This is a genomic window from Peteryoungia algae, from assembly GCF_030369675.1.
Lineage (GTDB): Bacteria > Pseudomonadota > Alphaproteobacteria > Rhizobiales > Rhizobiaceae > Allorhizobium > Allorhizobium algae.
On record NZ_CP128477.1, the window covers coordinates 3,300,172 to 3,413,904 of the forward strand.

The 113,733-nt window shown below is 61.1% G+C and carries 105 protein-coding genes, 1 tRNA gene, 1 other RNA gene, 1 pseudogene and 1 riboswitch (2 of these 109 cut by a window edge); of the genes and pseudogenes, 35 read left to right on the forward strand and 73 right to left on the reverse strand.

Annotation, left to right across the window (positions count from 1 at the left end; all coding sequences use genetic code 11):
• The 5 genes from QTL56_RS15620 to QTL56_RS15640 all read right to left on the reverse strand — a co-directional run.
• A protein-coding gene (locus QTL56_RS15620; protein ID WP_245133966.1) for a heparinase II/III domain-containing protein crosses the window boundary here: on the reverse strand, nt 1-69 show its start. 2,271 nt of this gene lie to the left of the window's left edge; 69 of the gene's 2,340 nt are visible here — the first part of the coding sequence; its start codon is at nt 67-69; the stop codon falls past the left edge of the window.
• A gap of 78 nt (nt 70-147) precedes the next feature.
• Nucleotides 148-1,713 (reverse strand): type 2 periplasmic-binding domain-containing protein, encoded by a 1,566-nt coding sequence (locus QTL56_RS15625; protein WP_245133968.1) that lies wholly within the window; start codon nt 1,711-1,713, stop codon nt 148-150.
• A 38-nt stretch (nt 1,714-1,751) separates the two neighbouring features.
• A complete protein-coding gene (locus QTL56_RS15630; RefSeq protein ID WP_229573823.1) occupies nt 1,752-2,633 on the reverse strand; it encodes a carbohydrate ABC transporter permease in 882 nt (293 codons plus the stop codon).
• 10 nt (nt 2,634-2,643) lie between these two features.
• Entirely contained in the window at nt 2,644-3,639 is a 996-nt protein-coding gene (locus tag QTL56_RS15635; RefSeq protein ID WP_229573821.1) for an ABC transporter permease, read from the reverse strand.
• Nucleotides 3,636-4,739 (reverse strand): ABC transporter ATP-binding protein, encoded by a 1,104-nt coding sequence (locus QTL56_RS15640; protein WP_245133971.1) that lies wholly within the window; start codon nt 4,737-4,739, stop codon nt 3,636-3,638. The genes QTL56_RS15635 and QTL56_RS15640 overlap by 4 nt, the downstream gene beginning before the upstream one ends.
• A 372-nt stretch (nt 4,740-5,111) precedes the next feature.
• On the opposite strand from QTL56_RS15640, the gene QTL56_RS15645 reads away from it, so the two are divergent.
• Nucleotides 5,112-5,792: a GntR family transcriptional regulator gene (locus QTL56_RS15645; protein WP_245133974.1), complete on the forward strand. Its 681-nt coding sequence runs from the start codon at nt 5,112-5,114 to the stop codon at nt 5,790-5,792.
• Nucleotides 5,793-5,882: 90 nt separating this feature from the next.
• Nucleotides 5,883-7,253 carry an MATE family efflux transporter gene (locus tag QTL56_RS15650; protein ID WP_245133976.1) on the forward strand — a complete coding sequence of 457 codons (1,371 nt, stop codon included), beginning with the start codon at nt 5,883-5,885 and terminating at the stop codon, nt 7,251-7,253.
• Between the two features lie 186 nt (nt 7,254-7,439).
• Here QTL56_RS15650 and QTL56_RS15655 read toward each other — a convergent pair whose 3' ends face one another.
• From QTL56_RS15655 to QTL56_RS15820, 34 genes are all read right to left on the reverse strand, one after another.
• Entirely contained in the window at nt 7,440-8,189 is a 750-nt protein-coding gene (locus tag QTL56_RS15655; RefSeq protein WP_229573816.1) for a FadR/GntR family transcriptional regulator, read from the reverse strand.
• Nucleotides 8,165-8,881, reverse strand: coding sequence for a ribonuclease activity regulator RraA (locus tag QTL56_RS15660; RefSeq protein ID WP_245133978.1), 717 nt, complete (start codon nt 8,879-8,881; stop codon nt 8,165-8,167). Before QTL56_RS15660 ends, QTL56_RS15655 begins: the two co-directional genes overlap by 25 nt.
• A 104-nt stretch (nt 8,882-8,985) precedes the next feature.
• Nucleotides 8,986-10,266, reverse strand: coding sequence for a TRAP transporter large permease (locus QTL56_RS15665; RefSeq protein WP_229573813.1), 1,281 nt, complete (start codon nt 10,264-10,266; stop codon nt 8,986-8,988).
• Nucleotide 10,267: 1 nt separating this feature from the next.
• Nucleotides 10,268-10,792, reverse strand: a complete 525-nt coding sequence (locus QTL56_RS15670; RefSeq protein WP_245133980.1) for a TRAP transporter small permease — start codon at nt 10,790-10,792, stop codon at nt 10,268-10,270.
• Nucleotides 10,793-10,850: 58 nt separating this feature from the next.
• Nucleotides 10,851-11,855 carry a TRAP transporter substrate-binding protein gene (locus tag QTL56_RS15675; RefSeq protein ID WP_245133983.1) on the reverse strand — a complete coding sequence of 335 codons (1,005 nt, stop codon included), beginning with the start codon at nt 11,853-11,855 and terminating at the stop codon, nt 10,851-10,853.
• 237 nt (nt 11,856-12,092) lie between these two features.
• Nucleotides 12,093-13,232, reverse strand: a complete 1,140-nt coding sequence (locus QTL56_RS15680) for a siroheme synthase family protein (protein WP_245133986.1) — start codon at nt 13,230-13,232, stop codon at nt 12,093-12,095.
• Nucleotides 13,204-15,861 carry a nitrate reductase gene (locus QTL56_RS15685; RefSeq protein WP_245133988.1) on the reverse strand — a complete coding sequence of 886 codons (2,658 nt, stop codon included), beginning with the start codon at nt 15,859-15,861 and terminating at the stop codon, nt 13,204-13,206. Before QTL56_RS15685 ends, QTL56_RS15680 begins: the two co-directional genes overlap by 29 nt.
• A 3-nt stretch (nt 15,862-15,864) precedes the next feature.
• Nucleotides 15,865-16,200: a nitrite reductase small subunit NirD gene (nirD, locus tag QTL56_RS15690; protein ID WP_229573806.1), complete on the reverse strand. Its 336-nt coding sequence runs from the start codon at nt 16,198-16,200 to the stop codon at nt 15,865-15,867.
• A 45-nt stretch (nt 16,201-16,245) separates the two neighbouring features.
• Entirely contained in the window at nt 16,246-18,693 is a 2,448-nt protein-coding gene (nirB, locus tag QTL56_RS15695) for a nitrite reductase large subunit NirB (protein WP_245133990.1), read from the reverse strand.
• 5 nt (nt 18,694-18,698) lie between these two features.
• Nucleotides 18,699-19,496 (reverse strand): ABC transporter ATP-binding protein, encoded by a 798-nt coding sequence (locus QTL56_RS15700; protein ID WP_229573802.1) that lies wholly within the window; start codon nt 19,494-19,496, stop codon nt 18,699-18,701.
• Between the two features lie 13 nt (nt 19,497-19,509).
• The gene (ntrB, locus tag QTL56_RS15705; protein WP_245133991.1) at nt 19,510-20,406 is read right to left on the reverse strand and encodes a nitrate ABC transporter permease; all 897 of its coding nucleotides are present in this window, start codon (nt 20,404-20,406) and stop codon (nt 19,510-19,512) included.
• Between the two features lie 88 nt (nt 20,407-20,494).
• On the reverse strand, nt 20,495-21,793 hold the full coding sequence (locus QTL56_RS15710) for a CmpA/NrtA family ABC transporter substrate-binding protein (RefSeq protein WP_245133993.1): 1,299 nt from the start codon (nt 21,791-21,793) through the stop codon (nt 20,495-20,497).
• Between the two features lie 343 nt (nt 21,794-22,136).
• Nucleotides 22,137-23,411 carry a CmpA/NrtA family ABC transporter substrate-binding protein gene (locus tag QTL56_RS15715; RefSeq protein ID WP_245133995.1) on the reverse strand — a complete coding sequence of 425 codons (1,275 nt, stop codon included), beginning with the start codon at nt 23,409-23,411 and terminating at the stop codon, nt 22,137-22,139.
• A gap of 33 nt (nt 23,412-23,444) precedes the next feature.
• Complete coding sequence (locus tag QTL56_RS15720; RefSeq protein ID WP_229573797.1) at nt 23,445-24,032, reverse strand: ANTAR domain-containing response regulator; 588 nt, start codon at nt 24,030-24,032, stop codon at nt 23,445-23,447.
• Between the two features lie 185 nt (nt 24,033-24,217).
• Nucleotides 24,218-24,955: a histidine utilization transcriptional repressor HutC gene (gene hutC / locus QTL56_RS15725; protein WP_245133997.1), complete on the reverse strand. Its 738-nt coding sequence runs from the start codon at nt 24,953-24,955 to the stop codon at nt 24,218-24,220.
• 87 nt (nt 24,956-25,042) lie between these two features.
• The gene (locus QTL56_RS15730; RefSeq protein ID WP_245133999.1) at nt 25,043-25,660 is read right to left on the reverse strand and encodes a HutD/Ves family protein; all 618 of its coding nucleotides are present in this window, start codon (nt 25,658-25,660) and stop codon (nt 25,043-25,045) included.
• A gap of 17 nt (nt 25,661-25,677) precedes the next feature.
• Entirely contained in the window at nt 25,678-27,351 is a 1,674-nt protein-coding gene (gene hutU, locus QTL56_RS15735) for a urocanate hydratase (protein WP_245134001.1), read from the reverse strand.
• A 12-nt stretch (nt 27,352-27,363) separates the two neighbouring features.
• Nucleotides 27,364-28,164, reverse strand: coding sequence for an N-formylglutamate deformylase (hutG, locus tag QTL56_RS15740; RefSeq protein ID WP_245134002.1), 801 nt, complete (start codon nt 28,162-28,164; stop codon nt 27,364-27,366).
• Nucleotide 28,165: 1 nt separating this feature from the next.
• Nucleotides 28,166-29,701: a histidine ammonia-lyase gene (gene hutH / locus QTL56_RS15745; protein WP_245134006.1), complete on the reverse strand. Its 1,536-nt coding sequence runs from the start codon at nt 29,699-29,701 to the stop codon at nt 28,166-28,168.
• Nucleotides 29,698-30,918 carry an imidazolonepropionase gene (gene hutI / locus QTL56_RS15750; protein ID WP_245134008.1) on the reverse strand — a complete coding sequence of 407 codons (1,221 nt, stop codon included), beginning with the start codon at nt 30,916-30,918 and terminating at the stop codon, nt 29,698-29,700. Before hutI ends, hutH begins: the two co-directional genes overlap by 4 nt.
• A complete protein-coding gene (locus QTL56_RS15755) occupies nt 30,915-32,423 on the reverse strand; it encodes an HAL/PAL/TAL family ammonia-lyase (protein ID WP_245134010.1) in 1,509 nt (502 codons plus the stop codon). Before QTL56_RS15755 ends, hutI begins: the two co-directional genes overlap by 4 nt.
• Nucleotides 32,416-33,246: a quaternary amine ABC transporter ATP-binding protein gene (locus tag QTL56_RS15760; RefSeq protein ID WP_245134012.1), complete on the reverse strand. Its 831-nt coding sequence runs from the start codon at nt 33,244-33,246 to the stop codon at nt 32,416-32,418. The genes QTL56_RS15755 and QTL56_RS15760 overlap by 8 nt, the downstream gene beginning before the upstream one ends.
• Nucleotides 33,239-34,096, reverse strand: a complete 858-nt coding sequence (locus tag QTL56_RS15765) for an ABC transporter permease (protein ID WP_245134014.1) — start codon at nt 34,094-34,096, stop codon at nt 33,239-33,241. The genes QTL56_RS15760 and QTL56_RS15765 overlap by 8 nt, the downstream gene beginning before the upstream one ends.
• 97 nt (nt 34,097-34,193) lie before the next feature.
• Nucleotides 34,194-35,231, reverse strand: a complete 1,038-nt coding sequence (locus QTL56_RS15770) for an ABC transporter substrate-binding protein (RefSeq protein WP_229573776.1) — start codon at nt 35,229-35,231, stop codon at nt 34,194-34,196.
• A 45-nt stretch (nt 35,232-35,276) separates the two neighbouring features.
• Complete coding sequence (hutF, locus tag QTL56_RS15775; RefSeq protein ID WP_245134016.1) at nt 35,277-36,647, reverse strand: formimidoylglutamate deiminase; 1,371 nt, start codon at nt 36,645-36,647, stop codon at nt 35,277-35,279.
• Nucleotides 36,648-36,759: 112 nt separating this feature from the next.
• A complete protein-coding gene (locus QTL56_RS15780) occupies nt 36,760-38,385 on the reverse strand; it encodes an FGGY family pentulose kinase (RefSeq protein WP_245134018.1) in 1,626 nt (541 codons plus the stop codon).
• On the reverse strand, nt 38,378-39,085 hold the full coding sequence (locus tag QTL56_RS15785; protein WP_245134020.1) for an HAD family hydrolase: 708 nt from the start codon (nt 39,083-39,085) through the stop codon (nt 38,378-38,380). The genes QTL56_RS15780 and QTL56_RS15785 overlap by 8 nt, the downstream gene beginning before the upstream one ends.
• A gap of 6 nt (nt 39,086-39,091) precedes the next feature.
• The gene (locus tag QTL56_RS15790) at nt 39,092-40,576 is read right to left on the reverse strand and encodes a mannitol dehydrogenase family protein (RefSeq protein ID WP_245134021.1); all 1,485 of its coding nucleotides are present in this window, start codon (nt 40,574-40,576) and stop codon (nt 39,092-39,094) included.
• Between the two features lie 34 nt (nt 40,577-40,610).
• Complete coding sequence (locus QTL56_RS15795) at nt 40,611-41,387, reverse strand: L-iditol 2-dehydrogenase (protein WP_280640708.1); 777 nt, start codon at nt 41,385-41,387, stop codon at nt 40,611-40,613.
• Nucleotides 41,384-42,382 (reverse strand): ABC transporter ATP-binding protein, encoded by a 999-nt coding sequence (locus tag QTL56_RS15800; RefSeq protein WP_229573767.1) that lies wholly within the window; start codon nt 42,380-42,382, stop codon nt 41,384-41,386. Before QTL56_RS15800 ends, QTL56_RS15795 begins: the two co-directional genes overlap by 4 nt.
• 11 nt (nt 42,383-42,393) lie before the next feature.
• Entirely contained in the window at nt 42,394-43,218 is an 825-nt protein-coding gene (locus tag QTL56_RS15805) for a carbohydrate ABC transporter permease (protein WP_229573765.1), read from the reverse strand.
• 11 nt (nt 43,219-43,229) lie between these two features.
• Nucleotides 43,230-44,102: a carbohydrate ABC transporter permease gene (locus QTL56_RS15810; protein ID WP_229573763.1), complete on the reverse strand. Its 873-nt coding sequence runs from the start codon at nt 44,100-44,102 to the stop codon at nt 43,230-43,232.
• A gap of 176 nt (nt 44,103-44,278) precedes the next feature.
• Nucleotides 44,279-45,592, reverse strand: a complete 1,314-nt coding sequence (locus QTL56_RS15815) for an ABC transporter substrate-binding protein (protein ID WP_245134024.1) — start codon at nt 45,590-45,592, stop codon at nt 44,279-44,281.
• A 146-nt stretch (nt 45,593-45,738) separates the two neighbouring features.
• Nucleotides 45,739-46,692, reverse strand: coding sequence for a sugar-binding transcriptional regulator (locus tag QTL56_RS15820; protein WP_245134027.1), 954 nt, complete (start codon nt 46,690-46,692; stop codon nt 45,739-45,741).
• A gap of 139 nt (nt 46,693-46,831) precedes the next feature.
• On the opposite strand from QTL56_RS15820, the gene QTL56_RS15825 reads away from it, so the two are divergent.
• Nucleotides 46,832-47,377 carry a DUF4142 domain-containing protein gene (locus tag QTL56_RS15825; RefSeq protein ID WP_245134028.1) on the forward strand — a complete coding sequence of 182 codons (546 nt, stop codon included), beginning with the start codon at nt 46,832-46,834 and terminating at the stop codon, nt 47,375-47,377.
• Nucleotides 47,378-47,619: 242 nt separating this feature from the next.
• On the opposite strand, the pseudogene QTL56_RS15830 reads toward QTL56_RS15825, so the two are convergent.
• Nucleotides 47,620-47,972 (reverse strand): annotated as a pseudogene (locus tag QTL56_RS15830) (manganese catalase family protein); the annotation flags it as partial.
• A gap of 34 nt (nt 47,973-48,006) precedes the next feature.
• Complete coding sequence (locus QTL56_RS15835) at nt 48,007-48,210, reverse strand: hypothetical protein (protein ID WP_245135450.1); 204 nt, start codon at nt 48,208-48,210, stop codon at nt 48,007-48,009.
• 126 nt (nt 48,211-48,336) lie between these two features.
• On the opposite strand from QTL56_RS15835, the gene QTL56_RS15840 reads away from it, so the two are divergent.
• The 13 genes from QTL56_RS15840 (at nt 48,337) to glpK (ending at nt 63,083) form a co-directional block, all read left to right on the forward strand.
• The gene (locus QTL56_RS15840; protein ID WP_245134031.1) at nt 48,337-49,656 is read left to right on the forward strand and encodes an NAD(P)/FAD-dependent oxidoreductase; all 1,320 of its coding nucleotides are present in this window, start codon (nt 48,337-48,339) and stop codon (nt 49,654-49,656) included.
• A 102-nt stretch (nt 49,657-49,758) separates the two neighbouring features.
• A riboswitch (cobalamin riboswitch) is annotated at nt 49,759-49,990 on the forward strand.
• A gap of 202 nt (nt 49,991-50,192) precedes the next feature.
• Complete coding sequence (locus QTL56_RS15845; protein ID WP_229573751.1) at nt 50,193-50,987, forward strand: ABC transporter ATP-binding protein; 795 nt, start codon at nt 50,193-50,195, stop codon at nt 50,985-50,987.
• Nucleotides 50,988-51,012: 25 nt separating this feature from the next.
• Nucleotides 51,013-51,969, forward strand: a complete 957-nt coding sequence (locus tag QTL56_RS15850; protein ID WP_245134033.1) for an ABC transporter substrate-binding protein — start codon at nt 51,013-51,015, stop codon at nt 51,967-51,969.
• 54 nt (nt 51,970-52,023) lie between these two features.
• On the forward strand, nt 52,024-53,034 hold the full coding sequence (locus QTL56_RS15855; RefSeq protein WP_245134035.1) for a FecCD family ABC transporter permease: 1,011 nt from the start codon (nt 52,024-52,026) through the stop codon (nt 53,032-53,034).
• A gap of 73 nt (nt 53,035-53,107) precedes the next feature.
• On the forward strand, nt 53,108-53,887 hold the full coding sequence (locus QTL56_RS15860; protein WP_245134037.1) for a DeoR/GlpR family DNA-binding transcription regulator: 780 nt from the start codon (nt 53,108-53,110) through the stop codon (nt 53,885-53,887).
• A 101-nt stretch (nt 53,888-53,988) separates the two neighbouring features.
• Nucleotides 53,989-55,500 (forward strand): glycerol-3-phosphate dehydrogenase, encoded by a 1,512-nt coding sequence (gene glpD, locus QTL56_RS15865; protein WP_245134039.1) that lies wholly within the window; start codon nt 53,989-53,991, stop codon nt 55,498-55,500.
• 52 nt (nt 55,501-55,552) lie between these two features.
• The gene (locus QTL56_RS15870; RefSeq protein ID WP_229573741.1) at nt 55,553-56,632 is read left to right on the forward strand and encodes an ABC transporter ATP-binding protein; all 1,080 of its coding nucleotides are present in this window, start codon (nt 55,553-55,555) and stop codon (nt 56,630-56,632) included.
• Nucleotides 56,633-56,643: 11 nt separating this feature from the next.
• Nucleotides 56,644-57,714, forward strand: coding sequence for an ABC transporter ATP-binding protein (locus tag QTL56_RS15875; RefSeq protein ID WP_245134042.1), 1,071 nt, complete (start codon nt 56,644-56,646; stop codon nt 57,712-57,714).
• A 3-nt stretch (nt 57,715-57,717) separates the two neighbouring features.
• Nucleotides 57,718-58,584 carry a carbohydrate ABC transporter permease gene (locus QTL56_RS15880; RefSeq protein WP_229573737.1) on the forward strand — a complete coding sequence of 289 codons (867 nt, stop codon included), beginning with the start codon at nt 57,718-57,720 and terminating at the stop codon, nt 58,582-58,584.
• Nucleotides 58,585-58,595: 11 nt separating this feature from the next.
• A complete protein-coding gene (locus QTL56_RS15885) occupies nt 58,596-59,414 on the forward strand; it encodes a carbohydrate ABC transporter permease (RefSeq protein ID WP_229573735.1) in 819 nt (272 codons plus the stop codon).
• A 10-nt stretch (nt 59,415-59,424) separates the two neighbouring features.
• Entirely contained in the window at nt 59,425-59,706 is a 282-nt protein-coding gene (locus QTL56_RS15890) for a DUF2160 domain-containing protein (RefSeq protein ID WP_245134043.1), read from the forward strand.
• 83 nt (nt 59,707-59,789) lie between these two features.
• Nucleotides 59,790-61,508 (forward strand): ABC transporter substrate-binding protein, encoded by a 1,719-nt coding sequence (locus QTL56_RS15895; protein WP_229573732.1) that lies wholly within the window; start codon nt 59,790-59,792, stop codon nt 61,506-61,508.
• Between the two features lie 81 nt (nt 61,509-61,589).
• The gene (gene glpK, locus QTL56_RS15900) at nt 61,590-63,083 is read left to right on the forward strand and encodes a glycerol kinase GlpK (protein ID WP_245134045.1); all 1,494 of its coding nucleotides are present in this window, start codon (nt 61,590-61,592) and stop codon (nt 63,081-63,083) included.
• 1 nt (nt 63,084) lies between these two features.
• On the opposite strand, the gene QTL56_RS15905 is transcribed toward glpK, so the two are convergent.
• The 5 genes from QTL56_RS15905 to QTL56_RS15925 are packed head-to-tail and all read right to left on the reverse strand — an operon-like array spanning nt 63,085 to nt 67,444.
• Nucleotides 63,085-64,704, reverse strand: a complete 1,620-nt coding sequence (locus QTL56_RS15905; protein WP_245134047.1) for a cisplatin damage response ATP-dependent DNA ligase — start codon at nt 64,702-64,704, stop codon at nt 63,085-63,087.
• Nucleotide 64,705: 1 nt separating this feature from the next.
• On the reverse strand, nt 64,706-65,716 hold the full coding sequence (locus QTL56_RS15910) for a ligase-associated DNA damage response exonuclease (protein ID WP_245135451.1): 1,011 nt from the start codon (nt 65,714-65,716) through the stop codon (nt 64,706-64,708).
• A gap of 42 nt (nt 65,717-65,758) precedes the next feature.
• A complete protein-coding gene (locus QTL56_RS15915; RefSeq protein WP_245134049.1) occupies nt 65,759-66,160 on the reverse strand; it encodes a DUF2177 family protein in 402 nt (133 codons plus the stop codon).
• Nucleotides 66,161-66,200: 40 nt separating this feature from the next.
• On the reverse strand, nt 66,201-66,878 hold the full coding sequence (locus QTL56_RS15920; RefSeq protein WP_245134053.1) for a ChrR family anti-sigma-E factor: 678 nt from the start codon (nt 66,876-66,878) through the stop codon (nt 66,201-66,203).
• Complete coding sequence (locus QTL56_RS15925; protein ID WP_229573922.1) at nt 66,875-67,444, reverse strand: sigma-70 family RNA polymerase sigma factor; 570 nt, start codon at nt 67,442-67,444, stop codon at nt 66,875-66,877. The genes QTL56_RS15920 and QTL56_RS15925 overlap by 4 nt, the downstream gene beginning before the upstream one ends.
• A 250-nt stretch (nt 67,445-67,694) precedes the next feature.
• Between QTL56_RS15925 and QTL56_RS15930 the strand changes: the two genes are divergently transcribed.
• Genes QTL56_RS15930 through QTL56_RS15940 form a run of 3 tightly spaced genes read left to right on the forward strand, consistent with a single transcriptional unit; the run spans nt 67,695 to nt 71,052 of the window.
• Nucleotides 67,695-69,047 (forward strand): NAD(P)/FAD-dependent oxidoreductase, encoded by a 1,353-nt coding sequence (locus QTL56_RS15930; RefSeq protein ID WP_245134054.1) that lies wholly within the window; start codon nt 67,695-67,697, stop codon nt 69,045-69,047.
• Entirely contained in the window at nt 69,044-69,838 is a 795-nt protein-coding gene (locus QTL56_RS15935) for a DUF1365 domain-containing protein (RefSeq protein ID WP_245134056.1), read from the forward strand. The genes QTL56_RS15930 and QTL56_RS15935 overlap by 4 nt, the downstream gene beginning before the upstream one ends.
• Nucleotides 69,835-71,052, forward strand: coding sequence for an SAM-dependent methyltransferase (locus QTL56_RS15940; protein ID WP_245134058.1), 1,218 nt, complete (start codon nt 69,835-69,837; stop codon nt 71,050-71,052). Before QTL56_RS15935 ends, QTL56_RS15940 begins: the two co-directional genes overlap by 4 nt.
• A gap of 33 nt (nt 71,053-71,085) precedes the next feature.
• Here the strand turns inward: QTL56_RS15940 and QTL56_RS15945 are convergent, their stop codons facing one another.
• Both QTL56_RS15945 and QTL56_RS15950 read right to left on the reverse strand, forming a co-directional pair.
• A complete protein-coding gene (locus QTL56_RS15945) occupies nt 71,086-71,838 on the reverse strand; it encodes an SDR family NAD(P)-dependent oxidoreductase (RefSeq protein ID WP_245134060.1) in 753 nt (250 codons plus the stop codon).
• 52 nt (nt 71,839-71,890) lie between these two features.
• Nucleotides 71,891-73,315, reverse strand: a complete 1,425-nt coding sequence (locus QTL56_RS15950) for a phosphomannomutase (protein WP_245134061.1) — start codon at nt 73,313-73,315, stop codon at nt 71,891-71,893.
• A 579-nt stretch (nt 73,316-73,894) separates the two neighbouring features.
• On the opposite strand from QTL56_RS15950, the gene QTL56_RS15955 reads away from it, so the two are divergent.
• Nucleotides 73,895-74,518: a ribonuclease D gene (locus QTL56_RS15955; RefSeq protein ID WP_229573718.1), complete on the forward strand. Its 624-nt coding sequence runs from the start codon at nt 73,895-73,897 to the stop codon at nt 74,516-74,518.
• Nucleotides 74,519-74,762: 244 nt separating this feature from the next.
• Nucleotides 74,763-75,092: a hypothetical protein gene (locus QTL56_RS15960; protein WP_229573716.1), complete on the forward strand. Its 330-nt coding sequence runs from the start codon at nt 74,763-74,765 to the stop codon at nt 75,090-75,092.
• Between the two features lies 1 nt (nt 75,093).
• Here QTL56_RS15960 and QTL56_RS15965 read toward each other — a convergent pair whose 3' ends face one another.
• Nucleotides 75,094-76,491, reverse strand: coding sequence for a nicotinate phosphoribosyltransferase (locus QTL56_RS15965; protein WP_245134063.1), 1,398 nt, complete (start codon nt 76,489-76,491; stop codon nt 75,094-75,096).
• Between the two features lie 342 nt (nt 76,492-76,833).
• Between QTL56_RS15965 and QTL56_RS15970 the strand changes: the two genes are divergently transcribed.
• The gene (locus QTL56_RS15970; protein WP_245134065.1) at nt 76,834-78,432 is read left to right on the forward strand and encodes a hypothetical protein; all 1,599 of its coding nucleotides are present in this window, start codon (nt 76,834-76,836) and stop codon (nt 78,430-78,432) included.
• A 73-nt stretch (nt 78,433-78,505) separates the two neighbouring features.
• On the opposite strand, the gene rpsA is transcribed toward QTL56_RS15970, so the two are convergent.
• Together rpsA and cmk are read right to left on the reverse strand one after the other, a co-directional pair.
• Complete coding sequence (rpsA, locus tag QTL56_RS15975) at nt 78,506-80,209, reverse strand: 30S ribosomal protein S1 (RefSeq protein ID WP_229573712.1); 1,704 nt, start codon at nt 80,207-80,209, stop codon at nt 78,506-78,508.
• A 152-nt stretch (nt 80,210-80,361) separates the two neighbouring features.
• Nucleotides 80,362-80,988: a (d)CMP kinase gene (cmk, locus tag QTL56_RS15980; protein ID WP_245134066.1), complete on the reverse strand. Its 627-nt coding sequence runs from the start codon at nt 80,986-80,988 to the stop codon at nt 80,362-80,364.
• A gap of 220 nt (nt 80,989-81,208) precedes the next feature.
• On the opposite strand from cmk, the gene QTL56_RS15985 reads away from it, so the two are divergent.
• Nucleotides 81,209-81,595, forward strand: coding sequence for a TIGR02300 family protein (locus tag QTL56_RS15985; protein WP_229573710.1), 387 nt, complete (start codon nt 81,209-81,211; stop codon nt 81,593-81,595).
• Between the two features lie 155 nt (nt 81,596-81,750).
• Nucleotides 81,751-81,826, forward strand: a tRNA-Ala gene (locus QTL56_RS15990).
• Between the two features lie 83 nt (nt 81,827-81,909).
• On the opposite strand, the gene QTL56_RS15995 is transcribed toward QTL56_RS15990, so the two are convergent.
• Entirely contained in the window at nt 81,910-82,107 is a 198-nt protein-coding gene (locus QTL56_RS15995; protein WP_245134068.1) for a hypothetical protein, read from the reverse strand.
• A 143-nt stretch (nt 82,108-82,250) separates the two neighbouring features.
• Here QTL56_RS15995 and QTL56_RS16000 point away from each other — a divergent pair, with 143 nt between their 5' ends.
• On the forward strand, nt 82,251-83,042 hold the full coding sequence (locus QTL56_RS16000; RefSeq protein WP_245134069.1) for a YdcF family protein: 792 nt from the start codon (nt 82,251-82,253) through the stop codon (nt 83,040-83,042).
• Between the two features lie 6 nt (nt 83,043-83,048).
• On the opposite strand, the gene QTL56_RS16005 is transcribed toward QTL56_RS16000, so the two are convergent.
• On the reverse strand, nt 83,049-83,525 hold the full coding sequence (locus tag QTL56_RS16005; RefSeq protein WP_370660300.1) for a hypothetical protein: 477 nt from the start codon (nt 83,523-83,525) through the stop codon (nt 83,049-83,051).
• Between the two features lie 125 nt (nt 83,526-83,650).
• Here QTL56_RS16005 and QTL56_RS16010 point away from each other — a divergent pair, with 125 nt between their 5' ends.
• Nucleotides 83,651-84,286: a trimeric intracellular cation channel family protein gene (locus tag QTL56_RS16010; protein WP_229573684.1), complete on the forward strand. Its 636-nt coding sequence runs from the start codon at nt 83,651-83,653 to the stop codon at nt 84,284-84,286.
• A gap of 24 nt (nt 84,287-84,310) precedes the next feature.
• Here QTL56_RS16010 and irrA read toward each other — a convergent pair whose 3' ends face one another.
• Nucleotides 84,311-84,727 (reverse strand): iron response transcriptional regulator IrrA, encoded by a 417-nt coding sequence (irrA, locus tag QTL56_RS16015; protein WP_229573682.1) that lies wholly within the window; start codon nt 84,725-84,727, stop codon nt 84,311-84,313.
• Nucleotides 84,728-85,031: 304 nt separating this feature from the next.
• On the opposite strand from irrA, the gene fabA reads away from it, so the two are divergent.
• Complete coding sequence (gene fabA, locus QTL56_RS16020) at nt 85,032-85,547, forward strand: 3-hydroxyacyl-[acyl-carrier-protein] dehydratase FabA (protein ID WP_229573681.1); 516 nt, start codon at nt 85,032-85,034, stop codon at nt 85,545-85,547.
• Between the two features lie 44 nt (nt 85,548-85,591).
• Entirely contained in the window at nt 85,592-86,815 is a 1,224-nt protein-coding gene (gene fabB / locus QTL56_RS16025) for a beta-ketoacyl-ACP synthase I (protein WP_245134071.1), read from the forward strand.
• Between the two features lie 87 nt (nt 86,816-86,902).
• Here the strand turns inward: fabB and QTL56_RS16030 are convergent, their stop codons facing one another.
• The 11 genes from QTL56_RS16030 to rimP form a co-directional block, all read right to left on the reverse strand.
• Entirely contained in the window at nt 86,903-87,166 is a 264-nt protein-coding gene (locus QTL56_RS16030) for a LuxR C-terminal-related transcriptional regulator (protein WP_229573678.1), read from the reverse strand.
• 209 nt (nt 87,167-87,375) lie between these two features.
• The gene (locus QTL56_RS16035; RefSeq protein ID WP_229573677.1) at nt 87,376-88,398 is read right to left on the reverse strand and encodes an AraC family transcriptional regulator; all 1,023 of its coding nucleotides are present in this window, start codon (nt 88,396-88,398) and stop codon (nt 87,376-87,378) included.
• A gap of 117 nt (nt 88,399-88,515) precedes the next feature.
• Nucleotides 88,516-89,532 carry a class I SAM-dependent methyltransferase gene (locus QTL56_RS16040; protein WP_245134073.1) on the reverse strand — a complete coding sequence of 339 codons (1,017 nt, stop codon included), beginning with the start codon at nt 89,530-89,532 and terminating at the stop codon, nt 88,516-88,518.
• Between the two features lie 75 nt (nt 89,533-89,607).
• On the reverse strand, nt 89,608-91,746 hold the full coding sequence (pnp, locus tag QTL56_RS16045) for a polyribonucleotide nucleotidyltransferase (protein ID WP_229573674.1): 2,139 nt from the start codon (nt 91,744-91,746) through the stop codon (nt 89,608-89,610).
• A gap of 317 nt (nt 91,747-92,063) precedes the next feature.
• Complete coding sequence (rpsO, locus tag QTL56_RS16050) at nt 92,064-92,333, reverse strand: 30S ribosomal protein S15 (protein ID WP_112247036.1); 270 nt, start codon at nt 92,331-92,333, stop codon at nt 92,064-92,066.
• Between the two features lie 150 nt (nt 92,334-92,483).
• Nucleotides 92,484-93,413: a tRNA pseudouridine(55) synthase TruB gene (truB, locus tag QTL56_RS16055; protein WP_229573673.1), complete on the reverse strand. Its 930-nt coding sequence runs from the start codon at nt 93,411-93,413 to the stop codon at nt 92,484-92,486.
• A 12-nt stretch (nt 93,414-93,425) separates the two neighbouring features.
• Nucleotides 93,426-93,830, reverse strand: coding sequence for a 30S ribosome-binding factor RbfA (gene rbfA, locus QTL56_RS16060; protein ID WP_229573672.1), 405 nt, complete (start codon nt 93,828-93,830; stop codon nt 93,426-93,428).
• A 161-nt stretch (nt 93,831-93,991) separates the two neighbouring features.
• Nucleotides 93,992-96,691 carry a translation initiation factor IF-2 gene (infB, locus tag QTL56_RS16065; protein ID WP_245134079.1) on the reverse strand — a complete coding sequence of 900 codons (2,700 nt, stop codon included), beginning with the start codon at nt 96,689-96,691 and terminating at the stop codon, nt 93,992-93,994.
• A gap of 101 nt (nt 96,692-96,792) precedes the next feature.
• The gene (locus QTL56_RS16070; RefSeq protein ID WP_229573670.1) at nt 96,793-97,476 is read right to left on the reverse strand and encodes an RNA-binding protein; all 684 of its coding nucleotides are present in this window, start codon (nt 97,474-97,476) and stop codon (nt 96,793-96,795) included.
• Nucleotides 97,476-99,095, reverse strand: a complete 1,620-nt coding sequence (nusA, locus tag QTL56_RS16075) for a transcription termination factor NusA (RefSeq protein ID WP_229573669.1) — start codon at nt 99,093-99,095, stop codon at nt 97,476-97,478. The genes QTL56_RS16070 and nusA overlap by 1 nt, the downstream gene beginning before the upstream one ends.
• A gap of 56 nt (nt 99,096-99,151) precedes the next feature.
• On the reverse strand, nt 99,152-99,748 hold the full coding sequence (gene rimP / locus QTL56_RS16080; protein ID WP_229573918.1) for a ribosome maturation factor RimP: 597 nt from the start codon (nt 99,746-99,748) through the stop codon (nt 99,152-99,154).
• Between the two features lie 241 nt (nt 99,749-99,989).
• Here rimP and QTL56_RS16085 point away from each other — a divergent pair, with 241 nt between their 5' ends.
• The gene (locus QTL56_RS16085) at nt 99,990-101,624 is read left to right on the forward strand and encodes an MFS transporter (protein ID WP_229573668.1); all 1,635 of its coding nucleotides are present in this window, start codon (nt 99,990-99,992) and stop codon (nt 101,622-101,624) included.
• A gap of 9 nt (nt 101,625-101,633) precedes the next feature.
• Here QTL56_RS16085 and QTL56_RS16090 read toward each other — a convergent pair whose 3' ends face one another.
• Both QTL56_RS16090 and recR read right to left on the reverse strand, forming a co-directional pair.
• Entirely contained in the window at nt 101,634-102,863 is a 1,230-nt protein-coding gene (locus QTL56_RS16090) for a lytic murein transglycosylase (protein WP_245135453.1), read from the reverse strand.
• Between the two features lie 57 nt (nt 102,864-102,920).
• On the reverse strand, nt 102,921-103,526 hold the full coding sequence (gene recR / locus QTL56_RS16095; RefSeq protein WP_229573666.1) for a recombination mediator RecR: 606 nt from the start codon (nt 103,524-103,526) through the stop codon (nt 102,921-102,923).
• A 56-nt stretch (nt 103,527-103,582) separates the two neighbouring features.
• Here recR and QTL56_RS16100 point away from each other — a divergent pair, with 56 nt between their 5' ends.
• A complete protein-coding gene (locus tag QTL56_RS16100) occupies nt 103,583-104,203 on the forward strand; it encodes an MOSC domain-containing protein (protein ID WP_245134081.1) in 621 nt (206 codons plus the stop codon).
• A gap of 81 nt (nt 104,204-104,284) precedes the next feature.
• On the forward strand, nt 104,285-105,175 hold the full coding sequence (locus QTL56_RS16105) for an alpha/beta hydrolase family protein (RefSeq protein WP_245134084.1): 891 nt from the start codon (nt 104,285-104,287) through the stop codon (nt 105,173-105,175).
• A gap of 22 nt (nt 105,176-105,197) precedes the next feature.
• Here QTL56_RS16105 and QTL56_RS16110 read toward each other — a convergent pair whose 3' ends face one another.
• From QTL56_RS16110 to ffs, 3 genes are all read right to left on the reverse strand, one after another.
• Nucleotides 105,198-105,521, reverse strand: coding sequence for a YbaB/EbfC family nucleoid-associated protein (locus tag QTL56_RS16110; RefSeq protein ID WP_229573663.1), 324 nt, complete (start codon nt 105,519-105,521; stop codon nt 105,198-105,200).
• Nucleotides 105,522-105,569: 48 nt separating this feature from the next.
• On the reverse strand, nt 105,570-107,450 hold the full coding sequence (locus QTL56_RS16115; RefSeq protein WP_245134087.1) for a DNA polymerase III subunit gamma/tau: 1,881 nt from the start codon (nt 107,448-107,450) through the stop codon (nt 105,570-105,572).
• An 81-nt stretch (nt 107,451-107,531) separates the two neighbouring features.
• Nucleotides 107,532-107,628, reverse strand: an RNA gene (gene ffs, locus QTL56_RS16120) — signal recognition particle sRNA small type.
• A gap of 65 nt (nt 107,629-107,693) precedes the next feature.
• On the opposite strand from ffs, the gene QTL56_RS16125 reads away from it, so the two are divergent.
• Nucleotides 107,694-108,128 (forward strand): HIT domain-containing protein, encoded by a 435-nt coding sequence (locus QTL56_RS16125; RefSeq protein WP_370660366.1) that lies wholly within the window; start codon nt 107,694-107,696, stop codon nt 108,126-108,128.
• Complete coding sequence (gene nudC / locus QTL56_RS16130; RefSeq protein ID WP_245134092.1) at nt 108,125-109,084, forward strand: NAD(+) diphosphatase; 960 nt, start codon at nt 108,125-108,127, stop codon at nt 109,082-109,084. The genes QTL56_RS16125 and nudC overlap by 4 nt, the downstream gene beginning before the upstream one ends.
• A 16-nt stretch (nt 109,085-109,100) precedes the next feature.
• Here nudC and QTL56_RS16135 read toward each other — a convergent pair whose 3' ends face one another.
• Nucleotides 109,101-109,970, reverse strand: coding sequence for a prephenate dehydratase (locus QTL56_RS16135; protein ID WP_229573655.1), 870 nt, complete (start codon nt 109,968-109,970; stop codon nt 109,101-109,103).
• A complete protein-coding gene (locus tag QTL56_RS16140; RefSeq protein WP_245134094.1) occupies nt 109,957-110,721 on the reverse strand; it encodes a 3-deoxy-manno-octulosonate cytidylyltransferase in 765 nt (254 codons plus the stop codon). Before QTL56_RS16140 ends, QTL56_RS16135 begins: the two co-directional genes overlap by 14 nt.
• A gap of 155 nt (nt 110,722-110,876) precedes the next feature.
• Between QTL56_RS16140 and QTL56_RS16145 the strand changes: the two genes are divergently transcribed.
• Nucleotides 110,877-111,599 carry a c-type cytochrome gene (locus tag QTL56_RS16145; protein ID WP_245134097.1) on the forward strand — a complete coding sequence of 241 codons (723 nt, stop codon included), beginning with the start codon at nt 110,877-110,879 and terminating at the stop codon, nt 111,597-111,599.
• 78 nt (nt 111,600-111,677) lie between these two features.
• On the opposite strand, the gene QTL56_RS16150 is transcribed toward QTL56_RS16145, so the two are convergent.
• Nucleotides 111,678-112,622: an AEC family transporter gene (locus QTL56_RS16150; protein WP_229573652.1), complete on the reverse strand. Its 945-nt coding sequence runs from the start codon at nt 112,620-112,622 to the stop codon at nt 111,678-111,680.
• Between the two features lie 325 nt (nt 112,623-112,947).
• Between QTL56_RS16150 and QTL56_RS16155 the strand changes: the two genes are divergently transcribed.
• A protein-coding gene (locus QTL56_RS16155; RefSeq protein WP_245134099.1) for an adenosine kinase crosses the window boundary here: on the forward strand, nt 112,948-113,733 show its 5' portion. The gene runs 207 nt beyond the window's last position; the window shows 786 of its 993 coding nt (coding positions 1-786); it begins with the start codon at nt 112,948-112,950; its stop codon lies off the right edge, out of view.

The window sequence follows — 113,733 nt, forward strand, 5'->3', positions numbered from 1 at the left end:
AATATTCAACCGCCCGGCGGTCGGTTCGTCGAGATAGGCTTTGCGGTCGCGTGATGTTGCTACGGGCATCGAGAAGTTCCTGGACTCGTCAATCGTGTATCGGTCGTCACCGCCCGCCGAGTACCGACGGGCGGCGTCTTGGCTTCGTCAGCCGCCGTACTGGCGCTTGTAGGCCTTGTTCATCACGGCGATGACGTCCTGATAGCCCATCTTGTCGAGCGTGGAGACGTAAGCCTCCCAGTCGGCCTTGACGTCGCCGGTGCCGAGGATCCAGGCCTGCTGACGCTCCAGCATGTAGGTCTTCAGCGAAGGCCAATACCTGTCGTAGATCGCCTGTTCTTCCTTGTTGAAGGCGACCCCGAGGAACTGGTCGATCAGCAGGTCATTGGCGTCGTAGAGTTCGATCCCCTTGCGAGCGGCTTCCGAGGTCCACTGCCACTCGTAGCGGTAGTCCTGCCAATAACCGCGATAGATCTGGGCCCCCACGAGATACATCTGGCTGTTGACCGGCTGGTCGCTGTTGAGCACCTCGGGCTTGTAGACCGGCTGGCCGTCGACCCTGTCCCAGGTCTGGCCTTCGACCCCGAAATTGGAGAGGAGCCGGCCGTATTCGCTGAACCAGAAATCGAAATACTTGATGGTCTCGATCGGGTGCCTGTTCAGGTGCGAGATCGCCCAACCGTCAGGCTTGATCGGAGTGCGGCGATGTTCCTCCATCCGGACACCCTTGGCGGAAGCCGGTGGCAGGAAAGGCACGAAGTTGAAGCCCGGGATCTTGTCTTTCAGGGCGTCATTGTAGCCGGAGGTCGATGCAAACCAGTCATGGGTCACGCCGCCGAGATTCTCGCCGAGCAGATAGTCCCGAGAGGACGATCCACGCGTGAAGATTTCCGGATCGATGAGACCTTCCTTGTACCACGCAGCGATATTGGCCATGCCGTCGCGGTAGGCTTCCTGCGCGTAGGGATGAACGACCTTCCCGTCCTTGACGAAGAAATCGTGATAGGTGTCGGAGCCGGATGAGCGGGCATCCCATAGCGTGAGCAGTCGGTTCACTTCCTCCCAGTCGCGCGCGAAGTAGGGGATCTCGTCCTTCAGGCCGTTGCCATTGGGATCCTGGTCGCGGAAAGCCACGAGGACGTCGTGGAGTTCATCCACCGTCTGCGGCTGCTGCAGCCCGAGCTTGTCCAGCCAGTCCTGACGGATATACCAGGCGCGCCCGAACTTGCCGTCGGGGAGATACGGGATGTAGTAGTAATTTCCGTCATAGGCCGAGATCGCCTGCTGCAGGCCCGGGTGACTGTCCCAGAAGGCCTGAATGTTCGGTGCGTGCTCTTTGACCAGCTCGTTGAGCGGAAGAAAGGCCCCTTCCGGACCATACTGGTTGACCGGCTGCTGGATCAGATTGCCGCCGACGATATCCGGCAGATTCCCTTGCGCCAGCAGCAGGTTCATCGCCTCGTTGTTGTCCTTGGTGTTTTTACCGGCGGTCGCGTCCTTCAGATGGATATTGGTCAGCTTGCGCGCTTCTTCCTCGACCGGATAGATCTTGCTCGCGTCCCCCCCGACCCCATAGCCCTGGGCCCGCGGCCAGTGCAGGTGGATCGTCAGTTCGAGCGGCTCATCGACGATCTTCATCTCCTCCTGAGCGAAGACGGGTCCCGTCAGGGCCGTCGAACCGAGTATCGCCAGTGTCAATGTTAGTTTCCGCATAGTTCTCCTCCTCTTGCGAAATTTGAATTGTCCAGCAGTCATTCCTTCACCCCGCCCAGCAGGATGCCCTTGCTGAAGTATTTCTGCAGGAAGGGGTAAATGAGCAGGATCGGGATGATCGAGCAGACGATGATCGCCGCACTGATCGTCTCGACCGAATAGGGAGCGGTCAGGAGCGAGTTGGCGAAGGACTCGTCATCCTGCAGGTCGACGATGACGTGGCGCAGGTAGACCTGAAGCGGGATCTTGCTGTCATCCTGCAGCAGCACCATGGCCCAGAAGAAGCCGTTCCAGCGGGATACGACACAAAACAGCGCGACAGTCGCGATCGCCGGCTTCGACAGCGGAACAAAGACCTTCCAGAGCACCTGGAACTCGTTCGCTCCATCCATCCGCGCCGCTTCCTCGAAGCTTTTCGGAATGCTTTCGAAGAAGTTGCGCAGCAGGATGATGTTGAAGCCGTTGACAGCAAACCCGATGATGATCCCGAAATAGCTGTCGAGCAGTCCGAGGTCCCTCATGTTCAGAAAGAACGGGATCATCCCGGCATGGAACCACATGGTGAAGGCCACCATCAGGTTCCAGAATCGCCGTCCCCAAAGCTGCGGTCGGGACAGCGCATAGGCCCCCGGGATGATGAAGGCGAGGCTCATCAGCGTGCCGCCGATCGTATAGATGAACGTGTTCTTGTAGCTCGTCCAAAACATCGGTTCGCTGAGGACCTGCTTGTAGGCTTCGAGCGTGAAGCCGACCGGGCCAAGCACCACGTTGCCCGCACGCGCCTCGAATCCGGTGCTCATGGACAATGATGCAATGTAAATGAAGGGATACAGCGTCGAGAGGGCGAACACCCCGATCAGGACCACGTTCAGGAGAACGAAAAGCCTGTCTCCACGCGAATAGAGGTTCATGTTGGCCATCTGTATTCCCCTACCAAAGCGACGTGCGCGAGTAGCGCTTTGAGATCGTGTTCGCGGTCATCACGAGGACGAAGGCGACCACCGCATTGAACAGGCCGGCAGCAGCGGCCAGATCGTACTGGCCGCCCTGGATCCCCTGCCGGTAGATGAAGGTGTTCACCACATCAGCGGTCGAGTATGTCGCTGGTTGGTAGAGCAAGATGATCATCTCGAAGCCGACTTCGAGGATGTTCCCGATGCGGATAATCAGCATGATGATGATCGTGGGAAGGATCGACGGAATGGTGATCTTCCACATCATCTGCCAGCGCGACGCGCCGTCGACCACCGCAGACTCGTAAAGCGTCGGAGACACCCCAGCGATGGCGGCGAGATAGACGATCGACTGGAATCCGGCCTCCTGCCAGATGCCGGTCCCGATGAATATCGGCCTGAACCACTCGGCCTTGGTCAGGAAGTAGATCGGGTCGAATCCGAACCAGCCCAGGATGGTGTTCACGATGCCGGCTGAAGGTGAGAAGGCCGTCATGACGATACCGGCAATGATGACGGACGAGATGAAATGGGGCAGGTACACGATGGTCTGCGCCGTCTTCTTGAACGTCTGGTTCAGGATCTCGTTGAACATCAATGCGATCAGGATGGGCACAGGGAACCCGAACAGCAGGCCGTAGAAACTGATGATGACCGTATTCTTCAGAGCCCGCAGGAACTGATCGTTCTCGAACAGGGTCAGGAAATGCTCAAAACCGACCCATGGGCTACCGGCGACACCGCGAAAGACGCTGTAGTCCTTGAACGCGATCTGAAGGCCGTACATCGGCTTGTACAGAAAGACGAGAAGCCACAGGATCGTCGGCAGCAGCAGCACATAGAGTTGCCACTCCCGCTTCAGGTGATCTCCCACACGCTCGATCGTGCCGGGTCTGCGCTGGCGAACAGCTTCCTTCGCCTGAAGAACGATTTCCTCGGTCTTGCCGATCACCTGTCCGCTATTCGCACTCATCGGCCGCCTCCCTGGCCGTCGAAGGCCATGCCGGTCTTTGCGTCAAAGACCCGGATCAGGTGCGGTTCGACCGTAAAGCCTGAGACCCCGTTCAGGATGTCCATCTGTCCGATGGTTCCTGCGCGGATGATGAAGGGTTCGTCGAGCAGCGTCGTGTGGATCAGCGCCTCGGATCCCAGGGTTTCCACGAGGTCGAGTGTCACTTCGATACGGCCGGGTACGTCTGGGCCCGCGACTGTCACGAATTCGGGGCGGATGCCCAGAATGACCTCGCGACCAGCGCTGTTTGCCAAGGAGGGTACCGGTGCCAGTTCGATCGACTGGCCGCCGAATTCGGCGCGCAGGGCATCCGTGCCGTCGACAATCTTCGCCTTGACCATGTTCATCGGCGGTGAGCCGAGAAATCCCGCAACAAAGGTGTTTACCGGGTTGATGAACAGATCCATCGGCGATCCGACCTGCTCGATCCGTCCGTCATGCATCACGACGATCCGGTCCGCCAGCGTCATTGCCTCGACCTGGTCATGCGTCACGTAGATGGAGGTGACCCCCAGCCTGTTGTGCAACCGCTTGATCTCGGCCCGCATCTGGGTCCGCAATTTTGCATCGAGATTTGAAAGCGGCTCATCGAACAGGAACACCTTAGGGCGCCTGACGATTGCCCGTCCCATGGCGACGCGCTGGCGCTGGCCGCCTGACAGGTCTGCCGGGCGCCTTTCCAGATATGGCGTGAGGCCGAGAATATTGCCGACCTCCTCGACGGACGAGGCAATGTTTTGCTTGCTCTCGCCGCGGATTCGCAGGCCGAATGCAATGTTGTCGGCGACGTTGAGATGCGGGTAAAGGGCGTAATTCTGAAACACCATCGCGACATCGCGATCTTTTGGCGCCACGCGATTGACCCGTCTTCCATAGATGGTCAGATCACCGTCTGTGATTTCTTCGAGCCCTGCGATCATGCGCAGCGTCGTCGATTTGCCGCACCCCGACGGACCGACAAGCACGATGAATTCTTTTTCCTGAACTTCGAGGTCGATCCCGTGGACGACCTGAAGCGCGCCATAGGCCTTCACGATTCCATTGAGTTGTACGCCTGACATCAAGCCTCCCGCTCTTCCAGGGTCTGGCGAGCTACAGCGCCCTCTCTCCAGGCGCCATGCTGCTCTCACTCAAACTGGTATACTAGAATTAAATCTGGTATACCAGTACAAAATGGGCTACAGTTTCGGAAATGATGTGAAGTGATTGGAAAGAAAAGCGAATGCCGTACGCCACAGGTGCTGTGTGATTGACGGCTGAGCCAATTGTGATCGAGCTCTTCTCTGGTGGCGATTAATGCGTTTCGGCAAGCCGTCTGAATGGATATGGAGGAGACGGTGAAACGGATGCGAGATGATATGCGCCGGGAGCCGCGTCGGTGCTAGGCGCAGAAGATGGCGGACATGGAAGTGCAGAGAAGAGGGGATGCGCAAATGAGGCTCGGTGAACATCGGACGAATGTCGATGACATATTCGACTACCTTCACGACGAAATCCTCTCGCTTCGCCTCAAACCCGGCGAAAAGATTTCGGAAGCGGAAATCGCCGCTCGTTTCGGGGTGTCGCGCCAGCCTGTGCGCGATGCTTTCAGCCGGCTCGCAAATCTCGATCTCTTGCTAATTCGCCCGCAACGCGCCACCGAGGTGAAGCGCTTTTCCGCACGCGAAATCGAGAAATCGCGTTTCGTGCGGGCTGCGGTGGAGACCGAGGTCCTGAGGCGGGCGGCAAAGCTCTGCGACGCGGAAGGCGCGAAACTGCTCGATTCGGCCCTCGCCGACCAGCAGCGCGCCATCGAAGAGGTCGATGTCGATGGTTTCGGTGCATTGGATTACGACTTCCACAAGCGACTTTGTCTGATCGCCGGTGTGGACTATGCATTCGAGGTGATCACCTCGGAAAAGATCAAGGTCGATCGTCTCTGCATTCTCGGCTTGTCCAAGGAAGATCGTATGCCGCAATTGGTAGCCGATCATCGTGCTATTGCCGCAGCCGTAAAGGCAAACGACGCAGAGAAAGCGGTGGAACTCGGCATGCTGCACCTCTCGCGCCTCGACGACACCATCACCCGCATCGCCCATATCAACGCCCATTATTTCGAACCGGCATTGGATTGAAGGCAGCAATCAGCGACCGCTGCCGGATATGGATCGATGTATCTCCCCTGAAGGGCCTTCCTGGCTCACCGTGAAAGACGAACGAAAGACATGTTCCGGTCCTCTCCCATGCCGGTGACCGAAGGTCCGACAGCCCGCCACGTATTCGCCCTTGCCTGGCCGATGACGCTGAAGGCGATCATGTTGCATGGGACCGTTGTCATCGACACCTATCTTGTCTCCTCGCTAGGCGAGAGCGCCATTGCTGCGATGGGTCTTTCGACCGCCGTGGCCGGCCTGGTGCTTGGGGCAATCCTGGCCTTCGCAAACGCCATGCAGATCCGGACTGCACAGGCCTTCGGCACGAACGATCGCATCTTCCTCAAGTCGGTCTTTGCTTCGGGTATGGCAGTCAGCCTGGCGATCGGGTTGATAGGCCTGACCACAATTTTCCTGTTCGGCGACGCGTTGCTGGATGTCATGGCGCCGACAGTCGAGATTGGATCCCTTGCGAAGGACTATCTGGCGATATTTTCCCTCGTGATTCTGGGCGAAGCCATTGGCCAGGTAATTTCCAGCCATTTCAACGGATGCGGGCGGACGCGACTGCCGCTTTACAGCTTTCTTTTGGCTGTCCCGATCAACATCGCCTCAAGTATCGTATTGATCCACGGATTCTTGGGGCTTCCTGCCTTCGGTGTAGCGGGAGCCGCCATGGGAAGCGCCATCGCGGTTACCGCGCAGGTATCCTATCTCATCCTCCGGTTTGCGCGGGTCGATGGTGGTCTCCTGAGACTATCCGGCTGGAGGCAATCGGATTTCGCCGCAACGTTGCGCCGACATCTCGGATTTTCGCTGCCAATTGCAGCAACATTTTTCAGCGCGACCTTCGCCATGCAGGTCAGCGCGCTGATCTATGCCCGCCTGAGCCTCAATGAATTTGCCGCAATGACGATCATCGGCCCTTGGATAATGGTGACGGGAACGGTCGGCATGCAATGGGCGCAAGCGACAGGGATCATCGTCGCGCAACTTCTCGGTCAGAAGACGGAGAAGGATGTCCTCGAGCGGTTTCTCGCCAGTGCCTGGCGCGGCGCATTCGTTGCATCCGGCGCTGTCGCGGTGCTGCTATGCGCTGTGTGCCTGTCGGCCGACTGGCTGTATTCCGATCTGGGTGCGGAAACCCGCGTCATTCTCTTGGGCTTCTTGCCGGTCCTCTTGATCCTGCCCTTTCCGAAAGGTTCGAATGCCATATGCGGCAATACTCTGAGGGCGAGCGGCGATACTGTCTACGTCATGCACATCTTTATCTGGGCACAGTGGCTGTTCCGTATTCCCGCAACTGCCATCGCGGTCCTCTACCTTCAACTTCCGGCAGCCTGGGTCCTGTCTATCCAGCTCTGGGAAGAATTCCTGAAGTTTCCAGCCTTTCACAGACGCCTTCATCGGGGCGACTGGAAGGATTCTGAAGTGTCGGAGTAAAGTGGCCGGAGCGGGCAGGCGAGGGCTTTTCAAGGGTCAGGAACATGATGTTGCAGGGGACGAGCAGCTTGGACATCTGCCATCCTCTCTGATCCATGAAAGGCATGGCATGCGCGTCATTGGCCACCGTTCCACGACGAGAAGCCGCAGGTTGCCGCAAGTTGAGCTCTTGTGCTTGTCGGGCGCTCAGCCGCCCACGAAAACGCGCTTTCGCGCATTGTCGATATGGGCTCGCATCGCGTTTCGCGCCGCTTCTGCATCCTGGCGCTCAATCGCTGCGTAGATCGCTTCGTGTTCCGCCTGAACCAGTCGCAGGCGCTCCGTCGATTTGCTCAGCGAGAGGTTGCGTGTCAGGTTCAGGCCGGTGATGATGTTTGCGTGCATGGAAGTACGCACGGAGACGAAATAGTGATTGTCGGAAGATGAGCAGACGATCGCGTGGAATTTTTCATCCGCATCGACGCCCAACTCTCCTTGCTGCACACAGCGCTCCAGCTCATCCAGTGATTGCCTGAGAAGTGCCAATTGCTCAATGGACCGCCGCTCGGCAGCCAGCATCGCTGCTTCCCCTTCGATCGCCATGCGAAACTCGAAAGTCCGTTGTATATCGGCAATTGATCCGATGGGGGCGAAGGTCAGAACAGCGCGATCGGGTTGCTTTTGGACATACGAACCCGATCCCTGCGTTGAGACGATCACGCCATCGATCTTCAACTGTTTCAGCGCCTGGCGGAGAATTGGCCGCGAAACGCCAAAGCCTTCGCTCAGCTCAATTTCTGTCGGCAGCTTCCCGCCAACGGGGATTTCGCCACTAACGATCTTCGCCAGGATCTGCTCATAAACGGTGTCGGATAGCGTTCTGTCTCGCTCTTCCCGTCGAGACTGCCGAGCGCTCGACAGCAGGCTCGCCGCTAGCGTCCGTTGATTTGCCTCCATTCGAGATACTTTCCTTCGATTTCGGGGTCCGTCGGTGGATAAAGTCCAAAGATGGACGCACCTTCTTTCACCTTCTCCATAACGAAATCCTCGAATATTGTCATCTCGGTCGCTTCATTCGCGATTTCCTCGGCCAGATGACGAGGAATGCATACAACGCCCTCATTGTCTCCGACCATGACGTCCCCCGGAAACACAGCCACGCCGCCACAGCCGATCGGATCGTTGATGGCTACCGCGTGGTGCTTCGTCAGATTGGTCGGAGCACTCGGGCGTACATGATAGGCGGGCATTTTGAGTTCCGCGATTTCAGGGCTGTCGCGAAAGCCGCCGTCTGTCACAAGACCGGCACATCCACGCGATTGCAGCCGGGCGGCCAGAATGCAGCCAGCGGAGGCCGCACTGGCATCACCGCGAGAGTCGATAACGAACACGGCTCCTTCGGGGCATTCTTCGACCCCTTTGCGCTGCGGGTTGTTCCTGTCCGCGAAGGACTCCAGAACATCGAGATCTTCACGCGCCGGAATGTAGCGGAGCGTATACGCAGTTCCGACCATGTTTTCACCGGAACGAAGCCTCTGCGGTCCCTGCAGGAAGATGTTCCGCAGACCCTTCTTGAACATCGCAGTGGTGAGCGTCGCCGTGCTGACCGCCATGAACTTGGCGTGCAATTTCGGATCCAGCTTCATCATGTCTCACTTCCTGTGTCGCCAATCTGTCGGAGACAGATTTGATTGAATATGGCGGGTTCGGGCTTGTATTCCGTTGGTCGATCCGCGGCCCGAACCCGGGATTTTTAGCCGATAATGCTGGGCAGCCAGAGCGAAATCGCGGGCACGTAAGTCACCAGCAAAAGCGCGACCAGCAGGGCCAGATAGAATGGCCAGATGGTTCTCAATGCGGTCTCGATCTTGACCTTGCCGACCGCACAGCCGACGAAAAGGCAGGTTCCGACAGGGGGGGTGCACAGCCCGAGGCCGAGATTGATCAGCAGCATTATGCCGAACTGGATTGGATCCATGCCCAGCCCCTGGGCGATCGGCAGGAAGATCGGCGTGCAGATCAGAATGAGCGCCGCCATGTCCATGATCATCCCCAGCATCAGAAGGATAACGTTGATCATCAGCAATATGACGATTGGATTGTCTGATACGGACAGCAGGGCATCGCTCAGCGCCGTCGGCACGTCATAGAGCGCCAGCAGCCAGGCAAAAGAGCCTGCAAAGGCGATGAGGATCATCACCATGGCCGTGGTGCGCACCGACGATGTGACGCAGGTGACAAACGCCTCGAACGATAGTGTCCGGTAAACGACGGCCGTCAAAACGAGTGCATAGATGGCTCCGAATGCACCGCTCTCGGTAACCGTGAAGACACCGGACAGGACGCCGCCGACGATGATGACAGCCGTGAAGAGGCCGGGCAGGGCCTGCATCGCCGCACGTGCCGTTTCCCGCCAGCCGGGAAATGCCTCCGAAGGATAATTGTGTCGAACCGCGATCACGTATGCCGCGATTGCCAGGCAGACGCACATCAGTATGCCCGGAATGACGCCCGCAATGAACAGCTTCGATACGGAGATTCCGCCACCGGCAGCTACGGCGAAGATGATCATGTTGTGGCTGGGTGGAATGACGATGCCCGCGATAGAGGATGTCACCGTGACGTTGACGGCAAAGTCCGGTCTGTAGCCCTTTTCCTTCATCACCGGGATCAGGATGGAGCCGAGTGCTGAAATGTCTGCAATGGCAGAGCCCGAGATCCCTCCGAAAAGCATGCTGGAGAAGATGTTGACAGTCGCCAGGCCGCCGCGGACATGGCCGACAAGGGTCGTTGCAAAACGCACCAGATGCTGGGCGATGCCGCCATGCATCATCAGTTCGCCAGCAAAGATGAAGAATGGGATGGCCAGCAACGAAAACGAGGATACACCGGCGACCGAACGCTGGAATGTCATCAGCAGCGGCATGCCTTCATAGGCGAAGGTGACGGCCGCGGCTATTCCCATCGCAAAGGCAACCGGCAATCCAAGCACGACGGTTAAGCCGAATATTCCAAGCAGAATTGTCAGGCCCATTTCAGTGCTCCCTACCGGAGGCGGACTGTTCGATGAGCTGAACGGCACGCGATAAAACTCGAATTGCGCAAAAGAGAGCGATCAGTCCTCCGCACAGTGCGGCCGACAGGCTTCTGACGCCTTCCGGCAAATTCAGCATTGGCAGGAGCGTTGGCCAACCGAATCGCACGAGCTCGATGCTGCTCAGGCACATGACGGCCCCGAAGATCGCGAGCGCAATATCGCAAAGCAGGAGCACGATCTGATTGAGCCCAACCGGCAGCATGTCGCGGAACAGCGTGACGCCCAGATGGGTATCTTCCTTCACACCGACAGCTGCACCAAGAAACGTGATGTAGCAGATCAGCAGCAGCGCCAGCTGCTCAACCCAGGTCGGGGTGGTATTGAGGACATACCGGCCGAATACCAGCCAGCCGAAGGACCCAATCAGCAGGACCAGAGCCAGAGATGCCACTGTAAGGCAAAGCTGGGAGAGTCGCGCCGAGGCCATCTCGAGAAAATCCCGAGCTGTCACCAATGTCTTCATGTCGATTTTCCAGATTGATGAAGCGGAACGCGGCGAGAGCCGCGTCCCGAACATGCCGCTAGTCGGCGTTGCGGATCAGGTTGACGAGGTCAGTGAGTTCCGGATTATCGGCCAGGAACTTGTCATAGACGCTTGCCATGGCTGCCTGGAATGCAGCCTTGTCCTCGACGGTGTTGACCACCGTCCCGCTGGACTTCACCTTCTCCATGCTCGCCTTTTCACGCTCGGCCCATTCCGCACGTTGCATGGCGGTGCTCTCCTTCCCGACCTCACGGATGATCGCCTGATCTTCCGGCGAAAGCCCGTCCCAGGTCTTCTTGGACATGCACAGGCATTCCGGGATGATGAGGTGTTCGGAGAGCGAGAAATACTTGGCGACTTCGTAGTGATTGGTGGATTCATAGGACGGGGAATTGTTCTCCGCGCCGTCGACCACGCCCGTCTTGAGGGACTGGTAGACTTCACCAAAGGCCATCGGTGTCGCATTGCCGCCCATCGCTTCGATCATTCCAACGAACAGGTCGTTGCTCATGACGCGAACCTTCATGCCGGAGACATCCGAAGGTGCGTTGATGGGACGCTTCGAATTGTAGAACGATCTTGCCCCAGCGTCATAGAAGCCGAGCGCGACAAGACCCTTCGCCTCAAGTCCCTTTCCGATGGCCTCGCCAGCTTCACCGTCCATCAGGCGGTGCATCTGGTCGATACCCTTGAAGATGAAGGGCAGCGAAACGACGTTGGTTTCGGGCACGGCCTGCCCCATTGGTCCAAGGCTGAAAACCCCGAAATTGATCACGCCCAGGCGGGTCTGCTCGATCGCGTCGGGCTGATCGCCCAGGACGCCGGAATGGAAGACCTTGCCGGTGATCCGGCCTTCCGTCTTTTCGGCGACGCGCGACATGAAGAAATCCATTGCGTGCGAAACCGGATATTCCGCGACATGGATGTTCCATCCGCGCCAGGTTTCCGCGCTCGCTGGCGTGCTTATCACTCCCGTTCCGCCAACGCACAGCGCTACTGCTAGGGCCAGCTGCGACAGCCGGCGCTTGATGATCGTTGCCATATGATCCTCCCTCTATGACACTTCAACGACATGTGATGTGCCACGATATCAGAACCGCCGCAAGAAATTTTTACAAATACTTACAAATTTGCCCGGACCTGTATTTTCGTGGGGGGAGTGCTCCGACGACAGATGGAATGGTCTTCTGAACGGGATTATTCGCAGTAACGCTGGAGATCGCGAGCGGGGCGGCACGCTGAAAACGAAGATGGCAGAGTTGCACGGTTGCGGCCGACGCTATCTCGCCTGGGCTCGGGCATTGCGCGCTCTGGGCGCCGTCGCTTCGACATATGCCGGCGCGTGTCCCCTGGCTGACAGGCCCGCGCTTTCAGAAATCCCGGGAATGAGATCGACCTGCAGTCCCGCCATTTGCAATTCCGTGATCATGCTGGCTACCGCCTCCGACGCTGCCGCGTCTCCGGCCTTCAGCAGCACGACGCGTTTTCCCGTTCGTGCAAGTCCGGTCACCAATTGGCGCAGGTTCATGTCGCGCCCGGGCTCGTCTTCCTCGACCGCCCCGACGAGCATGCGCTTGGCCTCCCGCCTTGCCAGTTCCAGCACGTCGGAAGAGACGCCGTCATCAAAGAGAATGAGGTCTGCCGATTGCAGGCAGCGGACGGCCTTGAGTGTCAGCAATTCCGCGTCGCCTGGCCCGGCGCCGACAATGATCACCGAACCCGTGATCGGCAGGCTGCAGAGCCTTTCGACATCTGAGACGAGCTCCTGCCGGTCGAGCTCGCTGGGTGGCTTCGTCGATGAGAAGCAGCGATCGACGAAGCGCTCCCAGAAGGCGCGCCGCTTCGGCCCGGGCTCCAATTGACTGTTCACGGTCGTGCGCAGCGCTTGCGCCGTCGCGGCCCACCCTTTGAGCGACGGAGGCAGAAGCGTTTCGACACGCCGGCGAATGGCCTGGGCGAGGATCGGGGCTGCCCCATCCGTCGAGATGGACAGGATGACGGGCGAGCGATTGACGATGGAGCCGAATTGGAACTGGCAATAGGCGGGTCTGTCGATGATGTTGAATGCGACGCCGGCCGCACGCGCCGCACAGGAAAAGGCGCGCGCTTCGTCGTCGCTCTCGCAATCAGCGATGGCCATGACGGCTCCGTGAAATACGCCGGTATGCCAAGGCTGGTTCTGCACCACGACCTTCTTGCCTTCGACCAGATCCTGCATGGCCGCGCCGATCCCCTCGGCTTCGGCGTAGACGTCAACATGCGCTCCGCAGGCCGCCAGAAGTTCGGCCTTCCAGGCCGCCGCATCCGATCCACCGGCAATGACGGCCCGCTTGTCCGTGAGGTTCCAGAACACCGGAAGTTTGGCCAGGGGTTCGATCCGGCCTGGGTCTTCATTCTGCTGCGAGGAGCGCTTGCGCATCGATGATCCTCCTGATTTCCGGGCGGCAAGAGCCGCAATTGGTTCCAGCACTGAGCAATTGGCCGATGGCCTCCACCGATCTGCAGCCTTGGCCGACGGCACGGGCGATCTCCTTGGCGCCCACCGAAAAGCAGGCGCAGACGGTCGCCCCCTTGTCTCGCTGGCCTGCACCGGGACGACCCGCCACGATCCGCGAACGGGCGGTGGCATCGGCATGGTCGGTGAGCAACTGGTCGACAGCCCATTGCCGCGAAACGGCCACCGGAGAGCGCGATGCGAAGAACGCTGCCACCAGCCGGGATCCGCGCAAGGCGAGGATCCGGCAATCTCCGGCCGCGACATCGCGGTAGCGCACAATCTCGATATCCTCATCCAGGCCGAGGCTCTGGCTGAACCAGGTCTCGAACCCGTCTTCCGGTTCATCTCCGGCCAGCTCGAGCCGGTAGCCGTTTTCGGCCTTTGCGATCGCCCAGTATTCGAAGGGCAGATGTGTCGGCTTCTCCGCGGCCACCAGAAAGGCATGAAAGGTGGTCGCATGACGTGCGAGTGAAACGCGGCTCTGCTTGAGCGCCGGCTGGCCGGAGACAGGATCGACATCCGGTTTAACGAGTGTGTCCACCCGTGCCGGGAATGCTGTTTCATCCGTCCAGTGCATCGGCACGAAAATCGACCCACGCGCCTGTCGCTCCGTCAGCAGGGCACGCACGAGGATGAAGTGCCCCTCGTCGTTCGCAACCTTGACCAGGTCGGCATCGCGGATCCGATGCATGGCTGCGTCGAGCGGATGGATCTCGCAGAAAGGCTCGGCCAGATGCGCGGAAAGGCGCGCGCTCTTCCCGGTTCGGGTCATCGTGTGCCAATGGTCGCGCACGCGTCCGGTGTTCAGCACGAAGGTGCCATGTGCGAGTTCCACAGGCAGAAGGGGGGGCTGGACGGGGACGAAACGCGCCTTGCCGTCAGGGTGATAGAACTGGCCGTCCGCGAAAAACCGTTCCTTTGCCGCTCCAGCCAGGGGCCGGGGCCACTGGAAGGGGACGAGCGCCTCATATTGATCGCGGTTGATGGCTGCAAAGGCGCCGATGTCGAAATCGCGGGCGCCGTCGTTCTCGAAGGCGGAAAGGGCGGCATGTTCAGCGAAAATCGCGGCCGGCGAGTCGAAGTCGAAAGCGTTTGCAAAGCCCATGCGCTTGCCAACTTCGGTGACGTGCCACCAGTCGGGACGCGCTTCTCCAGGCGCCGCGAGAAACGGCCGTTGGCGTGAAATCCGCCGCTCGGAATTGGTAACCGTGCCGGATTTCTCGCCCCAGCCGGTGGCCGGTAACAGGACATGCGCGAGGCGTGCCGTGTCGGTATTCGTCTGCATGTCCGAAACGACAACGAACGGGCAGGCCTCGATGGCCTTTTTGACCTTGTCGGCATCGGGCATCGAAACCACAGGATTGGTCGACATGATCCAGAGCGCCTTCACCCGTCCGTCGGCAACGGCATCGAACAGGTCGACGGCTTTCAAGCCGGGACGCCCGGCGATCTGTGGCGAAGCCCAGAATCGCTGCACCCGCTCCCGGTGTTGCGGATCCTCGATCGCCATATGCGCTGCCAGCATGTTGGCGAGCCCGCCGACCTCACGCCCGCCCATGGCATTCGGTTGGCCGGTCAGGGAAAACGGGCCCATACCCTGCCGTCCAATGCGACCCGTCGCCAGATGGCAATTGATGATGGCATTGACCTTGTCGCTTCCGGAGGCCGACTGGTTCACCCCCTGGCTGTAGCAGGTCACGACCCGTTCGGTGCTGGCGAAAAGCCAGAAGAACTGGCGGATCAGCATGCCGGACAGACCGGTCGCTTCCGCGAGGTCCGCCATCGACATGCGCGATGCCGCAAGCAGAGCATCTGAAAAACCTGTCGTATGTCTGCCCACAAAGCCCTGATCGATCCTGTCGGTGTCGGCCAGATGGGTCAGCAGGCCATTGAACAGGGCCACATCCCCGTCCGGGCGCACGGAAAGATGCAGGTCGGCAAGGTCGGAGGTAGCAGTTCTTCGCGGATCGATGACGACAATCTTCATCGCCGGTCGAGAGGCCTTGGCGGCTGCAAGGCGTTGGTAGAGGACCGGGTGACACCAGGCGAGGTTCGATCCGACCAGAACAACGAGGTCTGCGAGTTCGAGATCCTCATAGGTGCCCGGAACCGTGTCGGCCCCGAAGGCCCGGCGGTGACCAGCGACCGAAGAGGCCATGCAAAGCCTTGAATTCGTGTCGATGTTGCCAGAACCGATGAAGCCCTTCATCAGCTTGTTGGCGACGTAATAGTCCTCGGTCAGGAGCTGGCCGGAGAGATAGAAGGCCACGGAATCCGGCCCATGCTCGGCGATCGTGCGGCTGAAACGATCCGCGACGAGATCGAGTGCCGTGTCCCAGTTCGCCCGCTGCCCGTATATTTCCGGAAACAGGGCGCGTCCGTCTTCGTCCAGCGTTTCGGCAAGCGCCGAGCCCTTCGAGCACAGGCGGCCGAAATTGGCAGGATGCTCCGGATCACCCCGGACGCTGACGGTCCCCGTATCATCGATGCTTGCGATCACGCCGCAACCGACGCCGCAATAGGGGCAGGTGGTGCGGGTTTCGCACGTCATGGATCACTCCGCCGCCACGAGGGCGCTCTCGAGCGCGATCGACAACTGCCCGTCGATGTTGCGGATCGGGATGGTGCGGACAGCACCCTCGTCTGCGCCCAGCGCCTTGCCGGTCTCGAGCGAAATCACCCAATTGTGCAGCGGGCAGGTAACGGAAGTGCCGTGCACGATGCCTTGCGTCAACGGCCCGCCCTTGTGGGGGCAATGATCCTCGATCGCATAGACCAGATTCTCGGCCGTCCGGAAGACGCCGATCTTGCCCTGCGGCGTCTTCACGCAGCGCGCGCCGCGAAGGGGAATGTCGTCGATCGTGCCGATAGCGATCCAGTTCATGAGCATGCTCCTTGTTGTTTCTTCCCTTCTCCCCGCAGCGGCGGAAGGGAACTACTCCGCCGCCGCCGAGTATCCGACGGTCGCCATCGGATTGAACTCGTGCTTGTCCTTGCCGGACACGCGTTCCGACCAGGGATCGACCTGTGCGAATTTCTGGGAGAAGACGAAGCGTTCGTAATAGGCCCGGCGCTTGTCCGGATCCTCCATGATCTGGCGACGGATCTCGTCATGACCGATACGCTTGGCCCATTTGTAGATGCGCTCGAGATAGCGACCCTGCTCGCGATACATCTGGGTCAGCGCCACGATATGCTCCAGCGCCTCGTCCTCGGTCTTCACAAGCCCCAGGATATCGGTACCCTTGATATCGAGACCTGCAGCACCTGCGAAATGGATCTCGAAGCCGGAATCCACGCAGATCACGCCGATGTCCTTGCAGGTCGCCTCCGCACAGTTGCGCGGACAGCCGGACACAGCGAGTTTCAGCTTGGCCGGAGTCCAGGAACCCCACATGAATTTCTCGATGCGGATGCCAAGCCCGGTCGAATCCTGCGTGCCGAAACGGCACCAGTCGGAACCGACACAGGTCTTCACGGTCCTCAATCCTTTGGCATAGGCCTGGCCCGAGACGAAACCGGCCTTGCCGAGATCGGCCCAGACGGCTGGCAGGTCTTCCTTCTCGATGCCGAGAAGGTCGATGCGCTGGCCTCCGGTAACCTTGACGAGGGGGATCTCGAACTTGTCGACTACATCGGCGATGGCGCGCAGCTCGGCAGCGTTGGTTACGCCACCCCACATCCGTGGCACGACGGAATAGGTGCCGTCCTTCTGGATGTTTGCGTGCACGCGCTCATTGATGAAACGGGACTGGTAGTCGTCCGCATATTCGTCAGGCCAGTCGCTGACGAGGTAGTAATTCAAGGCCGGCCGGCATTTGGCGCACCCGCAGGAGGTCTTCCATTCGAGTTCCTGCATCACCGCCGGGATCGTCTTCAACCCCTTGGCCTTGATCAGTCGGCGCACGTCGTCATGCCCGAGTTCGGTGCAGGTGCACATCGGCGTGACCGCAGCCGGGTTGTAGGCGTCGCCGAGTGTGAGCGCCATGAGTTGCTCGACAAGGCCCGTGCAGTTGCCACAGGAGGCCGACGCCTTGGTATGTGCGCGCACGCCATCCAGCGTCGTCAGACCTTTGCCCGTGATAGCCGCGGTGATTTTGCCCTTGCACACGCCGTTGCAGCCGCAGATTTCCGCATCATCCGGCAAGGCTGCAACGGCCGCCATAGGGTCCAGCGGAGACCCTCCCTGGTAGGACTGGCCGAAGATCAGTGTGTCGCGCATCTCCGATATGTCGGTCTGCTTCTTCAGCAGATCGAAGAACCAGGAACCATCGGCGGTTTCTCCATAGAGGACCGCGCCGATGATGCGGTTTTCCTTGAGAACCAGACGTTTGTAGATACCGGCTGCTGCATCGCGCAGCACGATTTCCTCGCGATCCGGCGCCTCGCCGAAGTCTCCGGCGGAGAAGAGGTTGATACCGGTCACCTTCAGCTTCGTGTTGACGACCGAGCCATGATATTCGGCGTCGCCGCCGGTCAGGCGGTCGGCCAGAACGCGGGCGCTTTCGTAGAGTGGTGCCACGAGGCCGTAGCAGATGCCGCGATGCTCGGCACATTCCCCGAGCGAGAAGATCGAGGCATCCGAAGTCATCATGCCGTCGTCGACGACGATGCCCCGGTTGACGGCAAGGCCCGCATCCTTGGCAAGTTGGGATGCCGGACGAATGCCGACCGCCATGATGACCATGTCACCGGCAATCACCCTGCCGTCTTCGAGCTCGATCCCTTCGACCCTGTCGGTGCCAAGAATCTGCTTCGTGTTTGCCTTGGTGATGATCTCGATTCCACGCTCCGAGAGCGCCTTTTCCAGAAGATAGGCGGCTGCCGGATCAAGCTGCCGCTCCATGATCGTCGGCATCAGGTGGATGACGGTCACCTCCATGCCCTGGCGCTTGAGGCCATAGGCTGCCTCGAGGCCGAGAAGCCCACCGCCGATGACGATCGCGCGGCCCTTGCGCTCTGCGATCTCCAGCATTTTCTCGACATCGTCGAGGTCGCGATAGGCAAGCACGCCTGGCAGCTGATGGCCCGGAACCGGGATGATGAAGGGGAGCGATCCTGTCGCGATGACCAGCTTGTCGTAACCGGCGGTGATGCCATTCGCCGATGTCACCGTCTTTGCCAGACGGTCGATCTCCGTGACCCTTGCGCCCTTGTGCAGCGTCACGCCCTGCGCGGCATACCAGGCATCGTCATGGATCACGATGTCCTCATAGGCCTTCTCGCCGGAGAGAACGGGAGAAAGCATGATGCGGTCGTAATTGACCCGCGGCTCCGCGTTGAAGATCGTTGTCTCATAGAGACCGGGCGCCTTCTCGAACAGTTCTTCCAGCATGCGGCCCGGCGCCATGCCGTTGCCGATGATGACCAGTTTTTCCGCCATGGGTCTCACTCCGCAGCTTCTACGAAGCGATGACGTTCGTAGAGGAATTTCAACACGGCCTCGCGGCATTTGAGGTAGGTGCGATCCGAGGCGAGCTCGATCCGATTGCGCGGGCGCTCGATCGGCACGTCGAGGATCTCCCCGATGCGGGCCGCTGGACCGTTCGTCATCATCACGATCCGGTCGGAGAGCAGCACGGCTTCGTCGACGTCATGAGTGATCATGATCATCGTATTGCCGAGCCGGCCGTGGATCTCCATGACAGCATCCTGCAGGTGCGCACGCGTCAGGGCATCGAGCGCGCCGAACGGCTCGTCGAGGAGAAGAACCTTCGGCTCCATCGACAGGGCCCGGGCGATGCCGACGCGCTGTTTCATGCCGCCGGAAATCTCGGCCGGGCGCTTGTCTTTCGCATGGCCCATCTGCACCAGGTCGAGATTGTGCATCACCCAGTCATGTTTTTCGGCCTTGGTCTTGCGCCCGGAAAACACTTTCGAGACGGCCAGGTTGACGTTCTCGTAGACGGTGAGCCAGGGAAGAAGCGAGTGGTTCTGGAAGACGACGGCACGGTCCGGACCCGGCTCGTTGACCTCCTGGTTTTCCAGAAGCACGGCGCCGGCGCTAACGCGTGTGAGCCCGGCAATCAGGTTCAGCAAAGTCGACTTCCCACAGCCAGAATGGCCGATGATCGAGACGAATTCACCCTTCTCGATGGTGAGTGTGATGTCCTTGAGGACTTCGGCGCGGACGCCGCCGCGTTCGAAACTTTTGTCGATGTGATCGATCTTGAGATAGCTGGACATGATGGCATCCCCCTCAGTTCTTGGCTGTGCCACGGGTGACGACGCTGCCCAGCAGTGCGACGAGCTTGTCGAGGACGAAGCCGGTCACGCCGATATAGACGAGCGCCACGATGATGTCGGGGAGACGAGACGAATTCCACGCATCCCAGATGAAGAAGCCGATGCCGACGCCGCCGGTCAGCATTTCGGCCGCGACGATTGCAAGCCAGGAGAGGCCCACGCCGATGCGAAGACCGGTGAAGATGTAGGGCGCCGCGGCCGGCACCATGATCCGGACGAAGAATTCCAGCGGGTTGAGACGCAGAACGCGGGCAATGTTGCGATAGTCGTCGGGAATATTGCGCACGCCGACGGCCGTATTGATGATCACCGGCCAGATCGACGTGATGAAGATGACGAAGATTGCGGAAGGATTCGAATCCTGGAAGGCGGCGAGCGAGAGGGGCAGCCAGGCGAGCGGCGGCACGGTGCGCAGAATCTGGAAGATCGGATCGAGACCGCGCATGGCCCAGATGGATTGTCCGACGACGGCCCCGAGGAAAACGCCGACGATGGCGGCGAGGCCGAAGCCCATGGCGACGCGCTCCAGGGACGTCAGGACACGCCAGGCGAGGCCGATATCCTGCGAACCGTTTACGAAGAAGGGATCGACGATCAGATCGTAGCTCTCGATCCAGACCTGCGAGGGTGGTGGCAGGGTGGCGCCCGGTTGGGAGCAGGTGAGCTGCCAGATACCCAGAAGCACCAGCGTGACCAGGAGCGGCGGAAGCGTGTTGCGAGCAAGCCCGAGCCCGGCGCGCCTCACATCGAACTTCGGCGTTGTGCGCTTCGCCAGGTGAACAACGATGCCATTCCGGCTTTGGGAGGCAGGAATCGACTCGGTCTCTGCTTTTCGAGCGGTGGCGGTCATGGAAATATCCTCTGCGCGTATCGAATTGGAAGCGGGGTGTTCCCCTGCCCAAGCCGTTGCGGGACTGGGCAGGGAAAAGGCCGCAGCGTCAGGCGCTCGCTTTGATGGCGAGGCTGTCGAGATAGGCCTGCGGATTCTCCGGATCGAAGACCTTGCCGTCGAAGAAGGTTTCCGGGCCGCGGGAGGTGGAAGCCGGGATGTCGGCGTCGGCAACGCCGAGGTCCTTGGCGGCATCGCGCCAGATGTCCTCGCGGTTGACCTTGTCGACCAGCGCCTTGATGTCGGTATCGGGCGCGAGCTTGCCCCAGCGGACATTCTCGGTGAGGAACCAGGCGTCATGGCTCTTGAAGGGATAGGACGCGTGCTCCTTCCAGAACTTCATTTCCAGTCCGGAATTATCCACCACGCGGTCATTGCCGTAGTTGATCGTGCCCTTGAGGCGTCCAGCCACGTCCTTCGGCGGCACGTTGAACCACTGGCGCTTGCCGAGGATCGCCGACATTTCCTCCTTGTTGTCCATGCTGTCAGCCCACATCTGGGCCTCCATCACGGCCATCAGCAGAGCCTTGGCGGCGATCGGGTTCTGCTCGATCCAGTCGGATCGGAGACCCAGCGCCTTTTCCGGATGGCCCTTCCAAAGCTCACTCGTCGTACAGGCCGTGAAGCCGATCCCCTGATTGACCAGCTGCTCGTTCCACGGTTCACCCACGCAGAAGGCGTCCATGTTCCCGACCTTCATGTTCGCCACCATCTGTGGCGGGGGAACGACGATGGTCGATACGTCCTTGTCAGGGTCGATGCCGCCGGCAGCCAGCCAGTAGCGCAGCCAGAGATCATGGGTTCCACCGGGGAACGTCATGGCGACCTTCACCTCGCCGCCGGCAGCCTTCTTGGCTGCGAACACGTCCCTCAGCTTGGATGCGTCGAGCTGGACACCGGTCTCGGTATATTCCTTGGAAACCGAGATGCCCTGACTGTCCAGATTGAGGCGCGCCAGGATCGACATTGGAACGGGCACATTGTTCTGCGTCACCGTGCCTGCCGAGATGAGGTAGGGCATCGGGGTCAGAATATGTGCGCCGTCGATTCCGTTCGATCCGCCGCCGAGCACGAGATTGTCTCGTGTGGCGCCCCAGGAGGCCTGTTTCAGGATTTCGACTTCGGTCAGGCCGAACTTGTCGAATAGCCCCTTTTCCTTGGCGATGATCAGCGGTGCGGCATCGGTGAGTGCGATGTAGCCCAGCTTGACGCCCTTGACTTCCGGACCCGCGCCTCCGGCGAAGGCGCCCGATGGGAAGGCCAGCCGGGCGGCGCTGACGAGCGCGGCGGCGGAAGTGACCTTGAGGAGCTGGCGGCGGGTGGTGCTCATTCCTGTAGTCTTCGTCATGTCGTGTGGTCCCTCTGGTGTGACGGAGATCCGGAAAAACAAAAAAACGCCGCTCGGTGACTGCATCTGCGGGAATTGAGGATCCCGTGTGCAAACCAAGCGACGTCGATGTCTCTGGTGAGCGCGCTTCAGGCGCTCTTTCGTCCGGTCGCCGTTGACCGGATATTTTCAATAACGCAATTGCCGTGCCAGTTTAAAGGAGTCTGCGCCAAGTATATGATAAGAAATCAGAATATAGCGTATTGCTGGGGCGGCTCGCTTCAGGATGCCGATTTTCTCACGGCGCAAAATTTGTGCATCTGCACAAAGTCGCACGAAAAAGCGACACGATTTGTGCGCGTGCTCAGTCTTCCGCGGTGTTCCGGACAGGTCTCCGCTCGGACCGGACGGCAAATCCCTCGATGTAATCCTGCATCCGGTCAGGATCAAAAACGCGGCCATCCATGAAGCGATCGCTCGGCGATGCACCGGGCAGCAGGCCCGCGTCTTCCGGCAGAGAGGCCTCGGTCCCGAGCGCGTCGCGATAGAGATCAGTGCGATAGGCACTCTGGACGCGCTGCATGTTGTCGGGGCTGAACTCCACCTGTCCCCAACGGATCATCTGGCTGTAGATCCAGAGCGCCTGGTTCGCCTGGGGATAGTTGGCAGCCTGGCGATGAAAGACGAAATAGTCGCGGATCAGTCGCCGGTTGCCGCAGGCGTCGAGACTGAATTCACCTGCCAGCACACGGCGGATGATGTCCTGCGGGGCTGAGATATAGCGCGGCGAAGCCAGGATCTCGGAGAGATGATCGTGGTTGTCCGGCTGGTCGCACCAACGGGCCGCCTTGTCGAGCGCAACGATCAATCGGCTGACGGTATCGCCATTCGTCGCAACCCAGTCCGGCCGCATGCCCACGACCTTTTCCGGTGCTGACGGCCAGATATCCTGTTTCGCCGCGACGATCCGCCCGACGCCGCGCTCGGAGGCTACCATGTTCCATGGCGCACCGACACAGAAGCCGTCGATGGCACCGGCCGCGAGCGCGTCCGAGGTCAGCGGCGGCGGCACAACCACAAGCTTCACGTCATGATCGGGATCGACCCCGCCCGCCGCCAGCCAGTAGCGGAATTCATAATTGTGCGAGGAGAAGGGATAGGTCATGCCGAGCGTCGGGGGTTGCTCCCCCTTCTGCCGCATGTCGGCCAATACAGCGGCGAGCGCTTTGGCATTGTCGAGCGCACTCGCATCCTCGGCGAGATCGGCGCGAGCCTTCATGCGTTCATAGAGCCTGAGCGAGAGGGTGATCGCGTTGCCGCCGCGCCCGAGAGAAAAGGGTGTGATCGTCGGAGAGGGATTGGAGCCGAGATCGAGCATCGAGGCGACCGGCATGGGCGACAGCATGTGCGCTATGTCGAACTGGCGGAAGGCGAGGCGGTCACGGACATTGGCCCAGGAGACATCGCGCACGAGATCGAGCGTGAGGCCTTCATGCGATGCAAATCCCATTTCCGCTGCCGCGATCAGGATCGAGGCGTCCATCAGCGGAATGAAACCGGCACGCAGGACCCGTTGCTCTCGTCCGGAACTAAGAAGCGCCGGAGCGCCTGTGCCGATTTCTCCCTGCCTGCTCATCATGTCGCTCACTTTAGTGTCCCCACCGCATCGTCATCACAGCAGCAATCCCGCTGCCGTCACCACGCTCTGGGCTATGTCGACCAGCTTCTTTTTCTCGTTCATTGCCGTCTGGCGCAGCAGCGTGAAGGCCTCTTCCTCGCTCATGCCACGCATCTTCATGAGAATGCCCTTGGCCCGCTCTATGATTTTGCGCTCCTCCAGCGCCGAGCGCGCATCGGCAAGCTCCCGTTGCAGGCGGCTGAAGGCATTGAAGCGGCTCACCGCCATGTCGAGGATGGGCTTTACGCGCTCCTTGCGCAATCCGTCGACGATGTAAGCCGAGACGCCGGCATCGACCGCGGCCTCGATCGAGGCTGTATCGGATCGATCGACGAACATGGCGATCGGCCGGCTGACGGACCGGGTTAGTTGGAACAGATGCTCCATCATGTCGCGGTTTGGGTTTTCGATATCGATGATGATGACGTCAGGAGACAAGGTCTCGACTATCTTCGCGATTCCCTGGACCTCCAGCGCGACAGTGACATGCTGGTGTCCTGCTTCGCGCAAACCATCCTCGATGATCGCCGCGCGAACGGCGTTCTCATCGATGACGAGGATGGTGAGGTTCAGATGGTTCATGCCGCGATTGATGACGCAATGCAGCAAAGTTGGCAAGCTGTCGGCCTAATTTTTGAGCCGGACAGATTGGGGCTTATTTTTTTGGCAGTTGCCTTTGCGCTTTGCGGGCCAGCAGGTGGATAAATGGCTCCCACCCCGGATATATTCGCATCCGGGGCCTAAGGATTGCTGATCTGCTCGGCGGGTCAGTAGGAACTTTCCAGGCTGTAACGACCGCCCGGATAGAGAAGCCGCACCGACGTCACCAGGCGGTTGCCGGACCAGGTCCGTCGCCGGACCTGAAGACACGGTTCCGATTTCGCAATCGCCAGCAGGCGGCACTCCCAGGGCTGCGGGAGGACGGCCTCGACGAACTGCTCGGCGCGCGAGATCGGCGCGATGGAACTCAGATAGGCGCTTGGCGTGATCGTGTGAAAATCGCGGTCGAGATAATCAGGGGCAATTTCCGCATTCACGAAGCGGTCTTCGAGCTGGATCGGAAGATCATCTTCCTTGTGCACGATCACCGAATGGAAGGCGGTCGTGCCGGCTGCAACCTCCAGCCGGTCGGCGAGGTCATGGTCGCAGACTTCGGCCTGTCTCAGCACGAGTTCTGCCGAATGCACCCCGCCACGCTCGGCGATCTCGTCCGCAATGCTGCGAACATCTGCAACGTTGGCGCTGCGCTTCTTCGGCGCGACGAACGAGCCGCGCCCCTGGACGCGGATGATCACACCCTCGCTGGCAAGCTCCCGCAGGGCCCGATGCGCCGTCATGCGGCTCACCCCCAGCAGATCGACCAGTTCGTTCTCCGAGGGGATCCGATGATTGGTCGGCCAGTCTCCACGCTCGATCCGCGCCTTGATCTCGGATTTCATCTGCTCGTAGAGCGGCGTGTCCTGCCGTTCCTCGGGGAGTGCAAATCCTGATTGATCGTTGGACATGGTGGTCGACCCTGATGGTGGCTGAGCGTATCGGCATTGCCGCTGCCAAAACGCGGGAACCGCTCTCTTTATCGGCAGAGGCCTTGTCTAGGCAACCTGTTCCCCATGCGATGTCGGGCCAGATGAGGCTCTGATCGCGATGGTGTAGAGCGTTGAGCCAGAAGCCTGCGGTTCGATCTCGAAGCCGCTTCGCCCCTCCAGGCCCAGCAGAACGTCGCCGAGCCCGACATTCAATCGCATGCGATCGATCGTGACGAGGGCATCGTCGCGAAAGACGACGGCGACCATGTCCCCGGAGACGGGAAATGTCTGAGCATCGGAGACAATGGCTTTGGTCATGTGATGAACGAAACGCCCGCGAAGGCTCATGACGTTGAGGTCGAGCGTCTCACCACCCAGGCAATCGGCATCGACCTCAGCATCGCCGGAGAAGGGAAAGGGCATGGTCCCCACGGTTAAGGGCGCCTCTTTGTGACCGTCAACCGTGAGCCGCATGCCGTCCCCCTGAAGAACGGCAATCGTCCGGTCGATACCCGGAAAGACCGAGAAGGGGCCCGATGCGCCAACCGTCGCCAGGCTGATCCGCCAGTCAAAACCGCCGGGGCCATGCAAAGCGGGCTTTGAGATCACCTCGCGGGTGATCCCCAGCCCGTTTTTCCAGGGCATCTTCAGGTGCTCGTCAAAGCGCTGAATGCGGATGGACATGGGCGCATCGATCCCTCTCAGTTGCCGAGAATGCCGGGCAGGCGCAGACCCTTTTGCTTCGCGCAATTGAGCGCGATTTCGTAGCCCGCGTCGGCATGGCGCATCACGCCGGTCGCCGGGTCGTTCCAGAGCACCCGCTCCAGCCGGCGTGCAGCATCATCCGTGCCGTCGGCGCAGATGACCATGCCCGAATGTTGACTGAAACCCATGCCGACGCCGCCGCCGTGATGCAGCGAAACCCAGGTGGCACCCGAGGCGCAATTGAGCAAAGCGTTGAGAAGCGGCCAGTCGGACACGGCGTCCGAGCCGTCCTTCATCGCCTCCGTTTCGCGGTTGGGCGAGGCGACCGAACCGGAGTCGAGGTGGTCGCGGCCGATGACGACGGGTGCCTTCAGCTCGCCACTGCGAACCATTTCGTTGAAGGCAAGGCCAAGCTTGTGACGATCGCCAAGACCGACCCAGCAGATGCGCGCCGGCAGGCCCTGGAAGGCGATGCGCTCGCGCGCCATGTCCAGCCAGTTGTGCAGATGCGTGTTGTCGGGCAGCAGCTCCTTAACCTTAGCATCCGTCTTGTAGATATCTTCCGGATCACCCGAAAGTGCGGCCCAGCGGAAGGGGCCGATGCCGCGGCAGAAGAGCGGACGGATATAGGCCGGCACGAAACCGGGGAAGGCAAAGGCATTCTCGAAGCCTTCCTCCTTGGCGACCTGGCGAATGTTGTTGCCGTAATCGAGCGTCGGAATGCCCCTGTTCCAGAAGTCGACCATGGCCTGCACATGGGTCTTCATCGAAGCGCGGGCGGCAACTTCCACCGCCTTCGGATCGCTCTCTTGGCGTGCCCGCCATTCGGCAACCGTCCAGCCGACCGGCAGATAGCCATGGATCGGATCATGTGCCGAGGTCTGGTCGGTGACGATGTCGGGACGCACGCCGCGGCGGACGAGTTCCGGGAAAACGTCGGCGGCGTTGCCGAGCAGGCCGACGGATTTCGCCTCACCCGCCTTGGTCCACTGATCGATCAGATCAAGCGCCTCGTCCAGCGTCTGCGCCTTGGCGTCGACGTATCGGGTGCGCAGGCGGAAATCGATGCGCGTCTCATCGCATTCGACGGCAAGGCAGCAGGCCCCGGCCATGACGGCCGCCAGCGGCTGGGCACCGCCCATGCCACCAAGGCCACCGGTCAGGATCCATTTGCCCTTGAGGTTGCCATCATAGTGCTGCCGGCCGGCCTCCACGAAAGTCTCGTAGGTGCCCTGTACGATGCCTTGCGTGCCGATATAGATCCACGAGCCAGCGGTCATCTGGCCGTACATGGCGAGGCCCTTTTTATCCAGCTCGTTGAAGTGATCCCAGGTCGCCCAGTGCGGCACGAGGTTGGAATTGGCAATCAGCACGCGGGGCGCGTCCTTGTGGGTACGGAACACGCCGACCGGCTTGCCCGACTGCACGATGAGCGTTTCTTCCTCGGTCAGCGTCTTCAGCGTCTCGACGATCCGGTCGAAATCCTCCCAGGTCCGGGCAGCACGGCCGATGCCGCCATAGACGACCAGTTCATGCGGCCGTTCGGCAACATCGGGGTCGAGATTGTTCATCAGCATCCGGAGCGGTGCTTCCGTCATCCAGCTCTTGGCCGAGAGTTCGGTTCCGGTGGCGGCGCGGACGTCGCGGATATTGTGTCGGGGATTGCTCATGGTCGTCGCTCCTCAGCGTTTCAGGTCGAGCGCGATGGCTTCGATTGATGTCAGAATGTCCTTGAGATGGTGTCGCAGCCTCTCGGCCTTCCCGGCGTCATAGGCGAAAGGTGGTGCTTCAGTGGTCAGATGCGTGACCTGTGCCAGTTCCATCTGGATGGCGTGAACGCCGGTGTCCGGTTTCCCGTAATGCCGGGTCGTCCAGCCACCTTTGAACCGCCCGTTGACCACCGACGTGTAACCCTGGGCCCGACCGGTGATCTCGGCGGCGGTCTTCTCAATCCTGTCGTCGCAGGTGCGTCCCAGGTCAGTTCCGATGTTGAAATCCGGCAGAGCTCCTTCGAACAGGAAAGGGATCAGCGAGCGGATTGAATGACAGTCGTAGAGGACCGCCATGCCGTGCATGGCCTTCACGCGCTCGATCTCGGCCTTGAGCGCCCCATGGTAGGGCGTATGGAAGCGCGCCAGTCGATCGGCGATGTCGTCGCTATCAGGCTCCTTGCCGCCTCTCCAGATCGCGACCCCGTCAAAATCGGTCTGCGGCACGAGACCGGTGGTATTCTGTCCCGGATAGAGGCTCACACCTTCGGGATCGCGGTTTGCATCGATCACATAGCGATGGAAGGTCGCCCTGACCGTCGTCGCTTCCGGCAGCAGGCCGGCGTAGAGCTCATGGATGTGCCAGTCGGTATCGGCAAGCAGCTTCCCGTTGTCATTGAGGCGACCCCAGATCTCAGGCGGGACCTCCATACCTGTGTGCGGAAAGGCGAGAATGACGGGCGACGAGCCGCGCGTGACTTCAAACACCGTCATCTCAACCCTCCAGACCCGGCAGAAGCCCCGCAGAGACAGCCGAGATCAACGTGCCGTCAGCCACGAGCCGACCGGCAGCCTCAAGATCGGGCGCCATGTAACGATCCTCCTCCAGCGTGGCGACATGGACACGCAAGGCGGAGATCACCCGTTGCAGTTCCGGGCTCGTTGTCAGAGGGCTGCGGAATTCGACGCCCTGGGCGGCCGTCAGGGCCTCGATGCCGATGATCGAGAACAGGTTATCGGTCATCTGCAGCAGACGCCGTGCGCCATGGCAGGCCATGGAGACATGGTCTTCCTGATTGGCCGATGTCGGCGTCGAATCAACCGAGGCCGGATGTGCCATCTGCTTGTTCTCGCTCATCAGCGCAGCGGATGTGACTTCCGCGATCATCAGGCCAGAGTTGAGGCCGGGTTTTTTCGCGAGGAAGGCAGGCAATCCGTAGGAGAGGGCAGGATCGACCAGCAGCGCGATGCGGCGCTGCGCGATCGCGCCGATTTCGCAGACCGCAATCGCGATCTGGTCGGCGGCGAATGCCACCGGCTCGGCATGGAAGTTGCCGCCCGAGACAACGCTCATGTCGGAAAGAACCAGCGGATTGTCGGTGACGGCATTCGCTTCGATTTCGAGTGTGCGCCCGGTCATGCGCAGGAGATCGAGGCAGGCGCCATCGACCTGTGGCTGGCAACGGATGCAATAGGGATCCTGCACCCGCTCGTCACCCTCCAGGTGACTTTCCCGAACGACCGACCCGGCCAGCAGCCCACGCAAGGCCGCCGCGGTATCGATCTGGCCCTTGTGGCCGCGGAGCGTGTGAATATCCGCCGTAAACGGCGCCGAGGAGCCCATGGCCGCATCGGTCGAGAGTGCTCCCGTGATGAGCGCCGCTTGCGCCGCGCGGTGAGCGCGGAAGAGGCCGGCCAGCGCCAGCGCCGTCGAGGCCTGTGTGCCGTTAATCAGTGCGAGACCTTCCTTGGCCGCCAGCACGACCGGCGTCAGTCCCGCGCGCGTCAGGGCCTCCGCGCCCGGCAGACGGACGCCCTGATAGAAGGCTTCGGCCTCGCCCATCATGACCGCCGCCATGTGGGCGAGCGGCGCGAGGTCTCCAGAGGCGCCGACCGACCCCTTTTCCGGAATGAGCGGCGTGACACCCTTCGCCAGCATGCCTTCGATGAGACGGACGAGCTCCAGCCGAACGCCGGAAGCGCCACGGCCGAGGGAAATGAGCTTCAGCGCCATGATCAGCCGGGCGATATCGTCGGCCAGCGGCTGACCCACGCCGCAGCAATGCGACAGGATGAGATTGCGCTGCAGCATTTCCGTATCAGCCGCATCGATCTTGATCGAGGCGAGCTTTCCGAAGCCGGTATTGATGCCATAGACCGGCTCGTTGCCGGCGGCGATTTCCGCAATGCGCGCCGCCGCCCTTTCGATCCCTGCATCGAAACTGCGGTCAAGGACCGCACTCTCTTCGGTCCAGTAGATCCGGGCGAGTTCGGCGAGGGTGACGCGGCCGGGGTGAAGCGTAATGGTCACGACAGGTTTCCTTCGGTGATTTGGCCGTTCCAGATGCGTCGGTAGAGCGGGTTGAAGCCGATGCGGTAGACGAGCTCCGCAGGGCTTTCGATCGACCAGATGGCGAGGTCTGCCTGCTTGCCGGGCTCGATTGTCCCCACCGTATCGAGGCGCCCGAGCGCGCGAGCGGCATTGCGGGTGACGCCGAGAAGGCATTCCTCGACCGTCATGTTGAACAGGGTTGCACCCATGTTCATCGTCACCAGGAGTGAGGTCAGCGGTGAGGTGCCCGGATTGCAATCGGTAGCGAGCGCCATGGCCGTCCCGTGTTTGCGGAAGAGTTCGATCGGCGGCTTCTTCGTCTCGCGAATGAAGTAGTAGGCACCGGGCAGCATCACGGCCACTGTCCCCGCCTTGCTCATTGCGGCGGCCCCCTCGTCGTCGGTATATTCCAGATGGTCGGCGGAGAGGGCCTGATATCCTGCCGCAAGTGCTGCCCCATGAAGATTGGAAAGCTGGTCTGCGTGGAGCTTCACCGGAAGGTCGAGTGACTTCGCTTCATCAAAGACCAGCTGCATTTCCTCGGGCGAGAAAGCGATGCCCTCGCAAAACCCGTCTACGGCATCCACCAGCCCCTCGGCATGCGCGGCGCGCAGTCCCGGCATCACGACCTCCGCGATGAAGTCGCGATTGCGGCCCTTGTACTCGGCGGGTGTCGCATGCGCGCCGAGATAGGTCGTGGTGACGGAAACCTGGCGCTTCTCGGCGAGCCGCCGTGCAGCCTGCAGCATCTTGAGCTCGTCTTCGACGGTCAGCCCATAGCCGGACTTGACCTCGACCGTGGTCACGCCCTCGGCAATCAGCGCATCGAGCCGGGGAAGCGTTTGCGAGACAAGATCCGCTTCGCTCGCCTCGCGCACCTGGCGCACAGAAGAGACGATGCCGCCCCCGGCGCGCGCAATCTCTTCGTAGGAGGCACCGGCGAGACGCATCTCGAATTCCCGGGCGCGATTGCCGGCATGGACGAGATGCGTGTGGCAATCGATGAGGCCGGGCGTCACCCAGCGACCTTCGCAATCGATGACGTCGGCATCGTGCGGCAGACCGATTTCGCCGGCTTCGCCGACCGCAGCGATCATGCCCCCCTCGATGACGATCGTGCCGGAGCCGATCGTTCCGAGATCAGCGCTGTTGGCCGCCATGGTGGCAAGCCGTGCATTTGTCAGAACCGTCGTCATGTCGCCTCGCTTTCCGACCACGCTGCCGTCGATTTCAGCATGTCCTGGATCTTCCGGATAACGGCATTCAACGGCTGATCGTCCCGGTAGAAGCCGACATCGCGCCGGACCCACTGATAAAGTTTCTCTGTCGCCATCGCCCTTCCGGCGCCGGATGGCTGAAGATCATAGGCCTGCGCGGCGGCGGCCAGCTCGATTGCGAGCACAGTCTCGAGATTGTCGAGGATCGCCAGAGCCTTGCCCGCAGCCGGCGTCGCATGGGTCAGAATATCCTCCTGCAGCGCCGAGGTGATCCCGCCGTCGAGGCTGGCCGGCATCGCCAGTCGCCGATTTTCCGCAACCAGCGCAGCGGCCGTGTATTGAATGATCATGAAGCCCGATTCGACGCCGCTACCGGAGGCGAGAAAAGCGGGAAGCCCGCTCACCAGCGGGTTCACGAGCCGGTCAACCCGCCGCTCGGAAATGGCAGCCAGCTCGGCGGCGGCGGTGGCGAGGCTGTCCATGGCAAGGCCAAGCGCCGCACCGACGGCATGCGCCTGCGAATGCACCTGCGGATCCGCGGGCGAGCCGCTGACAGCGGGATTGTCGGTGACGCTCGCCAGTTCGCGATCGACCACCGCGCGCACCTGTGAGAGCGCATCGCGCACCGCGCCGTGCACGTGTGGCACGGCCCTGAGGCTGAGCGGGTCCTGCGTCCGCTTACCGGCAGCTTCGGCCAGAAGTGCGCTCCCGGACAGCAGTTTTCGCAGATTGCGTCCGACCTGCTGCAGTCCGTCCGACTTCCGCAAAGCCAGCGGCATTTCCGCGAAAGGATCGGCTTGTGCGCCAAGGTTCTCGTAGGTCATTGCCGCAGCGGCATCCGCCCAGTCGAGAAGCTGCGCGAGCCGGGTGACGGCAAGGGCCGAAAGCCCTGTCGCGCATGGGGTGCCGTTGACGAGGCTCAGACCTTCCTTCGTCTGGAGCACCAGCGGCTTGAGGCCCAGTGCTGCCAGCGCCTCTGCGCCCGGTATTAGCTGGCCGTCATGTCGGCATTCGCCGGATCCGATCAGGACAAGCCCTATGGCCGCGCCATGCGTCAGGTAACCGACCGACCCCCTGGATGGGATCACCGGAAGCATATCATTGTTCAGAAGGGTGACGAGCGCCTCGACGACCTCGAGCCGGATGCCGGAATAACCATGGGCGAAATTGGCGATCTGAGCCGCCATGATGGCACGCGTTTCCACCCGCCCGAGCAGTTCACCGACGCCACAGGAATGGCTGAATAACAGATTGCGCGAGAGTGCCGCCTGATCCTCGCGGTCGATGATCACGTCGCACAAGGCCCCGACGCCGGTGTTGATCCCGTAGCCACGGATACCCCGGTCAACCAAGGCATCGACGATCGCGCGGGAATTCTTGATCCGGAGGCGTGCTGGTTGGCTCAGAACGAGCTGCGCGCCGTCGGCAATGGCAACAACCATGTCAGTGGTGAGTGACGTTTCCAGGGCGATTGTTTCAGACATGTTTCGACGCCTCCGCGCCGGCACGTCGCTGCACGAAGCGGGCGACGTAGTCATCTGCCGGCGTGTTGAGGATCTGGCTCGGCGTGCCAACCTGCACCAGTCGTCCATCCTTGAGTATAGCGATTTCGTGACCGATCCTGAGCGCCTCGTCGAGATCGTGAGTTATGAAGACAATGGTCTTCGAAAGGTTCTTTTCCAGTTGCAGTAGCTGATCCTGCATGTCTGTCCGGATCAGTGGATCGAGCGCGGAAAAGGCTTCGTCCATCAGGATCACGTCGGTGTCAGCGGCAAGCGCGCGCGCGAGGCCCACGCGCTGCTTCATGCCGCCTGACAACTGGTGCGGGTGCTTGTTCTCGTAGCCTGAGAGACCGACCGTCTGGATCCATTTCATGCCGATCGGATTGGCCTCGGCTTTGCTTAGACCGCGCACACGCTGGCCGTAGACGACATTCTGCAGGACAGTGCGATGTGGCATGAGGCCGAAACTCTGGAACACCATGCTGACGCGGCGGGTCCGGAATTCCCGCAGGTCGCGGGCATTGAGTTCCAGCACATTCTGGCCATCGACGAGTATTTCGCCGCTCGTCGGTTCGATCAGGCGGTTGATGTGACGCACCAGGGTTGACTTGCCAGATCCCGACAGACCCATGATCACGAAGATGCGGGACGAGCCGATGGTCAGGCTGATATCATTGAGGCCGACGCTGCAGCCGGTGCGTTCGAGGATTTCGCCCTTCTCCGCACCGCTTCGTGCCATGGCGACGGCCTCCTTCTGATTGCGGCCGAAAATCTTGAAGACGTTGCGAATTGAAATCTCAGTCATCCTGGCGATCCTCCAGCTTAGAGCGGCCGAAGCCCTGGGTAATGCGATCGAGCACGATAGCGAGGATCACGATGCCGAGACCCGCCTCCAGTCCCTTGCCGACATCAAGCGTCTGAATGCCGTTCAGCACCTGTTCGCCAAGGCCGCGGGCACCAATCATGGAGGCGACCACGACCATGGAAAGCGCCATCATGATGGTCTGGTTGAGACCGGCCATGATCGTAGGCGTTGCGAGCGGAAGCTCGACCCCGAACAGTATCTGTCGCGGGCTGCCACCAAAGGCCGTCGCGGCTTCCACGACTTCACCATCGACCTGGCGGATGCCGAGGTCTGTCAGACGTATCAGAGGCGGGACGGCATAGACGATGGTAGCAAGCACTGCCGGCACCTTGCCTAGCCCAAAGAGCATGATCGCCGGGATGAGATAAACGAAACTCGGCATGGTTTGCATCACGTCGAGGATTGGAAGCGTGACGCTGCGCATCACCCTGCTCTTGGCCAGCCATATCCCCATGGGGACCCCGATTGCGACGGAGATCAATGTGGCCATCAGCATCAGGGCGAGGGTCTGCATGGCGAGGTCCCACAGGCCGAGCATGCCGATGAGAAAAAGCAGGATCGCAACCATTGCAACGAATGTGATCTTTTTGGTCGCTTGCCAGCCAATTGCCATGAAGACAATGATGATCAGCCACCAAGGAAGACCTCGCACGATCCATTCGATGAATAGAACCGCTTGTAGGATCGTGTGGGAAATCGCCTTGAAAACGAAGCCGTAGTTGATCACCAGCGACTGGACTGCGTCGTTGATCGGTCCACGGATGGATATGTGGAAACTGTCTGGGAACATCGCTCAGTCCTTTGGCGCTGAGAGGCCATACGGTGCCGCGCGCGCGGCGCGATCGATGAGAGAGTCGGCCGCACAACAAGTGCGCGGCCGACGGAAATTACTGCAGCGATGCTTCAATTTTTGCTTTGGCTTCGGCCGAAACCCATGCTCCCCAAACGTCGCCCCTGGTCTTCAGGAATTCCTGAGCGGCTGCGCCGGCGTCAGCCTTCTGATCAACCATATAGGCGAGGCTTGCATTGACATCCTCGAGGGGGAAGGTCGCCTTCTCAAGGATCTCGATGATCTCTGGTGCCTCCTTGGCGAAGGTGCTGTTGACCCCGTAGGCCACGTCCACTGCCGGGAAGGCGCAGCCGCCTTCGCGCTTGCCGGTGGCGCTTGTGAGTTCCTTCCAGCAGGCCTCGTCATAGGCAGGCTCTTCGAGCTTAATCAGCTTGAACTTGCCCATCACAGCCGTCGGGCTCCAGTAGTAAAACAGTGCAGGTTCACCCTGAAGGTACGCGGAACTGATCGCCGCGTCGAGCGCTGTCCCGGTGCCCGGCCGGAAGTTCACATAGGAATCGGTCAGCTTGTAGGCTTCCAGCTTGGCCGTGTTAACGCCTTCACAGGTCCAGCCCGACGGGCAGTTGAGGAAGCGGCCCTTGGATGGCTCTTCCGGATCCTTGAACAGTTCGGCGAATTTTGGATCGGACAGCTGCGAGACGCTCTTCAGGTCCGGCGCCCTCGCCTCAATCCCCTTTTCTGCGTCACCCTTGACCAGATATTCGGGCACGAACCACCCCTCAGAGGCGCCGACGAAGGGTTTCCCGACCGACGCGACCTGCCCTGCGGCCACCGCATTGTTCCAGATGTCGGACCGGCCGATCCATTCTTCGGCAAAGATCTGGACATCATTGTTGGCGGTCGCCTGCTCCAGCGTCACCGAATTGCCCGGGATAGAATCGACCTTGCAGTCGTACCCCTTGGCAAGGATTGTTTTCATAACTTCGGTGATCAGCGCGCCGCTTTCCCAATCAATTCCGGCAAACGTCACAGTCTTTCCATCGGCGCAATACGAAGCCGCATTGGCGCTGAAGGCGGATCCGCCGAGTATGATGGCGCTCGCAAGCAACGCGTATTTCAGATTATTATTCAGCATGGAATTCCCCTTCTCTGTGTGCTGATTGATGTCGTTTTTAAAAGCTCAAGCCAGCTTCAGGAGAACCTCCCGAAAAGCCCGGTTGATTTCATCCTCGTTTCGATGGCGCCCATCCTGGACGACCCATTGACCACCGGCCATGACATCCCGAACCGCTTCGGATCCCAAAGCAAACAGCCAGCGGTCGAGAACCTGGTCGCCAGTGCTCGTCCCAACAAACGGATTGCTGCCGTCTAAGACGACGAGATCCGCGCGAGCGCCGATGTGGATGCCGCTGGTCTGTTGACCGGCAGCCTGCGCGCCCCCTTTGAGCACCGCATCAAAGACAGTACGACCACTGGAAGTTCCCGGACCGGCTGCCAGACGGTTACGGCGTCGATCGCGCAGTCTCTGGCTGTATTCGAGGAGGCGTAACTCTTCCGCAACGGAGGTCGCCACATGACTATCGGTTCCGATACCATATGCGCCGGCTTGTGCAGCAAAGTCCGTCGCCGGAAAAATCCCGTCACCAAGATTGGCCTCAGTGGCCGGGCAAAGGCCGGCGACAGCGCCAGAGCGAGCCAGGCGCATCGTTTCGTCCGGTGTCATGTGGGTCGCGTGAATAGCACACCAACGACCGTCCACGGGCATTTCATCCAGTAGGTACTCGACGGGTCGACGGCCACTCCAAGCCAAGCAGTCCTCCACTTCCCGCTCCTGTTCGGCGACATGAATGTGGATGGGACCGCCTGTATGTTCGGATGACAGGATAACCCGCATTTCATCCGGCGTCGCCGCCCGGATGGAATGAATGGCCAGGCCAAGGCGCGCGCCGACTGCCTTGCATTCCGGCGCCAGACGTTCGAGCAAGGAGAGAAAACCGTCCACACTGTGAATGAACGGCTTCTGGCCATCATTGGGCGCGATGCCGCCAAAGCCGGCATGCGCGTAGAAGACGGGCAGATGCGTCAGCCCGATCCCGGCCGTCTCGGCTGCGCGCAGAATACGGGCCGACATCTCGAAGCCATCGGATCGACCTGATCCCGTGACCGCATGATGAAAATAGTGAAACTCGACGACATGGCCGAAGCCACCTTTCAGAAGTTCACTATACAACTTCGTGGCCACAACCTCGACATCGTCTGGCGACATGCGTTCGACCAGCCGGTACATGGTCTCGCGCCAGGTCCAGAAGCTGTCATCGGTCGATCCCGACTTTTCAGCGAGCCCCGCCATGGCGCGTTGAAAGGCGTGAGAATGCAGGTTCTGCAGGGCGGGAACGACAGGGCCGGCTGCAAGCATCGAGTCCGCATCGCGGGTGCGTCCCGGCTGGATGGAGACAATCATTCCACCGTCGTCGATCCCGATCATGACGTCGGACGTCCAGCCCTCAGGCAGAAGAACACGTTCACAAAACAGCGTCTGAGGCGTTTTCATCTCGAAACCTCGTCAAGTTGTATAGGCAACATGGCAGGTTTCAGTTCTGAGCGCAAGCGGTGCGCCGCCCAGGGTACTTCAAAATCTCGTTCGGCCTTGCGACCGGCCGAGATCAGATGGCCCGATGAATGGCAGCGGGACTTGGAGCCGGCGCAGATGCGAGCTCCGCCAGCTCGTCCCGGTGCCGCATCATGGCCTTCAGAAGCGCATGATCGCGGACGAGAGCAGCCTGGCGCAGGGGTGATGGCGGGAAATGCGCCATGGCAAACTGCATTGCTTTTCCCGCCTCTTCGACGGATGGGAAGGCGCCAGCTGCCACTGCGGCGTGAAGCGCGCAACCTAAAAGCACCGCATCGCAATCCTTTGGCACATGCACGTCACAGCCAGTGGCGTCGGCATAGAGTTGAGACAAAAGCGGATGATCGGCCAGTCCGCCCGCGAGCAACAACCGCTTCGGCGCACCGGCGCGAAGCGGCTGGTGCTCGATAATGTGCCGGATGCTACAGGCAAGCGCGACGCAACTGCGCCAATAGAGCTTGTGCAAAGACACCGGGCTCAGATCGAGATCCAGTCCGGCGATGGTTCCGGTCAAAAGGGGATCGGAGAGCGGCGAGCGGGTTCCGTGCAGGTCGGGCAAGACTGTGATGGGAAGGCCGAAGTCGGATCCTTCCTCCGCGAGATGCCCGGAGATGGCGTCGAGGATCGCACGGTGACGCGCCTTCATCGGCGTGCCACCGGCGGGATGCAGCTTGACGATGTGGTCGAGAAAGGCACCTGAGGCGGATTGCCCGGCCTCTGTCAGCCAGAGTCCCGGTACGGCGGCATCGCGAAATCCGCCCCAGCACCCGGGACCCGCGATCGGTTCTTCGCTGAGGCGCACGATGCAACTCGAAGTCCCCGCGATCAGCACGGCCTCGGCCGATAGCGGCACCTCAGGCCGAGCACCCGCAGCAAAGAGGCCAACCGTGCCCGCATAGGCGTCGATGAGACCCGGCGCCACCAGGCAATGCTCGTCGAGGCCGAGCTCCGCAGCGCTTGCGGATGTAAGCGTGCCAATCAGCCGATCCGGATGCTCCGATCGCAATGGCAGCCCGGCCCGTTCCATGACATCCGCGAGGCCGACTTTCCGGTAGTAGTCGAGAGGCGGCTCGCCCGGCGCTTCAGGCGTATATCCCCATTTCGACGCAAGCGCCGAATGGCTGCGTTTGTCCGATGCTGTCGCACGCCACGTCAGGTAGTCGCAAAGATCGAAGATCTGCCCGCAGGTGGCCCAGATGTCAGGTCGATGCGTCTTCAACCACAGCAGCTTCGGGATTTGCATTTCGACAGACAGGCGCCCGCCGAAGCGGTCCAGCACGGGGTCGGCGATGGCATTGCAGGCCTCCGTTTCGGCAATCGCCCGATGATCCATCCACAAAATGGTGTCGAGGCCGGGGCTGCCGGAAGCCGAGATGGAAATCGGTTTGCCGTCCCCATCCCGCACGACCAGCGAACAGGTTGCGTCGAAGCCGATGGCGAGCACGGACTCTCCGGAAACGCCGCTTTCCGTAAGCGCAGCGCGAACGGCCGTACACACAGCGGCCCAGATCTCTTCGCTGTCCTGCTCCAGATGTTTCGGGAGGGATTGGTACACGCCGATTGGCACGACGTGACGGGCCAGCTGGCGACCGCTCAGATTGAACACCCCGGCTCGTGCACTGCCCGTGCCAACATCCACGGCCAAGATGTGCTCACGCATCAGTCAGATCTTCCGGTCTCCTCGCCCCGAAGACAAAGTGGAGCAAATTCTCCATGGCGTCAAATTGGGCATCCGGTTGGAGTTGCATCAACGCCTGTCGATAGCTGGCATGGTGAGTATGGGACCCGCCGGTAAAAGCACAGACTTTCATGCCGGCGGCCTGGGCAGCCCTGACACCGGCGGGGCTGTCCTCGATGACGAGGCATGACTCAGGCGCGGTACCCATTTCGGCCGCCGCATGCAGGAAGAGATCAGGCGCCGGCTTGCCATTCTTGACCATGGTGGCACTGAAGATATGTGGAGTCAGACGCGCCAGTAGCCCTGTGACGGAGAGCGAAAGATCGATGCGTTCCCGCTGGCTGGAGGAGGCCACGCAGCATTCGACATTCGCGCCCTTGAGGGCGTCGATCAGCGTCGCGACGCCGGGCAGGGGTTTCAATTCGGCACGAAAGCGTGCGTAGAGAACTTCGCGCATACCGGCGAGAAAGGGTGGATCGATCTCGACGCCGAATTCGGATCTGACGGCTTCCGCCAGCGAACCGAGACTGCGCCCGAGAAAGCGATCGGCGGCCCCCTCGATCGTCAGCCGAACACCGTTCTTCGCCAGGGCCTCGACCAGCACTTCGAGCGCGATCCCCTCGCTATCGACGAGGACGCCGTCACAGTCGAAGATCACAAGGCGAATCGGCTGCGGCTCCATGGTCACTCAGCTGGCAAGGGTTCCGTCGATGTAGCGTTGAAGCGTAGTGGCGGTGCCATAGCTTCGCAAACTGTCGATGGCCGTGGCGAACTGCGTCTGGAAGCGGGGATCGGCTCCGACCGACCCGAAGATGTCGCTGATCCCGATAAAGGCCGTAGGATCGTTGCGAGATGCCAGAGCGGCTGCATGAAGGCGATCGGCGCTGGGATCGTTGAAGGTAATTTCTATTCCGCTGTCTGTCTTCCCCTCAAAGTATCGGCACCAGAGCGCGGAAACGAGAGCAAGGCCCTGTACGTCAAGACCCTGGGCGAGGCGATCGGCTGTCGACGGCAGGATGAATTTCGGCTGCCGGTTCGAGCCGTCCTGAGCAAGGCGTGGAATCGTGTCGCCGATCTTCGGATTCGAGAATCGTGTTTCGATCAGCCCGAAATAATCCTGAAGGCTGATGTTCGGGACAGGCGGGACGACCGGGATGATTTCCTCGTTTTCCAGCTTGGCGAGGAAAGCGCGGATCAGTGGGTTCTCCATCGATTCATGCACGAAATGGATATCCATGAGGGCTGCCGGATAGGCAATGGCTGCGTGGCCACCGTTCAGGATTCGCAGTTTCATCAGCTCATAGGGCGCAACGTCCGGCACGAAGGTGACGCCAACGTCTTCCAGCGCCGGGCGTCCGAGCGGAAACTTGTCTTCCAGCACCCATTGCTTGAAGCCTTCACAGAAGACCGGCCAACCGTCCTCGATGTCGTAGGCCTCGCGGGTGATGTCGATCTCCCGCTGTCCGGTCGCGGGCGTAATGCGATCGACCATGGAGTTCGGGAACGCGACATTGTGGTGGATCCAGTCGGCGAATTCGGGGTCTGAAAGGTGGGCGAGCCCGCAGACCGTCGCTTCCGTCACCTCGCCATTGCCGGGAATATTGTCACAGCACATCACGGTGAAAGGCGGAATGCCTGCGGCGCGGCGCGCCTTGAGGCCCGCAATCACCAGACCAAACACCGTCTTGGGGTTGGCGGGATCCTGCGCATCAGCGACGATCGCGGGATGAGTGAGGTCGAACTTCCCCGTCGCCGGGTCGATGAAGTAGCCCCCCTCCGTGATCGTCATCGAGACGATACGGGTCTCGGGCGAGGAGAGCGTTGCAATGATCCGCTCGAAATCCGGTGCCGTAATCACATCGAGCATCGGCCCGGTGATTGTCGCCGCAGACCGGTCCCTGTCCTGTTCGACGACAGTGGTGAGAAAGTCCTGCGCTTTCAATGTATCCCGCATCCGCTGGTCCGACACCATGACGCCGGCGCCGATGATGCCCCAGTCGAGATCGCGGCCCTTGTTAAAAAGCTCATGCAGATAGATCGCCATATGGGCGCGGTGGAAGTTGCCGACGCCGAAATGCAGGATTCCGGGACGGATATCCTTCCGGCGATAGGCGGGCAGGGACGCCCGGTCGCCAATGTCTGCGAGAGTTGCAAGCGAGAGTTTGACTGTCATGGGTGCATTCCTTGGCTTGGCGCCGCAAGAGCCGTCAGCTCATCCAGTTTCCGCCATCGACATTGTAAGTCTGGGCAACGATGTAGTTGGCTTCGGCCGAGGCGAGGAAAATGGCCATCCCGGTCAGGTCTTCTGCCCGGCCCATCCGGCCGAAGGGCACCTCTGCTCCCACGAGCGTTTTCTTCTCGCCGAGAGGGCGGTTTTCATATTTGGCAAAGAGCGCATCCACACCATCCCAATGCTCTCCGTCCACGACACCTGGCGCGATCGCATTGACATTGATGCCGTGTTTGATCAGGTCGAGGCCTGCTGACTGCGTCAGCGAAATCACGGCTGCTTTGGTGGCGCAATAGACGGCGACCAGGGCTTCCCCGCGTCGCCCGGCCTGGCTTGCCATGTTGATGATCTTGCCGCCCTGTCCCCGCCCGATCATCGATCGTGCAGCCGCCTGCATCATGAAGAGCGTGCCGGCGACATTGATCGAGAAAAGGCGCTCATAGCTCGCCCGCGTGATCTCCACGATTGGCGCGAGATCGAAGAGCGCGGCATTGTTGACCAGAATGTCGAGACCGCCCTGACGATCTTCCACGGTCCGGATCGCAGCCTCGATCGAGGTCTGGTCGGTGACGTCAAGCTTGACCGCATAGGCCTGGGGGCCGATCTCGGCTGCCGTGTTTTCGGCCCGCGCGAGATCGATGTCGGCTATGGCGACGGTCGCGCCTTCCCGAACATAGGCTTCGGCAAAGGCCCGCCCGATACCGCGTGCGGAACCGGTTATCAGTGCGGATTTGCCCGAAAGCCTCATGCTCATAGGGCCAGTCCCCGCTCGTCAAAGCGATGGATGCGGTTCTCGTCGGGCGTCGCATAGACGATGTCACCGTGACGGACCGGCATTTCGCCGCTGCAGCGCGCGGTGATCGTGCCGAACTCTTCCGTGGCGATATGCAGGAAGGTGTCGGAGCCCAGATGCTCGGCGACGGTGACCTTGCCTTTCCACGCGCCTTCGGTGGTCGACAACGTCATGTGCTCGGGCCGGACGCCCATTGTGTGAGCACCCTGTTCCTGAGCCTTGGGGCCGCTGATCAGGTTCATTTTGGGAGAGCCGATGAAGCCGGCGACGAACAGGTTGCGCGGGCTGCGGTAGAGGTCGAGCGGCGAACCCACCTGCTCGATGCGGCCCTTGTTGAGCACCACGATTTTGTCGGCCATCGTCATTGCCTCCACCTGATCATGGGTGACGTAGATCGATGTTGCATTCAGTTTCTGATGCAGCTCCGAGATCTCGAGCCGCATATTGACGCGCAGCGCCGCGTCGAGGTTCGACAGAGGTTCGTCGAACAGGAAGCATTCCGGCGAGCGAACGATGGCACGACCGATCGCCACACGCTGGCGCTGGCCGCCTGAAAGGTTGCGCGGCTTGCGTTCGAGATAGTCCGTCAGGTTGAGGATCTTGGCGGCTTCCTCGACTTTCCGGTCGATCTCGGCCTTGTTCATCTTCGCCATCTTCAGCGGAAAGCCGATGTTCGAGCGCACGCTCATATGCGGATAGAGAGCATAAGACTGGAACACCATGGCGAGGCCGCGCTGCGAGGGCGCCAGATCTGTCGCGTCCTTGCCGTCGATCAGGATCCTGCCACCCGATGTGTCTTCGAGACCGGCGATCAGTCGCAGCAATGTTGACTTGCCGCAACCAGACGGGCCGACGAAGACGGCAAACTCACCATCGTTGATCTCGAGATCAATCGAGGGGATGACCGAAACTTCTCCAAAGGTCTTCGAGACGTTCTGAAGTGTGATGCTACCCATCTTCTTGTTCCTTACTTCACAGCGCCAAAGGTGAGGCCGCGGACGAGTTGTTTCTGGCTGAACCAGCCGAGGATGACGATGGGAGCGATGGCAAGCGTCGAGGCTGCCGAAAGCTTTGCCCAGAAGAGACCCTGCGGGCTGGAGAAAGATGCGATGAATGCCGTGAGCGGCGCCGCGTTCGTGGTGGTGAGGCGGATCGTCCAGAAGGCTTCATTCCAGGCCAGGATGACGTTGAGCAGCATGGTCGAAGCGATGCCGGGCACCGCCATCGGGGTCAGCACATAGACAATCTCGCTGACGAGCGAGGCTCCATCCATGCGTGCGGCTTCGAGGATCTCGCCCGGGATTTCGCGGAAATAGGTGTAGAGCATCCACACGACGATCGGCAGGTTGATCAGCATCAGCATGATGGTCAGGCCGATGCGCGTATCGAGCAGTCCGAAGTCTCGAAACATCAGGTAGATCGGGACGAGTACGGCGACTGCAGGCATCATCTTGGTCGAGAGCATCCACATCAGGATGTCCTTGGTCCGCTTGGTCGGCGAAAACGCCATGGCCCAGGCGGCAGGGATCGCGACGATGAGCGCAAGAATGGTGGAGCCCACGGAAATCACGACGGAATTCATGAACGGCTTGAAGTAGTCACGCTGAGTCTGAACCGTCACATAGTTTTCGAGCGTGAAGGATGGAATGAGGTTGAAGCCCTGGATCGCTTCCGTCTCCGTCTTCAGCGACGTGATGATCGTGTAGAGGATCGGGAAGAAGATCAGCATGGCCAGGGTCCAGGCCAGCGCGGTGAAAGCGATCTTCTTGCGGGTGGTGATAGCTCTTGCCATGGTCGTTCTCCTCAGCGGTCAAGGTTCTTGCCGACCGCGCGCATCAGGAAGAATGCGACGATGTTGGCGAGGATGATGGCGATGATGCCGCCGGCGGATGCGCCGCCAACGTCGTATCCAAGAAGGGCCGTGCGATAGATCAGGAAGACGAGGTTCGTCGATGCATAGCCTGGGCCGCCATTGGTTGTGACCAGGATTTCCGCATAGACGCCGAGCAGGAAGATCGTCTGGATCAGGACGACGACCGTGATCGCGCGGGCGAGATGCGGCAGCGTGAGGTATATGAACTGGTTGATGAAACCAGCGCCATCCATTTCTGCCGCTTCCTTCTGCTCGCCGTCCAGCGACTGGAGGGCGGTCAGGAGGATCAGCGTGGCGAAGGGAAGCCACTGCCAGGCAACGATGATGATGATGGAAAAGAGGGGATATTGAGCGAACCAGTCGACAGGCTGGAAACCGAACCAACGGTTCATATCGGCAAGCACCCCATAGCCCGGATGCATGATCATGTTCTTCCACACAAGGGCTGCCACCGGCGGCATGACAAAGAACGGGGAGATGATCATGATCCGCACGATACCCTGGCCAAAGATCGGCTGGTCCAGAAGCAGCGCAATCGCGATGCCGCCCCCCACGGTGATCGTCAGGACGCCCCCGACGAGCAGGAGCGTATTCCAGATCGACTGCAAGAATGCGGGGTCGGTGTAGAAGAAGCGATAGTTGAACAGACCGGCAAAACTGACATTGGCCGGATTGAGCAGATTGTAGTTCTGGAACGAGAACCAGAGTGTCATCGACAGCGGCACGATCATCCAGATGAGGAGAAGGCCGACGGAAGGCGCCATCATCAGACGGGCGAGCGTCCGGGTATTTTGCGTAGCCATGGGTTTAGCTCTCTTCCTAGAGGCCGGCATACCCTTCTCGGGTGCTCAGGCTCGTCGTTCCAGGTGGCGAATATATCCGGGACACGGTCCCTCCGGGGCGGAACCGCCGGTCCGCTTTTCAGCTCCTCGAAGAATGCCGCCCGGACCTCGGTCCGGACGGCAACTTCGGGAGGATATTACTTGATGTAACCGGCGCGGGTCATTTCGCGAACCGAGACCTGCTGGGCCTGGGCCAGCGCATCGTCAACCGACATCTGACCTGCAAGTGCCGCAGAGAACAGCTGGCCGACCGTCGTACCAAGGCCCTGGAATTCCGGGATGGCGACGAACTGCACACCGACATAAGGCACCGGCTTGACGGCAGGATTCTTCGGGTCGGCAGCATTGATCGAGTCGATCGTCATCTTGGCGAACGGAGCGGCCTTCTGGTATTCGGCGTTCTCATAGAGAGACGTACGGGTACCCGGAGGAACGTTGGCCCAGCCTTCCTTGGAGGCGACCAGTTCGGCATAGGCCTTGCCGGTTGCCCAGGAGATGAACTTCTCGGCCGAAGCGGACTTCTGCGAGCCGGCCGGGATGGCGAGGTTCCAGGCCCAGAGCCAGTTGCCACGCTTGCCAAGACCTGTGTCCGGTGCCAGGGCGAAGCCGACCTTGTCGGCAACTGTCGAGTCCGTCGGGTTGGTGACGAAGGAGGCAGCGACCGTGGCATCGATCCACATGCCGCACTTGCCCTGCTGGAACAGTGCCAGGTTTTCGTTGAAGCCGTTGGACGATGCGCCCTGCGGGCCGGCGTCATTCATCAGCTTGACGTAGAAGTCGAGCGTGTTCTTCCATTCAGGCTGGTCGAACTGGGGAGCCCAGTTTTCATCGAACCAGCGTGCACCGAAGGCATTGGCAGTGGCGGTGAGGAAGGCGACGTTCTCGCCCCAACCGGCCTTGCCGCGCAGGCAGATGCCGTTGATGTCATTGGCGCGGTCGGTCATCTTCCGGGCAGCGTCAGCCACGAACTCCCAGGTCGGGGCGTCGGGCATCGTCAGGCCGGCCTTTTCCATCAGGTCCTTGCGGTACATGATGAACGAGGACTCGCCGTAGAACGGTGCGGCATACAACTTGCCGTCGTCACCGGTGAGACCCGAACGGATCGCCGGCAGAAGATCGTTAACGTCATAGTCTGCGCCGAGATTGTCGAGGGGCAGGAGCCAGCCCTGCTTGGCCCAGATCGGAACTTCATAGGTGCCGATCGTCATGATGTCATACTGGCCGCCCTTTGTGGCAACGTCGGTCGTGACGCGCTCGCGCAGAACGTTCTCTTCCAGCGTGACCCATTCGACATCGATGTCGGGATTGGCAGAGGTAAATTCGGAGGTGAGGCCCTGCATGCGGATCATGTCACCGTTGTTCACGGTAGCGATCGTCAGGGTTTCGGCCGAAGCCATGCCGGCAAGCGCCAGCGCCGAGCATGCGCCCAGCAGGATCGTCTTCAATGTCATGTCTTCCTCCCAGAAGAAAAATGAGCATTCGCTTCGCTCATGGGCAATTACTCACTCACTGGGCGAAAAATGTCAACCGGATTCCATGCTGCAGCGCCGCATGAACTGGTTAACGCTTGGATCTCAAATTGAAATTTTAGATCAGCCTAGGACGCCAAAAGATGGCGCGCCGCCTCTTCATCGGTGATCAACCCGTTGATATGGCCGCCGCGAACCGCTGCCAGGATCGCCGGATGCTTGCGTCGGCCCCTTGCAAGAGCCACAACGGTCGATGTCTTCCGTGACGGAATCTCGAGGCTCGCGACCCGTTCGTTGACGGAATGCGTCAGCAATGTCCCGTCTTCCCCGAATATCCAGCCGCAGATCTCCCCGACCGCTCCGGCCTGAAGAAGATCCTCCATTTCCTCGGACTTGAGAAAGCCATCGAGGAGGAGTGGTGCGTTCATGTTCATCTCGCCGATGCCAACGAAAGTGACATCCGAGCGCTGGGCCAGCGCGATGGTCGGTGCAACCAGAGGCTGGCTATGCAGCAGTTCCCGCTCGGCAGGAGAGGACACGATGACAGGCAGCGGCATTGGGAAATGCGGCGCCTTGACCGCGTCGGCCATCGAAAAGATGACGTTGAAGTAGGCGGCTGACCCGTCCGGGCTGATGTTGCCCGTCAGCGAGACAATCTTGTGCTGCGGACATTCCATTGGCGACAGCTGGTCGACCATGGCGCGCAGCGTGCGGCCCGTCCCCATGGCGATCACCAGCGGATCGGGTTGCTTGAGCCAGCGCTCCAGTTGCGCAGCGCCAGCCTCGGCAACGCCGACGGTCGCGGATTCCGAAGCCGGATCCGACGGAACGATCTCGACTTCCTTGAGGTCGAACTTCTTCTGCAGCGCCTCCGCAAGCTCCAGGCACGCCGCGATCGGATGGTCGAGCCGAACCTTGATCAGCTTTTCCGCAACGGAAAGCGAGACGAGACGCTGGGCGCTCTGCCGTGAAATTCCCATGGATGCAGCGATCTCGTCCTGGGTTCGCCCGGCGACATAATAGAGCCAGCCCGCGCGTGCCGCATCATCGAGCCTCGTTTGCCCCTCGCCGCGTTTCGCCATGAAGTCATTCCTCCGTCTGGCGACAGTGCTGCCAAGTTTGCCCGCGGCTGTCAAATCCGGTCCGCCCATCCGGCACTCTGGAACGCTTCGCGGGCTGACGTGTTGGACCCCTTTGAACCTCAATTTAAGGAGATCGAACATGGTCCGCCTCATCACGCTCGCTGCTGCGACCGCACTGACATTCGTGGCAACGGCAAATGCCCAGCAGACGGCGCCGATCCAGCAGTTGCCGACGCCGCAGCCCTCAGCCGAGACGGAGGCGCTTGGTCCCGCCGGCTTCGTCCAGCAGGCCGCCGCTTCCAACGAATTCGAAATCCGCTCGGCCGAACTCGCCTTGCGGCGGAGCCAGGACCCGCAGGTGACGGAGTTCGCGCAAACCATGCTGGATGATCATCGCCGGGCGCAAGAACAGTTGCAGTCGGCGGCCGAGGCCGATTCGGTGGCGATCGTCCTGGAGTTGTCGATGGAGCAGAAGCAGACCCTGATGGCACTGGAACAGGCCGAGGAGAGCCAGTTCAACAGTGCTTACATGTCGGCCCAGATGAAGGCACATGATGAGGCGATCAGGTTGCTCGGCGCCTATGCCGATCACGGTCCGGCCGGCAGTCTGAAGACTTATGCGGTCGCGCACTATCCTTTGGTCCGAACCCACAAGGTGCGGGCTCAGTCACTGACCAATGATTGAGCGGAGCGCAGCGAGGGGCAGGACATGGTCGTTTGCTACCCTTGCCACATCTGGTTGACGGCGGCACCTTTGGTTTCAGGACAAAAAGAACCCCGCCGAAGCGGGGTTCAGGTGGGCGCCCTCAGGGGCGGCCGGGGGAGGTGGGAGGAGGGGAACAATCCCATATGAACTTAGGAACTGCCACTTCGGCCCATTGTTCCCGTGATGGAACAAAGAATCGTTTCGAGGACCCTTCTACGGCGTCAGACTTGTTCGGCCTGAGCGCCACTGTTCGGCTTTGCCGGTCCCAGATCCGGCTTCTGACCCAGCGGCTGCATGGGCTGCGACACGAATTGCCCCTTGCCATCCATCGACCATAGGACAGAATGTCCTTCATCCCGGGATCATTGGTCATGTTGTAAAGCCGCGTCGCAAGCACGCGTCCGGTCGACTCGGCGGCAACATTCGCCGTCATGTCGGCGGCGATGTTGCCGCTGGCATAGATGTGGGACATGTCGAACGGCACGCCGTCGGAATTGACAGGCATGGCGGAGAGACCAGCGGAAAGCAGGTTCTTCAGATTGATCCCGCCCAGCACGGCTCCACCGACGGGATCTGTTCCGCGAATTTTTGCGATTCGAAAAGCAGGATTACTGCTGGTCCTTGGTTTTGAGCGAGTCGCCGAGGTCCCGCTTTTCCGGGTCCTGAAGATTCTCGCCGACCGCATCCCGGTCGACATCTGGATCGTCCTTTGCCGGCATATAGCCGCTTGGCCTGTTATCCTTTGGTCCTTCCCATCGCGGAGATTGGTCTGTGGTTCCCGGCTTTCCATCTTTTGGCGAGTACGTGCTCATGGCTAGTCTCCTTGTGGCTGTTTGTGGATGTTGAACTTTGACCAACTGCCAGGCCTGCCAACCGTTCCGCAGGAACATTTGCAGGTGCCTTCTGTTTGCCTTGGGAACGGTGACGGAGAGCTGATGATGAAAAGCGAGACGGAGAGCGCGACGAAGAGGCCGCATGTGGTCATCGTCGGCGCAGGCTTCGGTGGTCTGGCCTGTGCCCAGGCGCTGGGCAATACGGAAATCGACGTCACGGTGATCGATCGTCGCAACCACAACCTCTTCCAGCCGCTGCTCTACCAGGTCGCGACAGCGGCCTTGTCGCCGGCAGATATCTCAGAACCCATTCGCCGCACGCTGGGCCGGTATGAGAACATCCATGTCGTGATGGCCGAGGTCGTGTCGGTCGATGCACCCGCACGGACGGTCATTCTGAAAGACGGTGGCTCGATCCTCTTTGATCGCCTCGTGCTCGCGACAGGCTCCACCTACAACTATTTCGGACATCAGGACTGGCAGCAGCATGCGCCGGGTCTGAAATCCGTTCACGAAGCCCGAGACATCCGCCACAGGCTCCTTCTCGCTTTTGAGAAGGCGGAGCGAAGCACGGACGAGGCCGAAAAGCGCAATCTTTTGACCAGCGTGGTCATCGGCGGTGGACCGACAGGCGTCGAAATGGCGGGCGCAATCTCTGAACTGGGTCGTTTCATGATAGCCCAGGATTTCCGCAGGCTGCATCCCGATCAATTGACGGTGCTGCTCATCGAGGCGGGACCGAGGATTCTGTCAACCTTCCCGGAAACTCTCTCGCGATATGCATCCGATTACCTTGCAGGAATCGGCGTCGATATACGCCTCAATACGCCTGTCGAAGATATCACGGCAGAGGGGGTTCAGGCTGGCGGCACGTTCCTGCCTGCAAGCTGCATTGTCTGGGGAGCCGGCGTGAAGGCGTCTCCCGCGGCCGAATGGCTGGGCATTGAGCCGGGAGCTGGCGGCCGGCTGCCGGTGGCGCCGGATCTGTCGGTCACGGGCACGGCCGGCATATACGCATTGGGCGATACGGCTCTTGCCGTAGGAAAGGACCGCAATCCGCTGCCGGCCCTTGCGCAGGTAGCCAAGCAACAGGGAATATTTCTCGGTCGCGCGCTGAAAGCCAACCTCCTCTTTGGCAAACCCATTCCCACGTTTCACTTCCGCAATCGGGGCAACACCGCGGTCATCGGGCGGAATGCCGCCATTTTTGACTTCGGATCCTGGCAGATCAAGGGTCGGCTTGCCTGGCTGCTATGGGCCCTCGTCCACGTGTATTTGCTTGTCAATTTCGAGAAGCGGCTGCTCGTCAGCATCCAGTGGATCTGGCGTTATTCGACACGCCAGAGAGGCGCGCGCGTGATTGACGAAACGGCGGTCGCCGCCACGGTGCCCGCAACGGAAGCCAAGGATAGAGCGGCGAGTTGATTGCGCGCCTGATTTTTGGGTGGACAAGGTCGGTGGCGCTTGCTAGTCGTAATGATATTACATAACGAAAAGATCAAGGCTTGACCGCCGGGGTCTGCAGATCCTATGCAAGCAGATGACGGTTCCCTCAACGGATGACTCCGAGGGGATTAATAGGGAACACGGTGCGGAAGACCCAATAGGGACCAAGACCGTGGCTGCCCCCGCAACTGTAAGCGGATTGCTGTCCATTCTTGCGGCGTTCACACGCCGAGCCACTGCGGGTCACCGTGGGAAGGCAATTGGAAAGCGTTTGTCCGCGAGCCAGGAGACCTGCCGTCAAGTGATGAAACCGAAGCGGACGGGGTGTTCCGATGGATACGAACTGGCTTTTGCACAGCGCCCGTTGGCGCGCCGAACTCATGCCATTTTGCCTCCGGACAAATCCTGCGGAGGACTGGCATGCATTCTCTTCCCGATCTTAGGCCGGCACGGCAGACTTTTCACCGTGCCTGTGACCCGACGGCAAGTCACCGCTCTCTGGCGGAGGCTCAGCCATGAGCTGCAGCACCAAGGGATGCTCCGTCCGGGTCGCTGATCTCGGCTGGGGGCCAAAGCCATCGCATTTCCTCGTCCGAGGCGTGTCATTTGCTCTCGATGCGGGTGATCGCATGGCCATTGTCGGGCCGAATGGCGCGGGCAAGACCACGCTGCTTCGCTGCCTCTATCGTGGCGTCTCGCCGCTCGAAGGCCGGGTCGAGGTCGACGGCCAGGACATCTGGTCGATGACCGCGCGCCAGCTCGCGCGCCGCGTTGCCGTGGTTCTTCAGGAAATGCCGGGGGACTTCCCCTTTACCGTCAGAGATGTGGTGATGATGGGCCGGGTTCCGTGGCGCGAGGGCTTCGCAGGCTGGAGCGACCAGGATCGGGCGGAAGCCGAGCATGCGCTTGACCATCTCGACCTCCTGCGTCTGGCAGGTCGGCAGTTCTCGACCCTGTCCGGAGGCGAGAAGCAGCGTGTCCTCGTGGCGCGTGCGCTGGCCCAGAAGCCCGAGATCCTCATTCTCGACGAACCGACCAACCATCTCGACATTCGCCACCAGCTTGAAATTCTCGACCTGCTCGGCGCCTTGAACCTCACCATCATCACCACCCTGCACGACATCAATCTGGCTGCCGAATTCGCAAGCCATGTGGCCTTGATGCAAGGCGGGCGGATGAGTGCCTTCGGCGCGCCGGAAGCCGTGCTGACCGAGCAGGCCCTGTCCGGGACATTTGGTGTATTCGCCGCCCGCCAGCCGGGCGATAGCCACCGTCCCCACCGCTTTTCCTTTTCCCTTGAATTGAATTGAACTGATTTCGAAAGGACCTGTCCATATGGCGACCCGCCTCCTCCTGTCCGCCACATTTTTCGCCTCGGTTTTCACCGCCACGTCGGCTTTCGCCTATCCGGTGACGGTCAAGAGCTGCGATCGGGAAGTCACCTTCGATGCCGCACCTGCCCGCGCGATTTCCAACGACGTCAACCTGACCGAGATGATGCTCGCCCTGAAACTGCAGGACCGCATGGTCGGCTACACTGGCATTTCCGGTTGGAAGACACTGGACGAGGGACTGCGCGAAGGGGTGAAGGAGCTGCCGGAGCTTTCGCCAAAATACCCGACGATGGAAGTGATGCTGAACGCCGACGCCGATTTCTACTTCGCCGGCTGGAATTACGGCATGAAGGTGGGCGGCGAAGTGACCCCGGAAACGCTGGAGCCCTTCGGCGTCAAGGTCTATGAACTCACCGAATCCTGCATCCACATCATGGCAAAGAACAAGCCGACCATGGATGACATGTTCGTGGACCTGCTCAACCTCGGCAAGATCTTCGGCGTAGAGGCGCGTGCGGAAGAATTGGTAGCGGGCTATCGCAAGCGCCTCGATGAGATCACCACGCGGGTCGGCGCCGTCGAGAAACCCGTACGGGTCTTCGTCTATGATTCCGGCACGGAGAAGCCCTTCACCCCCGGCCGCTTCGGAATTCCGACTGCCATGATCGAGGCCGCCGGTGGCGTCAATATCATGGACGATGTCGAAAAGAGCTGGACCGAAGTGTCCTGGGAGCCGGTCATCGAACGCAACCCGGAGGTCATCGTCATCGTCAACTACGGCGATGTGACCGCAGAACAAAAGATCGCCTTCATGAAGGAAACCCCGGCTTTCAAGAATCTCGATGCGGTCAAGCATGATCGTTTTGTCGTGCTGGAATATGTCGAGGCGACGCCCGGCCCGCGCAATGTGCAGGCGATCGATCGTCTCGCCGACGCCTTCCATCCGCGTAACATGTGATGCCTGCGAAGGGGTCGCCCTGCGTCCCCCTCGGGCAACACGTTTCAAGGCAGCATGATGCAAGGTCGATTGTTCATCTGGGCGGGGTTAGCGCTCTTCCTTCTCGCACTGTGCCTGACAGCAGGCGTATCACTGGGGTCAGCCTCCATACCGGCCGAGTCAGTCTGGTCGATCCTAGTCAACAAGCTGATGCCCGGGACCTTCGAGCCGACCTGGTCGGCCGGGCGCGAAAGCATCGTCTGGGATGTGCGCTTTCCGCGTGTGATTCTTGCCGGTCTCGTCGGCGCCGGTCTCGCCACGGTGGGTGCCGTGCTGCAGGCCGTCACCCGCAATCCGCTCGCCGATCCGCATCTGCTCGGCGTTTCCTCCGGCGGTGCCCTGGGAGCCATCATCGCGCTTCTGCATACCGGATTGATCTTCGGCCTTGTCACAGTGCCGCTGTTTGCCTTTGCCGGTTCTCTCCTGGCGACGCTGGCCGTGGTCGCCGTGACCCGTTTCACCGGTGCCGGTGCCGACCGCCTTGTCCTCTCGGGGGTGGCGATCGCCTTTGTCGCGACGTCTTTGGGAAATCTCGCAATCTTCCTCGGGGATCCGAGAGCGGCGCATACGGTAGTGTTCTGGATGCTGGGCGGTCTGGGCCTCGCCCAGTGGCCACATCTGCTCTACCCGGCGATGGTGCTTGTCGGCTGTCTGACCTTCCTTGTCGTGCGTGCGCGGGAGATCAACGCAATGGCCATGGGGGATGAAACGGCAGCCACGCTCGGCGTTCCCGTTGCCCGGTTCCGAGCGGAGCTCTTCGTGGTCACAGCCCTGTTGACCGGCGTCATGGTCGCCTTCTCTGGCGCCATTGGTTTCGTCGGTCTCCTCGTTCCGCACTTTGTTCGCCTGACGGCCGGTAGCGACAACATCCGCGTCATTCCCCTCTCAGCGCTTGCCGGCGCCGTCATCCTCATCTTCGCAGACATTGTCTCGCGCACCATCATGGCGCCGGAGGATCTGCCGATTGGTGTCATCACCGGCCTTGCCGGCGGCCTCGCCTTCATTCTGCTTCTGCGCCGTCGATAGTTTCGGACCGTGGCTATTGCTCCTGTTTCGTATTTGCCTAGACTGAAGAAAAACGAAAACGGGAGGGGGCGACATGATGTTTTCGGCGAGGCAGGCAGAGATCATGGCTCTGGCCAAGGAACACGGCCGTGTCCTGGTGGATGAGCTTGCGGCGCGATTTGCCGTCACTCCCCAGACAATCCGCAAGGATTTGAATGACCTGTGCGATGCGCGGGCCCTGAACCGTATCCATGGCGGTGCCGTTTTCCCCAGCGGAAACGAGAACGTCAAATACGAAGCGCGCCGGTCAATGGCTGCAACCGAGAAACAGGCGATAGGCCGGGCCGCCGCTGATCTGATCCCTGACAATTCTTCGCTCTTCATCAACATCGGAACCACCACTGAAGCTGTCGGAGACGCGTTGGTCGACCACAGGGAATTGATGGTCATCACAAACAACATAAATGTTGCCAATCATTTGCGTGTCTTCCCTTCGATCGAGGTCGTCATCGCAGGCGGCGTGGTCCGCGGATCGGACGGCGGCATCGTCGGCGAGGCGGCCGTGGATTTCATCCGTCAGTTCAAAGTGGATTTCGCCGTCATCGGGGTTTCCGCCATCGATGAGGATGGTGCGCTGCTCGATTTCGATTTTCGTGAAGTGAAAGTGGCCCAGGCGATTATCGCAAACGCGCGCCACGTCATCCTCGTGTCCGACGCCTCGAAGTTCGAACGCACGGCACCCGTTCGCATTGGCCATATCTCGCAAGTCCAGACGTTTATCACCGATCACTGTCCGTCTGACAGCATCAGGGCCATCTGCGCCGAGCAGGATGTCCGCCTCGTCGAAACAGCACCTCTGAATGGTCAAGCTTAGCCGGAGGCAAGTTTCGTTTGACATTCGTTTAAATTTCGCAAATTATATTCAGACTTTCGCAATGGCAGCAAATGCTGCAGGTGCGAACATGCGGAGGGGTGATGTCAGGGCAGCCAATCTACGATCTGTTTGTGATCGGCGGTGGGATCAATGGATGCGGGATCGCGCGTGATGCGGCCGGCCGTGGATATTCTGTCGCCTTGGCTGAAATGAACGATTTCGCCTCGGGCACTTCGTCTGGCGCCACCAAGCTCATTCATGGCGGACTGCGGTATCTCGAACACTACGAGTTCCGCCTGGTGCGCGAAGCCCTGATGGAGCGTGAGGTCCTCTGGGCCATGGCGCCGCATGTCATCTGGCCGCTGCGCTTCGTCCTGCCCTTCCAGAAGGGGGGCATCCGCCCCGCCTGGCTGATCCGCCTCGGCCTTTTCCTCTACGACAACCTCGGCGGCCGCAAGCTCCTGCCGGCGACGAAGACGCTCGACCTGCGCCACGATCCCGCTGGCAAGCCATTGAAGCCGGTCTTTTCCAAGGCGTTCGAATATTCCGATGGCTGGGTCGATGACGCCCGCATGGTCGTCCTCAATGCCCGCGACGCGCAGATCCGTGGCGCAAACATTCTGAGCCGCGCGCGCGTCATGTCAGCCCATCGGGAGGACGGCCACTGGGTCGTGACGACAAAGTCGCAGCGCGACGGCGCTGTCGAAACGCACCGCGCGCGTATGCTGGTCAATGCCGCAGGCCCCTGGGTGGATCAGGTTTTGGCAGGCGCCTTCGGTCGCAACAACGTGCACAATGTCCGCCTTGTCCAGGGCAGTCACATCGTCGTGCGCAAGAAGTTTACCGACCCGCGCGCCTATTTTTTCCAAAATCCGGACAATCGCATCATCTTCGCCATTCCATACGAGGGCGATTTTACCCTGATTGGCACGACCGACCGCGACTACACCGAGGATCCGAAGGATGTTCGCATCAGCTCCGAGGAGGTAAACTACCTCTGCGGTGCTGCAAGCGAGTACTTCAAGGAGCCGGTGCGGCCCGAGGACATCGTGTGGAGCTATTCTGCCGTCCGTCCGCTCTATGACGATGGTGCGTCAAAGGCGCAGGAAGCGACGCGTGATTATGTGCTGAAGATCGAAGGCGCCGAGGGCGACGCGCTCTTGCTGAATGTCTTTGGCGGAAAGCTCACCACCTATCGGCGTCTGGCCGAACACGCGCTGCAGAAGATCGGCGAAGCGATCGGGGAAAAGGGCGCGCCCTGGACCGCCGGAAGTCGTCTGCCGGGGGGTGATTTCCCTGCCACGTCTTTTGAAGCGACGGTCGCCGACCTGCTGCAGACCTATTCCTTCCTGGAGCGCGGCCATGCCGAGCGGCTGATCCGCTGTTATGGCACGGATTCGAAGTCGATCCTGGGGAGTGCGACGTCGATCGCCGATCTCGGCCGCCACTTCGGAGGCTCGCTCTACGAGGCGGAAGTGCGCTGGCTGGTCGAAAAGGAATGGGCGGTCACAGCCGAAGACGTGCTGTGGCGCAGAACGAAACAGGGACTGTTCCTGACGCCGGAGGAGGCGAAGGGGCTGGATGCCTATCTGGGGATGCTGGCGGCGGCCTGATCGCCCAATCCCACTGAAATAGACCGACGGTTTGGAGGAGGCCCGAGGACATATGTTGGAACTGCGTAAAGTCTCGAAATTGGCGGGAGGTGGATACCACATCCACCCGACGGACCTGACGTTGCAGCGGGGTACGCTGAACGTCCTGCTCGGCCCGACCCTATCGGGCAAGACATCCCTGATGCGTTTGATGGCAGGCCTCGACAAGCCGACATCCGGAACCGTGCATTTTGACGGCAAGGACGTCACAGGCATGCCGGTCCAGAAGCGCAATGTCGCGATGGTCTACCAGCAGTTCATCAATTATCCGGCGCTGACGGTCTATGAAAACATCGCCTCGCCGATGCGCGTCGGAGGCAAGGATGCGGCCACGATCGACCGCGAGGTCCGCAAGGCCGCCGATCTTCTCCGGCTGACGCCCTATCTCGATCGGACGCCGCTCAGCCTCTCCGGCGGCCAGCAGCAGCGCACCGCGCTGGCTCGTGCCATCGTCAAGAACGCAACCCTCGTTCTTCTCGATGAGCCGCTCGCCAATCTCGACTACAAGCTGCGCGAGGAACTGCGCGAGGAACTGCCGAAAATCTTTGCGGAATCGGGTGCGATCTTTGTCTACGCGACGACGGAACCGTCCGAAGCCCTGCTGCTTGGCGGCAACACGGCGACGCTCTCCGAAGGCCGCATCACCCAGTTCGGCCAGACCATCGATGTTTATCGCCAGCCCTCCGACCTGCTGACTGCGCGGACATTCGCCGACCCGCCGCTCAATACCATCGCGCTCGTCAAGCAGGGCGCAAGCTTCGTACTGAACGGCCAGCCGGTTCTCGGTGTGCCGGCCCATCTCGCATCGATTGCAGATGGCCCGGTGACCGTAGGCTTCCATCCTCACCATTTGTCGCTTTCTGCCCTGCCGGATACCATGGCCATGCGCGCGCGCACGCTGGTGTCGGAAATCGCTGGTTCCGAGAGCTTCATTCATGTCGAATACGGAAGTGCCCGCTGGGTCTGCCTCGCGCACGGCATTCACGACATCGATCCCGACCGTGAGATCGACGTCTTCATCGACACCCGTCACCTGATGGCGTTCGACGCCGCCGGCAAGGCGCTCGGCGCCCCCGCCGAACTGGCTGCGTGAGGAGGACCGTCATGGCTCGCATCAATCTCGACCATATCCGCCACGCCTACACCCCCGCTGCGCGGGCATCGGGCGATTACGCTTTGAAGGAAGTCCATCACGAATGGAAGGATGGCGGCGCCTATGCCCTGCTTGGCCCCTCCGGCTGTGGCAAGACGACTTTGCTCAACATCATCTCGGGCCTCATTCATCCATCTGACGGCCGCATCGAATTCGACGGCGTCGATGTGACGAATTTGCCGACCCAGGCCCGCAACATCGCCCAGGTCTTTCAGTTCCCGGTCGTCTACGACACGATGAGCGTCTACGACAACCTGGCCTTTCCGCTGCGCAATCGTCATGTACCGGAAGATCAGGTCAACAAGCGGGTCAATGAAATCCTCGACATGATCGACCTCCAGCCCATGGCCCGCAATCAGGCCCAGGGGCTGACCGCCGACCAGAAGCAGAAGATTTCGCTCGGCCGAGGCCTTGTGCGCTCGGACGTCAACGCGATCCTTTTCGACGAACCGCTCACCGTCATCGATCCGCATATGAAGTGGGTCCTGCGCTCGCAGCTCAAGCGCCTGCATCGCCGGTCCGGTTTTACCATGGTCTATGTCACCCACGACCAGACGGAAGCCCTGACCTTCGCCGACAAGGTCGTTGTCATGTATGACGGCCAGATCGTCCAGATCGGCACGCCGGCTGAACTCTTCGAGCGCCCGAGCCATACCTTTGTCGGATATTTCATCGGCTCCCCGGGCATGAATGTCATGCCGGCAAAGGTCAGTGGCACGACAGCCATCGTCGGCGACCAGACGGTGAAACTGCCGGGAACGCCGAAACTCTCCGGCCAGAGCAAGATCGAGCTCGGCATCCGCCCCGAATTCCTGCGTCTAGGACGCGAAGGCATGCCCGTGGCCGTCGACAAGGTCGAGGATATCGGCCGTCAGAAGATCGTGCGGGCGCAGTTTGCCGGCAATCCGCTGTCGATCGTCATCCCCGAGGATGCGGAAATTCCTGCAGATCCGAAAGTGACATTCGTCCCCGAGGGGGTCGGCATCTTCGCCGATTCCTGGCGCGTTGGAATGGAGGGCTGAACCATGGAGAAGACCTGGAACAACAAGGCCTGGTTCATGGTCATTCCGGTGCTGGTGCTGGTAGCCTTCTCGGCCGTCATTCCGCTGATGACCGTAGTGAACTATTCTGTCCAGGATACCTTCGGCAACAACCAGTTCTTCTGGGCCGGCACCGACTGGTTTTCCGACATCCTCTCGTCGGACCGCTTCTGGGATGCGCTCGGACGAAACCTGATCTTCTCCATGATCATTCTTGCGATCCAGGTGCCGCTTGGCATCTTCATCGCGCTCAACATGCCCAAGACGGGATTGGGCGTTCCTGTTTGCCTCGTCCTGATGGCGCTGCCACTGCTCATTCCGTGGAACGTCGTGGGCACGATCTGGCAGGTCTTCGGTCGCGTTGACATCGGTCTGCTCGGCTATTCGCTGAACGCCGTGGGCTTCGACTACAATTACACGCAGAACCCGATCCACGCCTGGATCACCATCATCGTGATGGATGTCTGGCACTGGACGAGCCTTGTCGTGCTGCTCTGCTATGCCGGTCTCGTCTCGATCCCGGATGCCTATTACCAGGCCGCCAAGATCGATGGCGCATCGCGCTGGTCCGTGTTCCGCTTCATTCAGCTGCCGAAGATGAAGCGCGTGCTTTTGATCGCCGTGCTGCTCCGCTTCATGGACAGCTTCATGATCTACACCGAGCCCTTTGTCCTGACAGGCGGCGGCCCGGGCAATTCGACCACCTTCCTGTCGATCGACCTCGTCAAGATGGCAGTCGGCCAGTTCGACCTCGGTCCGGCGGCGGCGATGTCGATCATCTACTTCCTGATCATCCTCGCGCTGTCCTGGGTTTTCTACACCGTCATGACCAACAGTGACGCGAAGGGCTGAGGGAGATACCGATGAAAAGCACTGATAATCGCACCGGCTTCGGCTTTCTGGTTCCAACGATCTACATCATCTTTCTGCTGCTGCCGATCTATTGGCTCGTCAACATGAGCTTCAAGACGAATGCGGAGATCACGGGCGCCTTCTCGCTCTGGCCCGTCAACCCGACAATTGCCAATTATGCGGTGATCTTCACCGATCCTTCGTGGTATAAGGGCTACATCAACTCGATCATCTATGTGTGCATGAACACCGTGATCGCAGTCTCTGTCGCTCTGCCTGCAGCCTATGCCTTCTCGCGCTATCGCTTCCTGGGTGACAAGCATCTGTTCTTCTGGCTGCTGACCAACCGCATGGCGCCGCCGGCCGTTTTCGCACTACCCTTCTTCCAGCTGTACTCCGCCTTTGGCCTCATCGACACGCATATCGCCGTTGCCATCGCGCACTGCCTGTTCAACGTGCCGCTGGCTGTCTGGATCCTCGAAGGCTTCATGTCGGGCGTGCCGAAGGAGATCGACGAGACGGCCTATATCGACGGCTATTCCTTCCCGAAGTTCTTCGTGAAGATCTTCATGCCGCTGATCGCATCCGGCATCGGTGTCGCCGCTTTCTTCTGCTTCATGTTCTCCTGGGTCGAGCTTCTGATTGCCCGTACCCTGACGACAACGGATGCCAAGCCGATCGCCGCCATCATGACGCGGACGGTTTCTGCCTCCGGAATGGACTGGGGCGTGCTGGCCGCAGCCGGCGTGCTCACGATCATACCCGGAGCGCTCGTGATCTATTTCGTCCGCAACTACATCGCCAAGGGCTTTGCCCTGGGCCGCGTCTGAGGAGGTTCCGATGGACTTTACATGGATGGCCTGGACGACGCCGACGGCCATATTCTTCGTCGTGATCTTCAGCCTGATCCTGTCGATGGCGGTCTGGGAGTATCTGTCCCCGGGCGGCAATCCGCGAAACGGCATCCTGCGCTTCGAAACCACCCGCGGTGACCGTCTCTTCGTGTCGCTGCTCGGGTCGGCTTTCATCAATCTCGCTTGGCTCGGCCTCGTTGGGCCGAACCTGTGGTGGGCTCTCGCCCTGTCCGTGGTCTACGCCGTCGGCGTATTCCGTTTCGTCTAGGGCAAGACAAGATGGATGGCGGCGGGAGGCCGCCATCCTCGAGACTGAAACCTGAATGCAAACGCAACCTTAGGGAGGACGCTATGCGAAAACACCTTTTGACGACGACGGCCGCCATGCTTCTGGCAATGACGGGCGCCGCATTCGCCGACATGGAAGCGGCGAAGAAGTTCCTGGACGCCGAGGTCGGCGAAATGTCGGCCATCGACCGCGCCACGCAGGAAGCCGAAATGCAGTGGTTCGTCGATGCGGCGAAGCCGTTTTCCGGGATGGAAATCAAGGTCGTCTCTGAGACCATCACCACGCATGAATATGAAGCGAAGGTCCTCGCTCCGGCCTTCACCGCCATCACCGGCATCAAGATCACCCACGATCTGATCGGTGAAGGCGACGTCGTCGAAAAACTTCAGACCCAGATGCAGTCGGGCGAGAACATCTACGACGCCTACATCAACGATAGCGACCTGATCGGCACCCACTGGCGCTACCAGCAGGTGCGCAACCTGACCGACTGGATGGCGAATGAGGGCAAGGACGTCACTAGCCCGACCCTCGACATCGACGACTTCATCGGCAAGTCCTTCACGACGGCGCCGGACGGCAAGCTCTATCAGCTTCCGACCCAGCAGTTCGCCAACCTCTATTTCTTCCGTTACGACTGGTTCAATGACGAGAAGAACAAGGCCGACTTCAAGGCGAAGTACGGCTACGACCTCGGCGTACCGGTCAACTGGTCGGCTTACGAGGATATCGCTGAATTCTTCACCGGTCGCGAAATCGACGGTAAGAAGGTCTTCGGCCACATGGACTACGGCAAGAAGGACCCGTCGCTCGGCTGGCGCTTCACCGATGCCTGGCTCTCCATGGCCGGCAACGGCGACAAGGGCATCCCGAACGGCAACCCGGTTGACGAATGGGGCATCAAGGTCGACGAAAACTCGCGTCCGGTCGGCTCTTGCGTCGCCCGCGGTGGCGACACCAACGGCCCTGCCTCCGTCTACGCCATCGAGAAATATCTCGAATGGATGACGAAATACGCCCCTCCGGCTGCTCAGGGCATGACCTTCTCCGAATCCGGTCCGGTGCCGTCGCAGGGTGAAGTCGCCCAGCAGATGTTCACCTACACCGCCTTCACCGCTGACTTCGTCAAGGAAGGCCTGCCGGTCGTGAACGAGGACGGCACGCCGAAGTGGCGTTTCGCTCCGAGCCCGCATGGCGTCTACTGGAAGGACGGCATGAAGCTCGGCTATCAGGACGCAGGTTCCTGGACGCTGATGAAGTCCACCCCGGAAGACCGTGCGAAGGCCGCCTGGCTCTACGCACAGTTCGTCACCTCGAAGACCGTCGACGTGAAGAAGAGCCATGTCGGCCTGACCTTCATCCGCCAGTCGACTCTCGACCACCAGTCCTTCACCGAACGCGCACCGAAGCTCGGTGGCCTGGTCGAGTTCTACCGCTCGCCGGCTCGCCTGCAGTGGTCGCCGACCGGCACCAACGTTCCTGATTATCCGAAGCTGGCTCAGCTCTGGTGGCAGGCAATTGGTGATGCATCTTCCGGCGCCAAGTCCGCTCAGGAAGCCATGGACTCGCTCTGCGCCGAGCAGGAAAAGGTGATGGAGCGTCTCGAACGCGCTGGCGTCCAGGGCGATATCGGTCCGAAGCTCGCCGAGGAAAAGACCCTCGAAGAGTGGAACGCCGATGCCGTGGCCAAGGGCAATCTCGCCCCGCAGCTGAAGATCGAGAACGAGAAAGAACAGCCGATGACGGTCAATTACGACGAGCTCGTCAAGAGCTGGCAGTAACGATCGGCGATCACCGCTGAATTGACAATCGCCGGGGCGCAAATTACGCCCCGGCTTCTTCACTTAAGGAGTTTCAGCCTGATGAGCGGTTACATTCTGGCCATCGACCAAGGAACAACCTCGACCCGCTCGATGATCTTCGATCACGAGATGCACATTGTCGGCGTTGCCCAGCAGGAGTTCACCCAGCACTTCCCGGATTCCGGCTGGGTCGAACATGATGCGGACGAGATCTGGCAGAGTGTGCTCGCGACCATCGAAAAGGCGCTCGCAGCCGCCAGGATCAAGATCGGCGATGTCACCGCGATCGGGATCACCAACCAGCGCGAAACCGTCGTTGTTTGGGACCGCGAGAGCGGCAAGCCTGCCCATCGTGCCATCGTCTGGCAGGATCGTCGCACCGCGCGCTTCTGCGATGAACTCAAGCACAAGGGGCTGGAGCCGCTTTTCACCGAGAAGACCGGCCTGCTGCTCGATCCCTATTTCTCCGGCACCAAGCTGTCCTGGCTCCTGAAGAACGTCGATGGTCTGAAGACCCGCGCGCAGAACGGCGAGATCTGCTTTGGTACGGTCGATAGCTGGCTCATCTACAAGCTGACCGGCGGCAAGGTCCACGTGACCGACGCAACCAATGCCTCGCGCACGCTGATCTACGATATCGGCGAAAATCGTTTCGACGACGAACTCCTTTCGATCCTTGAAATTCCGCGCTCCATGCTGCCGGAGGTCAGGGACTGCGCCGATGATTTTGGCATCACCGACAAGGCCGTGCTTGGCGCCGAGATCCCGATCCTCGGCGTCGCCGGCGACCAGCAGGCTGCCGTCATTGGCAATGCCTGCTTTGAGCCGGGCATGATGAAGTCCACCTATGGCACGGGTTGCTTCGCGCTCTTGAACACCGGCCGCGATCGCGTCGCATCGTCGAACCGCCTGCTGACCACCATTGCCTATCGGCTGAACGGAGAGACGACCTACGCCCTCGAGGGTTCGATCTTCATCGCTGGCGCGGCCGTCCAGTGGCTGCGTGATCAGATGGGTTTCGTGAAGGTCGCCTCGGAAACCGATGCGCTTGCCAGCAAGGCCGATCCCAATCAACGCGTCTATCTAGTTCCAGCCTTCACCGGCCTCGGCGCGCCCCATTGGGATGCCGATGCCCGTGGCGCGATCTTCGGACTGACGCGTGGAACAGGACCTGCGGAATTCGCCCGTGCCGTGCTCGAGAGCGTCGCTTACCAGACCTATGACCTTCTGGAGGCCATGAAGAAGGACTGGAGCGGCAGCGCATCGAAGACGGTGCTGCGCGTCGATGGTGGCATGGTCGCGTCCGACTGGACGATGCAACGGCTGGCGGACATTCTCGCAGCACCCGTCGACCGTCCCGTGGTGCTCGAAACCACGGTCCTCGGTGCCGCCTGGCTTGCCGGCTCCCGCGCCGGTCTCTGGCCCGACCAGAAGGGCTTTGCCGCGACCTGGAAGCGCGATAACCGCTTCGAGCCCGGCATGGATGTGAGTGAGCGGAAGGCAGCGATTGCAGGCTGGCAGGACAGCGTTTCGCGTTGCCTGACGAGCCGCTAGCCTATTTGTCGATCAGCGCGACCAGGGTCTCCAACCGGTCGGCATCCTTGGGCAGCTTGTCCTGCCTCAGCCGCGCGATGCGGGGAAACCGCATCGCCACGCCGGACTTGTGCCGGCTCGAGCGTGCCAGCCCTTCAAAGGCCACCTCCACCACAAAACCGTGCTCTGGCTCGGCTCGGAGCGCTCGCACGGGGCCGAAGCGGTCGACCGTATTATTGCGCACGAAGCGGTCGAGCACTTCGAGTTCTTCGTCGGTGAAGCCGAAATAGGCCTTGCCGACGGGTACCAGAACGTCTCCCTCGCCGGGGACCGCCGCCCACACCCCGAAGGTGAAGTCCGAATAGTAACTTGAGCGTTTGCCGTGCCCGCGCTGCGCATACATCAGCACGGCATCGGCATTCATCGGATCGCGCTTCCACTTGAACCACGGACCCTTGGCGCGCCCGGCCTGATAGCGGCTGTCCATTCGCTTCAGCATCACCCCTTCGATGACAGGATCGGGAGGTGCCGCCCGGAAGCGTTCCAGCTCTTCCCAGGTGGAAAACGGCACGAGGGGAGAGAGGTCGAAGCGGCGCGGTTCCTGCTGCTCGATGAGCGCATGCAACCGCGCACGACGTGTGAGAAAGGTCTCTGGCCTTACGTCCGCCTCCCCATCGAACAAGATGTCATACGCGCGGATAAAGACTGGATAGTCCTCCAGCATCTTGGCCGTCACCGTCTTGCGATTGAGCCGCTGCTGCAGGTCGGAGAAGGTCCGGGTCGGCGCATTGGTACGCGAGGTTCCGCCGACGAGCAGTTCCCCGTCGATCACGCCCTCGAAGCTTGCTGCCTCGATCACGTCGGGAAAGGCGCCCGAGATATCGTCGCCTGAGCGCGAGTAGAGCCGGCTACGTCCGCCGGAGCAGGACAGTTGCACGCGAATGCCGTCCCACTTCCATTCGGCGGCAAAATCGTCAGGATCGAGATTGGGCAGATCCCTGTCTTCAATCGGCGTGGAGAGCATCACCGAATGGAAGATCGCTGGCGTCGACAGGACGGGTTTCTCGACCCGGTCCTCCAGCCATGCGAAGAGCTCTGTATACGGCGGCGTCAACCCATGCCAGAGACCCTCGATGTCGGCGACATCCTTGTCGCCGAACAGCGCCAGCGCCTGTTTGGCCAGCCGGGCCGATACTCCGATCCGCAAGCCTCCTGTAACGAGCTTGATCAGCGCAAATCGCTCAGAAGTGTCGAGTCGGTCGAAGAGATCGCGCATCACGGAGCGGGTCTCGTTGCGACCGAGGCGCTGCAGCCGTTCGATGATCCCAGACAGGCTTTGAAGATCCGTACCGGTCTCCGCCTCCGGCGCCTTGGGTTCCCAGACGAGCGAAATGGTCTCGGCCAGATCCCCGACATAGTCATAGGAATACTGGAACAGGATCGGGTCCATCCGCTCCAGCACCAGTTCCTTGAGCAGGGCAGGCTTCACGCCTTTGATGTCGAGACCATCGGCCAGGGCGGCCAGCGCATAACCGCGATCCGGGTCGGGCGTCACACGGAAATAATCGATCAGCAGCGTCAGCTTGCCATTGCGGCTGGGTGTCAGGAGCAGGCGATCGAGGAGGCGCGCAAAAGCCTTCATCTCAGTCCCCCTCGTCTTCATAGCCGACGAGATGCAGCGGGCGTGCCTTGATCCCGGACAGTTCGCACCAGCGCACCAGCGCTTCCTCGCGGCCATGGGTCACCCAGACCTCCTGCGGACCGACTTCGCGGATCGTGTCCAGCAGTTCCGGCCAGTCGCAGTGGTCGGAGATGACCAATGGCAGTTCCACGCCGCGCTGTTTTGCCCTTTGCCGCACCATCATCCAGCCGGACGCGAATATGGAAAGCGGATCCTCGAAACGCCGTGCCCAGCGGTCGTTGAAGGCCGAGGGCGGACCGATCACCACGGCGCCCTTGAAGCTGCCTGACGTCTTGTCCTCGGTTGTTGCCGGTCGAAGCTCGCCCAGTTCCACCCCCTGTTCCGAATAGTAGTCACACAGCCGCGCCATCGAACCATGAATATAGATAGGCTTCTCGTAGCCGCTGCGCCGGATGAGCGAGATGACCCGCTGCGCCTTGCCCAGTGCATAGGCCCCGATCAGATGGCTGCGTTCTGGAAACTGCTGCAGCGAGGTCAGCAGCTTCTGGATCTCCTGTCTTGGCTCCGGATGGTGAAAAACCGGCAGTCCGAACGTCGCTTCGGTGATGAAGACATCGCAGGGCACGGGCTCGAAGCTCGCACAGGTTGGATCCGCTCCCCGCTTGTAGTCGCCAGAAACCACGATCCGCGTCCCCTGTGCTTCGATCTCAATCTGTGCCGAGCCCAGCACATGTCCCGCCGGATGAAAGCGCACCTTAACTCCATTGACCGAAACCGTTTCGCCGAAGGCAGCGCTCTGGGATGTGACGCAGAAATCCTCGCCATAGCGGATTGCCATGATGTCGAGGGTTTGCTGCGTGGCGAGAACATGCGTGTGGCCGGAGCGGGCGTGGTCGGAATGACCGTGCGTGATGAGGGCCCGGTCGACAGGACGGACCGGATCGACATAAAAATCACCGAGCGGGCAATAAAGCCCGCCGGGTGTCGGATGAAGGAGGAGGTCCGGCTTGATCATGCCGAGAACATAGGGCGCCCGAAGATGCCCTGCCAGCGCCTACTGAGCAAAGCGCGAAACGGCGTAATAGCCCGCAGCCGAGGCCGTCGCGGACAGGAATGCGCCCCAGGCCATGTCGACGAGGCTCACCTGCAGAGACCAACCCTTCAACGTGGCGAGATTGGTCATGTCATAGGTGCCATAGGCAAGCAGGCCGAGCAGCGCACCGTTAAAGAGCGCCGTCAGCACACTGCCGGCAGTAACCGCTGGCATGACGGCGAAGTAGACAAGTCCGATCACGTAGAACAGGTAGAAGAGGCCGGCAGCCGCAAAATTGGGCGGTGAAAGCAAAAGTGTGCCGATATGCTCGCGATAGAAGCCGATCGCGATGCGCGTGAGCCACAGGTAATCCAGCGCGAAGAAGACCACGGCCGTCGAGATATAGGCAATAACATAAGCCATTGTGCTTCTCCCTCGGGCAGAACCTCGGCTCTGCCTTTCACTAAATTCCGAGAACCGGCTGGACCAGCCGCACCAGAAGGCTCTTGAATTTCAAAGGTGCATCGGTCACGGCGAGACAGATGCAATCCTCGTCCGGCGTCGCAACCGGCTGATGCGTCAGTGTCTCGTCGGCTTCCTCAATGTCGCCCCGCTTGAAAACGGTCGCGCCGTCGGTGAAGGCACCCTTCAGCACCAGCGTCAGTTCCCGACCGCCATGAGAATGCTCAGGCACAGGCTTGCCGGCCGGGATCTTGAGAAGGCGGACCTGGCTTTGCAGATCTCCGGTCTTTATCAGGATATGATAGGCACCACGTCCGAGCGATTTCCACTTCAACGCCTCGACATCGCCGCCGAGATAGGAGCGCAAGGGTTCGGGAAGAACCGGAATGTCCGCGGGCGCTGCAACGGGCTTGGCCACAGATGCCTTGGATGGGCCCTCGGAAGAAAGCTTCGCCTTCATCGCGGCCCAACTGTCGGTCGAAATCGCCGGGGTGTCGTTTTCATCGGCCGCCTCGAGCAACTGCCCGCCGGTGTGCTCCATGAAGGACAGCCGGTTCCGGCAGGTCGGGCAAAGCGCCAGATGCGTGGCGACCGCAATGCTCCAGCCTTCGGTCAGGTTGCCAGTGGCATAATCCAGGAGAAGTTCGTCGCTGATGTGATGTTGGACGTGGAGCGTCATGCCCGCTCCTCCAGTGCTGCGCGCAGCTTGGCGAAGGCCAGGCGAATGCGCGATTTGACGGTTCCCATCGGCAGGCCGAGTTCGGCGGCGATCGTGCTGTGAGATGCTTCTCTGTAAAATGACATTTTGAGGAGTTCGAGCTGTTCGGGTGGTAGGGTTTCCATGGCGCGGCGGAGGCGATCGGCCTCCTGGCGTGTTTCGAATTCCATATCGGCAGGCGGTACGTCATCCGGGACGAAAGCCGGATCGGTCGGATCGAAAGTCGGCCGCTTCTCGCGACGAAACGCATCGATTCTGAGGTTTCTGGCAATTGTGAAGATCCAGCTCGACACATTGCCCCGTGCCGGGTCGAATTGCTCGGCCTTGTTCCAGACCGTAAGCATCGTCTCCTGCATCAGTTCCTCGGCGGCCTGCCCGTCGCGGGCAAGCTTTGCCATATAGGCGCGCACTTTCGGTCCGTAATACTTGAAGATCGTCTCGAAGGCCTCGATGTCACGATCACGGCCCACGGCGGCCAATAGCTGCGCAAATTTACGCTGGTCTAGTTCTTCCGCCGACTCGGTCATCGAAACGATTGTTTTCCCTCTTTTGAGCGGCGCAAAGACCTTACGCCGCGCAGTTCGCCCGGGGTCATTCTGGCACGCATCAGCGGAGATGTGTATCGCGTTCATCATCATGAAGAGCTTTACGCCACCTCTCTTTGCCCGGATCACCGCATCGGATTTTATTCGCATCGATCGATCCAGTGCCGAATGCCATGCGTAGTCATGTTCAAAACCCTTAAATAGAACAATCGGTAAAGGGCATTGAATGGACATGGGTGTTACGAAGGCCGCTTTCGGCGGTAAGCGCAGGATCGCGGTCATCGGGTCGGGAATATCGGGCCTCTCCTGTGCCTGGCTCCTTTCCAAGACCATGGATGTCGTCCTCTACGAAACGGAGGATCGCGCAGGCGGGCATTCCAACACGGTGCTGGCGCCAGGGGGTGCCAGGGACATTCCTGTCGATACCGGGTTCATCGTCTACAACGACCGAAACTACCCGAACCTCGTGGAGCTTTTCGAGCATCTCGACGTGCCGACCTTGCCGTCGAACATGTCGTTTGCCGCATCGCTCGGCGGAGGTGCGTTCGAATATTCCGGTTCTGGTCTCTCTGGCCTTCTGGGCCAGAAATCGAACATTCTGCGTCCGCGCTTCTGGCGCATGGTCAAGGATATCCTGCGCTTCTACAAGGAAGCGCCAGCGCTTCTGGACCGGAGCGAACTGGAGGGCGTGTCGCTCGGCGACTACCTGGCATCTGCCGACTATGCCCCAACCTTCGTGGAGGACCATCTCCTGCCGATGGGGGCCGCCATCTGGTCGACGACGGCGTCAGAGATGCGCCTCTATCCGCTGCACGCCTTCATCCGCTTTTTCGCCAATCACGGTCTGCTGACTTTGTCGGATCGTCCGCGCTGGCGGACGGTAAAAGGTGGCAGCCGTGAATATGTCGCGCGTATTCTGGCCGATTTTACCGGTGAAGTTCGCCTCGCGACCGCCGTGACAGGGGTTCGACGCGGCAGGGCCGGCGTGGAGGTGACCGATGTTCGTGGGGGCGTGGAGACCTTCGACGACGTCGTTTTGGCCACCCATGCGAACCAGAGCCTCGATTTGCTTGAAGATGCGGACGGCGCTGAGCGTGAGGTGCTGGACTCCTTCCAGTACACACCCAACCTCGCTGTCTTGCATTCTGATGAAAGCCTGATGCCGAAGCGCAAGTCGGTGTGGTCGAGCTGGAACTATGTTGCCGAAAAGCAGACTGACGCCAGCGATGCGCTCTGCGTCACCTACTGGATGAACATGCTGCAGTCCCTCGATCCGGCGACCCCGCTCTTCGTTACGCTCAACCCCTGCCGTCCGATTGACCCTTCGAAGATCATCAGGAGCTTTCACTACGAGCATCCTCTTTTCGACGTTGCGGCCATTCGCGCCCAGCGCCGCATCTGGCAACTCCAGGGCCGCCGCAACACGTGGTTCTGCGGTGCCTATTTCGGCAGTGGGTTTCATGAGGATGGCCTGCAGGCCGGGCTTGCGGTTGCAGAAGCGCTCGGTGGTTCACGCCGTCCGTGGTCGGTCGAAAACGAGTCCGGTCGCATTGTCATCAACCGTGCACTCGAGGCTGCGGAATGACACATCAATCCGCAATCTATGCCGGCCATGTGCTGCATACCCGCAGCCGCCCCAGGAAGCATAGTCTTCGCTACAGTGTATTCTCGCTGATCGTCGATCTCGACGAGGTAGAAGAATTGAACAAGACGCTACGTCTGTTCGGCTACAACAAGCCGGCTCTCTATTCGGTGCACGATGCCGATCACGGCAATGGCCGGCCGGGTGAATTGCGGTCTTGGGTCGAGGAGCGTCTGGCGGCGGCCGGGCTTCAGGGCCACGGCTGGAAGATCCGGATGCTCTGCTATCCGAGGATCCTTGGCTATGTGTTCAATCCGATCACGGTCTATTTCTGCTATCGGCCGGAAGGCCAGCTCGCCGGCGTGCTCTACGAGGTTTGCAACACTTTCAACGAGCGTCATACCTACGTGATCCCGGTGGAATCCGAGGCCGGCGGCATCCTGCGCCACCGCTGCGCCAAGGAGATGTATGTCTCCCCCTTCATGCCCATGAACTGCGAGTACAATTTTCGCATAAGCCCCCCGACGGACGACGTGGCCATCAATATCGGTGAGAGCGATGCGGATGGTCCAATGCTCTTCGCAACCTTCTCCGGCAAACGTCGCCCCTTGTCGGATCGCGCCTTATTGCGCATGCTGGTGACCTATCCCCTGATGACCATGAAGGTGATGGGGGGCATCCACTGGGAAGCGTTGAAGCTCTGGTGGAAAGGTGTTCCGATTTATCGGCACAAGCCGGCGGCAGCCAAGATTGCGTCGACGATCGTCGTGCAGAATGGGGTCACTAAGTCATGAGTCACGCCGAAGAGGATATGCAACCGATCGTGAGCAGTCTCACTTTCTGGCAGCGCATGATGTGCCGCTGGGCCGATCGCATTGCCGTCGGACGTCTGACGCTCCAGTTCGAGGGCTATGGGGAACATGTGGCGATCGGGGAAAAGCCCGGGCCCAATGCCGTTTTGTGTGTTCGAAACGCCAGCCCCGTGCTGCGGATTTTGACCGGTGGCACGCTCGGCTTCGCGCAGTCTTTCATGGACGGCGACCTCGAGTCGCCCGACATCGGGGCCGTCCTGGAGCTTGCACTGTCGAATGAGGCGCAACTCGGAGCGGTGCTTGCGTCGTCCTCCGTTTTCAAGGCCCTGGCGCGTCTGCGTCACAAGTTGCGACGCAATTCGAAAAAGGGTAGCCGGCGAAACATCGCGTATCACTATGATCTCGGAAACGCGTTTTACGGTCTCTGGCTCGACCGGACGATGACCTATTCGTCGGCACTTTACAGCGCGCCGGGCATGTCACTCGCCGATGCGCAGGAAGCCAAATATGCCCGCATCGTTGAGGAGTTGCAGATCGGGCCGGATGATCACGTGCTGGAAATTGGTTGCGGCTGGGGCGGCTTTGCCGAACTTGCCATCCGCAAGACCGGCTGTCGCGTCACAGGCCTGACGCTTTCCGCCGAGCAGGCGAAGTTCGCCCGCGCACGGCTGGAAAAGGCAGGGTTTGCCGATCGGGTCGACATCCGTCTCGAGGACTATCGGGATTGCAGCGGTCATTTCGACAAGATCGTTTCCATCGAAATGTTCGAGGCCGTCGGCGAAGAGAACTGGCCAATCTATTTCGAGGCTGTCCAGAAGCGCCTGGTTCCAGGCGGCAAGGCGTTGATCCAGACGATCACGATTGATGAGAGCCGTTTCGATTATTATCGCGGCAGCGCCGATTTCATCCAGACCTACATTTTCCCCGGTGGTATGTTGCCCTCCGTCACCGTCTTCGAACACGCTGCCATGGCAGCGGGACTGAAGGTCGGCGACCGCTTCCGGTTCGGCCGCGATTACGATCGCACATTGCTCGCATGGGACAGTGCATTCACGGCCAACTGGCAGAAGATCGAGCCGCTCGGCTTTGATCGCCGCTTCCATCGGATGTGGCGGCTCTATCTCCACTACTGCGCTGTCGGCTTCCGTTTCGGCCGCATCGACGTCGTACAGTTCAGGCTGGACAAGCCAGCCTGACCATCCCCATGTCTTAAAGACTAGATGCTGCGGTCACTGCTTGGGCCGCAGCATTTTCCGTGTAAGCGCAAAGCGCAGGGAATGCGGTAGCGCATGCAGCAGCTTGATCGCGAGCGCCATCTTCCACGGGAAGATGATCTCGAATTTGCCCTTGGCGAGGCCCTTGGCGATGGTGTCGGCCGCTTCCTCAGACGAAACGAGAAACGGCATCGGGAAATCGTTCTTCTCGGTCAGCGGCGTGTCGACGAAACCCGGATTGACGATGGTGATCTTCACCCCATGCCGTTCGAGTTCCGGGTAAAGGGCCTCGCACATGACGTTGAGTGCGGCCTTGGTCGCACCATAGGTGGCGGCACCCGGTAGACCGACATAGCCGGATACGGAGGCCACGACGGCGATGTGGCCGCGGCGGCGCGCAATCATGGCCGGCATCACCGTCTCGAGGCAGGAGGCCGTGCCCAGCACGTTGAGGTCGAACATCTGTCTTGTCCGGCTCAGCTCGAAATCCTCGGCATAATCGCGCGTGTAGGATCCCGCCGCGAACACGGCAAGGTCGACCGCACCCATCTCGCTCTCGATCGCCGCGAAGACCTGCTTCACGGCGTCGGGATCCGTCACGTCGAGGGGATAGACGCCAACCTGGCCGGCATGGTTCGTCGCGAGTTCAGCCAGGGCATCGGCGCTGCGTGCACTGACTGCGATGCGGTAGCCGTCGCGCAACAGCCGCTCGGCAAGCGCTCGGCCTATGCCGGAGCTGGAACCCGTAATCCACGCGATCTTGGTCATGACATCCTCATGTTTTCTCTCATGACCAATACGCCTGGGGAGCCGATCTGGTTCAGGCTGGCCAGCCCGCGAGCAGCGAAAGCCCCTGGCTGAGAAGCGAGGCCGCACTCTCCTTGTCCGAAGCCTCCACATAGCAGCGCATCTCCGGTGCATTGCCCGAAGGACGGAAATGGATGACGCGACCGTCAGTGAGCGTCACCCGCAGACCGTCGATGTCGCTGACCGTCTGAACGGCGCCAAGAGGGGCAAGAAAAGCCTCGAGTTGCTCTTCCGAGCCACGAAGATGAGCCATCAGAGAGGCACTTCGTTCACTGGCATAATTTTCGAGCCGATCGCTGAGCGCAACCGGCAGGCTGAAGTCCTCGACGAGAGCCGAAAGGGACAGGCCCCGCTCGGCCGCCGTGCCGAGAACGGCAAGTGCCGGCAGGAAGCTGTCCCGCGTTGGCAGCGCCTTGATCACCTTGTCGCCGATGGAGAAATCCGATCCCAGCATCAAGCCGCCATTCGCCTCGAAGCCAAGCACGCCGGCTTTTGCCGCCGCCAGCGCCTCTTCCATGGCCGCGATGACGAAGGGAGAGCCAACGCGAGTCCGTCTAACGTCGAATCCCCCATCTTTTTCGAGACCGGAATTGGAAGTGACCGGGGTCGCGACAACAGATGCGCCGAGAAACCGCGCGGTGATCAGCCCGAGCAGGTCGCCGCGGAGCGGCACACCGTGTTCGTCGGCCACCAGCGGCCGGTCGCCGTCTCCATCGGTGGAAAGCACGGCATCGAGCGCCAGCTCGTCCGTCCAGCGGGCGAGCTGGGTCACGGTATCGGGCGACACCGCCTCCGTATCAACCGGGATGAACTGGTCGGAGCGGCCCAGCGGAAACACGGTGGCGCCGTGCTCTTCGAAGATGGTCACCAGCATGTCCCGGGCGACGGAGCTGTGCTGGTAGATGCCGATTTTTTTGCCCTTGAGCGCATCCGGCGGAAGGATGCCGAGGTTGCGATCGACGAACAGCTTGGTCGCCTCCGCTTCATGGTCTTGCCCGACGCCAGTCTCGACGCGGTTGGCTTCCGGATCGGCGGCGAGTTCGGCAGCGAAGTGCGTTATCGCCTCCTCATCCGCCTTGTTGACCTCCCCGTCGGGCCGATAGAACTTGATCCCGTTGCGATCCGCCGGGATATGCGAGCCGGTCACCATGATGCCGGCAGCACCAATCGATGCACCGTAAAGTGCAAGTGCCGGTGTAGGGATGGTGCCGCAGTCGATTGGCTCCAGTCCGGCGCGCTTCAGGGCAGCCATGATTGTCGATGCGATTTCGGGGCTGGAAGGGCGAAAGTCCCGGCCGATCACGACGGGCGATCCGGACTGGAGGCGGCCGCTGGCCAGCATGTGTCGCGCGAATGCCGTGGCATAGAGCGCGGATACGGAGCCAACCAGATCCGTGGACAATCCCCTCAGACCGCTCGTTCCGAACTTTACCGACATGCATGCCTCCTCAGCGTTTTCAAACAGAATGCCTTATATGGGCCGGCGGTCCTCTGGCATCAAGCGGAAGCAGAGTGCGCATTCTTCGTATGTCTGGGGAGTGCCACAAGGCAGAAATGTAAAGAGCCTGGCGCGGGAGGAGGATGCGCCAGGCTCTTAAACTTGATCGGCAATTGGGAGGAGGAGGAGTATTGCCGATCCTACCGAGCGGCACTGGGAGGAGGAGTGCGCCGCTTCGATGGTTTTGTTATATTCAAATCACTTTCGCCTGCCAATGATCGTTGTTGCAACGCAGCAGTGCGTTAAATGCATGGCTGGTGAAAGTCATCAATTCTGCGATCGTCGTTTGCCCGCGATGACTGCTTTCGTCTCTTTCTCTTTAAGCCGAAGCGATGCAAACGAACGTTCGCATGCCTAGTCTTTCATCATTCAAACTCTGTGCACACGATATTTGCATGCGCTGGTCACAGAGCAGCGATCCTGATGGCAATCCCGAGAGCGTGGCGCTCAGCGGGATGGTACGGTCCAGGGCTTTCGGTTATAGCGGGCAGAACCGACCAATGACGTCTGGAGGCTGAAATGACGACGATTCGCTATCACGTGGGGGACATTTCAGGAGACGATGCCGCCCGCTACACCGACGCGATCGCGATCGATACGGAGACCCTGGGCCTGGTGCCGCGTCGCGACCGTCTCTGTGTCGTGCAACTGTCCTCCGGCGATGGCACGGCGGACGTGATCAAGATTGCAGCCGGCCAGACGGCCGCGCCGAACCTCGTTGCGATGCTGGCGGATCCGGCCCGCGAGAAGATCTTCCATTATGGACGCTTTGACATCGCCGTCCTGTTTCAGACCTTTGGCGTCACGACCGAGACGGTCTTCTGCACCAAGATCGCCTCGCGGCTTGCCCGCACCTATACGGATCGTCACGGGCTCAAGGACAATCTGAAGGAAATGCTTGAGATCGATATCTCCAAGGCGCAGCAATCCTCCGACTGGGCGGCAGAGACCCTGAGCCAAGCCCAGCTCGAATATGCTGCATCAGATGTGCTGCATCTGCATGCCCTGCGCGACAAGCTCACGCACCGATTGCTGCGCGACGGGCGCATGGAGCATGCCAAGGCGTGCTTCGCATTCCTGCCGACGCGCGCCAAGCTCGACCTCCTGGGCTGGGAAGAGACCGATATTTTCGCCCACAGCTGATATTTCACACCCGGGCTTTCGCTCGCTATGCCTTGCATGGAAACGCGAGCGTCGCCGAGTTGCCGCGACCTGAGCCATCGTGTTCTCTTCTTCCGTGCGCCCGGTGTCCAGGGGCCTGACGGTTCTGTTCGGATGGCAAAAAAAGGATGCGGAAGGCCTGACGCCTGCGACTAGAGCTTCTTGTGGATGAGAACTGAGGAAAATCCGAGTGCGCGCGCCAAGGTTTCGTTAACCGAGACTTCGCATGATCCTCCCGGACAAATCAGTAACGGTGCGGGCATTTCAAGTTGCGCGTTCCCATAAAGGCGTTGATCAGGCGACCATGACGGAAGCATCCAGTATCCTACTCGACTCGATATCGCGTAACCCATCCAGCTATGATTCGGACCTGATCGAAGCGACCGCCGACCTCGCAGAAACTGAAGACAGCGGCCCGCGTTATGCGCCGGCCAACTGGCTCGATGCATTTATCGTCGATGAGCGCAGCCGCTCCGACGAAGCCTTTGGCGAACGGGTTCCCGTGCCGTCGGACGAGGCGGGCCTCTATCCTCGTTTCATGCGTCTCGTCGACTGAGCTACCGGGGAAGGCTGACGGCCGTTGCCCGCGCGCGGATCTCGTCCAGGCTCGAATCCACCAGCAATTCACCGTCCTGCCAGACCGTCGCCATGAGATTGGGCCGCGCCCCGAGATCTTCCAGCGGTACCGGCATGATGTCGTGGCCGTCAGCGATTGCAGCCACGAGACCCGCCATGGCGATCCGCTCCTGCGGATTGGAGGGGCGCCGAACCACGGGGCGCCACTGCTCGTTGCCGTTCTGCACGGCGCTGGTGCGCATGGTGAAGGACAGCGTGTCCCTGTTGATCTTGTGAAGCAGGCCCGATCCCATGCCGAAAGAGATGTTCTCCGCCGAGAACCCCATGCCTTCGAGCCGGCCGAGGATCATCTGGATGTCCTGCAGGGAGACGCCGTCCGACTGGAGCACGCGCACATTGCCGTCGATGACCTTGAAGCCCTTGCCATTGAGCCGCGTGCCATAGGCATAAGCCAGCTGCGCCACGACCTGGATCGGTGTCTCGATCGGATCGCCGCTGTCGGGACGAACAACGAGCACGCCGCCTGACGCGCGCACCTTGGTCTGCAGCGTCTTGCCCCAGATCTCCGAAACCGCATTGTGGAGGTCGAAGCTGTCGGACACGACGGAATAGCCACCGAAGCTCGCAAAATTATCGATCAGATGCGAATATGCTTCGGTCTCCTGCGTCTGCCCCCAGGCGATGATCGTACCATGCTCGGCCGCCGGGATCGAACGGGCTGGCATGGACGCATTGTAGAAACGGCGAGCCTGCAGAATGGCCGGCAGCGAGTCCGAGCTGTCGAAGTGTAACAGATGTGCGGCGCCGCCAATCGCGGCCTGTTCGACACTCGATGTGCTGCGGCAGCCATAGTCGCTGATGCGGCTCGGCTGCAGACCCATGGGATCGTCTGTCGTTCTGTCGAGGAATGGCTGGATCGCCATGCGCAGGCGCCATGCCGTTGTAGCCACTGTTGACGGATACCAGACTGCCCGAAGCAGCGCCGTTTCCATATAGGATGTGAGCCAAGGCACGCGCGGATCGGTGTTCACCACCTGCATCACTGGCACGCCGCGGCGAATCGCCGAGCCTTCCGCCAGCGCTTCGATCTTCAGCGGCAGCATGCCGCCATGGGCGTTGAGAATATGCTCCCAGCCACTGCGGTCGAAAGGCTGGCCATGAGCCGAAGAGACCTCTTGCGCCTCATCGATGTCGGCACGACTGATCGGCGCAGACAGATAGTCCTTGAGGAACATCTGCAGCCCGAAGAACATCACCTCAGGACGGAACGAGTTGCCACGCGTGGTCACGAATGCACTGACGGCCCGCGTGTCCTTCGGATATTGCAGAAAGACGCCGAGCTTGTAGCTGTCGGTGTTCAAAAGAAGATTACGTGTCATGCCGGCGCTGTCCTTGGTCACTGGGGCGACAGTCTGCCGCCTCGCGCATGATGACGGTCAATCAATGCGCGAAGCTGGAGTCTCGCGTTCTGGCGCTGTCGTTAGGGTTTGATTAACCATAACAGGCGAAGATCGAGGATCGGCAGCGTTCGCGACAGGGCGGCAGTCACACCCTTGTGGCCCGTGCAGGTCCTCGATCGAGGCCTGGGTCCAGAGGCACCAGAACCGGAGAGGTTGCCCATGCTTCCTCCAGTCCTTGCGTCAGCAAATCAGGCCACGACGTCAGCCAAACAGCGTCCGGATCAGGCCCCGACGACACGGCCGACGGCGGTATTCCAAGCCATGGCGCCGGCGATAGCCGACCAGAATTCCGCGATTGCCGGACAGCTCAACATCATGCTGCTCTCCGGCCCCGAGCGGATGTCCCAGAACCTCGCGGCCTTGTCCGATATCCTGGGATCCGCGCTGAAGATCGACCGGCGGATCGGCGAGAGCGTCAACGACTATATGGGCAGGTTGATCGAAGGGATTGCGGCGCTTCCCGTTGCCGACCGGGTGAAGCTGCAGAAACTTCTTTCGCAGGCCTTTGCCGGTTTGCAGTTGCGCACATTGCTCGAGGCCATGGCGAACCCATCGGGGCCGGAGCGCGCGACCCTTGCGCTCTATCTCGAGCTCTACCGCCACAAAGACAGGGACGGCGCGACGCGCTCGGTCATCTCGTCGTATCGCGAACTGGCAGGCGAGGGGCGTTCCAATCCCCTGAGCCCCGGCCGCCCGCCACTTGCCAACGACAGTCCGAGATCCTTTGCCGAGCGGGCTCGCCCGGCCGGGAGCGCCGTTTCGCAATCACCGCTCGCGGCCTCTACGCTGCCCCCGGGCAATCCGAAGCCGGGCGAGGGCAGGCTGACATCACCAACCTCGATAAATGATTTGCGGCCGAGTTCGGCTCACCGGCAGCAAACGCCAGCCGCTCTGCCAGCGGGGGCTTCGACCCAGGGTCAGGAGCGTCGGCTCGACGCGACGGTGATCAAGTCCGTCCCCGGGTTTCCTGCAGCAAGGGGCACATCTGAAACAGCGTCGCCATTGCCGTCTGCAAGGAGTCAGCTGCCCCTTCCGGCTCCATCGGTGGATCGGGTCGGACAGCCGCATGGTTCGGCCCCGACATCGCTTTCTGGAATTGGACCTGCCGATGCCGACAGAAACCAGAGCCGCGATTCGTCCCGCCCGTCCGCCAAGCCATCACTGGCCGCAGTACCCATGCCTCCTCCGACCGGCATAGCCGGAGAGAAGCCCGCGCTCCCCCAGCCCGGCGGTTGGTTGGCCGAATTGCTGGAGACAGACTTCGTCAAGGCGCTGTTGCGGCTGAAGACCCTGCCAGCCGAGCAATTCAACGCTGCGTCGCAGGCAGCCGCGCCAAGCCGGGCAACAGCAGTGGAACCTGCAGCAACTGGTGCCGCTGCGATCCTCCCGACCGAAGAGGCTGGACAGGAAACCCGAATATCCGAGGCAGGTCAGGCCCCTCGCCCTGCTGATACCGAGCCGACCCCGACCCCATCTTCACTTGCCGAGCAGGCGGCTATCCGGTCGATCCTCGGTCGCGAAGGCGTGCCGCTGCCATTCGTCTCCTACATGATCGAAGACGAAATCGAGTGGGAGGAGGAGGAAGAGGAAGAGGAAGAGGAGGAGCGGGAGACTGAGGATCGGGGGCACCCCGAGGACGAAGAGGGGTCGGAAGGCGCAGAGGCGCCAGATGATGCCAAGGCGCCGTTGACGGCCAAGTCCGATGATCAGGATCAGCCGGCAGACGATGTGGCCACGCCAGCCCTCCCCGAGGGGCACGCCATGCCGAGCCGGGCCTTGCCGGCGCCGTCAGACACCGTCGTGCAACTTCCGCCGGAACCGGCTCACGAGCTCTATCTCCGGATGGCCGGTCTCAACTGATTCTTCGTTGCGACACAGAAAAGCCCGCCAGGATCGCTCCCGGCGGGCTCTTTTGTTCAATCAACAGCGAGGATTAGTCGTTGCTGCGGTTCTTCAGGGCTGCGCCCAGGATGTCGCCGAGCGAAGCGCCGCTGTCGGACGAACCGAACTGTGCGACGGCTTCCTTCTCTTCAGCGATCTCGAGAGCCTTGATCGACAGCATGACCTTGCGATCCTTCTTGGAGAAGTTGGTGACGCGGGCGTCTACAACCTGACCGACCGAGAAACGCTCCGGACGCTGATCGTCACGATCGCGGGCCAGGTCGTTGCGGCGGATGAAGGACGTGATGTCCTCGTGGTTGACCAGCTTCACTTCGATGCCGCCATCATTGGTACCGATGACTTCGCACGAAACGACAGCATTCTTGCGCAGGTCGCCGGAAGCGGCTGCGTCGCCGACGGCATCCTTGCCGAGCTGCTTGATGCCGAGCGAGATGCGTTCCTTCTCGACGTCGACGTCGAGAACGACAGCCTTGACCACGTCACCCTTGTTGAACTCCTCGATGACCTGTTCGCCCGGACGGTTCCAGTCGAGGTCAGAGAGGTGAACCATGCCGTCGACGTCGCCTTCGAGGCCGATGAACAGGCCGAATTCGGTCTTGTTCTTGACTTCGCCTTCGACTTCAGTGCCGGCCGGGTTGCTGAAGGCAAATGCCTGCCACGGATTCTCGAGGGTCTGCTTGAGACCGAGCGAGATACGGCGCTTCGACGGATCGACTTCGAGAACGACGACATCGACGTCCTGCGTGGTCGAAAGGATCTTGCCGGGATGAACGTTCTTCTTCGTCCAGGACATTTCCGAGATGTGGATCAGGCCTTCGATGCCCGGCTCCAGCTCGACGAATGCACCGTAATCGGTGATGTTCGTGACGGTACCGGAGATCTTCTTGCCAACCGGATACTTAACGGCAATGCCATCCCACGGATCCGACTCGAGCTGCTTCATGCCGAGCGAGATGCGGTGGGTTTCCTGGTTGATGCGGATGATCTGAACCTTGACCGACTGGCCGATGGACAGGATTTCCGAAGGATGGTTGACGCGGCGCCATGCCATGTCGGTGACGTGCAGCAGGCCGTCGATGCCGCCGAGGTCAACGAACGCACCGTAATCGGTGATGTTCTTGACGACGCCGTCAACAACCTGGCCTTCTTCGAGGTTCTGAACGATTTCAGAACGCTGCTCGGCACGCGACTCTTCGAGAACCGTACGACGCGATACGACGATGTTGCCGCGACGCTTGTCCATCTTGAGGATTTCGAAGGGCTGCGGGTTGTGCATCAGCGGGGTCACGTCGCGGATCGGACGGATGTCGACCTGGCTACGCGGAAGGAAGGCAACGGCGCCGTCGAGGTCAACCGTAAAGCCGCCCTTGACCTGGTTGAAGATGACGCCTTCAACGCGCTCACCAGCTTCGAACTTGGCTTCGAGCTTGATCCAGCTTTCTTCGCGACGAGCCTTTTCGCGCGACAGAACAGCTTCGCCGAGAGCGTTTTCGATACGCTCGACGTAAACTTCAACTTCGTCGCCGACCTTGAGCGTGCCGTCCTTGGCGCGAGCACCGAATTCCTTCAGTGCGATGCGGCCTTCGACCTTGAGGCCGACGTCAACAATGGCGACGTCCTTCTCAATGCCGGTGATGATGCCCTTGGCAACATAGCCTTCGGCCAGATCGGTCTTGGCAAAGGATTCCTCGAGGAGGGCAGCAAAGTCCTCACGCGACGGGGTAGAAACAGACATGAAATCTCCTAGTCGCATCCCACTGGATGCGTGAGCGCCGGGGGTTGGTGTTGATCTTGGCCGGCATCCGATCCGCTCTCATCTGGAGAGCAATCCGGCGCGGGGACTGGGTGTCGGCCTTGAGGCTCCGGCTTGGCCGGATCCTGGTCACTTCATTTCGTCAGGGCAGCGTCGATGATCATCTTCGCCGCCAAGAATGCGGCCTCTATACTCATTTCGGAAGTATCTAGCAAGTGCGCGTCATCAGCTGGTTTCAAAGGGCTGTCGGCCCGTCCCATGTCCCGCGCGTCCCGCGTCTTCACATCGGCGAAAATCGCCTCGAAATCCGCAGCGCTGCCCTTGGCGATGATTTCGTCATATCGCCGCCTCGCGCGCACTTCCGGCGAGGCGGTGACATAGAGCTTCACGGGTGCCTCCGGGCAGACCACGGTGCCGATGTCGCGCCCATCCAGCACCGTGCCCGGTATGCGCTTCGAAAATGCGCGCTGAGCCTCGACCAGCGCTCGGCGTACGGCGGGCATTACCGCAATCTTCGAGGCCGCTTCGCCGATTTCGTGTGCCGAAAGGACGTCGCGATCGAGCCCGGCAAGCTCCACGGCAAGTGCCATTCGTTCGGCAACCGCTTCATCATCGAGCGGAAGGCCGGCGTCCAGAAGCGCCTTGGCTGTCGCGCGATAGGTGAGGCCGGTGTCGAGATGATGGAAGCTGTAGGTTTCCGCGATCCGGCGCGACAGCGTCCCCTTGCCGGCGGCAGCCGGTCCATCTATGGCGATGATCATTCGACCCTCTTTGTCTCTGTCTCTCATGCCATCGCTGATACAAATCTTGGCAGCCCTTGCCAAGCGAAGCATGCGAACCCACGGTTGCCAAAATTCATGCGCAGATAGCCTTTGACAGGACGGGCATCAGCGATTAAGGGGACCGACTACAGTTTGGCCGGCCTCGCGCCGGGCGCTTGGCGCATGCCCTTAATCTTCACGACTTCATGAGGCTTTGACAGTGGCGAAGGCAGAACTTGGAACGAAACGCACTTGCCCCGACACCGGCAAGAAATTCTACGACCTGAACAAGGACCCGATCGTGTCGCCGTACACGGGCAAGTCCTGGCCGCTTTCCTATTTCGAGGAAACCTCGGTCGCAGCCATCATGGAGAAGGCTGAGGAAGAGGAAGTTGCCGAAGTCGATACCGAAAACACGGATGTCGAGCTGGTGTCCCACGATGACGCCGACGATTCCTCGGGTGACGACATCCCGGACATCGGCGACGATGACGACGTCGAAATCGACGGCGATGACGACGACACCTTCCTCGAGGCCGATGAAGACGATGACGACGATGACGTGACCGGCTTGATCGGGGTCAACGGCGACGACGACGAAGCCTGATATTTCAAGCATTTCGAGCCCGGGTCCAAAAAAATGCCCGGGCTTTCATTTTTCGGCTTGCCATCTCCGACTACCGGAAGTATCAAGCCGCCACCCCGACGGAAGCGGTGCTTTCCAAAGGGTTCCCGGAGCCGGAATAAACCCGGTACCCTGATGGGGCTATAGCTCAGCTGGGAGAGCGCTTGCATGGCATGCAAGAGGTCAGCGGTTCGATCCCGCTTAGCTCCACCAAATTTTTTCCAGACAACTTTCTACGGACGACAGCGCCCAGACGGGCGCATTCCCATAGTGCCGTATGCCGTGCGCTCAGTCCCTCACCGCTGAAACAAATCCACCCGTTCGCCGCTCTTGGAGAGATCGATCTGGAACCAGTCGATGATCTTGGCGACGTCGAGCTTCACTTCGCCATCGCGCAGCTTGAGGTGCAGCTTGTCCTCGCGAACTTCAACGGGAGTGCCGATATAGAGGCGATCATTGCCAGATTCGTCCACGGTATCGACGGCAAATCGCATGGGTGTGCTCCCGAAAAATTCAGCATTCAAATGATGACAGTGGGTCGAGGGTCTAGTAACGCCTCCTTGAGCGAAGCTGGTCTCCCGACAGAAAGAGGGCAGCACGGTGAAAGAGGCCCGATGCCGGGCAGGGAGAATGCGCAGTGTTCGTCGTGTCCAAGCTTTTCTGGAACCTCGTCCAGCCCCTGTCCCTGGTCTTCGTCTTTGCTGGCCTGGCCCTGGTGATGATCTGGATGCGGTGGGTTCGCTTGGCGGCGGCCGCGCTGTCCTTGTCCTTGATCGTGCTTTTCCTCACCCTCTACACGACATTGGGTTCGCTCCTGCTGCAGACCCTCGAAGCCCGCTTTCCAAGGCCGGCCGCCGATCCCCGGGAGCTCTCCTGCATGATCGTGCTGGGTGGCGCCTTCGAGACGGAGGTGACCACGACACGCGGCGGCATGGACCTCAATCAGGCAGCTGACCGATTCGTCGAGGCGCTGCGGCTGGCGATCCGATATCCGCAGGCGCGGATCCTCGTCTCGGGCGGTGACGGCTCCCTGAGCGGCGCCTTTGAGGGCGATGCCGCTGCCTCGGTCCGGTTTTTCGAGGCCTTTGGAATTTCTCGCGACAGGCTGATCGCCGAGACCACGTCGAAAAACACCGACGAAAATGCCCAAAACAGCCGCGAGCTCCTGGCCTCCAGCGGTCTGCGACAATGCCTGCTCATCACCTCCGCCTTCCACATGCCGCGCTCTGTCGGCCTGTTCCGCAAGGCGGGCGTCGAGGTGACGCCCTGGCCTGTCGATTATCGCACCGCCGGCAACGTCTCTTTCGCGCTCGACTTCACCCAGCCGAGCCTCAATGCGCAGCAGATGTCGACGGCGTTGCGGGAATGGGTGGGCTTGCTCGCCTATCGCATGCTCGGTCGGATCGACGCCGTCTACCCGGCGCCGTAAACACGGCTATTTCTTCGAGATTGTCAGGAATTTGGTCCCGCGCACGCGAACGGTCATCTCACAGGGCTGCTCGCCCTCCGCGCGTTCGCAATAGCGGGGATGCATCTTCAGTACGAAGACCATGTTGCCGAAGCGTTTGATGAAATCATAGGTGTACATCTGCGCCGTGGCGATCATGAAATAGCCGCCCTCTTTCACCTGCAGATAAAAGTTGAACGGGCAGCCCTCGGCCGAACAATCAGGGCCGCGCACTCCGTCGCAGACGATCTCGCTGCTATTGGTGACCGCGTCCTTGATGCCGTCATTGTTGATGTCGATGCGGTCGATGAAGCGGCCGCCATATTGCACCACCTTGCATCGCTTGGCGTAGTGATTCTTCTCGTAAATCTCGGGATCGGTCAGCAATTCCTGCTGAGCGACGACAGGCCCGGCGAAAAGGCCGGCCACGACGACGAGGAGAAGGAAACGGGAGAGGAAGGTCACGGTCTGGACTCCGGAGCGCAATCTGTGCTGAACGATGGGGAAGTCTAGCGCCTGCGTCTTGCCTCACCCTTAACGGCGTGATCCAAATCTGGCCCCGACTGAAGGCTCCAGCAAGGAAATCATCCATGTCGTTCCTGTCTTATCTCGATTATGCCGGGATCGCCCTGTTTGCGGCCACTGGCGCTCTCGCCGCGTCGCGCAAGCAGCTCGACATGATCGGCTTCCTGTTCTTCGCCGTGGTGACGGGGCTCGGAGGCGGCACGGTCCGCGACATCGTGCTGGGGCGTGTCCCGGTCTACTGGGTGCTCAATCCTGACTATATCTTGATCTGCTGTGCGATCGGCGTGCTCGTCTTCTTCACCGCCCACATGGTCGAATCGCGTTACCGCCTGCTGATCTGGCTCGATGCGATCGGGCTCTCGGCCTATTGCGTGATGGGCGCGGCGAAGGGTCTGGCCGCGACCGGCTCCCCGACGATCGCGATCGTGACGGGTACATTGACGGCAAGCCTTGGCGGTGTCCTGCGTGATCTTCTGGCGAACGAGCCATCGGTGTTGCTCAGGCCGGAGATCTACATCACGGCGGCTCTGGTGGGCGCAGCCGTGTTCACGGGAGCCAACGAATTTGGAATGCCGCTCTATGCAGCGTCGGTCATTGGCGCTTTGGCGGCCTTTGTTATTCGCGGAGGAGCGCTGTACTTCGGTTGGACTTTCCCGACCTACAAGCACAAGCCCGGCCGGCATCCCGATGAGGTAATGTGAGGTGAAGGGCGCGGGTCGGAAAACTCAGCCCTGCTTGGGCCTCAGCCGGATGACAACGTCGACATGAGCGATTTCCATGCCTTCCGGGGCCGGCGGCAAGTTGTCGATGCTGATATTGTTGACCGGGATGTCCAGCACCCTGTTTTCGCCTTCGACGAAAAAGTGATGATGGTCCGAGACATTGGTGTCGAAATAGGTTTTTGAGCTCTCGACGGCCAAGACCCGGATGAGGCCGGCTTCGGTGAACTGGTGCAGCGTATTGTAGACCGTTGCCAGAGAGACCGGAAAATCGGCGGCGAGCGCCTCGTCATGCAACTCTTCGACCGTGAGATGGCGATCGCCCTTGGCAAACAGAAGTCCGGCCAAGGCAATGCGCTGTTTCGTCGGGCGAAGGCCCGAGCGACGCAGTTTCAGTTCGATGCCTGTTTGGCAGCTTGCCATCGTCAAGGACGCACTCCAGTCTCATTGCGGCACGAATTAGTGTACGCAAGTGTCGATATAGCTGCAAAATCAGGGTGTTTCAATAGTTCCGCCGCGCTTCGAGCCTGCACATGCTGAAGTTCGGCGGTTTTTTGGACCATCCGCACTGGTGATGGTCTTTTCCTTCCTGTATGCGACCATGATATGAGAATGGGGCGCCCAATGTCCCGGGACAGCGGTGCAGGGCCTGCAGGGCTTCAATTTGCCTTCGTCTTGCTCTATTGGGTCCCGGACATGTGAAGCAGAGGGGGGAAGAAGAAGAACAATGGTTACGAGACAGTCCAGCTACAATTACGATGAAATCCTCGCCTGCGGCCGCGGTGAACTGTTCGGCCCCGGCAATGCGCAGCTTCCCCTTCCGCCCATGCTGATGGTGCATCGGATCACCGATATCTCGGAAACCGGCGGTGCCTTCGACAAGGGTTACCTCCGCGCGGAATATGACGTGCGCCCCGACGACTGGTATTTCCCCTGCCATTTCCAGGGCAATCCGATCATGCCTGGTTGCCTCGGTCTCGACGGCATGTGGCAGCTGACGGGTTTCTTCCTCGGCTGGCTGGGTGAGCCCGGCCGCGGCATGGCGCTGTCGACAGGCGAAGTGAAGTTCAAGGGCATGATACGCCCCGAGACCAAGCTTCTCGAATATGGCATCGACTTCAAGCGCGTCATGCGCGGTCGCCTCGTACTTGGTACGGCCGACGGCTGGTTGAAGGCCGATGGAGAGACTATCTATCAGGCAACCGACCTCCGCGTTGGTCTGTCGAAGGACAAGGCGGCCTGATCCGGCCTTGTCCGTACCTTGAGTTCATGAAGAAGGTCTGAGAGATGAGACGGGTTGTAATATCGGGTCTGGGCATCGTGTCCTCCATCGGTGCCGATGCCGCCGAAGTCACCGCATCCTTGCGCGACGCCAAATCGGGCATCACCTTTTCTCCCGATTTCGCCGAGAATGGTTTCCGTTGCCAGGTCTGGGGCAAGCCGACGCTGGATCCAACCGAACTGGTCGATCGCCGCGCAATGCGCTTCCTGTCGCAGGGCGGCGCCTGGAATCATGTCGCGATGAAACAGGCGATCGCCGATGCCGGCCTCGAAGAGGCCGACTATGCGCAAAATGAGCGCGTCGGTATCATCATGGGCTCCGGTGGCCCGTCGACGAAGCAGATCGTCGAAGCCGCGGATATCGTCCGCCAGAACAAGAGCCCCAAGCGCATCGGCCCCTTTGCCGTACCGAAGGCCATGTCGTCGACCGCGTCTGCAACGCTTGCCACCTGGTTCAAGCTGCACGGCGTCAACTACTCGATCTCGTCTGCCTGCTCGACCTCGGCCCATTGCATCGGCAATGCCTACGAGATGATCCAGTGGGGCAAGCAGGACATGGTTTTTGCCGGCGGCCACGAGGATCTCGACTGGTCCATGTCGAGCCTGTTCGACGCCATGGGCGCCATGTCGTCAAAATACAACGACACGCCCTCGACTGCTTCCCGGGCCTACGATGTCTCGCGTGACGGCTTCGTCATCGCCGGCGGTGCCGGCGTCCTGGTTCTGGAAGAGCTTGAGCATGCCAAGGCTCGCGGCGCCAAGATCTACGCCGAAATCACCGGCTATGGCGCGACGTCTGACGGTTACGACATGGTCGCTCCCTCGGGCGAAGGCGCGATGCGCTGCATGCGCCAGGCGCTCTCGACGGTGACCGGCGAAGTCGACTACATCAACACCCACGGCACGTCGACGCCGGTGGGCGACAGCAAGGAGATCGGCGCGATCCGCGAAGTCTTCGGTGACAAGATCCCGCATATCCAGTCGACCAAGTCTCTGACGGGTCACTCGCTGGGTGCCGCCGGCGTCCAGGAATCGATCTATGGCCTCTTGATGATGCAGGAAAAGTTCATCGGCGAGAGCGCCCACATTACCGAACTCGACCCTGAATTCGAAGGGGTGCCAATCGTGCGCAAGCGCATCGACAATGCGAAGATCGATACGGTGCTGTCCAATTCCTTCGGCTTTGGCGGCACCAATGCGACGCTGGTCTTCCAGCGTCACAACGGCTGATCCTGACAGCTGGCACATAAAAAAAGCCTGGCGCGTTGCCGCGCCAGGCATTCATCCGAAGTGGTCCGCCAGCCGTGGGAGCACGGCTTACTTCGGTTGATGCGGATTGGTGTGATCTATGACGCCCATCAGCATGGCGATGCTGACTGCATGCATGAGATTGCTTGCTTCGAGCTTTTCCCGAGCGCCGGTGAGCGCCTCGTTTACTTCATCACTCGATAGTGCGAGCACATTGGCTGCTTCGTCCGCGCGCATGCCCTCGGCCACGAGCTGCAGGCAGCGGATTTCGCGGGCTGATAAGACGGCAAAGGCGGGATGTCGCCCGATCGCCCGTTTGGTATCGGTATTCATAATTGCAATTACCGCCATGGAGAATACGCGACCTGATGATCACATCAGGTCGTCAGACGGCGCGAATACCATTATAACTGGAACCGTGTCGTTGACACTGCACGCCAAGTATTTATCCGCACGCGCTAAATAAGCGGAGCCGGCTGCATGGAGCGTCTCGTGGAGCATATTAGGGCCGCTCAGCCGCCACTTGTCAAGCTGGGCTGCGCTCAGGCGGATTTGCGCTCGCGCACTTCTGTCGGCGTCGAGCCGAACCAGCGCGTCACCGATCGAGTAAAGGCGCTGGGAGCCGAATAGCCCAGGCGATAGCAGATTTCCGAAATCGGAAGTTCGCTCTCCGTCAGCAGGCTGAAGCTGACGTCTTTCCTGATCTGGTCCCGCAAGTCGTTGAGACTGGTTCCCTGGGCGGCAAGCCGTCTCTGGAATGTCCTCCCGGAGAGGCCGAAATAGGGTGCGATTTCGGAGAGGGGATAGTCGTCGTCGGAGACATGAAGCAGGAGATAGCGGCGCACCTGTTCCAGGAAATCCGCTCCCTTCTCCGGCAAGGCTGGTCTCAGGCTGCGGCATTGGAGGTCCATGAGCTCGAAGAGGCGCCGGTCGCCCGTGGAGTTGTGCGCCTCCAGAAAGCTCAAGGGAAAGTGAATGCAGTTCATGCCCGCCGCAAAGCTCACGCGGCGTGACAGCAACTGGCGGAAAAGCTGCGGATTGCGCGGGTGCGGCCGTTCGAGCTCGATCTCTATGCCATCGCTGTTGGCGAGTTCCTTTGCGCGCTGCATGACGAGACCAACCGACATGTCGACATACTGGTCGCGCTTTACGATAACTGGCGCAAAGGTCCAGGCCAGATGCGCCCCGCGTTCGTCGAGCGAGAGCCGGCAATAGCTGGTATGGGTGACATATTGAATGTGGTCGTCCAGGAAGCGAACGAAGTCCAGCCCGGTAGGCGCTGCCATGAGGCCGTAACCGAAAGGCCCGGTGGACCCCGCTTCATAGTCCTTGATGCTCGTGAGCCCGAAAGCCTCGTCATCGGCCAGCAAGGCACAGGCCTCCAGGAGCCGGCAGAGGCGGTCGAGGCTGATCCGGGCAGTCAGGCTCTGAAATGTCTCGGGATCGATCTCCAGAGCTCTGCAGATCGGCTCGACGTCTATTCCATAGGACTTGGCATGCACGACCACCGCCGAAGCAAGGCCGGCCACGGTGGTCAATTCATCGGTGAGGTTCCGAGAAGGCATGAAGACCGCTGGCGCCAGAAGTGAAAGCTACTGGCGTCAGATGCTAAGCGAGGACAGGCACAGAGTCGAGTGCCACATGGTCTATGTCCGATCGTGGCTGATCACAAAGGCGTCTGCTCAGCGTTTGGCCCAAAGCACCTTGAAGCGGGCATTGCGGCAGACTTCGCCATGCTGCTTGAAATGCGCCCCGAGGATTGGCTCGTAGGGCAGGCCGCGGTTCGCCACCATCAGCAATTCGCCACCGCCGCGAAGTGCTTCTGCGGCTGCCTTGATCATGGCCGCACCGATCGACGGTTCGGCGGCATGCCCCTCGTGGAAGGGTGGGTTCATGATGACGAGGTCGTATTTCTCTTTCGCCGGTTCGTTGGCCAGATCCTGCCAGAAGAAACGCGTCGTCAGGGTCGGGCAGTTCTTCGCCAGGTTGCGCTTGGCATGTTCCAGCGCTTCGTGGCTCGCCTCGAACAGGTCGATACGGTTGGTGCGGGGGGCAGCATCTGCCAGCATCACCGAAAGATAGCCCCAGCCGGCGCCGAAATCAGCGGCATTGCCGTTGAAGTCTGCCGGCAGACGGGTCGCCAGCAATTCGGACCCTTCATCCGCATGGGCATGGGAAAAGAGCCCCGACCGGGTCTCGAAACGGCCATCGACCGTGACCGTCTTGGCGGCCAATGTCGAAACGAGTGCCGATGTATCCTCGGGCACGGTGAACCAGGCGACCACACCGTGATATTTCGGCATGGAATCGGGCGAAAGACCCAGGCGATCGAGCTGCTTGCGAAGCGGCAGGATCCCGTCTTCCTTGGCGCCAGCGACCAGCACGGTGCCGCCGGGCTTGACGCGCTTCAGCGCCTCGGCAACGCGATCTTCGTTGACGCCCTTGTGTTTGCCGCACAGTACCAGCGCGCCATCGTAATCATTGCCCTCGACAGCCGGCAGTGGCCTGAGATGGCTCGCCTCGAGGCGGCGGAATTCGGGGCGGAAATCCTGAACGGCCGTGAGTTCGGCCGCAAAACCTTCGGGCTTGGCAAACCCTGCTTCAGCGCCCAGGAAAAGCCAGCGGCTTTCCGCAGCCGGCAGGGCGACAGCCTCGGTAACGAAGGGATGGAACAGGGTCTTCAGGCTTTCGCGGCTCATGGCTCGGTCTTCTCTCTCGGCGAACAAAAAAGGCGCGGAATTTCTCCCGCGCCTCGGATCGGGAACGACGTCCGCTTATTCAGCGGCTTCGCCATCCTTCTTATCGGCAGCGACTTCCTTGCCGGTCGTCTGGTCGACGGCCTTCATGGACAGGCGAACCTTGCCGCGCTCGTCGAAGCCCATCAGCTTGACCCAGACCTTGTCGCCTTCCTTGACGACGTCGGAGGTCTTGGCAACGCGCTCGGAAGCGAGCTGCGAGATGTGCACCAGGCCGTCACGCGAACCGAAGAAGTTGACGAAGGCGCCGAAGTCGGCGGTCTTCACAACCGTACCTTCGTAGACCACGCCGACTTCCGGCTCGGCCACGATCGAATGGATCCACTTGCGGGCAGCTTCGATTTCCTTGCCGGAGGCAGAGGCGATCTTCACGGTGCCGTCGTCTTCGATGTTGATCTTGGCGCCGGTCTTTTCGACGATTTCGCGGATGACCTTGCCGCCCGAACCGATGACTTCACGGATCTTGTCGACCGGGATGTTCATCACTTCGATGCGCGGGGCGAACTCGCCGAGCTGGCCACGGCTTTCCGAAAGGGCATTGGCCATCTCGTTGAGGATGTGCTTGCGGCCACCCTGAGCCTGGCCGAGCGCGACCTTCATGATCTCTTCGGTGATACCAGCGATCTTGATGTCCATCTGCAGCGAGGTGATGCCGTCGGCAGTACCCGCTACCTTGAAGTCCATGTCGCCGAGGTGGTCTTCGTCGCCGAGAATGTCGGAGAGAACCGCAAAGCGCTCGCCTTCGAGGATGAGGCCCATGGCAATACCGGCAACCGGCTTTGCCAGCGGAACGCCGGCGTCCATCAGAGCCAGCGACGTGCCGCAAACGGTTGCCATCGAGGACGAGCCGTTCGACTCGGTGATCTCGGAGACGACGCGCAGCGTGTACGGGAACTGTTCTGCAGACGGCAGCATCGGACGGATGGCGCGCCATGCGAGCTTGCCGTGGCCGATTTCGCGACGGCCCGGCGAACCCATGCGACCTGTTTCACCGACCGAGTAGGGCGGGAAGTTGTAATGCAGCAGGAAGCGTTCCTTGTACATGCCGGTCAGGCTGTCGACATACTGTTCGTCTTCGCCGGTGCCGAGCGTGGCGACAACGATCGCCTGGGTCTCGCCACGGGTGAACAGAGCCGAACCATGCGTGCGCGGCAGGATGCCGACTTCAGACACGATCGCACGAACGGTCGACAGGTCGCGGCCGTCGATACGGCTCTTGGTGTCGAGGATGTTCCAGCGAACGATCTTCGCCTGCAGGTGCTTGAAGACGGCGCCGATCACTTCATTCGGGTACTTCGGCTCTTCGCCTTCCGGGAAGAAGTGTGCCTTCACCTTTGCCTTGACGGCGTCGACGGCGGCGTAGCGATCAGCCTTCTGGGTAATCTTGTAGGCAGCGCGAAGTTCGGTCTCGGCGATCGAGAGCATTTCGGCTTCGAGAGCGGAATGATCTTCCGGTTCGAATTCGCGCGGCTCCTTGGCAGCCACTTCAGCGAGCTTGATGATCGCGTCGATGACCGGCTGGAAGCCCTTGTGGCCGAACATGACGGCGCCGAGCATGATGTCTTCGTTCAGTTCCTTGGCTTCCGACTCGACCATCAGGACGGCGTCCTGGGTGCCGGCAACGACGAGGTCGAGGGTCGACTCGTCCATCTCGTCGAGATGCGGGTTCAGAACATATTCGCCGTTGATGTAGCCAACGCGTGCGCCGCCGACGGGGCCCATGAACGGAACGCCGGAGAGCGTGAGGGCCGCCGAAGCGGCAACCATGGCCAATACGTCCGGATCGTTTTCGAGGTCATGCTGGACGACGGTGACGACGACCTGGGTTTCGTTCTTGTAGCCTTCCGGGAAGAGGGGGCGGATCGGACGGTCGATCAGGCGGGAAACCAGCGTTTCCTTTTCCGAAGGACGACCTTCGCGCTTGAAATAGCCACCCGGGATCTTGCCGGCGGCATAGGTCTTTTCTTGGTAGTTGACAGTGAGCGGGAAGAAGTCCTGGCCCGGCTTTGCCGACTTGGCCGAAACCACGGTGGCGAGAACGACGGTTTCACCATAGGTGGCGAGAACGGCGCCGTCGGCCTGGCGGGCAATCTTGCCCGTTTCCAGCTTCAGCGGACGGCCTGCCCACTCGATTTCAACGCTGTGAACATCAAACATATCTTGTCCTTCATATGCAGGTCCGGGCCGCCGTAATCCGGGGGCTCGCAGGGTCTGCAATGTGCTGACGCAATCACGGGCAAGACAGTGGGAGGCTTCAGATCCGGCGGGTGATCCCCGCAAATTCGCCCTGTGGCGCGGAAGCATCCAACAATCCTGCCCCATGACAGGTCATCGGTTGGTGTCGACATGACCGGCCCATCCGGTCTGTCATTCGTCCCGGGCAAATCCATGCGCGAGACGGGGTGCGGGTCCTTTGGCCTGACCCGGAAAGGCAACCGGCGGATCTTCGCTAGCGAAGACCCGCCGGGAACTTGTTAGCGGCGGATGCCGAGGCTCGTGATCAGCTTCGTGTAACGGCCTTCGTCCTTCTTCTTCACGTAGTCGAGAAGTGAACGGCGGCTCGAAACCATGGTCAGAAGGCCACGACGCGAGTGGTTGTCCTTCTTGTGACCCTTGAAGTGTTCGGTCAGGTTGTTGATCCGTTCGGTCAGGATCGCAACCTGGACTTCCGGCGAACCGGTGTCGCCTTCGTTGATCGCGTATTCCTTGATGAGCTCAGCCTTGCGCTCTGCAGTGATCGACATCGTAAATCCTTTCTGGATTATAAGAGACAGGGACGCCAAAGGCCGGGATGTCGTCCAGCATTGGCCGTGAATGCAGGCACCCGAAGGGCCAGCTGCCGCCGCCTATACTCTATTCCCTGATGAAAGGAAAGAGCAGGCGGCAGGAAGGGTTCAGGCGAAGACTCGCCGTGGATGGAATTCACCGCCAGCGATCTCGCCGATCGCGATCAGCTTGCCGCCGGCAAGTGCGACGGCCTCCGGTTCGGCGACGGGCGCATCACGCCCGCGCAGGATGATCGGGTTGCCCATCCGCAGGCGATGCGCCTGGTCATCGGTGATCCGAAGCTGCGGCAAGGCCGACAGCGCCTCGGCCGTATCCCCGAGGAAGGCGTCGAGAGCAGCCAGACGCTCATCGCGGTCTTCAATGCCTTCGAGCGCCACGAGCTCTGCGAGCGGCACCATCATCTCTTCTGCGAACGGGGCGACAAAGGTACGGCGGAGCGAGGAGATGTGCCCGTAGCAGCCGAGATCGCGACCGAAGTCCCGGGCCAGCGAGCGTACATAGGTTCCCTTGCCGCATTCCACCTCGAAATGCGCCTTGTCGGTTTCGCAATTGAGCAGTGTCAGGCGATGAACCTCGACTTCGCGCGAGGGGATCTCGACCGTCTCGCCATCGCGGGCGAGGTCATAGGCGCGCTCGCCAGCGATCTTGATCGCCGAAAATTGCGGCGGGATCTGATTGATCGTGCCGGTATAGTTCGGCAGCAGGGCGCGTATGGCGTCTTCGCTCGGGCGCTGGTCCGAGGTGTGTGTGGCCTCGCCTTCCAGATCGTCCGTCGAGCGCTCCTCGCCCCAGGTGACCGTGAATTCGTAGATCTTGCGCCCATCCATCACGTAGGGAACGGTCTTTGTCGCATCACCGAGCGCGATCGGCAGCATGCCGGAAGCGAGAGGGTCGAGCGTGCCGGCATGACCGGCCTTCTGGGCATTGAACAGCCACTTGATCTTGCCGACTGCCTCGGTCGAGCCGAAATCGACCGGCTTGTCGAGGATGAGCCAGCCCGAGATCGGGCGGCCCTTGGGCTTTCTGGGTTTTGACATCTAGGTCTTTTCTCAGTCTTTGTCTTCGTCGGTACCGAGGTCGCGCTGGACCTCCGGCGAGCGCAGCAGCGCATCGATCTTCTGGTAGTTGTCGAAGCTGGTGTCGTCGCGGAAGCGTACTTCCGGCATGTATTTCATCTGCCGCAGCTGGCCGCCGATGCGTCCGCGAATGAATTTCGCATGTTTGTTCAAGGCTGCGATCACCGCGTCATGGTCGGAAACGCCGAGTGGCGCCACATAGGCGGTTGCCATCTTCAGATCGGGCGACATGCGGACTTCCGAAACCGAAATCACGGTTTTTTCGATGAGGTCGTCATTGACCTCTCCGCGCTGAAGCACCTGGGTTATGGCGGCGCGCACCTGCTCGCCGACGCGCAGCATGCGCTGCGAAGGTGCCGATGAGGTTGGTTTTGTCATGGTTCAGTCGCCTTTCGCACGAGGCATCCGGAGCTTTCGCCGCGCGCATCATGCTGTGAATTGTCGTTCATCCGACGATGCGCCGGAGCTCATGATCCCCATAAACAGCGAGCGCCGGAAGATCCGGCGCCCGAAGGGGTCGTGGTTCGAAACGCCTGAAATCAGAGCGTACGCGTGATGTGTTCCACGCGGAAGCACTCGATCGTGTCGCCGGCGCGGATGTCTTCGTAGTTCTCGAAGGCCATACCGCATTCCTGACCCATCGGCACATCGGCGACTTCGTCCTTGAAGCGCTTGAGCGTCTTGAGTTTGCCTTCGTGGATGACGACGTTGTCGCGCACCAGGCGCACGCCGGCACCACGTTCGACCTTGCCTTCGACGACGCGGCAACCCGCGACCTTGCCGACCTTCGTGATGTTGAACACCTCGAGGATCTCGGCATTGCCGAGGAAGGTTTCGCGACGCTCCGGAGAGAGCAGACCCGACATCGCTGCCTTCACGTCATCCACCAGATCGTAGATGATGTTGTAGTAGCGAATCTCGATCCCGGCACGCTCGGAGGCGGTGCGGGCCTGAGCATTGGCACGCACGTTGAAGCCGATGATCGCGGCGTTGGATGCCTCGGCGAGCGAGATATCCGATTCCGTGATCGCTCCGGCGCCCGAATGGACGATACGAGCGCGCACTTCGTCGGTGCCGAGCTTGTCGAGAGCCGCAATGATTGCTTCGACGGAACCCTGCACGTCGGCCTTGATGACCAGCGGGAATTCCTTGAAGCCTGTATTCTGCAGCTGGCTCATCATCTGTTCCAGCGAGCCGCGCTGACCCGACTGGCGGGCTGCGGCCTTGTCACGGGTCAGACGCTGGCGATATTCCGAGATTTCGCGGGCGCGGCTCTCGTTTTCAACCACGGCGAACTTGTCACCGGCAGCAGGCGTACCCGACAGGCCGAGAATCTCGACCGGCATGGCAGGTCCGGCTTCCTTGACGTGATCACCCTGGTCGTTGACCAGCGCACGAACACGGCCCCACTGGTCGCCGGCCACGATGATCTGGCCAGGCTTGAGCGTACCCTTCTGGACGAGAACGGTTGCAACCGCGCCACGACCGCGGTCGAGCTGGGCTTCGATAACGGTACCTTCGGCGGTGCGCGTCGGGTCGGCCTTCAGGTCGAGGATTTCGGCCTGCAGCAACACGGCTTCGAGCAGCTTGTCGAGGTTCAGCTTGTTCTTCGCCGAAACCTCGACGTCGAGCACTTCACCACCCATGGATTCCACGAAGACTTCGTGCTGCAGAAGCTGCTGACGAACCTTGTCCGGGTTTGCCTCATGCTTGTCGATCTTGTTGATCGCCACGATGATCGGCACACCGGCCGCCTTGGCGTGGTTGATCGATTCGATCGTCTGCGGCATCACGCTGTCGTCGGCGGCAACCACGAGGATCGCGATATCTGTCGCCTGGGCACCACGGGCACGCATGGCCGTAAAGGCGGCGTGGCCGGGCGTGTCGATGAAGGTGATCTTCTGGCCGTTCTGCTCGACCTGGTAGGCACCGATATGCTGGGTGATGCCACCGGCTTCGCCGGATACGACCGAAGTCTTGCGGATGGCGTCGAGCAGCGAGGTCTTGCCGTGGTCGACGTGACCCATGATCGTGACCACGGGCGGACGCGACACCAGCTCGCCTTCGTCGTCCTTGACATTGAAGATGCCTTCTTCAACGTCGGATTCCGAAACGCGCTTCACGGTGTGACCGAATTCGGTGGCAATGAGCTCGGCGAGGTCGGCGTCGATGACGTCGCCCGGCTTCATCATCTGGCCCTCCTTCATCAGGTACTTGATGACGTCGACGGCGCGCTCGGACATGCGCTGCGACAGTTCCTGAATGGTGATGGTTTCCGGCAGGATGACCTCGCGCATGACCTTTTCGCGGGTTTCCTGCATCTGGCTGCGGCGGAACTTCTCCTGCCGGCGGCGCATGGCAGACAGCGAACGGCCGCGTGCCGTGCCGTCATCCTCGACATTGGCCGTGGTGACTGTCAGCTTGCCACGACGACGGTCTTCCTCGACCTTCGGACGGGCAGGGACCTTGGGAGCCACGGGCATGGCGACCTTGCCGCGGCCGGGGATCGTCCGCGGAGAGGCGCGGCTATCGTCTTCGTCATTGGTCTTGCGCCCACGCACGAATCCGGGTGCGCCGGGTGCCGGAATGGCCGTACGGTTCACAGCGACGGGCGCAGCAGCCACCGGCGCTTCAGCGGGCTCGGCAGCAGCGTCGGGTTCCGCCTGCAGTTCGGGCTGCGGTTCGGCAGCGCGGCGCGCTGCCTCTTCGGCGGCCACGCGTGCGGCTTCCTCGGCTTCCACCTTGCGGCGAGCCTCGTCGATCACGCGCTGCTTGGCTTCCTCGACTTCACGAACCTGGGCTTCGGCGAGAGCGCGGCGACGCGCTTCCATTTCGCCGGCCGACAGGTCGTGCAGAACGGCGCCACGCGGGCGTTCCTGCTGGCGCGGCGGCTGCGAAGGTTGCTGGCGCTGCGGCTGCTGGGGGCGCTGTGGGCGCTGCGGCTGCTGTGCTGGTGCCGGGCGGGCCGCTGCAACGGGTGCCGCAGCCGGCGAAGGCGCCTGTGTCGGTGCTGGCGTCGGAGCTGCCGCGACCGGTTCCGCACGAACAGGGGTAACCGGTGTAATCGGTGGCTTTTCGTCCAGCGGGCGGGTCGGGCGGCGCTTCACCGTCTCGACGACGACCGACTTCGTACGGCCGCGCCCCATGTCCTGGCGCACGGTACCCTGGCTCATCCCTGAGGGCTTCAAGGTGAGTGTCTTCTTCACGCCGATTGTCTTGTCGTCTTTGTTGTCGGTCATTCCGTTCCCGTTCCTTCGAGCGAGGCCGGATGCCGAGCATCAGGCCTCGCCGTTCACATACTGTCCTAAACCACGGAGGCCGACCTGTGCCGGTGACCGCGTCATTGTGATTTCGGGCCAGCGCCCGAGACCTGCGGCGCGTGGCCGCGATAGGTTTCGAGCAGAGTTGCGCGCTTCACTACACCTTCACCTGCCTGCCCTGCAAGCACGCAAGCATGGATAAACGCATTCTGGCCCATCTGCTCTTCCAATTCCGCCCCGGTCAGAAGGTGGAAAGCGGGCACTTCCGCCTTCGCCCCCGTTCCGAGGTGCCAGGCCTTACGGGCCTGGTCGATCTTTCTCACGCCATCCGCTGCGGCATCCTGCGAATGGAACACCGCAATGGCCTCACCGCTTCGTACTGCCGCCTCGACTTTCGCCGCCCCGGTGACGAACTGGCCGGCCTTGCGCGCCATGTTCATCATTCCGATCAGCTGCGCGACCAGAAGCCGCTCAACCACGGATCCGAGATCCGGATCCGCCTTCACATCTCGTTTCAGGGCCCGGGCGAAGAGTTTCTTCGCCACGGCCTTCTCGACTGCCTCCCGGCTGGGGCTGACCCAGCAGCCCCGGCCCGGAAGCGTCCGCTTCAGATCCGGGACGACCGTCCCGTCAGGCGCGGCCACGAAACGCAGGAGCGTTTCGGGCGATCCGCTTTCGCGGGTGGCAATGCACATGCGTCCGTTCGCGTCGGAGAAGTCGAAATCGTCTTCGGCCTCTGTCGCGTCGGGCGTCTGCGCGCCCATCACGTTGCCTGCTCGGCTTCTTCGCCTTCGAGTTCGCCTTCAGCTTCGACTTCCGCTTCGGCTGCGAGGTCTTCCTCGGTGATCCAACCGGCAGAAAGACGCGCCCGCACGATCATGGCCTCGGCCTCTGCACGCGAGATCTCGAATTTCGAGAACAGGCCCTCGAACTTCTTCGTCTCGCCGTCCTTGCGCTCGCTCCAGCCGACGAGATCGTCAGCGGCGCAGCCGGCGAAGTCCTCGATCGTCTTGATGCCGTCTTCGCCGAGTGCGACCATCATCTGCGAGGTGATGCCCTCGATCTGGCGCAGTTCGTCGGCAACGCCGAGTTCCTTGCGCTTCGCGTCCATCTCGGCCTCGATCTTCTCGAGGTACTCGCGGGCGCGGGTCTGGATTTCCTGTGCCGTGTCTTCGTCGAAGCCGTCGATCGAAGCAATTTCGTCGAGATCGACGTAAGCCACTTCCTCGACCTGGGCAAAGCCTTCGGACGCCAGAACCTGGCCGACCATTTCATCGACGTCGAGCGCGTCCATGAACAGGTTGGTACGCTCGTTGAATTCCTTCTGGCGGCGCTCCGATTCCTCGGCTTCCGTCATGATGTCGATATCCCAGCCGGTCAGCTGCGACGCAAGGCGTACGTTCTGGCCACGACGGCCGATGGCCAGCGACAGCTGCTCGTCAGGAACGACCACTTCGATGCGCTCTGCGTCTTCATCGAGAACAACCTTGGCGACTTCTGCCGGCTGCAGGGCGTTGACGATGAAGGAAGCCGGATCCTGGCTCCACGGAATGATGTCGATCTTTTCGCCCTGAAGCTCGCCGACGACGGCCTGAACGCGGGAGCCGCGCATACCGACGCAGGCACCGACCGGATCGATCGAACTATCGTTCGAGATGACGGCGATCTTGGCGCGCGAACCGGGGTCACGGGCAACCGACTTGATCTGGATGATGCCGTCGTAGATTTCGGGCACTTCCATGGTGAACAGCTTCACCATGAACTGCGGATGGGTACGCGACAGAAAGATCTGCGGGCCGCGCTGTTCGCGGCGCACGTCGTAGACATAGGCACGCACGCGGTCGCCGTAACGGAAGGCTTCGCGCGGGATCATCTCGTCGCGACGGATGATGCCTTCGCCCCGGCCGAGATCGACGATCACATTGCCGTATTCGACGCGCTTGACGGTGCCGTTGACGATCTCGCCGACGCGGTCCTTGAATTCGTCGAACTGGCGGTCACGCTCGGCTTCGCGCACCTTCTGCACGATGACCTGCTTGGCCGACTGCGCGGCGATGCGACCGAAGTCCATTGGCGGCAGCGGATCGGCGATGAAGTCGCCGAGCTTGGCATCGACATTGCGGTCGCGGGCGAGTTCGAGAGCGATCTGGGTCGCGTAGTCCTCGACCTTCTCGACCACTTCCAGAAGACGCTGCAGACGGATCTCGCCGGTCTTCGAATTGATGTCGGCGCGGATGTTGGTCTCGCTGCCGTAGCGCGACCGGGCAGCCTTCTGAATCGCGTCGGCCATGGCGGCGAGCACGATTTCGCGGTCGATCACCTTTTCACGGGCGACGGCATCTGCGATCTGCAAGAGCTCGAGCCGGTTAGCGCTGACTGCCATTGTCTTAGGTCTCCGTCTTCACGCCCGGGCATCGGCCTCGGGCTATAGGTCAAACGTTATTCTTCGCTGTCGTCTTCGTCGTTCTGGTTCGCGGCCTGCGCCTTGGCGAGCTTGTCGGCTCGGAGCGCGTCACGGATCAGATCGTCCGTCAGAATGAGCTTCGCCTCGGCGAGCGTATTGAAGGGGATGACCACCTTCGGTTCTTCGCCATAGGCTACCTGGTCGCGTTCCAGGGTGAAACCGTCCTGGTTCACGTCGGTGATCTTGCCGCGGAAGCGCTTGCGGTTATCGACCAGGATCGATGTCTCGCACTTCACGATATGGCCCTGCCAACGGCTGAAATCCGATTTGCGCACCATCGGCCGGTCGATGCCCGGCGACGAAACTTCCAGATGGTAGGCCTTGTCGACCGGATCCTCGACGTCGAGGACAGGCGATACGGCCATCGATACGGCCTCGCAGCCTTCGACATCCATCGTGCCGTCGTTGCGCTCTGCCATGATCTGCAGCGTCATTCCGTTCTGGTTCATCATGCGCACGCGAACCAGCTTGAAATCCATCGCGACGAGCACGGGCTCGATAATGTCAGCGATACGACGGTCAAGGCCCGTTTCGGTGATGATCCGTGCTTCGCCGGGCTCCGGCGTCGGCATGTCTTCGGACAATCGTTTTACTCCCGATTGGCTATGATCGCCAATAAAAAAGAGCGGGTCCTTCCGGGCCCACCCTTCATCTGTCGATCAAGAATTTGAAGGTCATATACGCGACTGCCCCGACTTTTGCAAGCTTTTCGCGCATGGGGCAAAACAATCTTGCCTTTCATGCGTTGCGCAAGGCAAGGTCGTGGCGACCGCAGCCGTTCCCGATGGCGAATGCGTCGAGAAAAGTCGAGACATGTCCACACACGAACACCGCTCTCCGCTTCTGCCCCTCCGCAACGAAGCCTATCGCCGGATCTGGCTTGCCAGCATCTCGTCCAATCTCGGTGGTTTGATCCAGGGCGTCGGTGCCGCCTGGATGATGGCATCGATCTCCACTTCAGAAAATATGGTGGCCCTTGTCCAGGCATCGAACACCGGCCCGATCATGCTTTTGTCCCTGGTCGCTGGAGCCATCGCCGACAGCTTCGATCGCCGCCGGGTGATGATTGCTGCCCAGCTGTTCATGATTGTGGTCTCGGCGCTCCTGACGCTGTTCGCGTTTCTCGATCTGATCACGCCCTGGGCGCTCCTGGCCTTCACCTTCCTGATCGGCTGTGGCACTGCGCTCAACAATCCGTCCTGGCAGGCCTCGGTCGGCGACCTCGTCCCGCGCGCCGATCTGCCCTCGGCCGTCTCGCTCAACAGCATGGGCTTCAACATCACCCGCAGCGTCGGCCCTGCCATCGGCGGCGCCATCGTGGCAGCCGCAGGTGCTGCAGCCGCCTTTGCCGTCAACACGCTGTCTTATTTCGCGATCACCTATGCGCTCTTCCGCTGGCAGCCGAACATTCCGAAGAACCCGCTGCCACGCGAACATCTGGGGTCCGCCATCGGTGCCGGGCTGCGCTACGTGGCGATGTCGCCCAACCTCGGGAAGGTCCTGTTTCGCGGTTTCGTCTTCGGTCTGACGGCAACCGCAATCCTCTCGCTGCTACCGATTGTCGCCCGTGACCAACTGGCGGGCGGACCGCTGACCTTCGGTGGCCTGCTCGGGGCCTTCGGCCTCGGCGCCATCCTCGGCGCCTTTTCCAACCAGCGTGCGCGAGAACTCCTCTCAAGTGAGGATATCGTCCGCGCCGCCTTCGCCGGATTTGCGGTCGCCGCAGCGGTCACGGGCATCAGCACCTCGGTCTGGATCACGGCGCTTGCGCTGATGGTCGCCGGCGCCTGCTGGGTTCTGGCGCTTTCCCTTTTCAACACGGTCGTGCAGCTCTCGGCCCCTCGCTGGGTCGTCGGGCGCGCACTCTCGCTCTATCAAACGGCCACCTTCGGGGGCATGGCGACGGGCAGCTGGCTCTGGGGCAGTGTCGCCGAAAGCTACGGTTCCGGTCATGCACTGGTGGCATCGAGCCTTTTGATGATGGTTGGCGTCTTCATCGGCTTCTTCCTCCCCATGCCTGCCTTCGCCACCCTCGATCTCGATCCGCTGAACCGCTTTAACGAGCCGTCCCTGAAGCTCGACATCCGGCCGCGCAGCGGCCCGATCGTCATTCATGTCGATTTCGAGATTGCCGACGAAGATGTTCCGGAGTTCCTGCGGATCATGGTCGAGCGCCGCCGCATTCGCTTGCGCGACGGCGCACGCAATTGGGCGCTGATGCGCGACCTTGAAAATCCTGACATCTGGACGGAAACCTATCACGTGCCGACCTGGGTCGATTATGTCCGCCACAACCAGCGCCGCACCAAGGCCGATGCGGATATCACCGACCGCCTGTTGGAATTGCACTACGGCGACCGTCCGCCCCGGGTCCACCGGATGATCGAGCGCCAGGCGATCCCCCCGGCGGACGATATCTTCCACCAGACGCATATCGACCCCCACTGATGGCGGGTCTCAGCGCAGCTTCGCCTTGAGATCAGCACTCGGGTAGCAGGTGGGCGTCATCCCGTTCTTGGCCTGCCATTCGCCAAGCGACCGGCGTGTCTTGAAGCCGGGCAGGCCATCGACCTTGCCGACGTCGTAACCTTGCGCAACGAGCACCTTTTGCATGGCGAGCACGTCCGAGCGCAGCATCTTGCCGATATCGCCCCAGGATGCCTTGAACGCACCGCCGCCATGCGCGATCCGGTCCGCGAGATTGCCGATGAACAGCGCATAAAGGTCGGAATTGTTGTATTCCTTCAGCACATAGAAATTCGGCGTGACCAGGAATTCCGGCCCAAAGGTGCCGGCCGGCACCAGCATCATCGCCGGCTGAGAAGATTCCGACGACGGAAATGCCCGGCCGGAGATCCGGGAAATCCCGGCGCTCGCCCAGGCAGAGACAGGCTTGGCCCTGTCAGGCCCTTCCTGCGCACAGGATACGCCATCGGCTATCGTGATCTCGAAGCCCCAGTCCCGGCCCTTCTGCCATCCGTTCCTCACCAGATAGTTGGCTATGGATGCAAGGGTATCCGGCACCGAATTCCAGATGTCGCGCTTGCCGTCGCCATCGAAGTCGACGGCATATTTCAGGTAGCTTCCCGGCATGAATTGCGGCTGTCCCAGAGCGCCGGCCCAGGAGCCCATCAGTCTGTCGGCACTCACATCTCCGCTCGCGACGATATGCAGTGCCGAAATCAACTCCTGCTGGAACATCGGCTTGCGCGTCGACATGAAGGCCTTGGTCGCCAGCACGTCGATTGCCGGATGCGGCAGCTTCGCCCGTCCATAGCCGGATTCGCGTCCCCAGATGGCAACAATCACGGGGCCTGGAACGCCATAGGCAGCTTCAACCTTGCGCAGCGTCGCAGCATGCTGGTCCGCAAGGCTGCGACCGGTGGCGGCCAATCCCTGAAGTCGCTTTTCGTTGAAATAGGCGGCGGGCGAGCTGAACTCCGCCTGGCTCTGTGTCTGTTCCTTCGGGGGCGCCGTACCGGGCGGCACGAGATCCGGCAGATCCCAGTTCAACCGCACGCCCTGAAGCGTCCTGTCGAAGGTCTCCTTGCTGATCCCGCCCTCCTGAGCGGCGCGCCAGAGATCACCAGCGATCCATTGCCGGAACTGCGCCTCGACGGCGCTGCGTGAGGCGGCTTCGACCGGGGCGGCGAAACTCCCGGCCAATGCCAGTGAAACGGTCGCCATCAACAAGCGAAGCGGCTTGCGAGTTCGTGCCATCGATGTTTCCTCCCGGAATGTCCGTCAGATCGCGGTGCGGGCCCTGATCGCCGCAGACAATGTACCTTCGTCCAGATAGTCGAGCTCACCCCCAACGGGCACGCCATGGGCGAGCCGGGTTATCTTGACGTCGAGTCCTGTCAGGTGGTCGGTTATATAGTGTGCTGTGGTCTGTCCCTCGACCGTCGCATTGACGGCGATGATGATCTCGCGAATCCCGCCCTTGGCCACCCGGTCGATCAGCCCCTTGATGTTGAGATCATCAGGGCCGATCCCGTCAAGCGGCGACAGCGTGCCCCCCAGCACGTGGTAGGCGGCATTCATCGCGGCTGCGCGTTCCAGCGCCCAGAGGTCGGAGACATCCTCGACGACGATGATGACGGACTGGTCGCGCGCGACGTCGGTGCAGACGGTGCAGGGATCAACGGTGTCGACATTGCCGCAGCAGGAGCAGATCTTCACCTTGTCATAGGCCTCGCCCATGGCATGGCCGAGTGGACCGAGTAACTGATCCTTCTTCTTGATAAGATGCAGCGCCGCACGCCGTGCCGAGCGTGGTCCAAGCCCCGGCACTTTTGCCAGAAGCTGGATGAGTTTCTCGATTTCGGGGCCGGTGACTCGTTTTGCCATGGCGGCGTTTCTAGCCCATATAGACGGCGAACGGAATCGCCGAAGGGGTGCCCCAGATGAAAATCCTCGCCGTATGTCTCGGGCGGCCCGAGATCCTGCCCGGCAAGAAATATAAGACCGGCATCAACAAGCTGGCCATCCAGGGTCCGATCATGATTGACGCTGAGGGTCTGGTCGGCGACGCGATCCTCAACCGCAAGCATCATGGCGGGGTCGATCAGGCTGTCTATATCGAAGGCTCGATCGATCTCGACTGGTGGCGCGCCGAACTCGGTCGCGATCTGCCCTACGGCACTTTCGGCGAAAATCTTGTGATCGAAGGCCTGGAAAGCGCCATGCTGGCAGCCGGCGACCGGCTGGCGGTCGGCGAGGTGCTTCTTGAAGTCACCTCCGCGCGCATCCCCTGCGCCACCTTCGCCGCCAAGATGGGCGAACCGACCTTCGTCAAGCGCTACACCCGCGCAGCCCGTCCTGGTGCTTATGCGCGGGTCTTGCAGGGCGGCATGGTCGAGGCCGGCCAATCCGTCGAGTTCACGCCCTGGCGCGGTGACCGTGTGACGATGCGCGAGATGATGGCGACCTTCGGCCGCAGGCTGAGCGAGGCCGATCGCCCCCGCTATCTCGCAGCTCCAGTCCATTACAAGGTGAAGGACGCAATCCGCGCAGGCGGCATGTGAGCGTCCGCCGAAGGTCGTAGGCTTCCACGCTTTACCCTTGTGTCGCTTCTCGCCATCATGCCGCCCCGCATGGGAGGGGTGATGGAACCGAGCACAACAGAGCTGACCGCAGCCGACGGGGTGCGTCTGACCGGCCATTGGTGGCGGCATGCCGGAACCGCGCCATCAGCGACCGTCATCATCAATCCGGCGACCGGTGTGCATGCCCGTTATTACCACCGCTATGCCGCCCATCTCGCGGCAAATGGCTTTACCGTGCTCACCTATGACTATCGTGGCATCGGCCTGTCGCGTCCCGAAAGTCTCAAAGGCTCCACATTCACCTGGCGCCAGTGGGGTGAGCAGGATTTCGACGCGGCCCTGCGTCATGCCCTCCAGGAGGACCAGGCAGGACGCGTGATCGTCGTCGGTCACAGCATCGGCGGCTTCCTGCCGGGCTATTCACCGGCGGTCGGGCGCGTCTCGTCCATGCTCTCGGTCGGCGGACAATTTGGGTACTGGGGCGATTATCGGCCGAGACGCCGTTTACCCCTATTTCTCAAATGGCATGTCGTCATGCCGGCGATCACCCTTGCCCTCGGCCACTTCCCGGGCAAGCGCCTGGGCTGGCTTGAGGATCTGCCAAAAGGGGTCGCCTATGGCTGGGGGCTGCAACAGGGCAGGGCGGAGCAGGGCCTCTCGCGCGAGGCCGCCGAGGTCATGTGCGACCGTTTCGCAACCGCAACCGGCCCGATCCTCAGCGTCACCATGTCAGATGATGAGATCGCGACAGCAAAAGCGGTCAACCGGGCCATGCGCTGTTACCGCCGGTCGCCGGTGACCAAGGTGATGCTCGCACCACAAGACTTGGGTTTTGACCGGGTCGGTCACTTCGACCTCTTCCACGCCCGCCATGAAGATGGTTTCTGGCGCCAGAGCCTGGCTTTTCTGCGCGAGGGGGAAAATCCTTGGAGCGATCGGGTCTATCTTTGACAGACCCGATCGGCCCTCTTGATCAGAACGGGAATTTCATGCCGGGCGGCAACGGAATGCCTGCGGTCAGTGCCGCCATCTTTTCCTGCGCCTGGGCTTCGCCCTTGTCCTTGGCGTCCTTGTGAGCGGCGACGATCAGGTCTTCGAGGATTTCGACATCGTCTTCCTTGAACAGCGACGGGTCGATCTTGATGCTGCGCATCTCGCCCTTGCCGGTCAGGATCACCGTGACCAGGCCACCGCCGGACTTGCCCTCGATTTCGAGTGCAGCGATCTCTTCCTGCATCTTCTCCATCTTGGACTGCATTTCCTTGACCTTGCCCATCATGCCCATGATGTCGCGCATCGTCGTCTCCTTGGATTGTTGTCGTGTTCTGCCGGGAGGGCATGAGCCCTAGAATTCGATGTCGTCGCCGGGCAAGATATCGCCCTCGGCCGATTCCGCCACAGCCGGCGGTGCCGCCACGATGTCGTCGTCTTCGATCGCCGCCGCCTTGATCCGGACGTCGGTCACCTTGGCGCCTGGGAAGCGTGCGAGGATCGCGGCCACATCGGGGTCCTGTCGGGCATCGACTAGCCGTGCCTCCCGGGTTGTTTTCTCAACCTCGACCAGCGTCGGAGCGCCCGCCTCGTTGGACAGCGTCACCCACCAGGTAATGCCGGTCCACTCGCTGAGCTTCATCTTCAGTTCGTTGACGATCGCAGGCGGGCATTGCGCTTCCAGGCGAATTTCCAGCCGGCCCGGCTCGATCTTCACGAGATGCACGAACTGGCGAAGCTGCGCGCGCAAGACCGGAGCGCGGTTCTTGGTGCAGAGATCCGCGATATCGTCCAGCGTCTCGACCTGCACACCCGGAACCAGCGCCTCTTCGACCTTGGTTTCGCGGCGTTCAATCGTCTGCGGCAGGGCGTCACCGGCCTGCACGCTCTGCAGATGCGCCACGGGCTGGCTCATCGCCGGGCGAGCGCCGCTGTCCTGCGAAGGTTGGGCCACGGCCTGGGCCCGCAAGGCCATCGAGGCGCCGCCGCCACTGCCGTTCGGGCGGGGTGCGGACGGCCCGCGCTCTGCGCCGCCGTCGCCATTGGAGAGTTCGAGCAGGCGTCGCGCGGCATCCTCGGGCGAGGGGAGATGCGCCGCATGGGCGAGCCGAATCAGCACCATCTCGGCAGCCCCTGCCGGGCGCGACGAGCCCTCTGCTTCCGGAATGCCCTTGAGCAGCATCTGCCACATGCGCGACAGCGTGGTCACCGCCACGCTCTCGGCAAGCTCGGCACCCCGAACGCGTTCGACTTCGGTGAGCGACGGGTCCTGCGCAGCCGATGGAATGTATTTGAGCCGGGTCACCAGATGGGTGAAGTCTGCAAGGTCGGTCAGCACTACGGTCGGGTTCGCCCCCGCTTCGTACTGGCTGCCGAATTCGGCGAGTGCCGCAGCGACGTCGCCACGCACCACCTGCTCGAAGAGGTCGACGATGCGGGCCCGGTCGGCGAGACCCAGCATGGCGCGCACGGCATCGGCATGTACAATACCGCCGCCATGGGCGATGGCCTGATCGAGCAGCGACAGACCGTCACGCGCAGAACCTTCGGCTGCACGTGCGATCATCGCAAGCGCTTCTTCCTCAGCTTCGATGCCTTCCTTCGATGCAATGGTCGAAAACAGCCCGACGAGATCGCCAGCACTGATCCGGCGCAGATCGAAGCGCTGGCAGCGGGAGAGCACGGTGATCGGAACCTTGCGGATTTCGGTGGTGGCAAAGATGAATTTCACATGCTCAGGCGGCTCCTCGAGCGTCTTCAAAAGCCCGTTGAAGGCTGCCGTCGACAGCATGTGCACTTCGTCGATGATATAGACCTTGTAGCGCGCCGAAACCGGGCGATAGCGCACCTGCTCGATGATCTCTCTGATGTCGTCGATACCGGTATGCGAGGCCGCATCCATCTCGATCACGTCGACATGCCGGCCTTCCATGATCGCCTGGCAATGTTCGCCGGGGATACGCAGGTCGATCGTCGGCTTGTCGATCTCAGCGGTCTTGTAGTTCAGCGCCCGCGCCAGAATGCGGGCCGTGGTTGTCTTGCCCACCCCGCGCACACCGGTCAGCATATAGGCCTGGGCGATACGCCCGGTCTCGAACGCATTCGTCAGCGTCCGCACCATCGGCTCCTGGCCGACCATCAGGTCTGTGAAATCCTTGGGGCGATATTTGCGGGCGAGAACGCGGTAACCGCCGGGGGCGGCCTTGGCCTCTGCAGTCGGCTCGAACTCGCTCATCGCGTTGCCAGCTTCCCCGTTCGCCCGCGGCCGGGCATGGCACGGCCCATGTTGCAAACAGGGGCCGGGAATGAAGATGAGGTGGGAGGCTGGCACGATGACCCGTGCCGTGCTCGTTGGGGCTGCTTCCTTCCGGACCTGACCCGGTTGGCGAGTGGCTCGTCCACCACCAACCTCCCGAGGAGACATATCGGCAATAAAGTCGCCAAATGCAAGCCAAGCGCGGAAAAAACTGCTAGCGTCATTGAAAACAAAGCGGAGAGAAACACCGTGCAGCCATTCGCCCTCGATCATCGCCTCGCGAGAGACAGCGAGTCGATCCTGAAGCTCGGTCTTTGCGACCTGCGGCTGGCACGCGACAGTCGCTGGCCCTGGCTGATTCTTGTGCCGCAACGTTCCGACGTCAGCGAGGTTTTCGATCTCACGCCGCTCGATCAGGCAATGCTCACCTTCGAGCAGGTGACAGTGGGGACGGTGTTGAAGAAGGTGACCGGCGCCGACAAGATCAACATCGCCGCAATCGGCAATATCGTGCGCCAGCTTCACGTCCATGTCGTCGCGCGTGTCGAGAATGATCCGAACTGGCCCGGCCCGATCTGGGGTTTCGGCCAGTCTGTCCCCTATGAAGAGAAGGCCTTCGAGGCCATGAAGCACAGGATACTTGAAGCATTCCAATGAAGAATTCGATTTTCCTCAACCGTGCCCCCCATCTGGAACCCAGCGAGCTCACGGCCTTCTCCGGTAACATGCTCGACCGCGACAGCGAACATCGTGACGAGACCTCGCTCGAAACGGCGCTGAAGGTCGAGGGGATGCATATTCTCGCCTTCTCGGGCACCCAGCTTGTGCTCAAGCATGACGGCCAGGTGCTTGATCCTCTGTTTGCGCCTTACGAGCTGGCGGAACTGCAACCGAACTTCGATGACGCGATCCTGCTGGGCCATCAGGCCTCCGGCGAACCACGTCTCGCGGTCCCCGTCAATGTCGCACCGGAGGCACTCGCCGCCCATTACAAGCCGGCCGATCCCCGCGCGCTCTTCCGTGATGCCCTCGTCGGTGACGCGCTGCTGGGCGAAGTCGCCCAGGCGCTCAGCCTCTTGCGCTGGAACGCCGACAATCGTTTCTGCGGCCGCTGCGGTGGCAGAATGGAAGGCCGAATCGGTGGTTACAAGCGCATCTGCTCGGCCTGCGCCCATGAGATCTTCCCGCGCACAGACCCGGTCGCCATCATGCTCGTCGTTGACGAGAAGAATGATCGCTGTCTGATGGGCAGAAGCCCGCGCTTTCCGGAGGGCATGTATTCCTCGCTCGCCGGTTTTGTCGAGCCGGGGGAAACGATCGAAAATGCCGTCCGTCGCGAAACGCGGGAGGAATCGGGCATCGTTGTCGGTCGCGTCCGCTATCACGCTTCGCAACCCTGGCCCATGCCGCACCAGCTGATGATCGGCTGCTACGGAGAGGCGACGACCTTCGACATCACATTCGACACCGCCGAGCTCGAGGATTGCCGCTGGTTCACCCGCGACGAGATCGGCAGCATGCTGTCGGAAGGATCCTTCGACGGCCGGACACTGCCGATCGAAGGCACCATTGCCCGCCGCCTAATCGCCGACTGGTTCGAATGGCGGCATTGAGCCGCCATCGGCCTGATCAGAGCTTGCCGCGCATTTCATGCGCCTTGTAGACGCCGAGAATGCGCACCTTCTCGGAGAAGAAGCGCAACTCCTCCAACGCCCGGCGAACGGGGGCGTCGTCCGGATGCCCCTCGATATCGGCATAGAACTGCGTGGCCGTGAACTTGCCACCGATCTGGTAGCTTTCCAGCTTGGTCATGTTCACCCCGTTCGTCGCAAAACCGCCCATTGCCTTGTAGAGGGCGGCCGGAATGTTGCGCACGTTGAACACGAAGGTGGTGATGAACAGTTCGTCGGCGGTCGACCGCTTCTGGTCGTCCTCGTCACGCGCGAGCACCACGAAGCGGGTGATGTTGTTCTCTGAATCCTCGACATTCTCGGCGATGATGTCGAGCCCGTAGAGCGGTGCGGCGAGCCGGGGGGCGAGCGCTGCCATGCTGCGGTCTCCCTTTTCCGACACGAGTTTGGCAGCTCCGGCGGTATCGCCGGCAACCACGGCCTTCCAGCCATGGCTGCGGATGATTTTGCGGCATTGCCCCAGCGCATGGATGTGGCTGTGCACGGTGCGAATTTCGTCGTGCTTCACGCCCGGCAGCACCATCAGCTGAAAGCGGATCGGCATGAAGTATTCGCCGACGATATGCAGGCGCGACAGTGGCAAGAGATAGTGAATGTCGGCAACGCGACCGGCAAGGGTATTCTCGATCGGGATCATCGCGAGATCCGCATCACCATTCTCCAGCGCGACGAAGGCATCCTCGAATGTCGGGCAGGGCAGGGGCTCCATGTCCGGAAACATGTCGCGGCAGGCCATGTCGGAATTTGCGCCGTAGTCGCCCTGGAAGGAAATCTTGTTCGTCGGTGCCAAGGGATTAATGTCCTGCATTAGAGGAAGCGGAGAGAATGCGGCGCGCCTTTTCCAGATCGTCGGCCGTGTCCACGCCCAGCGGGACTGTCTTCACCACCTGGGCATCGATCCGCATGCCGGCTTCGAGCGCCCTGAGCTGCTCGAGCGATTCGCGCTTTTCAAGCGCCGAGGGCGAAAGCGAGACGAAGCGTTCGAGCGCTTCGCGTCGGTAGGCATAGAGGCCGATGTGATGGTAGAGCGGCCCAGGCCCGTAGGGTGCGGTTGCGCGTGTGAAGTAAAGCGCGCGCAGCCGGTCCGCACTGCGCGGAGAGCCGACGACTTTCACCACGTTGGGATTGGTCTTCTCCTGCTCGTCCTCGATCTCGACGGTGAGCGTCGCGATATCCACCTGCGGATCTTCGAGCGGCTTCAATGCTGCGCGAATGGTCTGCGGGTCGATCGTCGGCAGGTCGCCCTGCACGTTGATAACGATCTGGGCCTCGCCCGTGGGATCGACCTTGCAGAGCGCCTCGAAGATCCGGTCCGAGCCCGACTGATGGTCGCCACGCGTCATCACGACCTCGAATCCAGCATCTGCCACAGCGTTGAAAACCCTGATGTCATCCACGGCGACGATGATTCGCCCGATTTCCGCTTCCTGAGCCCTTTTTGCGACCTGCACGATCATCGGCAGCCCGCCGATATCGGCCAGTGGCTTGTCCGGAAGACGGGTTGATGCCATGCGGGCCGGGATCAGGATCAGGGTTTTGGCTGTTCCGCCTTCATTCATGTCCATAACCCCTTCAAATCACCGAACAGAAGTGTCAAATAGTCCCAGCTGCGGGACCATAATCGTGTTGCATGTGTTATGCAAAAGACATAGGTTCCGCGCGATTTCAAGATCGTCCGGTTGCTCATCGGCCGGCTGCACGGGGAGCTTTGCAGATGAACTCTTATACCAATATGGGCGTGGGTGCCTTTCTCGGCACCGTCTTCGTCCTGATGTCTGTGTCGATCGCTTCGGAAGGCATTTTCCACGCGGAAGCGCCTGAGACGGAGGGCTTTGCCATCGTCGCCGAAGATTCTGCACCGGCAGACGCAGCACCCGAAGTCGCAGCGACGCCGATTGCCGTTCTTCTCGCCAGCGCCGATGCAGCTGCCGGCGAAGCCACTTTCAAGAAGTGTGCGAGCTGTCACACCGTCGACAAGGGCGGCGCCAACAAGGTTGGCCCGAACCTCTATGGCCTTGTCGACCGCCCGATCGCCACGCATGAAGGCTTCGGCTATTCGGCTGCCATGACGGAATTCTCCCAGGGCGGCACAGTGCTCTGGACCTGGGACCACCTGAACGAATTCCTGCTCGCTCCGAAGAAACACATCCCGGGCACTGCGATGGGTTTCGCCGGTCTCAAGAAGGACGACGAGCGCGCCAACCTGATCGTGTACCTGCACACCATGGCGGACAGCCCCGTTGCGCTGCCGACGCCTGAGGCCGCACCCGCCGATGCAGCGGCTGCTCCGGCAGATGCAGCCCCGGCAGATGCCGCCGAAGCACCGGCTGAAGCCCCGGTCGTTGCTGAGCCGGCCGCACCCGCAGACGCAGCGCCTGCGGCACCTGCAGAGACCGCTCCGGCCGAGCCTGCACCCGCACAGCCGGCCACGCCGTAATCTTCAAGGACTGACCTTTCAGATCTTATCCAATCATGCGCCCGGCCCTTGCGGCCGGGCGTTTTGCGTTTCTCGGCGTCAAAGCAGCAGCAGGGCCCAGAGGGAAACGGTTACCACGCCGGCTGCGGTCGAAAGCGTGATCACCGAGGCGGCGAGACCCTGCCCGACACCGAAGCGGCTTGCGATCAGCCAGGCATTGATGCCGGTGGGGACCGAAGAGGTCAGGACAAGAGCCGCCGTCCATTGTGGCGACAGCCCCAGCAGTATCGAGGCGATCCACACGACGCCCGGCATCAGGACGAGCTTCAGCAGCGAGATGCTGCCGGCGATCCTGACATTGCCGGCCAAGCCATACTTGTTCAGCGTCATGCCGAGCGAAATCAGTGCTGCCGGTGCCGCCATGCCGGCCACCTGCGCGACGACGCCATCGATCAGGGCGGGAACGGGTGTGCCTGCGATCTGTAGCAGGATGCCTCCCGCGAGCCCGATGATCAGCGGATTGCGGATCAGGTTCATGCCGACCTGCCTCAGCACGGCAACAATGCTCTCGGCCTTTCTGCCGCCGCTCTTCTGTTCGGCCCGCTCCATGGCCAGAACACCCGCGATCATCATCAGCGGCAAATGGATGGCGAGCAGGATCGACATGGCCACGATCCCCTCCGGCCCCACCGTGCGCTCCACGAGCGGCAGCCCGATAAAGACATTGTTGGCAAAGGCGGACGAAACACCCGCCAGCACGCCGAGTCGCGGGTCTCGCTTGAACACGCGCGTCGCGACAAGATGGCCCACGACCCAGGCCACGAAAACCCCGGAAAAATAGGCAATCCACAGTCGAAACGGGGATGCGCCGTGGAAGTCGGCATTGGCGATGGTTCTGAGCAAAAGCAGTGGAACGGCGACCTTGAAGACGAAATCGCCAAGACCGTCGCCAATCTCCGCTGCAAGGATCTTCAGCCGGACGAGAGCCCAACCGAAGAGAATGAGGAGGAAGATGGGGAGGACGTCCTGGGCAACAGCTGTCATGAAAATCGACTCGTGAATGGCAAGGTAGAGCCTTCTTAGGCCCCCTGCCGCTCCCAGCCAATCCGCCATAAACGACAAAAGCAGGCCATTGCCTGCTTTCACGCCCGACGTCATGCCGGGTCGGGATTCGCCGCCAGTACATCCGTGGTCAGCTGTCCCGTGCGGACCTGTCGTGGTCCTGTCGGACGTCCAAGGGGAGTTGGCCGTCCATGCGCGCATTCTTAGCCCGGCGATGTAACGGCAGGATGACGTTGAACCGCTTGCCCCTTCCCATCGCCGGAAAAACGGCTATGACCGTCTGGCACGCAAACGGAGCCCGCCCACCATGAGCCAGTTCGATGTCCTGACTGTCGGAAACGCGATCGTCGACATTATTTCTCGCTGCGACGACCAGTTTCTGATCGCAAACGACATCACCAAGAGCGCCATGAACCTGATCGACGCGGAGCGGGCCGAACGGCTCTACGGCATGATGGGTCCGGCCGTTGAAGCCTCCGGCGGAAGCGCGGGCAACACGGCGGCCGGAATTGCGAATTTCGGGGGCAAGGCTGCTTATTTCGGCAAGGTTGCGGAAGACCAGTTGGGTGAGATCTTCACCCACGATATCCGCGCCCAGGGCGTGCATTTCGAAACCCGGCCGCTGGGCAGCCAGCCGCCGACGGCCCGCAGCATGATCTTCGTCACCGAAGACGGCGAGCGTTCGATGAACACCTATCTCGGCGCCTGCGTCGAGTTCGGCCCGGAGGACGTCGAGCCCGACGTGGTGGCGAAATCGAAGGTCACCTATTTCGAGGGCTACCTCTGGGATCCGCCGCGTGCCAAGCAGGCGATCCTCGACTGTGCCCGCATCTCGCATCAGGCCGGCCAGCAAATGTCAATGACGCTCTCCGACAGTTTCTGCGTCGGGCGTTATCGCGCCGAATTCCTCGATCTGATGCGCTCCGGCACGGTCGATATCGTCTTCGCCAACGAGCAGGAAGCGCTCTCGCTCTACGAAACCAACGATTTTGCCGAGGCCCTCGACCTGATCGCGAAGGACTGCAAGCTTGCGGCCGTCACCATGGGCGATCAGGGTGCCGTGGTGGTCAAGGACGACAAGCGCATCCGTGTA

Excerpts from the sequence above, each read along its gene's own strand:
- QTL56_RS15625 (WP_245133968.1), bottom strand. The coding sequence starts at position 1,713 with ATGCGGAAACTAACATTGACACTGGCGATACTCGGTTCGACGGCCCTG.
- QTL56_RS15630 (WP_229573823.1), bottom strand. The coding sequence starts at position 2,633 with ATGGCCAACATGAACCTCTATTCGCGTGGAGACAGGCTTTTCGTTCTC.
- QTL56_RS15635 (WP_229573821.1), bottom strand. The coding sequence starts at position 3,639 with ATGAGTGCGAATAGCGGACAGGTGATCGGCAAGACCGAGGAAATCGTT.
- QTL56_RS15640 (WP_245133971.1), bottom strand. The coding sequence starts at position 4,739 with ATGTCAGGCGTACAACTCAATGGAATCGTGAAGGCCTATGGCGCGCTT.
- QTL56_RS15645 (WP_245133974.1), top strand. The coding sequence starts at position 5,112 with ATGAGGCTCGGTGAACATCGGACGAATGTCGATGACATATTCGACTAC.
- QTL56_RS15650 (WP_245133976.1), top strand. The coding sequence starts at position 5,883 with ATGTTCCGGTCCTCTCCCATGCCGGTGACCGAAGGTCCGACAGCCCGC.
- QTL56_RS15655 (WP_229573816.1), bottom strand. The coding sequence starts at position 8,189 with ATGGAGGCAAATCAACGGACGCTAGCGGCGAGCCTGCTGTCGAGCGCT.
- QTL56_RS15660 (WP_245133978.1), bottom strand. The coding sequence starts at position 8,881 with ATGATGAAGCTGGATCCGAAATTGCACGCCAAGTTCATGGCGGTCAGC.
- QTL56_RS15665 (WP_229573813.1), bottom strand. The coding sequence starts at position 10,266 with ATGGGCCTGACAATTCTGCTTGGAATATTCGGCTTAACCGTCGTGCTT.
- QTL56_RS15670 (WP_245133980.1), bottom strand. The coding sequence starts at position 10,792 with ATGAAGACATTGGTGACAGCTCGGGATTTTCTCGAGATGGCCTCGGCG.
- QTL56_RS15675 (WP_245133983.1), bottom strand. The coding sequence starts at position 11,855 with ATGGCAACGATCATCAAGCGCCGGCTGTCGCAGCTGGCCCTAGCAGTA.
- QTL56_RS15680 (WP_245133986.1), bottom strand. The coding sequence starts at position 13,232 with ATGCGCAAGCGCTCCTCGCAGCAGAATGAAGACCCAGGCCGGATCGAA.
- QTL56_RS15685 (WP_245133988.1), bottom strand. The coding sequence starts at position 15,861 with ATGACGTGCGAAACCCGCACCACCTGCCCCTATTGCGGCGTCGGTTGC.
- nirD (WP_229573806.1), bottom strand. The coding sequence starts at position 16,200 with ATGCTCATGAACTGGATCGCTATCGGCACGATCGACGACATTCCCCTT.
- nirB (WP_245133990.1), bottom strand. The coding sequence starts at position 18,693 with ATGGCGGAAAAACTGGTCATCATCGGCAACGGCATGGCGCCGGGCCGC.
- QTL56_RS15700 (WP_229573802.1), bottom strand. The coding sequence starts at position 19,496 with ATGTCCAGCTATCTCAAGATCGATCACATCGACAAAAGTTTCGAACGC.
- ntrB (WP_245133991.1), bottom strand. The coding sequence starts at position 20,406 with ATGACCGCCACCGCTCGAAAAGCAGAGACCGAGTCGATTCCTGCCTCC.
- QTL56_RS15710 (WP_245133993.1), bottom strand. The coding sequence starts at position 21,793 with ATGACGAAGACTACAGGAATGAGCACCACCCGCCGCCAGCTCCTCAAG.
- QTL56_RS15715 (WP_245133995.1), bottom strand. The coding sequence starts at position 23,411 with ATGATGAGCAGGCAGGGAGAAATCGGCACAGGCGCTCCGGCGCTTCTT.
- QTL56_RS15720 (WP_229573797.1), bottom strand. The coding sequence starts at position 24,032 with ATGAACCATCTGAACCTCACCATCCTCGTCATCGATGAGAACGCCGTT.
- hutC (WP_245133997.1), bottom strand. The coding sequence starts at position 24,955 with ATGTCCAACGATCAATCAGGATTTGCACTCCCCGAGGAACGGCAGGAC.
- QTL56_RS15730 (WP_245133999.1), bottom strand. The coding sequence starts at position 25,660 with ATGTCCATCCGCATTCAGCGCTTTGACGAGCACCTGAAGATGCCCTGG.
- hutU (WP_245134001.1), bottom strand. The coding sequence starts at position 27,351 with ATGAGCAATCCCCGACACAATATCCGCGACGTCCGCGCCGCCACCGGA.
- hutG (WP_245134002.1), bottom strand. The coding sequence starts at position 28,164 with ATGACGGTGTTTGAAGTCACGCGCGGCTCGTCGCCCGTCATTCTCGCC.
- hutI (WP_245134008.1), bottom strand. The coding sequence starts at position 30,918 with ATGACGACGGTTCTGACAAATGCACGGCTTGCCACCATGGCGGCCAAC.
- QTL56_RS15755 (WP_245134010.1), bottom strand. The coding sequence starts at position 32,423 with ATGTCTGAAACAATCGCCCTGGAAACGTCACTCACCACTGACATGGTT.
- QTL56_RS15760 (WP_245134012.1), bottom strand. The coding sequence starts at position 33,246 with ATGACTGAGATTTCAATTCGCAACGTCTTCAAGATTTTCGGCCGCAAT.
- QTL56_RS15765 (WP_245134014.1), bottom strand. The coding sequence starts at position 34,096 with ATGTTCCCAGACAGTTTCCACATATCCATCCGTGGACCGATCAACGAC.
- QTL56_RS15770 (WP_229573776.1), bottom strand. The coding sequence starts at position 35,231 with ATGCTGAATAATAATCTGAAATACGCGTTGCTTGCGAGCGCCATCATA.
- hutF (WP_245134016.1), bottom strand. The coding sequence starts at position 36,647 with ATGAAAACGCCTCAGACGCTGTTTTGTGAACGTGTTCTTCTGCCTGAG.
- QTL56_RS15780 (WP_245134018.1), bottom strand. The coding sequence starts at position 38,385 with ATGCGTGAGCACATCTTGGCCGTGGATGTTGGCACGGGCAGTGCACGA.
- QTL56_RS15785 (WP_245134020.1), bottom strand. The coding sequence starts at position 39,085 with ATGGAGCCGCAGCCGATTCGCCTTGTGATCTTCGACTGTGACGGCGTC.
- QTL56_RS15790 (WP_245134021.1), bottom strand. The coding sequence starts at position 40,576 with ATGACAGTCAAACTCTCGCTTGCAACTCTCGCAGACATTGGCGACCGG.
- QTL56_RS15795 (WP_280640708.1), bottom strand. The coding sequence starts at position 41,387 with ATGAGCATGAGGCTTTCGGGCAAATCCGCACTGATAACCGGTTCCGCA.
- QTL56_RS15800 (WP_229573767.1), bottom strand. The coding sequence starts at position 42,382 with ATGGGTAGCATCACACTTCAGAACGTCTCGAAGACCTTTGGAGAAGTT.
- QTL56_RS15805 (WP_229573765.1), bottom strand. The coding sequence starts at position 43,218 with ATGGCAAGAGCTATCACCACCCGCAAGAAGATCGCTTTCACCGCGCTG.
- QTL56_RS15810 (WP_229573763.1), bottom strand. The coding sequence starts at position 44,102 with ATGGCTACGCAAAATACCCGGACGCTCGCCCGTCTGATGATGGCGCCT.
- QTL56_RS15815 (WP_245134024.1), bottom strand. The coding sequence starts at position 45,592 with ATGACATTGAAGACGATCCTGCTGGGCGCATGCTCGGCGCTGGCGCTT.
- QTL56_RS15820 (WP_245134027.1), bottom strand. The coding sequence starts at position 46,692 with ATGGCGAAACGCGGCGAGGGGCAAACGAGGCTCGATGATGCGGCACGC.
- QTL56_RS15825 (WP_245134028.1), top strand. The coding sequence starts at position 46,832 with ATGGTCCGCCTCATCACGCTCGCTGCTGCGACCGCACTGACATTCGTG.
- QTL56_RS15835 (WP_245135450.1), bottom strand. The coding sequence starts at position 48,210 with ATGAGCACGTACTCGCCAAAAGATGGAAAGCCGGGAACCACAGACCAA.
- QTL56_RS15840 (WP_245134031.1), top strand. The coding sequence starts at position 48,337 with ATGAAAAGCGAGACGGAGAGCGCGACGAAGAGGCCGCATGTGGTCATC.
- QTL56_RS15845 (WP_229573751.1), top strand. The coding sequence starts at position 50,193 with ATGAGCTGCAGCACCAAGGGATGCTCCGTCCGGGTCGCTGATCTCGGC.
- QTL56_RS15850 (WP_245134033.1), top strand. The coding sequence starts at position 51,013 with ATGGCGACCCGCCTCCTCCTGTCCGCCACATTTTTCGCCTCGGTTTTC.
- QTL56_RS15855 (WP_245134035.1), top strand. The coding sequence starts at position 52,024 with ATGATGCAAGGTCGATTGTTCATCTGGGCGGGGTTAGCGCTCTTCCTT.
- QTL56_RS15860 (WP_245134037.1), top strand. The coding sequence starts at position 53,108 with ATGATGTTTTCGGCGAGGCAGGCAGAGATCATGGCTCTGGCCAAGGAA.
- glpD (WP_245134039.1), top strand. The coding sequence starts at position 53,989 with ATGTCAGGGCAGCCAATCTACGATCTGTTTGTGATCGGCGGTGGGATC.
- QTL56_RS15870 (WP_229573741.1), top strand. The coding sequence starts at position 55,553 with ATGTTGGAACTGCGTAAAGTCTCGAAATTGGCGGGAGGTGGATACCAC.
- QTL56_RS15875 (WP_245134042.1), top strand. The coding sequence starts at position 56,644 with ATGGCTCGCATCAATCTCGACCATATCCGCCACGCCTACACCCCCGCT.
- QTL56_RS15880 (WP_229573737.1), top strand. The coding sequence starts at position 57,718 with ATGGAGAAGACCTGGAACAACAAGGCCTGGTTCATGGTCATTCCGGTG.
- QTL56_RS15885 (WP_229573735.1), top strand. The coding sequence starts at position 58,596 with ATGAAAAGCACTGATAATCGCACCGGCTTCGGCTTTCTGGTTCCAACG.
- QTL56_RS15890 (WP_245134043.1), top strand. The coding sequence starts at position 59,425 with ATGGACTTTACATGGATGGCCTGGACGACGCCGACGGCCATATTCTTC.
- QTL56_RS15895 (WP_229573732.1), top strand. The coding sequence starts at position 59,790 with ATGCGAAAACACCTTTTGACGACGACGGCCGCCATGCTTCTGGCAATG.
- glpK (WP_245134045.1), top strand. The coding sequence starts at position 61,590 with ATGAGCGGTTACATTCTGGCCATCGACCAAGGAACAACCTCGACCCGC.
- QTL56_RS15905 (WP_245134047.1), bottom strand. The coding sequence starts at position 64,704 with ATGAAGGCTTTTGCGCGCCTCCTCGATCGCCTGCTCCTGACACCCAGC.
- QTL56_RS15915 (WP_245134049.1), bottom strand. The coding sequence starts at position 66,160 with ATGGCTTATGTTATTGCCTATATCTCGACGGCCGTGGTCTTCTTCGCG.
- QTL56_RS15920 (WP_245134053.1), bottom strand. The coding sequence starts at position 66,878 with ATGACGCTCCACGTCCAACATCACATCAGCGACGAACTTCTCCTGGAT.
- QTL56_RS15925 (WP_229573922.1), bottom strand. The coding sequence starts at position 67,444 with ATGACCGAGTCGGCGGAAGAACTAGACCAGCGTAAATTTGCGCAGCTA.
- QTL56_RS15930 (WP_245134054.1), top strand. The coding sequence starts at position 67,695 with ATGGGTGTTACGAAGGCCGCTTTCGGCGGTAAGCGCAGGATCGCGGTC.
- QTL56_RS15935 (WP_245134056.1), top strand. The coding sequence starts at position 69,044 with ATGACACATCAATCCGCAATCTATGCCGGCCATGTGCTGCATACCCGC.
- QTL56_RS15940 (WP_245134058.1), top strand. The coding sequence starts at position 69,835 with ATGAGTCACGCCGAAGAGGATATGCAACCGATCGTGAGCAGTCTCACT.
- QTL56_RS15945 (WP_245134060.1), bottom strand. The coding sequence starts at position 71,838 with ATGACCAAGATCGCGTGGATTACGGGTTCCAGCTCCGGCATAGGCCGA.
- QTL56_RS15950 (WP_245134061.1), bottom strand. The coding sequence starts at position 73,315 with ATGTCGGTAAAGTTCGGAACGAGCGGTCTGAGGGGATTGTCCACGGAT.
- QTL56_RS15955 (WP_229573718.1), top strand. The coding sequence starts at position 73,895 with ATGACGACGATTCGCTATCACGTGGGGGACATTTCAGGAGACGATGCC.
- QTL56_RS15960 (WP_229573716.1), top strand. The coding sequence starts at position 74,763 with ATGATCCTCCCGGACAAATCAGTAACGGTGCGGGCATTTCAAGTTGCG.
- QTL56_RS15965 (WP_245134063.1), bottom strand. The coding sequence starts at position 76,491 with ATGACACGTAATCTTCTTTTGAACACCGACAGCTACAAGCTCGGCGTC.
- QTL56_RS15970 (WP_245134065.1), top strand. The coding sequence starts at position 76,834 with ATGGCGCCGGCGATAGCCGACCAGAATTCCGCGATTGCCGGACAGCTC.
- rpsA (WP_229573712.1), bottom strand. The coding sequence starts at position 80,209 with ATGTCTGTTTCTACCCCGTCGCGTGAGGACTTTGCTGCCCTCCTCGAG.
- cmk (WP_245134066.1), bottom strand. The coding sequence starts at position 80,988 with ATGATCATCGCCATAGATGGACCGGCTGCCGCCGGCAAGGGGACGCTG.
- QTL56_RS15995 (WP_245134068.1), bottom strand. The coding sequence starts at position 82,107 with ATGCGATTTGCCGTCGATACCGTGGACGAATCTGGCAATGATCGCCTC.
- QTL56_RS16010 (WP_229573684.1), top strand. The coding sequence starts at position 83,651 with ATGTCGTTCCTGTCTTATCTCGATTATGCCGGGATCGCCCTGTTTGCG.
- irrA (WP_229573682.1), bottom strand. The coding sequence starts at position 84,727 with ATGGCAAGCTGCCAAACAGGCATCGAACTGAAACTGCGTCGCTCGGGC.
- fabA (WP_229573681.1), top strand. The coding sequence starts at position 85,032 with ATGGTTACGAGACAGTCCAGCTACAATTACGATGAAATCCTCGCCTGC.
- fabB (WP_245134071.1), top strand. The coding sequence starts at position 85,592 with ATGAGACGGGTTGTAATATCGGGTCTGGGCATCGTGTCCTCCATCGGT.
- QTL56_RS16030 (WP_229573678.1), bottom strand. The coding sequence starts at position 87,166 with ATGAATACCGATACCAAACGGGCGATCGGGCGACATCCCGCCTTTGCC.
- QTL56_RS16035 (WP_229573677.1), bottom strand. The coding sequence starts at position 88,398 with ATGCCTTCTCGGAACCTCACCGATGAATTGACCACCGTGGCCGGCCTT.
- QTL56_RS16040 (WP_245134073.1), bottom strand. The coding sequence starts at position 89,532 with ATGAGCCGCGAAAGCCTGAAGACCCTGTTCCATCCCTTCGTTACCGAG.
- pnp (WP_229573674.1), bottom strand. The coding sequence starts at position 91,746 with ATGTTTGATGTTCACAGCGTTGAAATCGAGTGGGCAGGCCGTCCGCTG.
- rpsO (WP_112247036.1), bottom strand. The coding sequence starts at position 92,333 with ATGTCGATCACTGCAGAGCGCAAGGCTGAGCTCATCAAGGAATACGCG.
- truB (WP_229573673.1), bottom strand. The coding sequence starts at position 93,413 with ATGTCAAAACCCAGAAAGCCCAAGGGCCGCCCGATCTCGGGCTGGCTC.
- rbfA (WP_229573672.1), bottom strand. The coding sequence starts at position 93,830 with ATGACAAAACCAACCTCATCGGCACCTTCGCAGCGCATGCTGCGCGTC.
- infB (WP_245134079.1), bottom strand. The coding sequence starts at position 96,691 with ATGACCGACAACAAAGACGACAAGACAATCGGCGTGAAGAAGACACTC.
- QTL56_RS16070 (WP_229573670.1), bottom strand. The coding sequence starts at position 97,476 with ATGGGCGCGCAGACGCCCGACGCGACAGAGGCCGAAGACGATTTCGAC.
- nusA (WP_229573669.1), bottom strand. The coding sequence starts at position 99,095 with ATGGCAGTCAGCGCTAACCGGCTCGAGCTCTTGCAGATCGCAGATGCC.
- rimP (WP_229573918.1), bottom strand. The coding sequence starts at position 99,748 with ATGCCGACGCCGGAGCCCGGCGAAGCACGGATCATCACCGAAACGGGC.
- QTL56_RS16085 (WP_229573668.1), top strand. The coding sequence starts at position 99,990 with ATGTCCACACACGAACACCGCTCTCCGCTTCTGCCCCTCCGCAACGAA.
- QTL56_RS16090 (WP_245135453.1), bottom strand. The coding sequence starts at position 102,863 with ATGGCGACCGTTTCACTGGCATTGGCCGGGAGTTTCGCCGCCCCGGTC.
- recR (WP_229573666.1), bottom strand. The coding sequence starts at position 103,526 with ATGGCAAAACGAGTCACCGGCCCCGAAATCGAGAAACTCATCCAGCTT.
- QTL56_RS16100 (WP_245134081.1), top strand. The coding sequence starts at position 103,583 with ATGAAAATCCTCGCCGTATGTCTCGGGCGGCCCGAGATCCTGCCCGGC.
- QTL56_RS16105 (WP_245134084.1), top strand. The coding sequence starts at position 104,285 with ATGGAACCGAGCACAACAGAGCTGACCGCAGCCGACGGGGTGCGTCTG.
- QTL56_RS16110 (WP_229573663.1), bottom strand. The coding sequence starts at position 105,521 with ATGCGCGACATCATGGGCATGATGGGCAAGGTCAAGGAAATGCAGTCC.
- QTL56_RS16115 (WP_245134087.1), bottom strand. The coding sequence starts at position 107,450 with ATGAGCGAGTTCGAGCCGACTGCAGAGGCCAAGGCCGCCCCCGGCGGT.
- nudC (WP_245134092.1), top strand. The coding sequence starts at position 108,125 with ATGAAGAATTCGATTTTCCTCAACCGTGCCCCCCATCTGGAACCCAGC.
- QTL56_RS16135 (WP_229573655.1), bottom strand. The coding sequence starts at position 109,970 with ATGCAGGACATTAATCCCTTGGCACCGACGAACAAGATTTCCTTCCAG.
- QTL56_RS16140 (WP_245134094.1), bottom strand. The coding sequence starts at position 110,721 with ATGAATGAAGGCGGAACAGCCAAAACCCTGATCCTGATCCCGGCCCGC.
- QTL56_RS16145 (WP_245134097.1), top strand. The coding sequence starts at position 110,877 with ATGAACTCTTATACCAATATGGGCGTGGGTGCCTTTCTCGGCACCGTC.
- QTL56_RS16150 (WP_229573652.1), bottom strand. The coding sequence starts at position 112,622 with ATGACAGCTGTTGCCCAGGACGTCCTCCCCATCTTCCTCCTCATTCTC.